This is a genomic window from Flavobacterium cupriresistens (assembly GCF_020911925.1).
GTDB lineage: Bacteria > Bacteroidota > Bacteroidia > Flavobacteriales > Flavobacteriaceae > Flavobacterium > Flavobacterium cupriresistens.
The window spans coordinates 4,843,246-4,958,588 of the sequence record NZ_CP087134.1 but is presented as its reverse complement, the minus strand read 5'-3'; the positions used below and the strand labels follow the sequence as shown (position 1 = coordinate 4,958,588).

Annotated in this window: 57 protein-coding genes and 3 pseudogenes (2 of these 60 only partly in view); 44 read left to right on the top strand and 16 right to left on the bottom strand. The window is 34.4% G+C overall.

Annotated features, from left to right (window positions below):
• From LNP23_RS19605 to LNP23_RS19585, 5 genes are all read left to right on the top strand, one after another.
• Positions 1–697, top strand: the 3' end of a protein-coding gene (locus LNP23_RS19605; protein ID WP_230002520.1) for a ThiF family adenylyltransferase. It extends 965 nt beyond the left edge of the window; the window shows 697 of its 1,662 coding nt (coding positions 966–1,662); its start codon lies off the left edge, out of view; it ends in the stop codon at positions 695–697.
• On the top strand, positions 694–1,158 hold the full coding sequence (locus LNP23_RS19600; RefSeq protein ID WP_230002519.1) for a Mov34/MPN/PAD-1 family protein: 465 nt from the start codon (positions 694–696) through the stop codon (positions 1,156–1,158). The genes LNP23_RS19605 and LNP23_RS19600 overlap by 4 nt, the downstream gene beginning before the upstream one ends.
• A complete protein-coding gene (locus tag LNP23_RS19595; RefSeq protein ID WP_230002518.1) occupies positions 1,151–1,906 on the top strand; it encodes an NARF domain-containing protein in 756 nt (251 codons plus the stop codon). The genes LNP23_RS19600 and LNP23_RS19595 overlap by 8 nt, the downstream gene beginning before the upstream one ends.
• A 1-nt stretch (position 1,907) precedes the next feature.
• Positions 1,908–2,972 carry a nucleotidyltransferase family protein gene (locus LNP23_RS19590; RefSeq protein ID WP_230002517.1) on the top strand — a complete coding sequence of 355 codons (1,065 nt, stop codon included), beginning with the start codon at positions 1,908–1,910 and terminating at the stop codon, positions 2,970–2,972.
• 653 nt (positions 2,973–3,625) lie between these two features.
• Positions 3,626–4,345 carry a hypothetical protein gene (locus LNP23_RS19585; RefSeq protein ID WP_230002516.1) on the top strand — a complete coding sequence of 240 codons (720 nt, stop codon included), beginning with the start codon at positions 3,626–3,628 and terminating at the stop codon, positions 4,343–4,345.
• Between the two features lie 137 nt (positions 4,346–4,482).
• Here LNP23_RS19585 and msrA read toward each other — a convergent pair whose 3' ends face one another.
• The 7 genes from msrA to LNP23_RS19550 form a co-directional block, all read right to left on the bottom strand.
• A complete protein-coding gene (msrA, locus tag LNP23_RS19580; protein WP_230002515.1) occupies positions 4,483–5,019 on the bottom strand; it encodes a peptide-methionine (S)-S-oxide reductase MsrA in 537 nt (178 codons plus the stop codon).
• Positions 5,020–5,067: 48 nt separating this feature from the next.
• Positions 5,068–5,517 carry a peptide-methionine (R)-S-oxide reductase MsrB gene (gene msrB / locus LNP23_RS19575; RefSeq protein ID WP_230002514.1) on the bottom strand — a complete coding sequence of 150 codons (450 nt, stop codon included), beginning with the start codon at positions 5,515–5,517 and terminating at the stop codon, positions 5,068–5,070.
• A gap of 605 nt (positions 5,518–6,122) precedes the next feature.
• Positions 6,123–6,332 (bottom strand): hypothetical protein, encoded by a 210-nt coding sequence (locus LNP23_RS19570; RefSeq protein ID WP_230002513.1) that lies wholly within the window; start codon positions 6,330–6,332, stop codon positions 6,123–6,125.
• Between the two features lie 85 nt (positions 6,333–6,417).
• Positions 6,418–6,906 carry a peptide-methionine (S)-S-oxide reductase gene (locus LNP23_RS19565; protein ID WP_230002512.1) on the bottom strand — a complete coding sequence of 163 codons (489 nt, stop codon included), beginning with the start codon at positions 6,904–6,906 and terminating at the stop codon, positions 6,418–6,420.
• 70 nt (positions 6,907–6,976) lie between these two features.
• Positions 6,977–7,468 carry a peroxiredoxin family protein gene (locus LNP23_RS19560; RefSeq protein ID WP_230002511.1) on the bottom strand — a complete coding sequence of 164 codons (492 nt, stop codon included), beginning with the start codon at positions 7,466–7,468 and terminating at the stop codon, positions 6,977–6,979.
• Positions 7,469–7,579: 111 nt separating this feature from the next.
• Positions 7,580–8,506 (bottom strand): aldo/keto reductase, encoded by a 927-nt coding sequence (locus LNP23_RS19555; protein ID WP_230002510.1) that lies wholly within the window; start codon positions 8,504–8,506, stop codon positions 7,580–7,582.
• Positions 8,507–8,529: 23 nt separating this feature from the next.
• Positions 8,530–9,363 (bottom strand): AraC family transcriptional regulator, encoded by an 834-nt coding sequence (locus LNP23_RS19550; RefSeq protein ID WP_230002509.1) that lies wholly within the window; start codon positions 9,361–9,363, stop codon positions 8,530–8,532.
• 427 nt (positions 9,364–9,790) lie between these two features.
• On the opposite strand from LNP23_RS19550, the gene LNP23_RS19545 reads away from it, so the two are divergent.
• The 32 genes and pseudogenes from LNP23_RS19545 to LNP23_RS19400 all read left to right on the top strand — a co-directional run bounded on the left by LNP23_RS19545 (position 9,791) and on the right by LNP23_RS19400 (position 99,260).
• On the top strand, positions 9,791–10,492 hold the full coding sequence (locus LNP23_RS19545) for an outer membrane beta-barrel protein (RefSeq protein ID WP_047773459.1): 702 nt from the start codon (positions 9,791–9,793) through the stop codon (positions 10,490–10,492).
• A 14-nt stretch (positions 10,493–10,506) separates the two neighbouring features.
• Positions 10,507–11,238 (top strand): outer membrane beta-barrel protein, encoded by a 732-nt coding sequence (locus LNP23_RS19540; RefSeq protein ID WP_230002508.1) that lies wholly within the window; start codon positions 10,507–10,509, stop codon positions 11,236–11,238.
• A 28-nt stretch (positions 11,239–11,266) separates the two neighbouring features.
• Positions 11,267–13,231, top strand: coding sequence for a T9SS type A sorting domain-containing protein (locus LNP23_RS19535; RefSeq protein WP_230002507.1), 1,965 nt, complete (start codon positions 11,267–11,269; stop codon positions 13,229–13,231).
• Between the two features lie 71 nt (positions 13,232–13,302).
• A complete protein-coding gene (locus LNP23_RS19530) occupies positions 13,303–23,130 on the top strand; it encodes a SpvB/TcaC N-terminal domain-containing protein (protein WP_230002506.1) in 9,828 nt (3,275 codons plus the stop codon).
• Positions 23,123–23,653, top strand: a complete 531-nt coding sequence (locus tag LNP23_RS19525) for a hypothetical protein (protein ID WP_230002505.1) — start codon at positions 23,123–23,125, stop codon at positions 23,651–23,653. The genes LNP23_RS19530 and LNP23_RS19525 overlap by 8 nt, the downstream gene beginning before the upstream one ends.
• 109 nt (positions 23,654–23,762) lie before the next feature.
• A pseudogene (locus tag LNP23_RS19520) lies at positions 23,763–23,891 on the top strand (RHS repeat-associated core domain-containing protein); the annotation flags it as partial.
• Positions 23,888–24,454, top strand: coding sequence for a hypothetical protein (locus tag LNP23_RS19515; protein ID WP_230002503.1), 567 nt, complete (start codon positions 23,888–23,890; stop codon positions 24,452–24,454). The pseudogene LNP23_RS19520 and the gene LNP23_RS19515, both read left to right, overlap by 4 nt.
• Positions 24,455–24,717: 263 nt before the next feature.
• Positions 24,718–25,023: a hypothetical protein gene (locus LNP23_RS19510; RefSeq protein ID WP_230002502.1), complete on the top strand. Its 306-nt coding sequence runs from the start codon at positions 24,718–24,720 to the stop codon at positions 25,021–25,023.
• A gap of 65 nt (positions 25,024–25,088) precedes the next feature.
• Positions 25,089–25,475, top strand: coding sequence for a hypothetical protein (locus tag LNP23_RS19505; RefSeq protein WP_230002501.1), 387 nt, complete (start codon positions 25,089–25,091; stop codon positions 25,473–25,475).
• 504 nt (positions 25,476–25,979) lie between these two features.
• Positions 25,980–34,679: a non-ribosomal peptide synthetase gene (locus LNP23_RS19500; protein WP_230002500.1), complete on the top strand. Its 8,700-nt coding sequence runs from the start codon at positions 25,980–25,982 to the stop codon at positions 34,677–34,679.
• Between the two features lie 795 nt (positions 34,680–35,474).
• Positions 35,475–41,858 (top strand): non-ribosomal peptide synthetase, encoded by a 6,384-nt coding sequence (locus tag LNP23_RS19495; RefSeq protein ID WP_230002499.1) that lies wholly within the window; start codon positions 35,475–35,477, stop codon positions 41,856–41,858.
• Between the two features lie 8 nt (positions 41,859–41,866).
• Positions 41,867–45,262 (top strand): non-ribosomal peptide synthetase, encoded by a 3,396-nt coding sequence (locus tag LNP23_RS19490; protein WP_230002498.1) that lies wholly within the window; start codon positions 41,867–41,869, stop codon positions 45,260–45,262.
• 1 nt (position 45,263) lies between these two features.
• On the top strand, positions 45,264–49,736 hold the full coding sequence (locus LNP23_RS19485) for a MupA/Atu3671 family FMN-dependent luciferase-like monooxygenase (protein ID WP_230002497.1): 4,473 nt from the start codon (positions 45,264–45,266) through the stop codon (positions 49,734–49,736).
• A 52-nt stretch (positions 49,737–49,788) separates the two neighbouring features.
• Positions 49,789–54,192, top strand: a complete 4,404-nt coding sequence (locus LNP23_RS19480) for a type I polyketide synthase (protein WP_230002496.1) — start codon at positions 49,789–49,791, stop codon at positions 54,190–54,192.
• Positions 54,193–54,201: 9 nt separating this feature from the next.
• The gene (locus tag LNP23_RS19475; protein WP_230002495.1) at positions 54,202–57,594 is read left to right on the top strand and encodes a non-ribosomal peptide synthetase; all 3,393 of its coding nucleotides are present in this window, start codon (positions 54,202–54,204) and stop codon (positions 57,592–57,594) included.
• Positions 57,595–57,692: 98 nt separating this feature from the next.
• Entirely contained in the window at positions 57,693–62,063 is a 4,371-nt protein-coding gene (locus tag LNP23_RS19470) for a type I polyketide synthase (RefSeq protein WP_230002494.1), read from the top strand.
• A 3-nt stretch (positions 62,064–62,066) separates the two neighbouring features.
• Entirely contained in the window at positions 62,067–73,154 is an 11,088-nt protein-coding gene (locus LNP23_RS19465; RefSeq protein ID WP_230002493.1) for a non-ribosomal peptide synthetase, read from the top strand.
• 57 nt (positions 73,155–73,211) lie between these two features.
• Positions 73,212–74,564 (top strand): annotated as a pseudogene (locus LNP23_RS23015) (condensation domain-containing protein); the annotation flags it as partial.
• A gap of 129 nt (positions 74,565–74,693) precedes the next feature.
• Positions 74,694–75,188 (top strand): annotated as a pseudogene (locus LNP23_RS23010) (AMP-binding protein); the annotation flags it as partial.
• A gap of 93 nt (positions 75,189–75,281) precedes the next feature.
• The gene (locus LNP23_RS23005) at positions 75,282–77,426 is read left to right on the top strand and encodes a MupA/Atu3671 family FMN-dependent luciferase-like monooxygenase (RefSeq protein ID WP_428979180.1); all 2,145 of its coding nucleotides are present in this window, start codon (positions 75,282–75,284) and stop codon (positions 77,424–77,426) included.
• Positions 77,427–77,489: 63 nt separating this feature from the next.
• A complete protein-coding gene (locus tag LNP23_RS19455) occupies positions 77,490–81,146 on the top strand; it encodes a beta-ketoacyl synthase N-terminal-like domain-containing protein (protein WP_230002491.1) in 3,657 nt (1,218 codons plus the stop codon).
• A gap of 28 nt (positions 81,147–81,174) precedes the next feature.
• On the top strand, positions 81,175–83,559 hold the full coding sequence (locus LNP23_RS19450) for an outer membrane beta-barrel family protein (protein WP_230002490.1): 2,385 nt from the start codon (positions 81,175–81,177) through the stop codon (positions 83,557–83,559).
• 54 nt (positions 83,560–83,613) lie between these two features.
• A complete protein-coding gene (locus tag LNP23_RS19445) occupies positions 83,614–84,339 on the top strand; it encodes a thioesterase II family protein (RefSeq protein ID WP_230002489.1) in 726 nt (241 codons plus the stop codon).
• Positions 84,340–84,365: 26 nt separating this feature from the next.
• Positions 84,366–86,003, top strand: a complete 1,638-nt coding sequence (locus LNP23_RS19440; RefSeq protein ID WP_047773439.1) for a cyclic peptide export ABC transporter — start codon at positions 84,366–84,368, stop codon at positions 86,001–86,003.
• 106 nt (positions 86,004–86,109) lie between these two features.
• Entirely contained in the window at positions 86,110–90,555 is a 4,446-nt protein-coding gene (locus tag LNP23_RS19435; protein WP_230002488.1) for a non-ribosomal peptide synthetase, read from the top strand.
• 35 nt (positions 90,556–90,590) lie between these two features.
• A complete protein-coding gene (locus tag LNP23_RS19430; protein WP_230002487.1) occupies positions 90,591–92,531 on the top strand; it encodes an alpha/beta fold hydrolase in 1,941 nt (646 codons plus the stop codon).
• 73 nt (positions 92,532–92,604) lie between these two features.
• Positions 92,605–93,975 carry an ATP-grasp domain-containing protein gene (locus LNP23_RS19425; protein ID WP_230002486.1) on the top strand — a complete coding sequence of 457 codons (1,371 nt, stop codon included), beginning with the start codon at positions 92,605–92,607 and terminating at the stop codon, positions 93,973–93,975.
• A 26-nt stretch (positions 93,976–94,001) separates the two neighbouring features.
• A complete protein-coding gene (locus tag LNP23_RS19420; RefSeq protein ID WP_230002485.1) occupies positions 94,002–94,652 on the top strand; it encodes a 4'-phosphopantetheinyl transferase family protein in 651 nt (216 codons plus the stop codon).
• A 615-nt stretch (positions 94,653–95,267) separates the two neighbouring features.
• The gene (locus LNP23_RS19415; protein ID WP_230002484.1) at positions 95,268–96,455 is read left to right on the top strand and encodes an FAD-dependent oxidoreductase; all 1,188 of its coding nucleotides are present in this window, start codon (positions 95,268–95,270) and stop codon (positions 96,453–96,455) included.
• Positions 96,456–96,467: 12 nt separating this feature from the next.
• The gene (locus LNP23_RS19410) at positions 96,468–98,231 is read left to right on the top strand and encodes a flavin monoamine oxidase family protein (RefSeq protein ID WP_230002483.1); all 1,764 of its coding nucleotides are present in this window, start codon (positions 96,468–96,470) and stop codon (positions 98,229–98,231) included.
• Positions 98,232–98,598: 367 nt separating this feature from the next.
• On the top strand, positions 98,599–98,787 hold the full coding sequence (locus LNP23_RS19405) for a type II toxin-antitoxin system HicA family toxin (RefSeq protein WP_047773426.1): 189 nt from the start codon (positions 98,599–98,601) through the stop codon (positions 98,785–98,787).
• 62 nt (positions 98,788–98,849) lie between these two features.
• A complete protein-coding gene (locus tag LNP23_RS19400) occupies positions 98,850–99,260 on the top strand; it encodes a type II toxin-antitoxin system HicB family antitoxin (RefSeq protein ID WP_230002482.1) in 411 nt (136 codons plus the stop codon).
• A gap of 774 nt (positions 99,261–100,034) precedes the next feature.
• Here the strand turns inward: LNP23_RS19400 and LNP23_RS19395 are convergent.
• Both LNP23_RS19395 and LNP23_RS19390 read right to left on the bottom strand, forming a co-directional pair.
• On the bottom strand, positions 100,035–101,066 hold the full coding sequence (locus LNP23_RS19395; RefSeq protein WP_230002481.1) for a hypothetical protein: 1,032 nt from the start codon (positions 101,064–101,066) through the stop codon (positions 100,035–100,037).
• A gap of 64 nt (positions 101,067–101,130) precedes the next feature.
• Positions 101,131–102,663, bottom strand: coding sequence for a sulfatase family protein (locus LNP23_RS19390; RefSeq protein ID WP_230002480.1), 1,533 nt, complete (start codon positions 102,661–102,663; stop codon positions 101,131–101,133).
• Positions 102,664–103,326: 663 nt separating this feature from the next.
• Between LNP23_RS19390 and LNP23_RS19385 the strand changes: the two genes are divergently transcribed.
• From LNP23_RS19385 to LNP23_RS19370, 4 genes are all read left to right on the top strand, one after another.
• Positions 103,327–104,082, top strand: coding sequence for a LuxR C-terminal-related transcriptional regulator (locus LNP23_RS19385; protein ID WP_230002479.1), 756 nt, complete (start codon positions 103,327–103,329; stop codon positions 104,080–104,082).
• A 144-nt stretch (positions 104,083–104,226) separates the two neighbouring features.
• Positions 104,227–104,367: a hypothetical protein gene (locus LNP23_RS19380; protein ID WP_230002478.1), complete on the top strand. Its 141-nt coding sequence runs from the start codon at positions 104,227–104,229 to the stop codon at positions 104,365–104,367.
• 2 nt (positions 104,368–104,369) lie between these two features.
• Positions 104,370–105,992, top strand: a complete 1,623-nt coding sequence (locus LNP23_RS19375; RefSeq protein WP_230002477.1) for an ELWxxDGT repeat protein — start codon at positions 104,370–104,372, stop codon at positions 105,990–105,992.
• 235 nt (positions 105,993–106,227) lie between these two features.
• Entirely contained in the window at positions 106,228–107,124 is an 897-nt protein-coding gene (locus LNP23_RS19370) for a cyclase family protein (protein ID WP_230002476.1), read from the top strand.
• A 190-nt stretch (positions 107,125–107,314) separates the two neighbouring features.
• Here the strand turns inward: LNP23_RS19370 and LNP23_RS19365 are convergent, their stop codons facing one another.
• Complete coding sequence (locus tag LNP23_RS19365) at positions 107,315–107,530, bottom strand: hypothetical protein (protein ID WP_230002475.1); 216 nt, start codon at positions 107,528–107,530, stop codon at positions 107,315–107,317.
• Between the two features lie 71 nt (positions 107,531–107,601).
• Positions 107,602–107,871, bottom strand: a complete 270-nt coding sequence (locus LNP23_RS19360) for a hypothetical protein (protein WP_047773416.1) — start codon at positions 107,869–107,871, stop codon at positions 107,602–107,604.
• Positions 107,872–107,997: 126 nt separating this feature from the next.
• On the opposite strand from LNP23_RS19360, the gene LNP23_RS19355 reads away from it, so the two are divergent.
• The gene (locus LNP23_RS19355; protein WP_230002474.1) at positions 107,998–108,324 is read left to right on the top strand and encodes a helix-turn-helix domain-containing protein; all 327 of its coding nucleotides are present in this window, start codon (positions 107,998–108,000) and stop codon (positions 108,322–108,324) included.
• A gap of 370 nt (positions 108,325–108,694) precedes the next feature.
• Here LNP23_RS19355 and LNP23_RS19350 read toward each other — a convergent pair whose 3' ends face one another.
• Entirely contained in the window at positions 108,695–109,381 is a 687-nt protein-coding gene (locus tag LNP23_RS19350; protein WP_047773413.1) for a DUF4386 domain-containing protein, read from the bottom strand.
• A gap of 391 nt (positions 109,382–109,772) precedes the next feature.
• On the opposite strand from LNP23_RS19350, the gene LNP23_RS19345 reads away from it, so the two are divergent.
• Complete coding sequence (locus LNP23_RS19345) at positions 109,773–111,122, top strand: hypothetical protein (RefSeq protein ID WP_230002473.1); 1,350 nt, start codon at positions 109,773–109,775, stop codon at positions 111,120–111,122.
• Between the two features lie 836 nt (positions 111,123–111,958).
• On the opposite strand, the gene LNP23_RS19340 is transcribed toward LNP23_RS19345, so the two are convergent.
• Positions 111,959–112,324, bottom strand: a complete 366-nt coding sequence (locus LNP23_RS19340; RefSeq protein WP_230002472.1) for a lipocalin-like domain-containing protein — start codon at positions 112,322–112,324, stop codon at positions 111,959–111,961.
• A 383-nt stretch (positions 112,325–112,707) separates the two neighbouring features.
• On the opposite strand from LNP23_RS19340, the gene LNP23_RS19335 reads away from it, so the two are divergent.
• Positions 112,708–113,298 (top strand): M15 family metallopeptidase, encoded by a 591-nt coding sequence (locus LNP23_RS19335; RefSeq protein ID WP_230002471.1) that lies wholly within the window; start codon positions 112,708–112,710, stop codon positions 113,296–113,298.
• On the opposite strand, the gene LNP23_RS19330 is transcribed toward LNP23_RS19335, so the two are convergent.
• The 3 genes in view from LNP23_RS19330 to LNP23_RS19320 are tightly spaced (at most 2 nt apart) and all read right to left on the bottom strand, a layout consistent with a single transcriptional unit that may run on beyond the window.
• The gene (locus LNP23_RS19330) at positions 113,299–113,865 is read right to left on the bottom strand and encodes a hypothetical protein (RefSeq protein WP_230002470.1); all 567 of its coding nucleotides are present in this window, start codon (positions 113,863–113,865) and stop codon (positions 113,299–113,301) included.
• Positions 113,866–113,867: 2 nt separating this feature from the next.
• Positions 113,868–115,049, bottom strand: a complete 1,182-nt coding sequence (locus LNP23_RS19325; RefSeq protein ID WP_230002469.1) for a THUMP-like domain-containing protein — start codon at positions 115,047–115,049, stop codon at positions 113,868–113,870.
• A 2-nt stretch (positions 115,050–115,051) separates the two neighbouring features.
• On the bottom strand, positions 115,052–115,343 hold the end of the coding sequence (locus LNP23_RS19320) for an AI-2E family transporter (RefSeq protein ID WP_230002468.1). Its footprint extends 800 nt past the window's final position; only the last 292 of its 1,092 coding nucleotides appear in the window; its start codon lies off the right edge, out of view — the gene reads right to left on this strand; its stop codon occupies positions 115,052–115,054.

Sequence of the window (115,343 nt, the reverse complement as noted above, 5' to 3'; positions counted from 1 at the left end):
GGATAAAATTACCAGAAGTAAAATTTTAATCATTGGTGTGGGTGCCATAGGAAGTATTGTTGCTACAACTTTGACAAGATGTGGTTGTACAAGGATTGATATTGTTGATTTTGACATAAAAGAGCCGGAAAATGTTTGCAGATCAGAATATTCGTTTCTAACTGGTGTATGTAATAAAGTAGATGATCTATCAAATGAATTATTTAGAATTTCTCCGTTTGTAGAAATTGGAATTTTAGATAGTGGTATGTTACACTTTTATTCCAAGATATTGCAAGGTATAAATAATTCTAAAAGTAAATTAGAAGAACCGTTAGCTTCTTATGATCTAATAATTGATTGTTCAACGGATAATGATTTAATGTACGTTTTAAATCAACTTGATTTAAAACGCTTGATAACAATGTCAATTACAAACAATGCAAAAGATTTAGTTTGTTCAGTTGAACCAAAAAGTTATGATTGGGTTATGAATCAATTTGAAAATGTTTTAGAAAATGATTTGGAAGATATTCATAACCCAACTGGTTGCTGGAATCCAACTTTTAAAGCCTCATATAATGATATAAATACACTTGTACAATTTGCAATCAAACATCTAAATTTAAAATTTTCAGATGACAGTAAATTATTAAGAAACTTTGTGTTGAAAACTGAAGATGAAAATGAATTTAACATTAAACTAAACGAATTTTGACATATAAAAATAAGGAAATAGGATTGATAATTAATGTTGAAAATGCTTTGCTTTCAAATATTATTGATATTGGAATACAACATTATCCAAATGAATTTGGAGGTTTTCTAATAGGTCATTATTCCAATAACCAAACTCAATTGAATATTACTGATACAATTCTTCCGAATAAATATAAGGCAACGCCATATTTGTTTGAGAGAGATACCATAGGAATAGAAGATAAATTGAGAAATTATTATAATGAAAATCCCCAAAAGTATTATGTAGGCGAATGGCATACACATCCTAATAATTTACCAATACCTAGCGGTACAGATATTAGTGCCATAACTTCAATAACAAATCATGAAGATGTTTCAATATCAAATCCTGTAATGTTAATTATAGGCTATAATGAAGCCAAGATTGAACTTGGTTTTTATGTTCAATTTAAAAATAAATTATATAGATATGAATAAGGTTAAAATAGTTGTAATGTTGTTTTTTGTAATGATTCATTGTGATATATTATTTGCTGTAAATGCGCCAGATAAGACAATTGAATTGGAAAAAAGAATTAGTTATTTAGAAGAATACAAAAGTAACATAGATAATTTATCTAAAATTGAAATTCAAAATGCAAAGGATGAATTAAAAAAAGAATTAGACAGTAAGTATGAAGATGTTGAAAATTTGCTTAAACTTATTTTAATTCTTGGAATTCCAACAACACTTTGGGGCTTTTATATGACAATTTGGGGAATTAAAAGAAAGGTCCAGAAATTGATTGATGATAAGATAGAAACAATCGTTGAGCAAAAGAGAGAAGAAATTATAAAGTTAGTAAGTAATCAAGAATTTGAAACTAGTTTAAAGAACACGAAAAAAATTATTGTAATTAGTCCGACTGAAGATGCTCAAGATGAAGTCAAGAAGACTATGTCAAATTTTAAATTTAAACATTTAATTTATAGAATAAATAATACTACTGGCACAATTCCGGAACACGATTTAATAATTTTCAACAATATTGATGGTGAGTTTTCTCAAACTGAAATTGACAGTATAATGTCTGAAGAGAGTGATGAAGATGTTTGTTTTGTTGCTTACACTTCTAAAAATCTTGATAGAAATCCTAGATTAAATTTTGCTAATTCAAAATTTACTTTATATCACAGCATATTGTCTACTTTGAGTTTTGTTGAATCAATAAGGAAAGAAGATTAATATGAATAAAGCTGTAAAATACGCAACAAATGGAGCAGTAATTTTTGGTCTCGGAAATGCTGCAATTAATATTTTTCAACAATTAAGTAATCAGAATGCTGGCCAAAAATTTGATTGGATAAATTTATTAAAATCATTTGGAACTGGTGCTTTAGTAGGTGGAACTGGTGGATTTGCAATTGGTTTAATTAGGGATAATAAAATGTCAAAAGTTATTGCCTCAGTTGGGAATGTTTCAAAATATTTGAATAGAACCTTGAATTACTATAAAGATGACAATACATTGCTACTTGAAAAAGCTGAAAAGGTTCGAAAGAAATTAGATTCTAAATTTAATAAAGAACTTGCTAATTATCCTAATTTAAACGGTTCTATTACAAAAGACACTTCAATTTACGGTTCAGATATAGATATTCAAATTCCTTTTAAAAGAGATTTTGGTTCTATTGAAAATGTGTATTATACAGTTTCAGATTTTATATTTGACGAATTTCAAGATACAAAATTAGTAGGAATTAGGGAGCAAAAACATTCAATAGGATTAGAATTTAATATTGGAAATGAAATAAAAAGGATTGATGTTATTCCTTTAAGACAAATCGATAATAATTCAGGAGATACTTATTTATATGTTAATAATACTGGTTTTTTTGAAAAACCAACGTATAAGAAAACTAATTATCTGAAACAATTAAAAAAAATGCAATTTTCCACTAAAGAAAAGAAAATTGTTCGATTATTAAAAGTATGGAAAGTTGAAAACAATTTAAAATTGAAGTCAATCCACATTGAGTTTTTAGTAAAAAAAGCCTTTGAAAAAAAACAAATTCCTTATGGAATAGAAAAATGTTTACTTGAAACAATTAACTTTTTAGCTGAAAATATAATGTTTATTAAAATCATTGATCCTGCAAACACTAATAATATTATTTCTAACTCTTTAACTTATAAAGAAAAAGAAAGTATAAGTGAATTTTGCTATAAAATGATTGAAAATATAACTCAAGACGAAAGAAATATTATCGATTATTTCCCATCTTTAGAATCTAAAATTTTAAATTTTTAAAATTTTATCCAAAAACTACATATACATTTAACAAAGATTATCTATTTTAGTTTTTAACTGGTTATCTTAATTATTTCCTCAAAACAGTCCGCTAAAAGTTTCAAATCTTCTATTAAAAGATTCGAATTTTGTACTTCCAAGTTCACCAAAAGCCACTCCATCGAGTGGCTTTTTTGTTTTATACGTTTCGGTAGAACTGGAATTTCCGTATTGTATTAAAGGATCAAAAGTTTTGGAAAAACAAAAATCTCACAAAGTCGCGAAGCCGTAAAGTTTAAAAAGGGTAGATGCTCCGTTTGTTCTTTTAACGAAGGAGATCTGATTGAAAGCGAATAAGATGAAGTAAATCACACAAAAAGTTTCGTATTGAATTAAAGCTGACAGGTTTTTGAAACCTGTCAGCTTTGGTTTTTTGGGTATTTAATTTTGTTTTAAAATTTTATCCTTTTTATGTTCTCAAAAAATCGAGAAACAGGTGTTTGTACTGGTGAGTAGGAGCGATTGAATAACTAACTTTATAAGGAATAATATTAGTTAAGATTTTTGTTTTTAAAGTGTTAAAGTGGCGGTTGTATAGTAAGTTAGTATGCGGTCTACTTGAAATTTAAGACTAATTATTCACTTGTTGAACGTGTAATTTTAATTTTTAAAATATGAAAAAGTATTCTCTTTTTGCTTTATGTTTCAGCACATTCGTAAGTTGGACTTCAGCGCAGACCACAGCAGTTGACACCACGCATATTTTTCGAACTAAGACTCTGGCTCTTAATTTAGATGGAGCCAGGCATGCTTATCATCCAAATAATGAAGGATTATTGTATAATCTAAATGGAGGGATCACACGAGAAGAAGCAACTCAAAATAAGTTTAAAAAAGACAGGGGTTATGGCATTGCTAAAAAACGTATCGGTCAAAGTGATGATTATGAGGGTTATCTCCAGGCTGATGGTTATTTTGTGTCACAAACTACTCCTTATAATAGAAATGAACCGGAGAGCAGTGCTGCCAGATATGCTGATGCTGAAACAATTCCGTATATCACCTTAAGTCCCAAGTGGAAAGCGCGGGGAATTAAAAATTGTGATATCGCATTTGTTGTTAATCTTGATAATGGGAAAAAAAGTGCTGCCATATTTACGGATTACAGAAAAAATGACGAAAGTTTAGAAATATCTCTAGCGCTTGCTCAAGCACTCGGAATCCCGGTAGCAACAAAGAAAGGTAGTTCGTACGATAATAAAAAAACAGTTACCAAATACAGGGGAATAGCGAGTCGAGACCTTAAAATTTACTATTTTAAAGGTAGTGGTGATGGTAATGGCAAAACCGTTGAAGAGATTAAAAAGGCAGCCCAGAAGCTAATGGGATTGTAGTAAGTATTATTCGGTTAAAACTAGGTTGTTTAAGTAAGCATTCTTTTAACTCTATCGATTAGAATCGAAATAGGAACTTTACTCATAGAAACGAATAAAAAAGCGAACTTCTTTTTAAGGAAATTCGCTTTTTTTGATTAACTAACTTTTTTAATCTGTTGGTATAACATTCTAAACTTGGCAAGTTTGGGTGCAATTACCGCTTGGCAATAACCTGCATTGGGATTGTTTTTGTAATATTCCTGATGTGAAACTTCTGCGATGTAAAACTCTTCGATTGGTTTTACTTCTGTAACAATCAGGTCATCAAAAGCTTCCTGTACTTCTTTTATGGCATTTTCGGCGATTTGTTTTTCGGCATCATTTTCGTAAAAAATAATACTGCGGTATTGTGTTCCGTGATCAGCACCTTGTTTGTTTAGCGTGGTTGGGTTATGTGTTGTCAGGTGAATAACCAATAGTAGGGCTAACGGAACTTTTTGGGCATCGTAAGTAATTTCAACAACTTCTGCATGTCCGGTTCTGCCATCGCATACTTCACGGTAGGTAGGATTTATTGTTGCTCCTCCGCTATAACCGCTTTTAACGGCAATGACCCCTTCAACCTCAGAGAAAATAGCTTCTGTACACCAAAAACATCCTCCACCAAATACTATTTTTTTTATATCACTCATAGCTGTTTTTTTTAAATTGATACGTACTCAAGATTTTCCTGAGTAGTGTTAAATGTTTTCTGTTTTTACTAGTGAAACTGCATTCGTGCAATATCTTAGTCCACTAGGTGCCGGACCATCGGGGAAAACATGACCTAAATGAGAGTCGCAAATGTTACAGGTAATTTCTACGCGTACCATTCCAAATGTTACGTCTTTGATATAAGCGACATTTTCTATAGCAACAGGTTGTGTAAAAGAGGGCCAACCCGTTCCGCTTTCGAATTTTTCACTTGAATCAAAAAGAGGCGTGTTGCAACATTTGCAAGCGTATTTTCCAGGTTCAAAAAAACTGCACATGTCAGAGCTGTGGGCTCTTTCTGTACCTTTTAGTCGTGTAATACGGAATTCTTCTTCGGTTAGTAATTTACTCCATTCCTCAGGTGTTTTTTCTACTCTTTTTGGAGGAGTTGGATTTCCGTGATTGGCGTATTTTATAATAGCGTTCCAGTTTAGCATGATGTTTTTTTTAAGTTATAACTTGTTGGTTGTAATTCTTTTTAACACATAGAAACATAGTTTTGAAAGTGATGCTTTATTTAAAGTGTTTTAATAAAATTGTAATTTTGCACATAGCTTATTCAATTTATTTTATCTGAAACGCCCTTTTTATGTTTTATTAATGCTGTTCTTTTGTATTAATAAATTGTACCCAACGATTGGTTGTTAAGTTTTTATTAAATAATTCAAGTTGCTAGTTAATAATTGGTTGATCCTGTTTGGCCAAAGTGCAAAAGGATTGATTTGCCTCCTGCTTCAGCTGGAGGTAAATGATCGAGATGTGTATCATTGGCTTTAGCCGAAAGAACCGGGGTATAATTCGGCTAAAGCCATTAGATCTTGAACTTCTTGTAATCCTCCAGCTGAAGCAGGAGGCTATTCAAAATGATACTTTTGCAACTATTTTAATTTTTACTAGAAATTTACATTATTATAATTCAGAAATGAGGTATAGGCGGTCTAATTTCAAACATAAAACAACTAGCAACTTAAATTAAATAATTGAAATTGTAATGAACTACTCCTTTCTAATGGTTCTTTTTCACTGTTTTTTGTAGTATAATTCAATACTCGTTTTTAACTTGATTTACTAAATTCAAGAATACTGATTTTGTAAATCGGACAAAAGTTTTGGTTTCGTGATCGTAACCAACCCATTTGTAGTGATTGCCGTACGGACATAAAGGTGCTCCCTCGATGGTGCCTTTTACTAAAGAATACCGTGATAGATCCTTGACGAATTGTTCTTTGTCTATTTTTACTAAATGGCTCATATCTCTGATTTAGAGTACAAAGTTAGGGCGAAAGAAAGCGTTACTTGTAAACCCGATTTCCTGCAAATTTGTTTATTTTTCCCTTTTAGTCTTTAAGGGTGTATTTGCTGTATTTTTGGAACAATAAATTTAGTTTCGGACGAATGTAAGTTTCACAAAATGGCGCTTCTTTTCGAGTTTTATAGTAGTTCAAAAATTCGTCTTTGTTTATTTTGAATTGTACAAAAGGCAAAATCTGGGTAATGTACTTTTCTGTATTTTCGGTTTGTAATTCAGAAATGAAGTTTAAACTTTCCTCTTTTTGTTGCTCATCGAAATAGTAAATAGCACTTCTGTATTTGCTTCGCATACTATGATTTGAAGTGCTGGCATGCGTAAGAAGATGGATCTCGATTAATGTTTTAAGTGAAATTAAATCAGTGTCAAAATGAACGATCACGGCTTCTGACCAATAATCCTGAGGCTCGACAGATTCAATCCAGCCTTGCTCGACCAATTCTACACCAATTAAAGTTTGAAAAACAGCTTCCGTACACCAATGACATCCGCCTCCAAATCCTATTTTTAGTCTCATTATGTGTTAATTTAATCGTGTTGGTATTCGTTTCTTTTAATACCGTTTTTATTTAGCTGTTCTGACTTTACTACATTTTTCTTGATTTTAGAAAAGCAATAGCGCCTTCTACATTGATGTGAAAATCTGAAAAAACAACCGTATCTTCTTCATCAATCAATAAAAACCAAGGTGTTCCTCCGGTTTGAAAATCCGTCATAACCGTCGCTCTTTTTTCTCCATAATCAGAACCGTCATCGTGTCCAAACGGGATTTTTAGATCGTATTTTATTTGGTTTTCACGAAGTTTGTCGGCTGTGTTTTCATCAAAACCTTCAAAAACAGTCTGGACAGCAAAAAAGACAACATTTTTATCTTCTTGCAAAGCATCAACCATTTTTTTTAGAGAAGGCAATCCAATAGAGTGACAACCCGGACACCAGTTTTGGAATTCGTAGATTATTTTAAATTTTCCTTTGTGATCCTTTAACCGAATTGGAGCTGTTTTATTTCCGTCTCCGTCAATCCAATAGTTTACTCGTAATTCAGCTGCTTTTGGGCTTGTTTTTTCTGTATTGCTCATACTATTTGTTTTTTAGAGTACAAAGTTCGTTCAGAACAAGACCTAATTAGTAGACTGGTTGTCCTTATCAATTGGCAATTTTTCCCTCTTTGTTTTTGTGAAAAGCAAACTTTATTGCCAACTCAGTTTTTTTCGATCTTCCCAATAGTCTTCAGGCGTTTGTTTTACGGTTTTTAGAAGTTCGATTTCATGATCTTCTAAAGAAAAAGAGTTTGCTTTAAGATTTTCGTTCAGTTGATCGAGATGTGTTACACCACTAAGTACAGAGTATGGATTGAGGGTAGCGATTACAAATTGAAGGGCGATCGCATCAATACCTACATTATACTTAGTTGCTAAGTTTTGGAAAATTTGGAGGCCGTCATTTTTGTCTAAAAAGATACGGCCATTAGCCATTGCTTCTTTTATAATTACCTTTTTGAACTTTAGTTCTTCTTTTAAATTTAAAAGATTTTGCTCTAAGAGGTTGTAAGTAACCTGAAAAACATCAAATAGTGCTTCGTTATTGCATTTTATTTGAAGGGCTTTTTTAATGATTTCATTTTGATTGACACCACTAGTAGAAAGGCCAATTTCGATGTTTCGCTCTTTTTTAATTTGGTATAATTTTTCTAGTACTTCTTGGTTTTCCAAAACACCACTTTCTAAGGTCGCCGAGTGAATTTGGTAAATTTGAATGTTTTTTAATCTTTCAAAAGTAGTTTTCGACTGTCTTTCCAGCGTTTCAAGTGTATGATTTTTTACTTCGTGTACTATTGCATTTTTGTCAAAATTGGCGACATAAGTGTATCCCCATTTACTTGAAATGATGATGTCTTTTGGCTGGAATTCAGCAATCCATTCTGATAGTATTTCTTCTGCAACTCCATAACTGGGTGCGGTATCAAAATGTCTGATTCCGGCTTGGTAAGCTTCGGTTAAAAAATGTTTTCCTTGCGTTTTAAAAACAGCCAAATCAAAATTCCTATCTGAAATGGAATTGTTTTTAATATTGATATAGTGAGGCCTGCCAATGGCTGCCATTCCTAGTCCGATCATAGTTTTATTATTTTTAAACAAATTCAAGGCGTATTTTTTTTGCGATATTGTATGGGGGCTATTTTTTCGTTCTTTTTGAAAAAACGACTAAAGGTCTGTATGTCATTAAACCCTAATTCATAAGCAATTTCAGAAATGTCTTTATCTGTGTAAGAGATTAAACGTCTTGCTTCGAGCATGATACGTTCCTGAATAAATTTGAGAGGTGATTTTGTTCCCAGTTTCTTAAACGTATTGGAGATTGTTTTCGGGGATTTGTAAATAAGGGAAGCATAATCCGCAACAGTATGTTTACTTCTGAAATTAGTCTCTACCAGGAAATTGAAATTCCGTATCAAATCATTTTGTTCTGTACCCGTAATGCTGCTCAGGGATTGCATTCTGTAAACCCTGGTGCAGGTAATCAATATTCGTTTAAGCATCATTTGCAACATCTCGAGCTGAAGACTGTCTTTCATTTCAAATTCCAAAGTAGCCATTTTCCATGCCGTTTGCATTATTTCTAACGGTACTTCATTAATTTTTATGATGGGTAATTTTGCTGCTGCGCCATAATATAAGATTCCTTTACAGCCAATTTCACTGTCATGATCTAAAACGCAGTAGAACGATTTGTTGAATTTCAGTAAATTAATAGTCTTGATGTTTTCGTATTCAAGTTTATGAAATTCCGTTAGAAAGACTATTTCATTTTTTTCAAAAGTATAAGGTATTCCATCTATTGTAAGTTTGTTTTGATCAGAGGTAAACCAAATAAGAAGCAGGGTTTGTGTTTTTGTGTTTTTTAAAAAATTGCTGTTGTGACTATCGATTTTTTGTAGTTCAAAGTACTCTCCGTTTTTTCCATCATATACCATCGCTGTGAGTTAAGTTTATTATTTGATTCTAAAAAGTTACTAAATAACTAAGTTACTTATTTAATTCTTATTATTTTGGATCATCAACGCTAATAATGTTTTGCAGGTCTAAGTGTTCTGATTGAATGCGTCTAATAATGTACAATCTTCTAAAATAAGTATATTTAAGGAAACTATTTTACAGGTCTGCTAAATTGAAAATTTGCACGCTCTTAATACTGTTAAATGTAAAAATTTTCTACGGTATTTTTTTTGAAAGTTTTTTATTACGTTATCTTTTCTAGCCTTTTATTTACGGATCTCTATTGTACCAGTTTTTGGTTGTTTGACGGGAAAAAGACTCCTTTTGACAGATTAATTTGTTGTTTGTCGATTATTTTGATCGAGTATTCTATTATTAATACATATATTCGCAAAAATTTTTTGCATGAAAGTAATACAATACGTATCAATTTTTTTTTGTTTTTTTACTACAGCCCTTTACAGTCAAAATGAGTCCAATATAACCTACGGTTTGAAATTTGGCGCACTACATTCTAAAATCAGTAATCTGCCGGAAAGCATAAAAGGCAGAGACAATACATTTGACAACAGCGTTATGCAAAGTAAAGGCACTTACGGTTTAGAAGGTGGCTTTTTCTTAAATTTCAAACTTCATGATACCCGTGTTGCCATACAACCGGAGATTCTGTTCAGACAATCCGGTGAGAAAGTTTCTTATCGCGATGCGGTAGGAAAAGAATTTGAATTAGGACTCAATTATTCTTATTTAGAAATTGGTGCTTTGTATAAAGTTTATCCTTACGAAGGATTAAATCTGGGTTTTGGTGCTTTTTATGGCATTAGTTTATCTCCTAATAATGTTACTTATACTTCGAATGAAGCCGGAGGAATGTACGATGTTGCGACAAGACAGTTTTACCAGGACGGTCTTAACGGAGCGGATGACTTTTCACTGTGTTTTGCGGTTGGGTATGAATTGCATAAAAGTATACATTTTGATATGCGCTATTATTTAGGTGTAAAAGATGTAGTAAACAGTAATGCTTCCTCTTTTCAGTTTATCGAAAATCAAAACAAGAGCAGTGTCTTTTGTTTCTCTTTAGGTTATAGTTTTCATCAATGGTAATTTCAATTAAAAAAATGAAAAAATTTATTTTGCTTCTTCTTTTAGTAAGCACAAAATCTTTGTTCGCACAAGGCGACAAAGAGATTACGTATGGCTTTTTTGCAGGTGGAATTTATTCTAAAATGTCTAATCTTCCTGATGTGATAGTACCCAAAGGAATTTATCAGGGATATTCGCTAGAGGAAGAAGGAAAGTTTGGTGCAACGACGGGATTTGTAATCAATTGGAAATACCCGTATGCCAATGTAGCTATTCAGACCGAAGTTTCTTATTCCATGCAGGGGACAGATTTAAATTATAAAGATAATAAGGGACTTCAATACAAAATGACTTTTGGATACAGTTATATAAACGTTGGAGCGTCTTTTAAATATTATCCGATTGAAGGTTTTTATGTTGGTGTGGGGCCTTATGTAGGTTTTAATCTGGACGGCAATAATATAAAATACAGCTCTAACGCTCAGCAAGTATTTGGTAATTCAGGTGTTTATTTTGAGCCTGACGCCAATGTACAGAAAGTACTGAAAGAGTCGCTTACCGGTAAGAATTATTTTTACGGAATGTTATCGGCTGGATACGAATTCAGTTCGAATTTGTCTGCTGGTGCCCGTTATACTTTAGGACTTACGGATGCTTTAACTACCGAAGAAAATGGCCATCGTTACAGTGAAAACAAAAATAAAATGAACAGTATTTCATTGATTATTGGATATTCATTTGATTTTGATGACCTGGGTAATTTTTAATAAACGATCATCTTGAAAATCAGGAGATATGAATAATAAGATTTTTTTACTGCTAATGCTGCTGTCCACAACGGCAGGTAGTTTGGTTTTTGCACAACAAAAAAGCGTACCCGGCAATGTTCAGGAACCTTTTTTTTGGATAAAATCAAGAGCCAATAACGACGCTTACTATTGGGAAAGCCTTACTAAAACAGAAGCAAAAGTACCAACGAATACGCAAAAAGGAACGGCTTTTAATTTTAACCCCAGTATTATTTTTGATACCGCTCAGGATTCTTTAGTCCTGCCTTTGGGCGTTAACAGCAAAAAAAAGCAGACCGTATTTATGGTTTATAAAGTAAAAGACAGTTTGAAAGAACAACTTTTATGGACGATAAATGATACTAAAAAAACGGTTTCTGTTGCAACAAATAAACGCCTTGTTGATTTGAAAAAATACAGTTACAGGTCGTACAACGAAAAAGTCAAACTTCAAAAGGCGAATATTCATTTTTTCCAGCAAAACATAACCGACACTGTTGCGAAACCTTCTACGCTTACTATTGGTTTAAAATCTAAGTTTGAAAAATTACCACCCGAAGAATTCAACGGAAACATAAGCGAAATTTTGGTTTATAACCGTGTTTTATCAGGTGTTGAAACTCAGAAAGTAGCCAGTTATCTGGCAGTTAAATACGGTATTTCACTGTCACAGTTTGAAATCAAAAACTATCTCAACAGTTCGGGGATGACCATTTGGGACAACGATAAACACAAAGGATTTCAGTCTTCGATTACGGCAGTAGGGCGAGACGATGTCAGTGGATTGCTGCAGCTAAAAAGCAGTAATATGGCCGAAGAAGGTTTATTGACGATGGAACTTAAAAGTAAAACGAACAAAATCCCAAATGATTATTTTGTTTTTTGGAGTGATAATGCAAAAAATCTTCTCGTAAAAAAGCAAGAACAAGGAGAGCCAGTAGGTATTGACAGACAATGGCAACTGGATTTTGCAGGTACTTCAGATCTAAACCTGGATTGGACTTTTGATCCAAAATTTATCAAAGGTACTTTACCTAAAGACACTTATTACTGGTTGTTGGTAGATCATTCGGGAAAAGGAACTTATGAGGAGAATAATTCCGAGTACATTAAATTAGGAAGTACATCGAGTAAAGAAAAATTGGTACTAAAAGATTTTAACTGGGATCAGCAAAAATCAGGCAGTGTTAAATTTACTTTGAAAGTAGCGCCTCAAATGTTCAGTCGTGTCTGGATTACGCAGGCAAATTGTGGTGTAAATGCTTCAGGAGAATTAAATTATACGATTGAAGGCGGAGAAGGACCCTTCACAGTAACCGTTAAAAAACAAGGAACTGAAACCATTTTAAAACAATGGAGCCAAACAGCAAAAAGCAGCAACGGAGTGAAACTTTCTTCGGGGAATTATGATTATATCGTAAGAGACGCCAAAGGAAATTTATATTCGGAAACTGTTTTTGTGGCAGACAAACAAGGTACAGTTCCCAACTTAAAATCAGAATATCAATTAACAAACGGAAACGCTTTAACGCTGGACGCAAGTCTTGGTTTGCCAACCGGGAATTATGAATATGAATGGTATTACGAGGGTAATTTTATCGATAATAATCCTAAAATTCTCGTAGATCAGCCAGGTAATTATGAGCTAAGATTGTCTAATGAGCAGGAATGTAAAACGTCAAGTAAAATTGCAATTGCGACAGATGGAAAAGAAAATACAGACTCAAGTGTATTGATTTTATATCCAAATCCTACTGTTGACGGTCATTTTACTATTGCCATGCAGTTTGCCACAAAAACAAATGCCACGGTTAGTATTTATAGTCCAACGGGTACTTTGGTACAACAAAAGCAGTTTTCTCAGATTGAAAATTACATTTACGATGATGTGATTAAAGCTTCATCAGGAATGTATCTCGTTACCGTTAATTCAGATTTCGGAACAAAGACTTTTAAAGTTATTGTGCGATAATCTGACTGCTTAAAATTTAAATATTTTATACGAATAAATAAAATAAACGATTGCTCCCAGTCGATTACTATATGAAAAATAAAATTATAATTCTTGTCCTTTTAGTAAGCTCCTTTTTGTTTGCAGTGAATTTTAAGAACTATCCTGTAGTTTCTTCGTTTGCACAAGATCTTTTTGAAAACGAAAACGAAAGTAAAGCTACAGTAACAGATTCAATTGATACAGCTCCAAAAGCAGCTAATAAAATAAAAGTATTTGATGCCGATATCAAAGAAGGTTTTATTGGGGTAAAAGACGAATCGGATACGGATGATGCCTACGACAATGTTTTTCATCTTGCGATAAACGAGATGCCTACTGTTTATGAAAATGCTTATTTGGAGTATGAATTATACGGTTACGATCAGTCGGCTTCGATCTCGAGAAGTTTAAATAATCAGGCGAGTATCGGGGGACAATTTTTGTCTAAGAATACGAGTTGGAGTTTACAATCAGAATTGCTTTCAGAAAAATCTTTGAGACAGGGAGATAACGTAATATTGTTCACCGCTCCCGAAGGAACTTCGAATAATTATAAAGTTAAAAACGTACAAATTGTATATCGTCCATTAAAACTTTCAAGTACGTATACTTTATTAAAATCGGATGATAAATTGTATATCAAAGGGACTAATTTTCCTTCGCATATTAGCAAATTGAGTATTGATTGTATTGCTGTTAATGTCAATCAGCCGGAGTTTGAATTGATTTTGGATCGAAAAGATTTAAATTCGGATCAATATGTTACGGTTTATAAAGAAACCACAACAGGAGTTGGTAGCACTGAAAAATTAAAAATCAATGATTTCTTAAAAGCAGATACTTTCAGACCGCTTGAAAATGCTAAAGAAAGTTTTTCTAAGACCATCGATTTTAAAACGGCTAATACCCTTTCGTATAAAGATTTTTTTGCAGTTTTTCCATTAGGAGCATTAAAATCAGATGTTCAGGTGTCGGTAAGAGGCTTGCGTAAAATTGATATTGCGCCTTTAAACTCCGCAATGGTTAACGTTACGGGAGCAAATGCCGGATTTAGATTATTACCACACGGAACTCTTTTCGAAAAAGCGGTACGTTTATCACTTCCATTTGATAAAAAAGCAATTCCGGAAGGTTATACAGAGAAAGATATCAATGTCTTTTATTTTGATGAAAACAAACGTCTTTGGCAAGAAGTAAGCAAAGATTCGTTAGACATTAAAAGAGGAATTATCACTGCGAAAACAACACATTTCACGGATTTTATTGCCGGAATTATAAAAATGCCCGAATCTCCTGAAACTTCAGGGTATACACCAACAATTATAAAAGATTTAAAAGCAGCAAGTCCGTTGGTTGGAATCCAATCGATCGCACCACCTTCAGCAAACGGAAGAGGAACGATGAGTACTGGTTTTAGTATTGTTTTACCAAGTGGAAGAGGGGGTATGCAGCCTTCGTTTAATTTGCAGTATGATAGTGATGGTGGGCACAGTTGGGCAGGAACGGGTTGGGATGTTTCGGCTCCTGCAGTAAGTATAGAAACTCGTTGGGGGGCACCACGTTATGATGCTCAAAACGAAACAGAAAGTTATGCGATTGCGGGTGAACAGTTAATCCCTAATTCACATAGAGCGACCTGGGTTGGCAGAACAGCAGACAAACAGTTTTATCCAAGAAGAGAAGGCGCTTTCCAGCAGATTATCAGAAAAGGATCTTCGACTAAAGATTATTATTGGGTGGTAAGAGACAAAAGCGGTGTCGCCAGTTATTATGGTGGAAATGCATCCGGTCTGGCAACAAATGCAGTATTGCAGGATGCTTCGGGAAATATTGGTCATTGGGCACTTTGTTTTCAAGTCGATTTAAAAGGAAACTCAGTTAGTTATGAATACGATAAAAAAGACGGAGAGCTGTATCTTAAAAATGTTTATTACACCGGTTTTGGATCAGAAAAAGGAAATTACAGTGTCTCTTTCATTAAAAATAGCGATTTAGGAGAAGTAAACAGACCCGATGTTCAGGTTTCGGCCAGACTTGGTTTTAAACAAACGAACAATCAGTTGTTGCGAAAGATAGAAGTTCGCTATAAAAATCAAATGATTCGCAGTTATGAACTGAATTATAAAGAAGGAGCTTTTAAGAAAACCTTACTGAAATCGGTTGCTGAATACGATTCAGAATCGAAATTATTCTACACGAATACGCTGGATTATTTTGATGATGTACGAGAGACTTCAGGCAAATACAATCCTTTTGGACCCGAGCAGGTATGGAGTGTTCCAAGTGATAATATCAAACAGGGATTCACAGGAATTAAAGACTTTGAAAGCAATCATACTTTAGCCGGAAGTACCAATGGAACTTCAACCGGAATCAATTACAGAATAGGTATAGGACTTCCTACTTTAGGGACTTTTAAATCGAATACGATAGGACCACACGGAGGAAATAGCTGGGGATCATCAGACGTTTCTGTCGTTTTACAAGATTTAGACGGAGATTCATTTCCGGATAAAATTTTTAAGATTGGTAATGATGTTTATTATCGCAAAAACTTATACGGTTCAGGGCAGAATGCTTTTGGAGAGGCGATTCGCATTGAGAATCTGGGGAATTTAGGTTTTACGAAATCAAAAACATTCAGTTGGGGAGTTGACGCGACCGTAGGTTTTGGATCGGCTTCTGTAAATGTCGGTTATGACGAACAGCGCTCGACCAATAAAACCCAAAGTTACTTTATGGACTTTAACGGGGATGGACTGGTAGATTTTGCAGATGGCGGGAAAGTATATTACAACCGTATTATCAATGGTGTACCTCATTTTCTACCCAACAGTTCAGGAACTCCTTCGCCAGTTTCGGGTGATGGAAATCTAATTATAACGACTCCGGATCGTACTCAGGAATTACAGGAATTATTAGATAAAAATCCTTTGCATGATGTGGTAAGAGTATGGCAGGCTCCGGCAACGGGAGAAATTACTGTGACCCAAAGTTTTGCCTTACTAGAAGATCTTTCCGTAGAACGTCAGCAGTATAAAACGCGTGACGGACAGGGGAAAGCAGATGGTGTGCATTTGTATTTTCAAAAAAACAACAATTTGATATGGGATCAGGTTATTGGAGCTGATGATTATGCATTAAAAATAAAACCGGCTACAACTTTGTCTGTTCAAAAAGGAGAACGTTTGTATTTCAGGGTAAGTTCTATAAAGGATGGTAACTATGATAAAGTGGTTTGGGATCCAAAAATTGAATACACCAAAGCAATCGATTATTATAATGAGAGCGGGATTGTAAGAAATAAATTGATTGATGTTACTACTGTTGCAGATGCAAACTTATTGTCTTTAAAAACCTATCAGGCTTCGAAAGACTTTTTTGTAAGTTCATCCAATCCGATAATAGTTCCAAAAGCCGGATTGATTCGTTTTTCAGGGCAATTTAAAAAACCGCTGACATCAGATCACGTTACTTTAAAAGTGGTTAAAACGGTAGTAGGTTCAGTAAACGAGACGGCGTTGTACGAAAAGAGATTTTTAGCTTCAGAAGTTGTTACTTTAGATTTAGCGACACTTAGTTTTGCTATTGCAGAAGACAATGCTTTTGTGCGAATGAGGATTGAGACGGTTACGAATATTGATTTGAAAGCATTGGTGGTTGATCCAACCGTTACGATTCCGGGAGTAGCAGGAACAAGACCCGAAGACAATATTAAAAAGGTAGAGATCTCGCATTCGTTTTATAATAAAATAGATGGAAACTATATTATAACAGGAAAGAAACCTACTATTAACGGTAGATTAAATCTATCTGTAAATCCGGCAGATTACCAGTTAATTGCAGGTCCTGCCGCTTCAAGATACAATGGTAGACTAGTAATTTCTGCCAAACAGGGTACTAATTTAGTGGCTAGAAAAACGTTTAATGTGGTCAATGGAACATTGGTAGAAACGACTTCCGTTTTTGATGGTACCTATGCCTATGTAGAGGCTAAAAAAGACCTTCCAATTGAATTGGAACTCTATGTAAGTGATCCAACTTTAACAGATATTGTCAGAGCTTATCCTAAAAATAATGCGCTACAAATTGCTTATAATATGGTTGATGCGATCACAGATCCATTGCTACCTGTGGTTTGGAATGAAACTACAACTGAATTTTCAATTTACAGTAACCTGCCATCGGAAGCCATTACTTTAGGGTTATTGTACCGAAATTGGGGAAGTTTTATTGTAAATGGAAATCTTGCCGGTACTACAATTGACCAAACGAGATTAAAACCGCAGACCAATAGTGTAGACCCAAACAATTTTCCGGATTTAAACAATCTGAATCCGGATGCGATGCCTCCGGGCTTTGAAAGTTTCAAAGATTATTTTACTCAGTCTACCCAGATTTATTCCGAAAATATAGTATTTGGTGCAGAAAAAGCATCTTTTATTCAAAATGAATTTATTGGAAGTTCCCGTTTAGGAGAAGACGATATAGCGGAGTATGTCGATTTTTCGTTGCCTCCAAACAATTTAGCAGGAGGAGCGACAGCAGCATTTGATATGATTACCGAAAGCAAAAGTAAAAGTTTTGCTGCCGGTGCCAGTGCGGGCCCTGTTGGTGGAGGTTTGAGTACTTCTAAAGGAGATTCTTATGTGGTGCAGACCATGAGTGATTTTAACGGTGATGGTTTCCCCGATTATATCAGGGACGGTCAGGTGCAGTTTACCTCGCCTACAGGAGGACTTACTGGCAATAAAGCTGCGATAGGTGATTTTAGCCACTCCGAAAATACAGCTCAGGGAGGCAGTTTGTCCGGTAGTTATAGCCATGGTTCACCTGCAAATTCACTACAGTTAAGTGTCAGTAAAGCAGCCGTTACAAAAAATTACATGCAAACAGGAGCCTCCGGAGATGCCGAAAAAGGAGGTAAATCCGTTTCCTTAGGTGGAAATATAGGAAAAGGAGAAGACCATTCCGAGCAGGTATTTTCAGATGTAAACGGTGATGGACTGGCTGATAAAATCATAGCTGACGGAAGAGTGTCTTTAAACACCGGATACGGCTTTTTACCTGAAGAAAATTGGACGAATCTTAATTTTATCAATAAAGGAAAGTCAAAGGATTTTAGTGCCAATTTAGGATATAGCATCTATAATGGTTCCTTCTCCGGTGGTTTGAATTATGGAAGTTCTGTTTCTGACGGGACAAATACCTTTATGGATGTGAACTCAGACGGATTAGCAGATAAAATTACCTATCGTGACAATGATGTTTTGGTTGAATTGAATATGGGTAATTATTTTGGTACCCCTATTACTTATCCAAAATATTCGGCGATGTCAAGAAATAAATCCGTTAGTTACGGAGCCAGTATTGGTGTTTCTTATGACATTCCGTTGGTTCCACCAATTATTGTTATGAAATTAACACCAAGTATCGGTGGTAGTTTTGGGGCCAGTACATCTCGTTCCGAAGCTTCATTTTCTGATGTCGATGGGGATGGAAACATAGATTACATCGTGTCAAAAGATCAGAATAATTTAATTGTACGTCTTTCAAACATAAAAAGAACCAACAAATTAAAAAGCGTTACCAACGCAGCCGGAAATAGCTATGTGGTCGAATATGAGTTATTAAAGCCAACATATGAAAATCCTGCGTCTAAATGGGTTTTACAATCCGTTGATGTTTTTGACGGACATATTGGTGATGGTATTGATCATTCTATTGCGAAATTCAGATACGAAGACGGTTACCATGATCGTCGTGAAAGAGAGTTTTATGGTTTTGCAAAGGTGTTTGAAGAACAAATTGACGCTGCTGATAATTCAGTATTTTTAACTACGGTACAAGAATTTTATAACCAGGATTATTTTAGGAAGAATCTATTAAAGCACAGTTATACGTTAGATAAAAACAACAAAATGCGTCAGGAATCAGAAAACGAATATAGTTTTATTGATGTGGCTACGCAGGCAAGTGTTTCGGTTTCTGATTTGAATTTACCGCTATGTGATGCCAAACGTATTTTTGTAGGACTGATACATACGAATCAAAAAATGTATGAAGGAGGTAGTGAGTATTTAGAAACTAATATTTTTAATACGTATGACGCAAATGGAAATATTACTCAGTATGAAGATTTAGGAAATGGTAGTGCAGATGATAAAGTAACCGCCAAAATTAGCTATTATGAAAGCACGACACCTTATTTTGGAGGAATTGCAAAACAGTTAGAAGTTTTTACGACTGAAGGGCTACGTCGTAAAAGAGCTACTAGTATCAACACTAAAACTGCGGAGGTTATTCAGATTAAAAGTTACAGTGCTGCTGATAAAATTGCAATTACTGATATTAGTTATGATACCTACGGAAATTTGCAAAAAATAACAGGGCCAGCCAATCATAAAGGACAACGTATGGCATTAGATTATGTGTTTGATGCCGAGAACCATCAATACATGACCGAGATCAAAGATGCATTCGGTTACCGAAACAAAGTGGAATTTGATTATCGTTTCGGTGCTCCATTGAAAACGACTGACCGTAATGATCAAAGTATGATTTATACGCTGGACAGTAAAGGTCGTCCGACCACTATAAAAGCACCTTATGAAATTGCTTCGGGTAAACCCTATACAATTGCTTACGAATATTTCCCTGAAGCAAAAGTACCTTATGCAAAAACTAAAAATTATGATCCCGAATTAGACAAGGACATCGAGACCTATACTTATACGGACGGATTAGGAAGAGCTTTACAAGTAAAAAAAACAGCCAGTTTATTTACGCAGGCCGGAAGTCCGGATCAGGAAGCACAGATTGTAACCGGAAAAAATATTTATGATGGTCTAGGTCGATCTATAATTAGTTATTATCCAACGACGACGACAACAATCGATGCAACTTTGAGTACAGCACTATCAAGCGTAATGCCAACTAAAATGGAGTATGATGAGGTAGGACGTGCTATAAAAGTCACATTACCAGACGGAAGTACCAACACGACCACTTTTGGAATAGAAAACTATAATGGACTACCAGTATTACGTACTACACAAACAGACGCTTTAAATAAAATAAATCAAACTTACACAGATGTTACCGGACAGAATATAGCCAGTATGCAAAATGATTTGGTAACGAAATTTGAAACCAATGCTTTGGGAGAAATGATTAAAGTGACTGATCCAATGGATCATATAACTAAAAGTAGTTATGACTGGTTAGGAAGACGTGTTGAATTCGTACATCCAGATACGGGGACTACAACTATGCAATATGATTTGGCTGGCAATGTGACGAGCCGAATTACACAGGATATAAAAAATACAGTCCCAAATGGAGGGGCAATAGAATATGTTTACAATTTTAACCGATTAGAAAGTATAAAATATCCTAAAAATCCACAAAACAACGTACAGTATAATTATGGAAAAGCCGACGGAACGGCTTCTCGTCGAGGAAGATTATGGTTCGTACAAGATGCAAGTGGAGGTCAGGAATTTTTCTATGGTAAACTAGGCGAAGTAGAAAAAGAAATTCGTACGCTGCGTATTACCCCAACCGATGTACAAACTTATATTTTGCAGTTTGAGTATGATACTTGGAACCGTATACAAAAGATGAGTTATCCTGATGGCGAAGTAGTTGAATATACTTATAATCGTGCCGGAAACCTACAAAGTATGAAAGGTAAGAAAGAAAGTCATACCTATGAGTACATCAAACAATTGGCGTATGACGAATTCGAACAACGTAAATATTTAAAATACGGTAACGATACCGAAACCAATTATACGTATGATCCGGTAATGAGAAGATTACAACAGTTGCAGGTGAAAAGTGCTTCAAGACAAGTAATGAATAATTCGTACGGTTATGATCTAGTTGGAAACGTATTGAATATAAAAAATACGGCACCAATCGTGAACAATACATTAGGGGGAACGTCTTCTCATGACTATCAGTATGATGATTACTACCGATTAAAATCAGCAAAAGCAACTTATCAGGGCGAGTTTACGAAGGCCAATTATGAGTTAAACATGAGCTATAACAAAATGCATAATATCACCAAAAAAGATTTGGTGCATACTGTAAACAATGAGCAAAAAGGATATGTTTTAGATTACAATTACGATAACGAGTTACATCCTAATGCACCAAATAAAATTGTCGAGTCAGGAAAATCAGAAGCACGCCAGTATGTTTACGATGGCAACGGAAACCCAACCAGTTATAGCGAAGAAAAGAGCTTCAGAAAAATGACATGGGATGAAGAAAATCGTTTAATGGGAATCAATGACAATGGACGAATTCATCAATATACCTACGATGCCGCTGGTGAGCGAATAATAAAAAGTTCGGGTGATTCGCAGAATGTAGCCGTAAATGGACAGACCGCTGCAACAATAGTACATACCGATAACTACACAGGATATGTAAGTCCCTATTTTGTAATAAGCAAAGGAAAATTTACGAAACATTATTTTGAAGGAGCAGGACGAATCGTGAGTAAGCTGGGGAATGGTACATTCGCGCAACCATTAGGTATAACAGCCGGAGGTGTAAATTATGCTAAACTAACCGCTGAGCAACAAAAAGCGATGGATAATTATGTAAAAAGCTTAGGTGTTCCTCCCGGACCTCCAACGCAACATGGAATTTATGCAACGCCTGAGTTTACAGGAGATCCATATCCAAGTCAAGTGTTGAAACCAGTAGAAGAAAATCAGGAACCACCGGAAGGCTGGCCAAGAAATCCTGTTTTTAATGCACCGGGAGATGTACCGGGACCACCCGTACAATTTGGCCCCCCGATAGAACCAACAACCGTTAAAGCGGGAGAAGGTTTTACCGGAATCGGTTTACCGGAGAATGATATTTTTTATTTTCATCCGGATCATTTGGGGAGTACTTCGTATATTACCACAAAAAATGGTTCTATATCACAGCATATAGAGTATATTGCTTTTGGTGAGATTTTGTTTGAAGAACATTCATCATCTTTTTCTTCTCCTTATTTGTTTAATGGGAAGGAATTGGATAGGGAGACAAATCTTAGCTATTATGGAGCTAGGTATTTGGATATGAAGACTTCACTTTGGCTAAATGTGGATCCGTTGGTGGAGAAATATCCAAATGTAGGGGCTTATGTTTATTGTTTGAATAATCCCGTTGTTTTAGTTGATCCTGATGGTAAAGACCCTATTACAGGCATAATTGATGCAGTGTCAAGTTTTGCATTAGATGTTGGTATGGATTACTTTGGAGGTATGTTAATTGAAGGTAAATCATCTCAAGAGGCATATGATGATATTGGTTGGGCTTCTGCGACATGGGGTGCTGTAGGTTCATATGCTATATCATCTGTTACTCCAACGGGAACAGCTACTGCTATTAAAATCAAAAAATTTGCTAACTCAAGAGCAGGTAAAATGATAATAGGCACAGTATCTAAAATGACTACAAAAATTATTGATAATTACAGTAAAGGAAAATATGACACAGATGGTCACTTTGATATGGATAAATTGTTAGAAGGTGATGATGGCCTAATGAGTATATTTTTAGAATCTTCAATCGAAACTTTGGTTGAGCAAGGTTTTGGAAATAAGGCAGAAGAAATATTATCTAATTTAAAAACTGAAAATAAATCCTTAATAAAAAAGTTTAGTAAATTAATTAATAAAATAAACAATGGAGAATCGTCAGGGAGAATTAGTAGATATGCTGAAAAAGTCAAAAGAGATGCGTCTAAGGCCTTAAAAAGTACAGGCAAACTTTTAAAACAAAAGACAAGCGATGCTGTCGCAAAAGGGACTATTTCAAAAAAAGCGAATCAAATAAGAAAAGAAAAACAGAAAAAAGATGATTAATAAAATTTTAAAAAGTAAATGGATTTATTTCCTTTTGGCATTGGGTATAGTTTTATATTTAAAAGATAATCAATTAATATTAAACCCTCCAAAATATATATTTTGGATATTGTTTTCTATGTCTTTTTTAATATTATTTGTATTGGAAATTAAGAGTGAAGCGAAGTCTAAGAAAACGATATTGGACTATTTTCTTGTTGTAATTACGGTCGGTTTTTTTTCAATTTTATTGGCAGTAATTCTTAAAATTCCGATAAATCAATATATCATCTATAAAACGGATAATGAAATTTTCACAGAAAAATGTGAAGTATCAAATTATATTTCTGGTAGGACAGATAGATTACTTTTTTATTTTAACAAAAATAAATACAGTATAGGATTTCAAAATTCTAACCACTTAAAGAGAGAAGATATTATTGACAATTATTTATTAAAAATAAATTATAAAAAATCTATTTTAGATACTTATGTAGTAGAGGATTATGTTTTGATTAAAAAAAGTGGCAGTTTATCAGATTAAGTATCTTTACAACCGTTAAAGAGGGCGAAGGTTTTACCGGAATTGATTTGCCGGAGAATGATATTTTTTATTTTCACACGGATTATTTGAGGAACATTCATCATCTTTTTCTTCTTCTTATTTGTTTAATGGGAAAGAGTTGGATAGGGAGACAAATCTGAGTTATTATGGTTCGAGATATTATGATTCCAAAGCGAGTCTTTGGCTTAATATTGATCCTAAAATGCAGAATAAATGAAACGTAAAGATGTAAAAAAAAGTAATAAATTAAGTGCTATAGATTGGATGAAACTAATAGGGTTTGTATTGGTTTATTTTTTATTTATAAAATCAAAAGATATTATTTTAAATTTTCCTTATTGGCTAATGTTTACTGTATTTACAATTGTGTTAGTTATTTGTACTATTCTGCAATTTCGAAAAATACAAGAAGATTATGTTAGGATTGAAAAAAAAGACAAATTTTTGTTTTTAGGAATAAACATACTTAAAATAGCGGTAATTGCTTACTTTGTTTCTGGAGTAATTCTAATTCCATTCAATTATTATACTATTTACAGTTCGAAAAAAAATACTATAAGCCTGGAAAAATGTGAAATAACGGGTATTTCTACTTATTCAAAGAATAGAACTATATTTTATAAATTTAGAGGTAGAACTAATGTTTTATACGGTTTTAAACCGATAATGGAAATCATTAAAGATCAAGGTAAATTTAAGAAATATTATCTTGTACTAGAGGGTAAGGAGGGCATTTGCGATACTTACATCCTTGAGGGTTGGAATATCATACAAAAGTAATCTCGAGAAGGAAGTCGTTTGACAGAATATAGTCTCTCGCTGACGCGAACGTCCCGATCGTGAACATAAAAATCTCTTGTTCTAAATAGGTTTATTTGGGAAGGCTGGCTTGGAAATGCTGTTTTTAATGCACTGGCAGATGTAGCCGGACATTCTGATCATTTGGGAAGCACTTCTTGTATTACATCCTGTTAATGATGCAAAAGACAAAACAAATGAATAATAAGAAAAAGAACAGTTTTTTAGTAAAACTAAAAAAGAGGATGTATTTACTAATTGCATTAAGTCCAATTCTTTACTTGTGCTTTAGTATATTTAAATGGCCCGTTTATAATTCTTTATTGGATAAGTATGCCGTTGTAAAAGAGGCAACAATTATTAATGAAAAAAACATTCAAGGTAAGGGAGTCATAACTCAGATGTTTACCTATTCATATGCGTTTTCTGCGAATGGGAAATTATATAACGGAGATTCCAAAAAGAGAGGCTATAAAATCGGTAATAAAATTGAGGTAGAGTATTTGGAATCTTTTCCAAGTATTAACAGACCCAAACAAATAAAAGAATAAGTTTTTTAATTAAGGTTTTTGGGTATCTCTTTATTGGGAATCCTTTGTTTTATTAAACTTTTAGGATGAAAATAAAAGATAAAATGAATACTTATACTAATGATAAAAAAACACCAACCAAGCCAACCACCAAAGAGTACTTTAAATTAGCAGGTGTATTACTTGGTATTATAGCTTTTTTTGTATGGCTTTGTATTTATCTTATTGATGAAAAAACGGATGAAATTCAATATGTTAAAGAGGATTATACCACTTCAAAAGGAATAATTACTAAAATGTCTTTGTATAAAGGAAAAGCAGTGAGGATTAAATACGTTGTCAATGGAAAAGTATATGAGGAATCTGATGGAATGGGGAAAAAATTAAATAAAGAAGAAGGAGATTCAATAGCCATCAAATATTCCAATAAAAAACCGGAATTAATGGTTAGTGAATACAATTGGGATTATTAAAAAATCTCCCGTGTTTTGTAAATATGATTTTCAGTAGGAACGAGCACTGAAAATAAAAAAAAATAAGAATAATCGTAAGGATAAGTAAAAGGTACAGCAAAATATTTGACTGTACCTTTTTTATTTTTGGAGTTTAAGAAAAATGAATATTCAGCTTAAAAACCGTTTGACCGCAAAGAATGTGAGCAGACTTGAAAGCTTCGCTTGGCAAAACAGATCAAAGTTTAGGTGTTTGTGAATCCCTTTATTAGTTGTTTTTCTGTTGCGAATAGCTGCCCGTAATTTTTATACCGAAAGTCCGTAATTTTTAGTGGAGTGTAGCTTTTATTTTCGCTTAGGGTCAATTATGCGATCTGCGTTGTGACCTGAATTGCAAGAACATAAAAGTAGATTACAGGCTTCAGATCATTTGTTATATAGCTTCTTGGTAACAAAAGACAACAGTGATTAGCCTAGTTAACTCCTTGTTAAATAAACTAATGGTATAAAAGAATTACACTAAAAATGGATCACATTAATCACAAAATTGGTAAAGACTATTGGAATAAAAAAATCAGTAAACTTACTTATTCTAAAGAAAATTTTCCGGAAAACTCTTCAACAGATTTTAGTACCGTTTCGGCTTCTGAACTTTCTTACTTCTATAAATTAACGGCTGAAAATACTATTGTAGAATTTACAGTGTTGATCGCCCTTTATAATATGTTGCTTCAAAGGTATTTTGAAGAGTCTAATTTTGTGTCCTCTAACATGTTTTTGAATGCTGAAAAAGCAGTGTCATTTTATGTATTTCAAGCCATAGCTCAAAAAACGGTAAAGGAATTTATACAGGAAGCAAAAGAAGAAGTTCAAGACGTTTATAAACATACAAACTATTACGAAGAGCATAGTATTGCCATGACATCGAATGTAAATGCTATTCCTTTTCAGTTTAATTATGGAGCAGAAAAAGAACAGCAAATATTGTACTGCGGCTGGTCCTTTCAAATCGAAAAACTGGAAAATAAAGATTTTAGAATGGCATTACATCATTCGGATAAATTTGTGGAAAGTGCTCTCGCCGGACATTTTTTAGCAAATTTTAAAAACCTATTAGCAGGATTAGAAGGCAATATTACTACTTCAATTTCTAAGCTGCCTTTAGTTTTGAATGAAGAAAAAGAATTGCTGTTGCATACTTTTAATGCGACAAAAAGGAACTATGATACGACTCTGTCATTAGCTGAAATAGTAGAAAAACAAGTACAGAAAACACCGCAGCATATTGCCGTTGTTTGTAAAGAAACCGTACTTACCTATGAGTCGCTTAATGAGCAGGCCAATCAGGTTTCGGATTGGCTGATTAAGGAGTATGCTATTGCAGCAGGTGATTTTGTCGGGGTTAAAATGGAGAGAAGCGAAAAACTACTGATAACTCTATTAGCGGTTCTAAAGGCGGGGGCTACCTACGTACCCGTAGATGTCAATTATCCGGAGGAAAGAATTGCCTTCATTGAAAAAGACAGTAATTGCAAGCTCGTTGTTGATGCTGTTCTTTATAATGATTTTGAGAAGAAACAGAACAACTACTCCAAAGAAAATCAGTCTGCGAACCGAAAATCAGCGGAGTTGGCGTACATTATATACACTTCGGGAACTACCGGAAACCCTAAAGGCGTGATGATCACACATCAAAATGCTGTAGCCTTGATTGATTGGGCACAAAGAGAGTTTGACACAGATAGTTTTGATGTAGTGTATGCCGCCACATCACATTGTTTTGATCTTTCCGTTTATGAGATGTTTTACACACTTTCTGTTGGAAAAAAAATCAAAATACTAAATAATGCTTTAGAGATTGGCGCAGAATTGGCCAAGGATCAGAAGATTTTATTAAATACAGTACCTTCAAGTATTCGAAAGGTTTTAGAGGAAGGTTTTAGCCTCAAAAACGTGAGTGTAATTAATCTTGCGGGAGAACCCTTTCCGGTAGATATTGCAAAAAAGTTGTTGCTAACGAATGCCGAAATAAGAAACTTATACGGCCCTTCGGAAGATACAACTTATAGCACTTGTTACAAGTTATCTTCAGAAAAAAACTACACGACCATTCCTATTGGTAAACCCATTAGCAATACACAAGCTTATATTTTAGATGAAGCTTTACAACTGGTACCGGCTGGTATTGTTGGAAAATTATATCTTTCGGGAGACGGTGTGACAAAAGGCTACCTCAATCAACCCGAACTAACTTCGGCCAAATTTATAGAAAATCCTTTTGAGGAAGGGGTCAAGATGTACGATACCGGTGATTTGGCAAAATGGGGGCCTGACGGGAATCTGATTTTCTTGGGAAGAAAAGACCATCAAATAAAACTCAGAGGGTATCGTATTGAACTTGGTGAAATTGAGAACGCCATTTCTTCGTTTTCAGAAAACATACTGCAAGCCGTTGTGGCGGTTAAAGAGCGTAAAGGGGAAGATGTTTTAGTAGGCTATTATGTAGAAAACGAGTTTATCGATAAAACAGTTTTAAGGGGACATTTAGAAAAACTCCTCCCGGGATATATGATTCCTGCTTATTTTATTAAACTAGAGACAATTCCGTTGACTCCAAATGGTAAAGTAGATAAAAAAGCGCTTTCAGAAATTACGGAAACGGCAATCGTAAAAAGAGAATATGTAGCTGCGGCTGATGTTCTTGAAAAAACACTAGTTGAGATTTGGGAACAAGCCTTAGGAGTAACGCCTATTGGTATGAACGATCATTTTTTTGAAATGGGAGGCCATAGTTTAATGATTTCGCAAATTATTAATGCCATCTACAAAAAACTGGAGAAGAGTGTTCCGTATAAACTGTTTTATACCAATCCAACCCTCTCCGAGTTAAAAAAAGTATTAAAAAATAAAGAATATTTGCCAATTCCTTTGGCTGCTTTTTCAGAATCCTATCCATTGACACATTCACAAAACCGATTGTGGTTGTTAAGTCAACTCGACGGTGGGAATGATGCCTATGAGATTTCAGGAGCGGTGGTGCTAAAAGGAGCTGTTAACCAAGATAAATTTATTGAAGCCTTTAATCAAGTTGTAGCGCATCACGAAATTCTGAGGACTTTTTTTATGAAAGATCAAAACGGAGCGGTAAATCAATACATTCTGCCCAAAGAAGAATTTCATTTTGCCATAGACACTAAAGATTTTTCTCATCAGCAATCGCCTTACGATGAGGTAAAGCATTATATTGAAGGAAAAAGTAAAAACTCCTATGATCTGACGAAAACTCCTTTATTCAGTGCTTCTTTATTGAAAACTACACCGGATAATTTTGTGTTTTATTTATCAATGCATCACCTGATAAGCGATGGATGGTCATTGGAAGTATTGACAGCACAGGTTTTAGCCTGTTATGATGCTTTGCATACCGGAGAGGCAATCAAATGGTCTCAGGAAGCTGTTCAATTTAAAGATTATGCCGTATGGTTGTTGGAGGAACAGAAAAAAGAAAGCTATCAGACCGCCCGATCGTATTGGCTTAAACAATTTGAAGACACCGTTCCGGTACTTCAATTACCGGTTTATGCGAACCGTCCGGCAGTAAAAACGTATGGAGGAAGTCAGTTGTATCATGTTTTAACGGCAGAAGTACTTACTGAGCTAAAAAACCTTTCCAAAAATTATCAGGTAACGCTATTTACAGTGTTAATGGCGGGTATAAAAGCAGTATTATCCCGATATAGCAATCAAGACGACATTATCATCGGAACGCCAATAGCAGGGCGGGAGCATCCTGATTTAGAAGATCAAATTGGGTTGTTTACCAATACGCTGGCCATACGAAATTCGATAAATCAAAACGAAGGATTTTCGACCTTACTTCAAAGAGAAGGAAAACTACTTTTGGAAGCTTATGAGCATCAGAATTTTCCATTTGATGCCTTGGTTGAAGAATTAAAAATAGCAAGAGACACTACAAGATCCCCTTTGTTTGATGTGATGGTCGTACTGCAAAACCAACAGCAATTAGCTAACTTTAAGCACTCCGATTCTTCTACGGTAACGATCGAAGAGTTCGAAATTAACAGAGCAATTGCCCCTTTTGATATTGTATTTACTTTTACAGAAAAAGAGGAACTTACTTTAGAAATACTATACAATACAGACCTTTATACAGAGAATTTCATCAAAGGATTGTCGCAACATTTGGAGAATTTGTTTGTTCAGGTGATAAAGAGCCCCGAAATGGTAGTGGGAGAAATAGATTTGGTTTCCGAAAATGAAAAAGAAACTTTACTACAGGTATTCAACGATACTGATGCCACTTTTGATACGGAGAAAACCATAATCCATTTGTTTTTAGAGCAAGTAGAAAAAACGCCGGATCATATCGCTGTCCGATCAGAAAATCAGTCTTTGAGTTATGCCGAACTGGATAAAAGATCGAATAAATTGGCGAATTACCTGATTGAGAACTATCAAATTGTTCCGCATGATCTGGTAGCAGTTTTATTAGAAAGAAACGAACACTTAGTGGTTTCCTTGTTGGCCATACTAAAAACTGGTGCTGCATATGTGCCTATAGACAAGAATTATCCCGAGAACAGAATTAAAGATATTATAGATGATGTTGCGGGCAAAGTAGTGATAGACACTGCTTTTTTTGATGTTTTTTATAATGAAAAACAATTGTCCGACGTTCAACCCGATGTAAAAACTGAAAGTACAGACTTGGCCTATGTAATTTATACTTCGGGATCTACCGGAAAACCAAAAGGCGTGATGATTGCACATCAGGGATTGGTTAATCTGTGTTTTTGGCACAAAGAAGTCTATACCGTTACAGCATCCAGTAAAGGGACTTTGTTTTCCGGAGTTGCCTTTGATGCATCGGTTTGGGAAATCTATCCGTATCTGCTATCAGGTGCCACACTTTACCCTATTGAAAACGAAGAAGTACGTCTGCAAACCAAATTGTTGACTTCTTTTTTGAAAGAAAACGAGATTACTCATGCGTATTTGCCTTCAAAAATATGTCAGGATATCATGGCAGATAACAGTTTGGCCGTATCGACTACGATACTTACAGGAGGAGAGAGTTTAAATTATGCAGTGGATACTTCTTTACAAGTATATAATAATTACGGACCAACAGAAAACACGGTCGTAACAACCTATTACGATTGTAAAGAAAGCACAAAAGAAAAAGTATCGATCGGAAAACCTATCGCAAATACAAAGGTTTACATACTGTCTGAAAATTTAAAATTGCAGCCAATTGGCGTTATCGGAGAATTGTGTATTTCAGGAATCGGACTTTCAAAAGGGTATTTGCATCAACCGGAGCTTACGGCTGAAAAATTTATTCAAAACCCATTTGCAGCAACAGAAAAATTATACAAAACGGGAGATTTAGCCCGATGGTTGCCCGATGGAAATCTTGAATTTATAGAGAGAAAAGACAATCAGGTAAAAATACGAGGCAACAGGGTTGAATTGGCAGAAATAGAACATGTGATCAGAAGCTATGAACCTGCAATTTCTACTGCCCTGGTTCTGGCCAAAGAAATCAACAATGAACAGACCATTATAGCGTATTATACCGCAACGGTGGCTATAGACAGAAAAGCACTTAGAGCCTATTTAAAAGAACAGTTAGCCGATTATATGGTGCCGGCGTATTATATTGCATTAGAAACAGTGCCCTTAAATGCAAACGGAAAAATTGACCTTGCCAAGCTGCCTGCAATCACCGAAGCCGATGTTCTGAAAAAAGAATACGTGGCACCGGTTAACGAAACCGAGGTAAAAATTGCCGTAATCTGGCAAGAACTTTTAGGACATGAAATCATAGGAAGCACCGACGATTTTTTTGAACTTGGAGGACATAGTTTACTCCTAACAAAATTAGTAAGCGAATATCAAAAGACATTCAAAATAGCGATTCCGCTAAAAACGCTTTATGCCAATACCAGTCTGAGAAGCCATGCCGCTCTTTTAAATGAGTTAGCTCCAGACGTATATGAGATTGATAAATTGCCTTCTCAGGAATATTATGAATTGTCTCCATCGCAAATGCGCTATTGGTTGCTTTATAAAATCAAAGGAAAATCAAGAGAGTTTAATATATACAGTACACTGCAATTACCGGATAACTTTGATCTAACCGCTTTTAAAACCGCTTTTGATCTTCTTTTAGAACGTCATGAGATTTTAAGAAGTGTATTTGTAGAAGAGGCCGGAATTCCAAAACAAAAAATCCGATCGCATTTATCAGTAGAAATCCAGTGCTTCGAATCGGAATTGGATGCTAAAAAAGAGGTATTCGAACAGGAATTTGATCTCGAAGCAGATGTTTTGTTTAAAGTCGCTATTTTAAAAGAAGGCCAGGCTCACCGTTTGTATTTTAACATCCATCATAGTATAAGCGACGGCTGGTCTATGGGAATTATATCCAGAGATTTAATGGATATTTATACGGCCACCATACTCGGCAAACCTGCTGAACTTCCCGAATTGGCTATACAATATAAAGAATATGCCCATTGGCAAAATAAGGTATTGCAGTCGTCGGATGTTAGTGTTTCAGAAAAGTACTGGAAAGAACAGTTTGCCGGACAATTATCGTATTTGCAATTGCCAACAGACTACACGGCAAAAGTAAAAACGAACTACGGAACCTCTTCTTCTTATACCGTTTACATTTCAGAAGAACAGAAGAAAAAAATAGAAAAACTATCGGGAGAAAAAAAGACCAGTGTTTTCGCAATTTTTGTGGCTACGCTAAAGATCCTATTGTTCAGACTCACTTCCGAAGAAGATATTACACTTGGGATTCCGGTGGCCAACCGAAATCATTACCAATTAAAAGAGGTAGTGGGTTGTTTTATAAATACGCTCATGCTGCGGGATAAAATAAATGATAGTGAGTCTTTTGAAACCTGGTTGCAACGCGTTAATGAAACTTTAATAAACGCTCTGGCACATCAGAACTATCCTTTTGAACAGTTATTGGAGCTCATAGAGGCACCCCAAAATGACAATGGTTTTCCGCTAAGTCCCGTGTTTTTGAATATGGTTGATTTTGATACAAAACCGTTGGAAAGGATAGCCGATTTTAGTCCAAATCACGAACTATTGGAAGCAACTCCAAAGTTTGATATGGAATGTTACATAAAAAGCTTTACAAACGGATATAGTATCAACTGCGTATACGATCAGGAACTCTTTAAAAAAGAAACCATAACGTATTGGATAGACGCCTATTTGTCAATCATAGATCAGGTGGTGGTCGATGACAAAAAAGCAGTACAGGACATACAAATATTTGAAGACTATATTTTTGAGGAAGACGATTTAAAACCGACCAATGATTTTGACTATTTTGAAGCGAGTGAAATTGAACAAAGTATCACACAGCGATTTGAAAAACAGGTAGCCAAATTTCCCGATCATTCCGCTGTATTTGCGAATCAAACAGTACTTACTTACAAAACGCTGAATAATTGCGCCAATTATTTGGCATTAGAAATCAATAAAAAAGCCAATCCGCAGACACGACGAGTAGCCTTGCTTTTAAACCATAATGAAACCTGCGTAATAGGAATGTTGGGAGTGCTCAAAGCAGGCTATGCCTATGTGCCCATAGATGCGAACAGTCCTTTGAGCAGAATTCAGTACCTTATTGAAGATTCAGGTTGTACGCTTTTGGTCTGTAATGCAACCACTATAGAGAAAGCCCGACAGTTGGAGCAGGAAGTACCAGAGTTAGCTATTATAACGATATCTGAAAATTATACTCTTCCCGAAATTTCAAATCCAAATAACAGTATAAGTGCTTCAGCAGAGGCTTATGTTTTGTACACTTCCGGTTCTACGGGCATGCCAAAAGGAGTTTTACAAAATCAAAGAAATGTACTTCATTTTATCAGAGTATATACCAATAATGTTCGCATTGCCATAAAAGACAACCTAAGTGTTTTCTCTACTTATACTTTCGATGCTTCTGTAAAAGATATTTATGGTGCGATTTTAAACGGCGCTACCGTGAGTATTTACGATATTGTTGAAAATGGTCTTGACCCGCTTTCAGACTGGTTATTTACGCAGAATATCACAATTATACATATGGTACCCACGATCTACAGGAATTTTTTAAAAGGACTGGAAGAGGACAAAGTCTTACCAACAGTGCGATTAATAGATTTGGGAGGAGAATCATGTCATAAGCCCGATTTGGATTTATTTAAAAAACATTTCCTTGAAGGTGCTTTTTTAGTAAACGATTATGGGCCGACGGAATCTACTATTGTGGCTCAAAAATTCTTAAAACATGCCTCAAAATTAACGAGAAGTAATGTGCCTCTGGGCAAATCGGTTGAGGAAACGGAGCTCTTTTTATTGGGAGAAAACAACCAGCGAAGAGGAGTTTATCAAACGGGAGAAATTGTTTTCAAAAGCGACTTCCTTTCATTGGGCTACCTAAACAGAGAGGAATTAACTGCGCAGGTTTTTACAACAGACCCCGCTACAGGAGAAGGTAGAATTTATAAATCAGGTGATATCGGAAAGATGCTCCCTACCGGTGAAATTGAGTTTTTGCAACGCAAAGATTCTCAGGTAAAAATCAACGGATTTCGCATAGAGCTGTCTGAAATAGAATATCAATTAGAACAAATTGAGTGGATAAAAGAGGCCGTGGTTTTACTTAAAGAATTAAATGGAAATAACCACATAACGGCCTATATAAAGGTAACCGAAGCTTTAGAAGTAACAAAAATTAAAATGCTTTTAGGACAAATATTACCTAAATATATGATTCCGACGATCTATATAACCATGGAAGAATTTCCATTAACGAGAACCGGAAAAATAGAACGAAAAGCATTGCCAAACCCTGAGGTATCGGATTTAAAAACCGTTCCTTATGTAGCGCCGAAAAATGACATAGAAAAAACCTTGGTCACGATTTGGGCTGAGGTGCTGAAAATTGATGCGGCAATTATAGGAACCGAAGATAATTTCTTCGAATTAGGAGGCAATAGTTTACAAGCCGTTGTTTTAATCAATAAAATAAATAAGACCTATAATACAGTATTTTCAATCGCTAATCTTTACGAAACTTTAAACATTCGGGATTTATCTGCTTTGTTGCACTTTTCGATACTTCAGAATAATGAAGATGATACGGTCTTGCAGGAATTGGATCAGGACGAAATTATTTTGTAAACTCGTCAATAAAAAATAGTCAAAATTTGAGTAGCCGTTGGTTTTAACCAGCGGCTATTTGCGTTTGAGTCAGGAAGCTTTAAAAAAAACTTGTGAGTAAAGTTTTGGCTAAAGCTTCGTATTAAAAAATACATACTAACCTGATTTTGATTATTAAGTTGTTGATTTTTTACTATCGAGGTTTTCCTGCAAGGTCTTTTTTTGACCTTGTAGGCATTCTAATTTATGCTTTACACCTAACAGGGTCAAAAAAAGGCCTTGCAGGAAATAGAATAATTTATAAAATACAATATGGATTGAACGTACTGCGTGTTTTGTAAGTTTTTTCTAAGGTAAAAATTCAGTGTTTTGGATGTTTTACAAAAGAATCAATTTTTTTTAGTTAAAATTAACACGCTTATTTGTTTGATTCTTAATGTTTTAGGGGCTTCACTGAAAAGACCGTAAATTAGATATCAAAAGTCCGTAATTTTTATTATTTGGTTACTGATATTTTTGATTAAAGTATTTTATGTGTAGATACTAGAAGGGATTTTTATATGGCACATAACTGTAAATGAGGATGGTAAATGTGTGTTTTTTTTTGAAAATTAGATTTTTTGCATCTCGTGCAGTTTACAAAGATTGGCGTTTTTATATCCGTTAAAGCTTGTGTTGAGAAAAAGCTTGCGAAGTATTAAGAAACTAATCCATTATTTTTTTAGCAGTAGTTAAAGAATGAGGTAAATGAAAAAAAAAGGAAAATGATCTGGAAAATAGAATAAAATACAAGACTAGATTAAAACTGTTTTTTTTATGAAAAATGAAATGATTAATAAGCTTCTTTCTTTGGGAGTTCAGTTGAAAATAATTGACGGAAATCTTAAGGTGAATGCTCCAAAAGGAGTATTGACAAAAGAGTTGCTGGAAGAGATTAAAGAGCACAAGGCCTACTTGATTAGCTTGATCTCTTCGAATATTTCAATTTCTAAAGCTAAGGTAATGGAAAGTTACCCGCTGACTCCCACGCAATATTTTATGTGGTTTACCCATGAATATCTGGGAGGAAACAAAGCTTACAACATCACTTCGACATTGAAGTTAAGTGGAAAACTCAATGCGACACTTCTGGAAAAAGCATTTCAAAAAGTAGTCGCACGACACGAATCACTTCGAACCATTTTTAGAAAAAATCAAAAAGAAGAAATACAACAATATATCCGGACTAAGGAAGAAGCAAATTTTAAGCTTCAAACCATAGTTTCGGAGGATTCCTCTGTAGTTCAACTTCACAATCAAATAAAAAAAGAGTACCAAAAAGCTTTCGATCTGGAAAAAGATCTTTTGCTGAGCGCTACTTTATTAAAAAGAAACGAAGAAGAGCACATTTTGTTATTTGTGTTGCACCATATCATAGGCGATGGCTGGTCCTTGCAAATTCTAACCAGAGAAGTAATGCTGGTTTACAATAGTTTAGTCCATAACCAGGAGATACAATTGGCAGAACTGTCGATACAATACAAAGACTACAGCGAATGGCTCCATGAGAAACTTGCAAGTTCTGAATATCATAACAAATTAGAATATTGGAAGCAACAGTTTGAAACCAATTCCCCTCTATTAAATTTAGTTCCGGGAAAACGTCCGGTCATGAAAACGTATAACGGAAATATTCTTCAACACGAATTTTCAAAATCGTTTTTAGCAGCATTAAACACATTTGGTAAAGAACAACAAATGACTTTGTTTATGCTCTTAGTTGGAGGCCTTAATGGATTGTTTTCCAGATATACAGGTCAGAGCGACATAACCCTTGGTACTACTGTGGCAGGAAGAGAACATTCTGATATTGAGAATCAAATAGGTTTATACTCTAATGCACTGCCAATTCGAACACAATTTGATACGGAAGACAGCTTTTTGGAACTCATGCAGAAACAAAAGCAGACGCTTATCAAAGCATACGAAAACAAAGAATATCCTTTTACAGCATTTGTCAATCAATTAGCACTTCCTAAAGACCAAAGCAGATCACCATTGTTTGATATTATGGTGTTGTTGCAAAATCATCAGGGCTTGGAACTAAACGATCAAAAAGAAATAGATGGGATTGTAGCTACTGAATACAGCGAAATAGAAAGAGGTGTAAGCCAACTGGATATTAGTTTTGTATTTGTAGAAAGTGAAAAAGGACTGACATTAAATGTAGAATACAATACAGATATCTATCAGGAGAATTTTATAGCTAATTTGTTACAGCACTTTGAAGCTTTTGTAAGTTCGGGTTTGAGAAAGCCCGAACAAGCAATAAATGCTATTGAAATTGTATCTCCGGTAGAAAAAAATAAACTTCTTAACGAGTTCAATACGGCACTAACGCCTTACGATTCTTCTTTGACGGTAGTAAATCTTATACAATCAAAGGCTAAGGAAGACCCAAATCAAACCGCATTAGTACACCAGGGAGAGGAAATCAGTTATGCTCAATTAGAAACCTACAGTACTAAACTGGCCAATTGTCTTGGACAACAATTCAACATAAAAAAAGGTGATTTTGTTGGAATTGAACTGGAAAGAAATCCATGGATGATTATTGCGATTCTGGGCGTATTAAAAGCAGGCGCGGTCTACGTACCCATAGATCCTGCCTATCCGGAAGCACGAAAAAAGTACATACAAGAAGACAGCGGATGTAAGCTGATTGTCAATACGCAAATCATAGACGAGTTTAAAAATAATGTAGAGCAATATGCTGAGACGCCTGTTGCTACGATTGCTCAAGAAGATTTAGCTTATGTGATCTACACTTCGGGATCGACCGGAAATCCGAAAGGGGTTCAGCTTACACATGAATCTTTTGTAGATTATGTGTTAACGTTTAAAAATCATTTTCGATTAACGGCTCAGGATAGTGTAGTGCAGCAAGCCAGCATTTCTTTTGACACGTCTATAGAAGAAATATTTCCGATTCTTAGTAGCGGAGGAATCTTGTTTTTTCATGACGAAAAAGGGGATTTTGATGCCTTATTCAAGCTTTGCGAACAACACAAAATAACGGTTTTAAGTACGAATCCTTATGCATTGCAATACCTGAATGATACATACGATCAGTACAATCTTGGGATCAGAACACTGATTAGTGGCGGAGATACTTTACAAGCCGATCATGTTAGTAATTTATGGGACAAACTTGCCGTATTTAATACTTATGGCCCCACAGAAAGTACTGTTTGTGCGACCTATTATCAGCTAACAAATAAAGAAACAGTCATTCCAATTGGTAAACCAATAGTGAACAGGCAAGTATATATTATGGAGTCGGGTGCTACTCAATTAACTCCTGTTGGAATTGTTGGTGAACTTTGTATTTCGGGAAAAGGAATAGCAGCCGGATACTTGAATCAGCCTGAATTGACGAGAGAGAAATTTGTCTCCAATCCGTTTAATTCTGATTCGTTACTGTACCGCACAGGAGATTTGGGCTATTGGATGGCCGACGGAAACATCGGTTTTATAGGCCGAAAAGACCAGCAGATAAAAATTAGAGGATACCGTGTAGAACTTGGCGAGATCGAACAGGCACTACAAGAAGATAAAACCGTAACCACGGCAGTAGTACTAGCCAAAGAACGTGCCGGAGAACAAGTTCTTGTTGCCTACGTAGTCGGTGCAAATATCAACATTGAAGCTTTAAAAAATGGCTTAAGAACAAGTTTACCGGATTATATGATTCCCGGGTTTTATGTAGAACTGGAAACAATTCCTTTAACTTCTAATGGAAAAATAAACAAACAAGCGTTATTGGCCATTGAAGATCTTGGCGTAAAAAATAACGAATATGTTGCCCCCGGAAACGACCTGGAATCGCAAATGGTTTTGTTATGGGAAGAGATTTTAGGAATATCCAAAATCGGCATTACCACCAGTTTTTTTGATTTGGGAGGACACAGTCTGAAAGTGATAAGGCTCATCAACAAATTAGAAAAACTAGGATACAAATTAAAAGTCAAAGATGTTTTTGAATCCCCGACTATACTGGGAATTATAGCAAAATTGCAACTGTCTGCGAGCGCACAATTTAGCAAAATACCGGAGCAGGAATACTATCCGGTGACTTCTTCACAAAGACGTTTATGGACGCTAAGTCAATTTGAGGGAGGCAGTGCGGCTTACAACATTGCGAATGTATTAGAATTGAAAGGCAAATTAGACCTGTCCTTATTTCAACAATCAGTAGATAAACTCATTGACCGACACGAGAGTCTTCGCACGGTTTTTAAAGCAGATGAATCGGGAGTGTTGAGCCAATATATACTGCCTGCAGCATCCGTTGTTTGTCCGATAGACGTGCATCATGGATTAAATGAAGAAGCGTTATCAGCAAAAATAACCGATCATGTCAACCATGCTTTTGATCTGGGCGAGGCACCACTGCTAAAAGTAGAAATTATAAGCCTTAACGATGCGCATCATTTACTCTTGTTTAATCTGCATCATATTGTTGGAGATGGCTGGTCGATGGAAATTTTATCCAGAGAAATAGTAGCCCAATACAACCATCTAAAACAACCTACAGGAATTGCGTTACCGGATTTACCGATTCAATATAAAGATTACGCGCATTGGTACAACAGTGCGCCAAATCAGGAAAAATTAGCCGAATCAGGAAGTTACTGGCGCGAGCAATTTGCAGGTAATCTTCCGGTATTGGAATTGTTGACCACAGCCACACGTCCAAAAGTAAAAACGTATAATGGCGATAGTATTTCACATGCTTTTTCAATAGATTTTATTACCAAATTAAAGGGTTTTTGCCAACAGCATCAAGCTACTTTGTTCATGGCAGTAATGGCAGGATTAAACGGCTTGTTTTATAGATACAGCGGACAAACTGATATCATTCTCGGAACTCCGGTAGCAGGACGAGATTATCCGGATTTAGAAGATCAAATAGGATTATACTTGAACACGCTGGCAATTCGAACTCGTTTTGAAGTAACCGATACGTATGGCAGTTTAGTAAAAAAACAAAAGAAGGTATTGCTGGAAGGGTATGAGAATCAATCCTATCCTTTTGATATACTGGTAGAAGAATTGGGGTTAAAACGAGACCTTTCAAGATCGGCACTTTTTGATGTTATGGTTGTTTTACACAATCAGCAAGATTTATTTTCTAAAGAAGAAACTTTCGAAGAAATAACAATAGCGCCCTATAAAAAAATACAAAAGAACACAAGCCAGTTTGATTTGAGTTTTTCTTTCGCGGAAGGAAAAGAGAGCCTGAATCTGACGTTGAATTACAATACTGATATATACACCAAGGGTTTTGTTCAAAAATTGATCGATTATTTAGAAAGATTTATTTCTGAAGGGATAGAAAAACCGAACGATAGCATTGCCAAAATTGACTTTGTTCCTAGTGAAGAAAAAAAACGTTTGCTGCACACTTATAACGCGACAAATAGAGCCTATCAAGAAAACAGAACTATCGTAGATTTGGTTAACGCTCAAATGCGTAAAACACCCGATGCCATTGCGCTTGTGTGTGAAGATAAAACGATTACGTACAAAGCGTTATCGGAAAAATCAAATCAGTTGGCACACTACCTGTTGGAGCAATACGCTGTACGTCCGGGAGATTTTGTAGGTATAAAAGTAAAAAGAGATGAATGGTTGGTTATAGCCCTGCTAGCGGTATTAAAAACCGGAGCGACTTACGTTCCTATCGATTTAAATTATCCGGAAGAACGAATTGCTTATATCGAACAGGACAGTTCTTGTAAAATTACGATAACCGAAAAAGTATTGCATGATTTTGAACAGGCAAACATACCGGTTGCAGAACTGCCGGAAATTAAAATAACATCCGATTCATTAGCGTATATCATCTATACTTCGGGGTCTACAGGAAAGCCAAAAGGCGTTATGTTAACCCATGATAATGCTGTAGCCTTTTTAGAGTGGAGTAAAGAAGAATTTGCTGCTGCTGATTTTGATATTCTCTATGCAGCAACTTCACATTGTTTTGATTTATCGGTGTTTGAAATGTTTTATCCACTGAGCACCGGAAAAAAAATCAGAATCATTACCAACGGATTGGCCATTGTCGATTATGTAGACAGCGACCAAAAAATATTCATAAACACAGTTCCTTCTGTAGTGGATAATTTACTGGAAAGAGAGATTTCTTTAAAAAATGTTTCGGTATTAAACATGGCGGGAGAACCTATTCCGATAGCGTTGAGCAATGCCCTGATCAAATATCCGATCGAGATAAGAAATCTGTACGGTCCGTCTGAAGATACGACTTATAGCAGTTGTTACAGGATTGAGAAAAAGCAGGAACATTCGCTTCCAATTGGAAAACCTATTTCTAACACCCGTTTTTATATCGTATCAGAAGAATTAGCACTACAAGGAGAAGGACTAATAGGCGAGATCTGTATCTCCGGAAAGGGATTATCGGTGGGTTATTTGAATCAACCTGAGCTGACTAAGGATAAATTTGTACCAAATCCGTTTGATCCCGGAACTGTCATGTATCGCACGGGAGATTTGGGCTATTGGATGCCCGATCAAAACATAGGTTTTGCGGGACGAAAAGACGATCAGATAAAAATTCGCGGATACCGTATAGAGCTGGGCGAAATAGAACATGCTTTACAAGAAGAAGAAACTATAAGCAATGCAGTAGTACTGACCAAGGAGCATGACGGAGAAAAACAAATTGTTGCTTATTTAAAAGGCGAGAATATTGACATGCAGCAAATTCGTAAAAGCCTGTCACAAAAACTGCCGGGTTATATGTTGCCAACCTATTCTCTGTTGTTAGACGAAATACCCTTAACAGCTAATGGTAAAGTTGATAAAACGGCACTTTTAAAACTGGAAATTTTCAAAATAAAAGCTTCAGACTATGTAGCACCAACCTCAGAAACAGAAGCAAAAATAGCCGCCATATGGCAGGACATACTTGGTTTGGAAAAGGTAGGTATAACAGATGATTTCTTCGAATTGGGCGGACATAGTTTAAAAGCTACAGAGCTATTATCAGTTCTTCAAAAACAATTTGATGTATCGATCAATATTCAGGAATTATTCCTGCGTCCTACCATTCAGAATTTAGCAATGAATATTGAAAATGTGAAATGGGTGGAAGAAATAGATAACGAACGGTCTGTAAAAAAGATACTAATATAAAATTACACATGGAAACAATCTTTTTAATTAAAGAACTAAGAGAAAAAGGAGTAGCGGTAAAGCTAGTCGGGAATCAGCTGGAAGTATCTCTGTTAAAAGAGACTGTGGAGGATGAGGTAGTGGAAATAGTAAGAAATAATAAAGAACAGATTATAAGTTATTTACAATCTATTTCGATCAATAAATTTAAAGAAATACCCAAAGCCAAAGAAGCACTTAGTTATCCTGTTTCCAATGCACAATTTAGAATTTGGTTTGAATCACAGTCCACTACAGCCTCTATAGCCTATCACATTCCTTTTGAAGTTAAATTAGAAGGTGATTATGATCAAAATAGCTTAGAAGAAGCCATAATTTATGTCCTGAATCGACATGAAATATTGCGTACCGTATTTCGACTCAATGCAGAAAAAGAACCACAACAACAGATACTATCCGTACAAGAATTAAACTTTAATCTCGATTACGAGGATTATTCAGAAGCTGCGGACTCTTTGTCCAAAGTAAACGAATACATCAAAGGAAAAGCAAATGTGCCGTTTGATTTAGAGAATGGCCCTTTGTTAAGAGCTGCTTTATTAAAGTATGACAACAACAGCTATTATTTCTCCTGTATTTTACATCATATTATCTGTGACGCCTGGTCAATTCCAATTTTAAAGAGCGAAATATTGACAGGTTATAAGGCTTTACAGGCGAATAAAGTACCCGCACTGGAAGAATTAAGAATTCAGTATAAAGATTATACGTTATGGAATTTGGATAATCTTGAAGGAGTATCTTTTCAAAAACAAAAGGATTATTGGTTGACTAAACTTTCAACCGAAACGCCGGTTTTAGAATTACCCATTACAGGTACACGTCCACCCGTAAAAACGTACAACGGACAAACGTTGAAAACCTATTTTAATACCGACATTTCTAATGCTGTAAGCTCGTACCAAAAAAGCCAGGAAGGTTCATTGTATATGGTAATGTTAAGCACTTTGCATGTGATGTTGGCGAAATACACGGGAAATAATGACACTATTATAGGAAGTCCTTTTGCTGCCAGAGAGCATATGGATTTACATAATCAAATAGGGTTTTATACCAATACTTTGGCCATTAGAAACAGAGTAGAACAATCCGATTCATTTGATACTTTTTTTACAGCCGTAAAACAATCCATATTAGAAGCACATAACAATCAGCAATATCCTTTTGAAGAAGTAGTAAAAGCTTTGAATTTAAAAAAGGATGCTTCCAGAAATCCTCTTTTTGATGTGATGCTGGTGGTTTTGCCAAAAGAAGGAGCAAAAAACGAAGAACAATTTGACAACGAAGCTTTTTCAGAAGCAATTACAGTCGAAAAATATACGACCAGTAAATTTGATTTATTAGTGTATGTAGAAGAGACCGAAAATGACTTGTTATCCCTTAAGGTAGAATACAATACCGATTTATTTGAAGAAAAATTCATAGCACAGTTTATAACGCATTATAAAAAAATAGTACACCTATTATTGACGCAACCTGCAAAAAGAATAGGAGCACTAAACTATCTTACAGAGAAGGAAGGAGTACTTAAACAAGAAGCTGCAACGGAAAAATATGTAAAAAAATGCGTGATAGAATTTTTTGAAAATCAAGTACAACGCACACCGGAAAATGTAGCGGTTAAATACGAAGATATTTCATTAACATATAAAGAAGTAAATGAATACACCAATCAATTAGCACATTGCTTAAGAGAAAAATACAACGTAACTCCACAAACTAATGTAGGAGTAATTTTGGGACGTTCGCATTTAAATGTCCTGGCAATGATAGGCATTATAAAAGCCGGTGGATGTTATGTTCCCATTGATCATAAATATCATATTGAACGTAAAGAGTATATCTTGGAAGATGCTGAAATACAAACAGTAATTTCAACAATAGATTTATTTGACGAAGAATTATCAGAAAAGGCAGCCATAATCAATTTAGATCAATTTGCATTTTCTGAATGGGATGACAGTAATCTGAATATCGTAAATCAATTAGATGATCCTTCCTTCGTTATTTACACCTCAGGCTCTACCGGACATCCTAAGGGGGTGGTACAAACCCATAGAATGCTCAGCAACTTAATTCAATGGAATATTTATGATTCGGGTATAGAATCAGGATTAAAGCATTTGCAATATACCTCCTTTAGTTTTGACGTCTCTTTACAGGATTGTTGGTTTGTGTTAAGTAGTGGAGGGATTCTGTATATAACTCCGGAAGCAATGAAAATTGATTTCAGGAGACTTTTAGATTTCATTGTTGGCAATGCTATTGAAGTGTTGTGTTTTCCATTTTCTGCCTTGACAAACTTTTTTGATTTTCCAAAAGAAACGTTTGTTAAAAACCATGAAATTAAACACATTATATCTTCCGGGGAGCAATTAATGGCGAATAATACCTTACAAGAATTTTTGGTACAAAACCCAAAAGTCAAATTACACAACCATTATGGCCCTTCAGAAACCCATGTAGTGACCAGTTATACAATGTGTAAGGAGGAAAACGAAATTGTATCTTATGTACCAATAGGAAAGCCTGTAGCCAATACCGCCATATATTTATTAGATAAGAATCAGCAACCGGTACCTAAAAAAGTAATAGGTGAGATCTATGTTGGAGGGGAACATTTAGCGCTGGGCTATTTAAAATTACCTGATCTGACTAACGAGCGATTCATCGCCAATCCGTTTGAAAAAGACGAGCGTTTATACAAAACAGGAGATTTAGCCTATGAAGATTATACAGGCAATATCATCTATTTAGGCAGGAATGATAATCAAATAAAAATTAGAGGATATAGAATTGAATTAGAAGAAATTAAAAATGTTATTCTGATTCAAGATCATGTAAATCAAGCTTTTGTTGATGTTGTGAATAAAGAAAAGGAGCAACTGATAGTGGCTTATATTGTACCAACTGCAGCCATTGACCGACTTTACTTAAAAAAACAATTAAGCAAGGTTCTTCCGGACTACATGTTACCTTCTCATATCGTTATCTTGGATGAAATCCCGCTTACACCTAACGGGAAAATCAATAAAAAAGCATTGCCTGAGATCGATGACAGTGCTTTAGTTACTACACAATATATAGCACCGGAAACGGACATAGAAAAGCAATTAGCAGAAATCTGGAAAGATCTATTAGGGATTGATAAGGTAGGAATCTTGGATAACTTTTTTGAATTAGGCGGGCATAGTCTGAGAATGCATAAAATGTTAAATCAAATAAAGACAGAGTTAACTACTGAAATAACATTTGAATTGTTTTTAAGTGATCCGACTATTGAATCGGTAGCGCTACATATCGAAAATTTAAAGTCGTTACAAAATCAAGTAACATTAACGGAGAAGAAAAAAATTCTTATATAAAATGAAAGCAGCCTCTATTTTAAAAGAAATAAGATTAAAGGGTTTAGATGTGAAACTATCCGGGGAAAATCTTGAATTGATTTTTCTGGAAGAAGATATTGATAACTCGCTCATTGAACTGGTAAAAGAAAATAAAGAAAGTATTCTCGATTACTTAAAGAAAATAACATTAGTTAGTTCTTCTAATAAAATTCTTAAAGCAGCTAAAAAAGAGTTATACCCGGTAACCTCTTCTCAATTGCGATTTTGGATTTTATGCCAAATGGAAGATATTAACAGTGCCTACAATTTGCCTATTGTTTTAAAATTGGAAGGCGATATAAATACCGGTAAATTACAACAAGCGGTTAATGCGCTTGTGATGCGACATGAGGTTTTAAGAACACATTTTGTACTACAGGAAAATGGCGAAATAGCTCAAAAAGTTTTACAAGAGGCCGACTTTCAAATGGAAGTCAGAAATAATTGTTCGGACGAAGAAATAAAAAGTATTGTAACCGATTTTATAAAGTCACCGTTTGAACTAAAAGAATCTTCTTTTTTGAAAACGCTGTTATTGCACAAAAACGACAAGGAATATTATTTAGGAATTAATATCCATCATATCATATCGGACGGGGCTTCTTTAGAAATTTTGATGTCTGATTTAGCACAAATCTATAATAGTTTAGTTTCCGAAAACCCGATTAATTTACAGGAGCTGCCGATACAATTTAAAGATTATGCCGAGTGGGTTAGTGATAAAGAAAATGTAAAAAGCGAAGAAAAATATTGGTTAGAAAAATTTTCAGGAGAATTGCCGGTAATTAACTTACCAACTTATCAATCCCGACCAGCTTTAAAGACCTATAAAGGATCCAGTTACACACATACAATAAGTCAGAAAAATTTAAAAAGCTTAAGAGTGTTTTCAAGCGAAAACAAAGGAACTCTTTTTATGTCATTGATGGCAGCTGTAAATGGATTATTGTATCGATATACTTCTCAAACGGATATTATTTTAGGTACCCCAGTTTCCGGAAGGAATCATGCCGAACTTCAAAATCAAATTGGCTTGTATATTAATACGTTGCCAATACGCATGCAATTTCAGGGAGATAGTTCTTTTTTAGATTTATTCAACCTGCAAAAGCAAACCTTAGAAGAAGCGTATTCAAATTCAGGTTATTCATTTGGAGACTTGGTAGATAAACTTAATTTAAGCAGAGATGTAAGCCGCTCCCCTTTGTTTGATATTCTGGTGGCACATCAGCAAAAAAACGACGAATCAATAAGTTCTGATTTGTTTTTTGAAGGATTAAAATGTTCTTTTTATACGAATTATGAGAGCACAGTCAGCAAGTATGACTTAACATTTACTTTTTTTGAAGACGAAAGCAATCTGAGCTTATCTATAGAGTACAATACGGATCTCTTTCAGAAAAAATTCATTGAAGATCTGGCGGTTAATTATGAAAACTTCATAGCACAAAGTGTCAAAGAACCACAATTGGATATTAAAAGCACAAAGTATTTGGATAGTAAACAAATAGAAGAGCTCTTAAATAAATTCAATGCTACGACGCATCAGTACGATACGAAGGCAACAACTGTTTCTTTGTTTCAAAAACAAGCCATGCTGTTTCCTGAAAAAATTGCTCTGGTATGCGATGGAAAAGAGATGACTTATAAAGAACTGGACGAAAAATCTACACGATTGGCGTCCTATCTTCACAAACAGGATGTACAATCAAATACCACAGTAGGTGTTTGCTTGGGACGTTCTATGGAAATGATGATTGCGATTCTTGGAATACTAAAGTCAGGAGCTTCCTATTTGCCATTAGATCCATTTTACCCATTGGATCGTATTGACTATATCATAGAACACAGTAAAACAAAAATTGTTTTAACAGACCAAGAGACCCAAGACATAATTTCTAAAAACGTTAAAACCATTTCCGTAGCTACCTTGGATGCGGAGTCATTAGAAGCGTCTTACCTGCCAGAAATTGAAAGTTCGTCATTGGCATATGTTATTTATACTTCAGGCTCTACCGGTAAACCAAAAGGGGTAAAAGTATCCCACAGGAATTTAGTGAACTTTATGGAGGGAATGAATCTGAAGTTTGATCAGACAACTCAGCATGAAGTGTGGTTAGCCATGACCAGTATAAGTTTTGATATTTCAATTCTGGAATTGTTATGGACATTAACTCGCGGAAGTAAGGTTGTAATTCACTTAGAAAGACCGGTTCCTATTCTGCCTAAACCTAAAATGGATTTCAGTTTGTTTTATTTTCCTACCGGAACAAGTTCGGAAACCAATAAATACAAACTACTTATTGAAGGGGCCGGATATGCCGATAAAAACGGATTTGAAGCGATCTGGGTTCCGGAAAGACATTTTCATGATTTTGGAGATCAATTTCCCAATCCATCAATTGCCGCCGCCGCAGTTTCAACCATTACAAAAAATATAAAACTTCGCTCAGGAAGTGTGGTATTGCCGCTACATGATCCTGTAAGAGTTGCCGAAGAATGGTCAATGATCGATAATTTATCTGAAGGGAGAGTAGAATTATCTATTGCTTCCGGATGGCATCCAAACGATTTTGTTTTAGCACCCAATGATTATCAGAATCGTCATCAATTGATGCATGAAAAAATAGACCTGCTAAAAAAGTTATGGAGAGGAGAAACCTTAACCCGTAAAAACGGAATAGGGAAAGACTTTGAATTTAAAATACATCCTACACCCGTGCAAAAAGAACTTCCAATTTGGGTGACTGCCGCAGGAAGTGTAGAGACGTTTAGATATGCAGGAAGCATTGGAGCCAATGTTCTGACCCATTTGTTAGGCCAGAGTATTGAAGATTTAGGCGAAAAAATAGAAGTATACAGACAAACGCTTAAAGAGAACGGATTTGATTCGCAGAAAGGAAAAGTAGCGTTGATGTTACATACTTATGTCGGAAATAATGCGGAAGAGGTAAAGAATATTGTCGAAGAGCCCTTTAAAAATTATTTAAGAAACTCGCTGGATCTTCTAAAACCTCTTGCAGAAGAGCAAGGGCTGGACTTAAAAAGTGACGAAGAAGCCTTATTAGATATGGGTTTTTTAAGATTTTATAAAAGCAGTAGTTTGTTTGGAACTCCGGAAACCTGTTTGGAAATAATAAACCGCGCCTACAATATTAATGTTAATGAAATAGCGTGTTTGATTGATTTTGGAGTAGAGGAAAAAAAGGTACTGGAAAATCTGGATCATTTATTTAGCTTAAAAGAGTTGGTAAGAAGATCTAAAGTTCAGTATGACTTTATTGTAAATCGCATGAATAAATTAACATCGGACGAAGAGGTGACAACACTTATTCAGCAGCATAAGGTTACACACATGCAATCTACGCCATCGTTTTACGAAGAATTTTTATTGAATACGAAAGGAAAAGAAGCACTACAGCAAATAAAGACGCTTTTAGTTGGTGGAGAAGCATTAAAAAAAGCACTTGCAGAAAAGCTTCTTAGCGAAGTCAAGAATGATATTTATAATATGTATGGGCCTACAGAAACAACGATTTGGTCTTCTGTAAAAACGGTAGCAACAAGCAACGATGTAACGTTAGGAAAGCCTATTGCAAATACAAAAATTTATATTCTGGATGCCTATAACCAGTTATGTCCGGTAGGGGTCTCAGGAGAATTATGCATAGGTGGAGATGGGGTATCTTTAGGGTATTTACACAATGATGAACTAACATCGTCACAATTTATAGACAACCCTTTTGAATACAACCAAAAAATATATAAAACAGGTGATTTGGCTCGTTGGATTTCTAATGGAGAGTTAGAATATCAGGGAAGAATAGACAGCCAAGTAAAAATTAAAGGGCACAGAATTGAATTAAAAGAAATAGAAAATGTAATTCTTGAGCATGAAACGGTAACGCAAAGTGCTATTTCAACTTTTGAAAACAAAGGACAAACTTTCCTTGTAGCTTATATCAAAACGGCAAGTTATACAGAAGAAAACAGCATCAAAGAATTCTTAAGATTGCGTTTGCCTCACTACATGATACCTCAATATGTAATAACACTTGATGACTTTCCGCAAACACCAAACGGCAAAATTGATTATAAAAAACTGCCTGCTCCGAACGAGGAAATTAGTGCAACTAAAAACTATGTGGCTCCAAGGAATGAAATGGAAGAAAAGCTGGCAACATTATGGGGTGACTATTTAAAACTGGAGCAAATTAGTATCGATGATAACTTTTTTGAAATTGGAGGTAATTCCATGAAAGCCTTTCAGTTACTAGCGATATTGAACACCGCTTTGCATACAGATTTAAAAATCATATCCTTTTTTCAATATCCGACGATACGAACTTTGGGAGAAAACCTGAATCAGGATAAGTTATCCAATACAGTAAAAATAGAAGAAAATGAAATGGAAGATGTGGAGGAATTAATGGATTTTATGAACGATTTGTAAGATTAATAAAAGAAGTGGTGAATTAATTGAAGAATCTAATGTTACGTACGAAATGAAAAAAGATATAGCTATAATTGGATTGTCGGGAAGGTTTCCAAAATCAGATAATATAGAGGAGTTTTGGAAAAATCTGGTGGAGGAAAAAGAATTGATCCATTTTTTTACAGACGATGAGCTGAAAGAAAAAGGTATTGAAAAAAAAGTGTTGAACCGTAAAAATTACATAAAAGCGGCCTCATTTGTAGCCAATACAAATTTCTTTGACTACCCCTTTTTTAAATATACACTGGACGAAGCAAGAATAATGAATCCTCAAACAAGGATGATGCATCATTTGGTTTGGGAAGCTATAGAAGATGCTGCATGTGATATAGAGCGATATACTAAAAAAATCGGAGTCTTTTTAGGTGCTAACAAGGATTTAAATTGGAGTTTATATACGTCTTTGACAAATGATGTTAATGTTGATGAATTGACGAAGAGTAAGATGTCTAACCCCAATTTTATGGCCTCTCTGATAGCACATAAATTAAATTTTAAAGGACCTTGTTATTTTATTGATACCGCTTGCTCAACATCCTTAAGTACGGTGCATCTGGCCTGCCGCAGTTTGCTTTTAAGTGAATGCGGAACTGCTGTAGTGGGGGGTATAAGATTACTTTCAGAAAATGATTACGGCTATAAATATCAGGAAGGATCGATCATGTCAATCGACGGGCATAATCGAAGTTTTGATAGTCAATCATCGGGGACAATTGGTTCTGATGGTGCCGGTGTAGTTGTTTTAAAAAGACTGGAAGAAGCAATTAAGGACAATGATAATATTTATGCCGTTATAAAAGGTTCTGCCATGAATAACGATGGAAATGCCAAAGCCGGATATACAATGCCCAGTGTTACGGGACAAATAGAATGTATAAAGTTGGCTCATAAAATAGCAGGAGTTGAGCCGGAAGATATTTCTTATATAGAAGCTCATGGTACAGGTACTAAAATCGGAGATCCTATCGAAATAGAATCCCTAAATATTGCATTTAATAATAGCACCAGCCATAAGTGTGCTATTGGTACGGTAAAATCAAATATGGGGCACGCCGACGAGGCAGCAGGAATTGCAGGATTAATAAAAACAGCTTTGTCACTAAACCATAAAACTATTCCGGCAAGTTTACATTATGAAAGCCCTAATCCAACGATCAATTTTAATGAAGGTCCATTCTATGTCAATCATTCTTCTAAAAAATGGGAAAATGTGGATGGAAAGGCTCGTACGGCCGGCGTTAGTTCGTTGGGAATTGGCGGAACAAATATTCATGTAATTCTTCAGGAAGCACCCCTAAATGAGAATACAAAAGTAAAATCTAAATATAAATTAGTTCGATATTCTGCTCAGACAGAAAATGCTCTGGAGCGTTATGAAGAGAAGCTTTTAAAATTTATTGAGCATAAAAAAGAGTTAAGTATAGAAGACTTATCCTATACCTTACAAATAGGAAGAAAACAATTTGATTTTAGAAAATACCTGATTGTAAAAGAAGGCGATGATTTGATACAAGCTCTCAAGGATAAGAATACGTTCGCAACCGCTCTTTCTCCTAAAAATAATATAATCTTTATGTTTTCCGGTCAAGGAAGCCAATATGTGAATATGGGTAAAGAGCTTTATCAAACCTACCCTTTATTCAAAGAAACGTTAGACCAGGGGTTACTGTATTTAAAGGAATTTAACGATTTTGATTATAAAAATATCTTATTTAATGCTGACGCAGTAGCAGATACGAGAATAAACGAAACGTTGTTTACCCAACCGATTCTCTTTTTGTTTGAATATACACTTGCTCAATTGCTGATTTCTATTGGTGTTAAACCCAATTATATGATTGGTCATAGTCTGGGAGAATATGTCGCAGCTACAATTGGTGGGGTTTTTACTTTTAAAGACGCTTTGAAAATTGTCGCTAAAAGAGCCGAATTAATGTCAAAAGTCCCAAAAGGAGAGATGTTAAGCATTGGAATATCAATTAACCAGATCAAAAAAGAAATAATTGAGGGTGTTTCTGTTGCCGCAATAAATGCTCATGATTCTTTTGTTGTTTCCGGTACAGAAACAAGTATCGCTTTAGTTAAAAAACAATTAGAGGAGGAAGAAATTCCATTTGTACTATTAAAAACATCACATGCTTTTCATTCAACAATGATGAATGAAATACAGGAAGATTTTGAAAAAGAATTAGAAAGCATAACACTCCAAAAGTCTGAAATACCATTTATTTCTAACATAACCGGAAAATTTATAACTGATGAAGAAAGCACTTCAATAAAATATTGGTCTAATCACATATTAGAAAAAGTAGAATTTGAAAAAGGAATAAAAGAGCTTATAGCTCTCAATAATTCTTTATTTATAGAAGTAGGGCCTGGCAGAACATTGGCAACATTTTATAAAAAGAGCCAGAATATAAATTTGGAAAACGATGTAATAACTACCGTAAAACATCATAAAGAAACAGTAGATGACGACAAGTATTTTGCAGATTTTTTAGGACAGTTATGGAGCAATGGAATAGACATTAATTGGGAGGTTTATTATGAGGGAGGAAAACCGAACAGACTCTCAATTCCTACCTATGATTTTGATCGTTATGATGTTCCGTCTAAAGTAACGATAGACGAAAATTTTCTAAAGAGAGATGCTTTGGAACCCGGAAAAAAAGAAATTTCAGAATCCGTGTATATACTTTCATGGAAATATATTCCAAGAAGTAAAAACAAAGGAACTCTATTTTCTAAAGCCGAGAAATATCTTTTTTTTAATGATGGATCATTATTTAACAATGAATTGATCAAAAAATTAAAGACAGATGGAAAACATATAATTGAAATTGTCAAAGGAGAACGATTTGAAGCGGAAAATCCTAATAAGATAATTGTAAATCCTGAGGTGTTAGGAGATTATGAGGAGCTTAACTCGCATTTAAGAACAGTAAATTTCAAGTTCGATTTTATTATTTATGCTTGGGAGCTGTCTCATAAGAATGCTACTGAAGTACATAGAAAGTATCAGGACTATAACCTTACGTTTAATACTATTCAAACAATAATTAAAGCTTTTAAGTTAGACGAAATAACGGAACCTAAGAAAATAGCTGTAATTAATGATAAAAATAATACAGTTACCGGAGCAGAAAACAGCACTAACATCAATCAGCACACGGAGACTATGTTAAACGTTTTAACTCAGGAGTTTGTCAATATATATGCCACTTCTATTGATATTGATGTAAATGATGAACTCGAAAAATCAGTCTTCGAAGTATCCGGCGAGTTGGAAATGGAAACCAAATATTATAAGGTAGCCTTTAGAAATGGGCGCAGATGGATACCGAATTACGAATCTTTAGAGATAGGGCAAAAGGATAAATACAGAGCCCCAATCATAAAAGAAAAGGGGAATTATTTGATCATCGGAATGTTAGACGATATTGAATATGCTTTGGCCTCTCACCTCTTAAAAGAGTACCAAGCTAATGTAATAATCTTGTCTAATGCATTTCCCCAGCAATGGAATAAAAAGCAGAAACAATTATATGAAAAACTAAAAGAGTATTCAGGGACCATCACTTCCCTGCATGTTGATATAGCGGATTATGAAAGTTTTTTACTGGCATTTGAAAGTATCGAAAGTGAACATGGAACTATTGATGGGATTGTTCATATGGCAAGGAATATTGATATCACAGAAATTGCATTAGTAAATACGATTACAGATAATATTATAGAAAAGCATTTTTCACCAAGAGTAAACGGATTTTTAAATATTGAAAGAATTACCAGAGACAGAAAAGTAGATTTTGTAAAAGTGATATCAAGCTTGTCTTCTTTTTTAGGTGGAATTTCTTATGGCGCATATGCTTCTGCCTCTGCATTAATGGATAGTATAGTACTGCAAAAAGCAAAAGCCAATTGGTCTATTATAAATCTGGATAGAGTACAAGAAGAAGAACCCTGGATCAATCAAAAAGAAGTAGTGACAACTTTTCATAACTCATTTATTTATGAGGATATAAAACAAATTATAGTCTCCAAAAGAGATATTCACAATCCAGTAAGTGCCATTAAAAAGGAAGTTAAGTCGATACTGAATGCTGAAATAAACAGGAAAACACTTAAAACCAGTTATGCCGAACCCAAAACGGAAAAGGAATCTCAAATGGTTAAAATCTTTGAGGATTTATTTGGTTTAAAAGGAGTTGGAACACAAGATGACTTTTTTTCATTAGGAGGGGATTCATTGAAGGCGATGGTGCTGATTAATATTTTGAAGAAAGAAACAGGTATCGCAATTACAATTGCGGAGATCTTTTCAAATAAAACGGTATACGACCTTTCCTTGTTAATAGAAGAAAAGAAATGGTTACAAGAAGATAAAATACAGGTTAATCAATTGATAATTTGAGGCTAAGCAATGAAAAATTTATTAAAAGAATTAAGAGAAAATGAAATTTATATTTCATTAGACGGGGAGGATTTAAAACTAAAATTTAACCATCAGGAAATACCGCAAGAGCTTATTTCCAGAATCAAAAAAGATAAAGAAGCTTTAGTTCAATACTTAAAAGAGCAAAAAACAACGAGTGATGTAGCATTGGCAATTGCTCCGGTATCGGTATCAATTGATGGGTATCCGTTATCTTCATCACAACAGCGTCTTTGGGTATTAGATCAATTCGAAGAAGGCTTGTCCTCTTATAATATAACGCAGCAGGTAGAATTAAAAGGAGACTATGACATAAAGCTTTTTCAAGAGGCCGTATTTGCAGTTATAGAACGCCATGAAATTTTAAGAACCGTTTTTAAAAAGAACAGTAAAGAGCAAATATCGCAATGGGTTTTGAATAAGGACGAGGTAGATTTTTTTATTGGATATGAAGACTTTTCAGGTGAAGAACAGCCAATGAATGCTGTATCCTCTTATATTCAAGAAGATAAATTGAAACTATTTAATCTGGAAAAAGGGCCTTTATTAAGAGCCGCAATACTTAAGACTGCAGTAGATCAATACGTTTTTCATTACAATATGCATCATATTATTGGTGATGGTTGGTCTATGGGCGTATTAGCAAACGATGTAATGTCATTTTATAAAGCATTTACGACCAAAGAAAAAGTACAATTATCGCCACTGTCAATTCAGTACAAAGACTATGCAGCCAGTCAACTGGAAGGATTGAATAAACCGGAAAAGGAAGGGCATAAAAAATATTGGTCAGAGGTGTTGTCGGGAGAGTTGCCAATAATAGACTTACCAAGTAGCAAAACAAGACCGCCATTAAAAACTCAAAAAGGAAATACTTTAGAGGTCTATTTATCAAGTGAGTTAACTAATTCTCTAAAGCTTTTTACGAAAGACCAGGAAGGCAGTTTATTTATAAGCCTGTTAGCACTTTGGAATGCTTTGGTTTACAGATATACGGGACATGAGGACCTTCTTATTGGTACTCCGGTGGCTGGTAGAAACCACATAGATCTGGAAAATCAAATAGGATTTTATGTTAACACGTTGGTGTTGAGAAACAAAATTAATCCGGAAGATAATTTCTTAACCCATTACAAGAAAACCAAAGAGCAAGTATTAAGTGCTTTCTCACATCAGGAATACCCGTTTGATCAGATTTTAAATGATTTGAATACCAAAAGAGATATCAGTAGAAGTGCCATTTTTGATATGATGATGGCGCTTCAGAATACCGGCGATAAAATTAAAGGGGGACATACTATTGAGGCAAATGTTATTGTAGATAAAGGAGAAGAGTTATCTAAAATGGATTTGGAAATAAATTTTGCCGAAATTGGCGATAAGTTGCTTTTTAAACTAAACTATAATACCGATGTTTATAGTAAAGCCACTATGTCCGGAATAATGATGCATTTTATTCAATTGGCTGAAAACAGTATCCTGACACCAAATGTTTCAATAAAGGCATTGAATTATTTGAGCAAATCTGAAAAGAATCTGTTAGTTACTCTTTTTGACAAAACAGATACCCCTTTCCCTAATGAAAAAACAATAATTGATTTATTCAATGAGCAAGCTTTAAAACATCCGCAGAGAATTGCTTTAACGTATGAGAATTTCTCTTACACCTATAAAGAATTAGATGAAATATCAAATCAGTTTGCGCAGTATTTAGTTGACAATAATACTATTCAGCAAGAAGATTTAGTAGGTCTGTTACTGGAGCGAAGCCAATGGGTGGTAATAGCAATACTGGCGATATTAAAAACCGGTGCTGCCTATCTGCCTTTAGGAATCGATTATCCAACGGAGCGATTGGATTATATTAAAAAAGACAGCGGTATAAAATTATGTATCGATGGTGCTGTAGTTACCGAATTCGAAAACAAGAAAGACCACTATACCAAGACTGGTTTTAGTAGAAAAATCAATCCAAATAACTTAGCCTATGTTATTTACACCTCAGGAACAACAGGTAATCCTAAAGGTACTTTAATAGAACACCGCAATGTCGTTCGATTATTTTACAACAAAGACTTTCAGTTCGATTTCAACGAAAATGACGTTTGGTGTCTTTTTCATTCCTATTATTTTGATTTTTCAGTTTGGGAAATTTTTGGAGCCTTATTTTTCGGTGGTAAACTGGCAGTTGTGACAAAAGAGGATACAAAAGATTTTAATGCTTTTTCTAACTTTTTGGCTGAGCAAGGTGTAACTGTATTGAATCAAACGCCAACAGCTTTTAAACATCTTCAAAAAATAGTTTTAGGCTCAGATAAATCTTTTAGTACCCGATATCTTATTTTCGGAGGGGAAGCTTTGATAACATCCTCTTTAAAAACATGGAAAAACCATTTCCCTGATTGTAAAATAATCAATATGTACGGTATTACAGAAACAACCGTGCATGTCACTTATAAGGAAATAACTAAAAAAGAAATTGCTTCAATCGAAAGTAATATCGGGCAACCGATACCTACGTTAGGCTGTTTGGTATTAGATAAATTTCAACAAATAGTCCCTTTTGGAGTAGTTGGAGAATTACATGTTTATGGCGAAGGATTGGCAAGAGCCTATCTTAATAATATAGCGCTTACCGATACAAAGTTTGTGACACAGGAAATAGAATCAATTGGTAACATTAGACTATATAAAACGGGAGATTTAGTTAAATGGGTAGAAACTGGAGATTTAATTTATTTAGGTAGAAAAGATAACCAGGTTAAAATTAGAGGGCATCGAATAGAATTAGAAGAAATAGAGCATTATTTAATTGATAAAGAGGATATCGAAGAGGTTTCTGTCGTTGTGAATAAAAATAATGAATCTGAAAATGAATTGATTGCCTATTTCGTTTCGAGTAAAGTACAAAATGCTTCGGACCTTAGAAAATACCTTGCCAGCAGAATACCGGATTATGCGATCCCTTCCTATTTTGTTCAATTAGATGGTTTTCCTCTAACCACAAATGGAAAAATAAGCCATAAAGATCTTCCGGATCCTAAGGAATATAAGGTTGTTACAAATGAAAATTATGTAGCGGCCAGAAATGAAACAGAACAAAAATTAGTTCAGATTTTAGCGAAGGAACTAGAAAGAAGCCATCAGGAAATAGGAATTCACGATAACTTCTTCGACCTCGGAGCAAATTCTATCAAACTTATAAAGATTTTGAATGAGATTAATACACAGTTTAATACCACTATTAAACCGGTTTTATTATTTCAATATTCTAATATAAGTGACTTAATGGAGAATGTATTCCATCAATCAGAAGATGAAACGGAGAATGAGAAAGCTTCTTTTTCTGATGAAATAGATGAAATTATAGATTTTCTATAGGAGCAATTTTGCGAGTCAGAGCAAACCAATAATAGTAAACGTGCATCGTAGATTTTATCTGTTGATAAATTAATTTTTATAAAGACCTTCTTCTAATAATGGAAAGTAAATTAAATAGTGTAAGAAAAAAAGATATTGCAATTATTGGAATGTCCGGTAAGTTTCATAAATCAGAAAACATTGAAGCTTTTTGGAATAATCTTGTAAAGGGGCAGGAACTGATTCATTTTTATGACGATGAAGAATTAGAAAAATTGGGCATAGGCAAAGAGTTGTTAAAAAACCCTAATTATATCAAATCAAGCGCCTTTATTGACAATTCTGAAAGCTTTGATTATTCTTTTTTTGGATACACAAAAGAAGAAGCAGAACTTATGGATCCCCAAATAAGAATCATGCACGAACATGTTTGGTTGGCATTAGAAGATGCAAGCTATAATCTGGATCAATATAAAGAAAAAATAGGGTTGTATTTATCTGCATCAGATAACTTAAACTGGAGAGCTGAAACGCTATTAAATCCAAATAATGCTGTAGGTTCTTTTATGACAGCGAGACTCGCAGATAAGAATTTCATCAGTACTTTAATTTCATATAGCCTAAATTTTAAAGGGCCTAGTTTTTATATAAATACAGCATGTTCAAGTGCCTTAACAGCATTGCATATTGCCTGTAGAAGTTTATTATTAAAAGAATGTTCAACTGCTTTGGCTGGTGCGGTGAGCATTAATACGACAACGGAGTATGGATACTTGTATGAAGATGATTTAATATTTTCAAATGACGGTCACTGTAGAACATTCGACAAAGATTCCTCCGGTACTACTTTTGGAGAGGGCGTGGGTGTTGTCGTTTTAAAAAGACTGGAAGATGCTCTAAATGATAAGGACCATATTTATGCCGTTATCAGAGCAACTGCGGTAAATAATGATGGTAAAAGAAAGGTAGGATATACAGCGCCAAGTGTTAATGGTCAAGCCGATTGTATCAAATTAGCCCATAGTTTTGCCGGAATAACCCCTGAAGATGTTAGTTACATAGAAGCACATGGAACAGCAACTAAATTAGGAGATCCTGTTGAAATAGAGGCTTTAAACAAAGCATTTAATTATAATAAAAACCATTCTTGCGCCATTGGTTCTGTTAAATCAAATCTGGGTCATCTTGATGCGGTTGCAGGAATTGTCGGGGTTATAAAAACGGCTTTGTCACTTAAAAATAAGATGCTGCCTCCTTCTATAAATTATAATGAAGCAAACCCTGAAATCAATTTTGAATCCGGGCCTTTTTATGTAAATGATAAACTGCAAAAGTGGGTGTCTAATCAGGATCAATTATTAAATGCCGGCGTAAGTAGTTTCGGTATTGGAGGCACAAATGCCCATGTTGTTCTGGAAGAAGCTCCGGAATTAAAAGAGAATTTCGATTCAAACTCGTACCAGCTGATTACTTTTTCTGCTAAAACAAAAACAGCTCTTAAAAATTATGAAAAAACGCTCAGAAATTTTTTAGAAAAGAATGAAGAGATTAAGATTCCTGCTCTGGCCTATACGCTAAACACGGGGCGTAAAGATTTCAGATACAGAAATTATATTGTTTGTAAAAATAAAGAAGAAGCGATAAATCAATTGATTCAGTTTGATACAGTTCCGGAGAAGGAGCTTAGCAATAACAGGAAAAAAAAGATTGTTTTCATGTTTTCCGGTCAAGGCAGCCAGTATTTTCTGATGGCTAAAGAAGTGTATTTAAATAATCCTTTCTTTCAATCAATAATTGACAAAGGATTTAAAATAATAACCAAATTAACCGGAATAGACTACAGTATAATCTTAGGATATACCGACAGTGAAACCGCTAACAAAGAACTAATTAATAATACTTTTTATACACAGCCATTATTATTTTTAGTAGAATACGCTTTTGCAAAACTCTATATAAGATTAGGTGTTACACCTGACAGTATGATAGGGCATAGTTTAGGAGAATACGTAGCGGCTTGCATCAGCGAGGTTTTTTCATTTGAAGACGCTCTGTATGTAGTGACAAAAAGAGCTGAGTTAATGGCAAAAATTGAAGAAGGTGATATGATTGGTATTGGGGTAAATCTAGCTGAGATTAAGCCTTTACTTCCAAAAAACGTGTCTATTGCTGCCATAAATACGGCAAATTCATTTGTGGCATCCGGAACAAAAAAGGCTATTTCAGAGTTTACGGAAATACTGGGTGAAAATAACATAAGTTATGTGCCATTAAAAACTTCTCATGCTTTTCATTCCGATATGATGGATAGTATTTTGGAAGAGTACGAAGAAATTATTAAAAAAGTCACGCTTTCGTTCCCTAAATTTCCATTTGTATCTAATCTGACAGGTGAAGAAATAACCAAAGAGGACGCGACTTCAGCAAAATATTGGGTGGCTCATTTAAGAGGGACAGTGAACTTCTTTGACGGTATAAATTATTTATTACAAAAAGGAGATGGCCTCTATATAGAAATTGGCCCTGGTCATACTTTGACTTCTTTTCTGAAACAAAATCAATATTATAATTCGGATCAAACAGCTATTCATTCAATTAGGCATATAAAAAATGATGTCAATGATTATCAGTTTTTTAACGAGTCTCTAGGCCGTATTTGGGAACACGGAATTGAGGTTGACTGGGAAGCCTATTATGATTATCAAAAACATTATAAAATACCGGCTCCTACTTATGTATTTGACAAAACAACATTACCGGTTAAAGTAAGTCCGATTACCCAATTGATGAATAATGGAGGCGCTTTTAAAAATGCGGAAAGAAGCATTTTCAATTCCTATTATATAAACAATTGGAAAAAATCGTTAATCGAGAGCTCAGAAAAAAAATCTGAAGAAAAAGGAGTTTATCTGATCTTTTCAAATAGTGGAAAAACCATAACAGCTATAGAAAATCAAATGCTATCGCTGGGTAATGAGATCGTTATGGTTACTAAAGGATCTTCGTTTGTAAAGTCGGATTCAGGTATTTATAGCATTGACCCTAATAACAGTACTAATTTTCAGGAGCTGTTTGCTGATTTAAAAGCAAAGAAAATTAAAGTTATAAATGTCATATATAACTGGTTGATTGATACTCCAAAGGAAGGGGATGTAAACTACAATCCTATAAAGTTCTTGTATGAATCAGTAAATCAATTTTCAATAAAAGTAACTTTCTTATCTAAGTTCAATACTAGAGTTTTAGGAAATGAAGTAAGCAGTATTTCAATGGACTTCGCAATAAAAATGGCGGATTTATTTGATAGAAAAGAAAGGCTGTTTACGAATTATATACTAGACGCAGATCAGGATCAGGATGATCCGGTACTGATTGAAAATATTGTTAATGATCTAATATTTAACGAAAAAGATAGCACTGTAGCCTATAGAAACAACAATCGTTGGGTACCCTTTTTTGAAAATATAAAATTAAACAGTACTAAAAAAAGTACGGAATTTGAAGGAGAGAAAAATTATTTGGTAATTCACTCTACAGCCGGTATTGTGAAACCGATTGTGGATCATCTCTCCTCTTTATCAAATAATAGCAACGTTTTATTGCTTTGCGGTAATACGACCGCTAATGAGGACTCAATAGCTGAAAATGTAATAAAATATCAGACCAATTTAGAATGTCCAAAACAATTTAAAGAAACTATTGAATTCATTCTTAAAGAACATGACAGTATTTCCGGAATAATATGCAATCCTGAACTATGGAACGATCAAGTAGATTTAGAGCCATTAGATGTAGCTGATTTGGCGACTGAAGTTAAGATTAAAACTAGGTTTATTGACAATCTTTACGAAGCTATTAAAAACATAAATATAGATTTTGTTTGGTTTCCTCTAAGACTTTCTTCCATAATAGAAGGCTCAAAATACAGATCGGGTGTTTTATCTGAAATTTATACCACCTTATTCAAAGAACATAAGAGCGATGAACTGAACCACTGGATCACGGTTTATTTGGATGATTTAACCGGTAGAAAATTAACCGATGAAGAAATTATTACGGTGTTCAAAAACTCATTTTTGACCAAAAATATTTCGAGTTTAATACTGTCTCACCGTGATCTGAATCATATTATAGCTGAATCTAAGAAAACGGAAGATCCAGTATTAACTACTAAAAATACTATAGAACGTCCAGTCGTAGTGACCGCCTATACCGCCCCTGAAACCAAATTGGAAGCGGAATTGTGCGAGATGATACAAGATTTTTTTAATTATGAAAAAGTCGGAATCACAGATGATTTCTTTGAGTTAGGAGGAGATTCCCTAAAAGCCATGATTTTTATAAAACGAATTGAAAAACAATACAGTATTCTATTAGACTTACAGGATTTTTATCAGAAAGCAACGGTAAAAATGATTGCAATGGAGATCGATTTGGCGACCAAGATTTTGAATGTTCAAACAGCAAAAACTAATATGATTAAGATATAAATTATGGAAATAATTGAATTAATAAAAGAAATTACCGATCATCAAATAAGCTTAACCTTAGATGGTGATGATTTGCAAATCAGTTTTGACGGGGATCAATTGGACCCCAACATCATTTCAAAATTAAAAGAACACAAAGCAGAGTTAGTAGCCTACTTTAAAAAATATGCTTCAGCTAAAAAGTTTGAAGAAATCAAAAAAATTGAAACTCAGGAAAGTTATGCCTTATCGCATTCTCAAAAGAGGCTTTGGGTTTCATCTCAATTTGAAGGCGTTTCTGAAGCTTATAATATGCCTGCATCGATTGAATTAAAAGGGGATTATGATATTGAAAAATTCAAAAAAGCAATAGTCTCCGTAATTGAAAAGCATGAAATATTACGTACCGTATTTAGAAAAAACGATAATGATGAAATTCGTCAATGGGTTTTGCCTGTTACAGAACTCAATTTTGTTATCAATTACAAGGATTTTAGTGATAAGCCGGATCAATTAAAAATCATAACAGATTATATACAAGAAGATTCATATAAGAAGTTTGATTTAGAAAATGGACCACTATTGAGAGTTTCAATTTTCAAAACTTCCGGTAATGAATATACCTTTTATTATAATATGCATCACATTATAAGTGATGGATGGTCTATGGGCGTATTAGCTAAAGATGTTTTAAATCATTATAAGTTATACGCATCTGGGAGAGAGAATGAAATTGAAAAGATGGAAATTCAATACAAAGATTATGCAGAATGGCAGCTACAACAATTAGCAAAACCTGATGCTACCCATAAAGACTATTGGGGAAGTGTTTTCTTTGAAGAGTTACCAAGAATTAATTTGCCTTCAAGTAAAAAAAGACCATTATTAAAAACACATAATGGTGCGTCAATAGAAACATATTTATCAAAACCTTTAACAGAAAAATTAAAGCAATTTTCTAACGATAACAAAGGCAGTCTTTTTATAACCTTACTGGGAATATTAGATGTATTAATTTATAGCTACACGAATATAAATGATATCGTAATTGGGGCTCCTGTTGCTGGTAGAAACCATGCGGCTTTAGAAAACCAAATAGGTTTTTACGTAAATACTTTGGCACTCCGAAATAAAATTGACGCTCAGCATTCGTTTAAAGAATTTTATGAAGAAGTTAAAAAGAACACGTTGCAAGCATTTCTGCATCAAGAATATCCTTTTGATTTATTAATTGAGGATTTAAATTTAACAAAAGATGTTAGTCGTAGTCCTCTTTTTGATATCATGTTAATTCTTCAAAACACCGATGATGATACAGGAGAGATCTTTGAAGAAAAAAACAGTATCGATATAGAAAGTAAAAACCTGTGCAAAGCATTATTTGATATAGAATTTCACTTTTCAGAAACAGATGGGCACCTGTTTTTAAAAGCAGTTTATAATACAGATTTGTATGAAGAGGACATGATTAAGACACTGATAGGTCATTTCAAACGAATTTCAGAAATAGTAGTATGCTCCAATGATCCAATAGAAAAGCTTGATTTTTTAAGTGCCGAAGAAAAAAATGAGCAATTAGTCCTATTTAACAACGTAAAAAACAAATCTACTTTAAGTAAGTCAATAGTGGATGTAATAGAGGAAATAGCCAAAGAATTTCCTGATGAAATGGCTATATCTGATAAAGATACTAAACTTAATTATAGTGAATTCAATAAAATTTCGAATCAATTTTCAAGCTATTTGATTGAGCAATTTAATGTTCAGCCAAATGATTTTATCGGAATAAAATTAGCTCAGGGGCATTGGGCTATAATTGCTATTTTTTCAGCACTAAAGGCAAATGGAGCTTATGTTCCAATAGATGTTAATTATCCCGTAGAAAGGATTGATTTTATTGAAAATGATGCTCAATGTAAAGTAATAATAGATGATAAGGTAATAGAAGAATTTATTACAAGAAAAACATCTTATTCTGATGAAAATAGGATATTAAATATCAAACCTTCAGATTTGGCTTATGTTATATATACTTCCGGTTCTACAGGAAAACCAAAGGGGGTTTTAATTTCACATAAAAATTTAATGCATTCTAATAATGCAAGAATACAAGCTTATGAAAAAGTAAATGCTTTTTTACTCTTATCTTCTATTGCTTTTGATAGTTCTATAGCTGGGATCTTTGGAACACTCAGTGTTGGAGGTAAATTATGTATACCTCCCGCAGATATGTTAGAGGATATTGAATACCTAACAGATTTCATTCGGAAAGAAAAGGTAAGTCACTTTTTAACTGTGCCTTCCTATCTTAAAATATTATTGCAACCTCTTTCGCAAATGAACAATGATTTAAAAGAAATCATTGTAGCAGGAGAATTATGTCATACCTCATTGGTTGACGAATTTCATGCGGTTAAAACATTAAGCGATTGTACTTTATTTAATGAATATGGACCTACTGAATGCACCGTCTGGAGCTCTGTATACAAATATAGTAGGAATGAGCCTGTCATTTCTACCATAGGGAAACCTATTGGTAACACCAAAGTTTACCTGTTAAATAAGGAGCAAAGACTTATCCCTAAAGGAGCTATAGGTGAATTATATATTTCGGGAGAAGGTGTAGCACAAGGATATTTAAACAGGCCAGAACTGACCTCAGAAAAATTTATAGAGAGTCCATTTGAAAAAGGAGTAAAATTATATAGAACAGGAGATGTAGCGATATGGTTGTATGACGGCAATATTGAATTTCTTGGAAGAGCAGATAATCAGGTAAAAATTAGAGGATATAGAATTGAGCTTGGAGAAATAGAATCTTATATAAGACAGATTGAAGGTATCCGGGAAGTAGTTGTGTTAGTAAAAAAAGGAGTTGCAAATCAAGAGGAGCTATTCGCTTATATTGTTGCAGATAGAGCATTCAATGTAGCAGAAATAAGGAATTTCCTGATCGATAGAGTACCTAATTACATGATTCCCGCACACTATCAGCAATTTGAGAAATTTCCACTTACACCTAATGGTAAAATTGATACTAAAAAGTTGCAACAACTTCATGAAAATCAATTATCAGTAAAAGTTGATTATATAGCTCCCAGAAACACAAAAGAGGAAGTTTTAGTGACGATATGTCAAGAAGTGTTAAAACATAAACAAATTAGTGTCAAGAATAGTTTTTATGAATTAGGAGGTGATTCTATAAAATCTATTCAAATAGTTTCCAGATTAAAACAAGCTGGGTACACTCTAAAAGTCGAGCAAATATTAAGGAATCCTGTTATTGAGAATTTAGCATTGCTTTTAACTTCAAGTGTAACCATAATTAATCAAAAAGAGGTTGTAGGAGAATCTCCTTTAACTCCTATACAACATTATCTTTTCGAAAACCCTAACGTTAATGCGCCACAGCATTACAATCAGTCAGTACTGTTAAAAAGTGAGTCAAGAATAAAAAGCATCGTATTACAAGATTGTATCCATAAGTTATTGGAGCATCATGATGCCTTGCGAATCGTCTTTAAAGAAGAGAATGGAAAAAGGATACAATACAATAATCCCTTTGATGTAAGAGATTATACAGTAATTGATCATGATCTGACGACTTATGAAAACCCATTAGACGAAATGACTGCTGTGTCTGAAAAGCTGCAAAAATCATTTAATCTTACTAATGGTCCGTTACTTAAAGTGGCACATTTCAAAATGAATGACGGGGACAGACTGGCAATAATAGTGCACCATTTAGTAATAGACGCTGTTTCGTGGAGAATTCTAATTGAAGATTTATTAACACTGTACAATCAGGCAGAAAAAAATGAAAAGTTAGTATTGCCATTAAAAACAAATTCATTTCAACAATGGGCATTATCACAACAAAAACATGCCTATAGTAAAAAAATGATTAATGAAGCATCATATTGGTCTACATTAAGTCAAGAAAAAGCAGCTCGAATAAAAACAGATTATAAAATCAATGAGAGCGCTGCAGCCCTGGAGAATCAGTTCACTTTTAGCTTAGACAGACAAACAACGGAGTTGCTACAAACCAAATTTCATAAGGTTTATACAACAGAAATCAATGATGTATTGTTAACGGGTTTAGCATTGGCCATAAAAGAAGTGTTTGAACAGGATCGTACCATAATTAAGATGGAAGGCCATGGAAGAGAAGATATAATTGAAGATATAGATGTTAGCAGAACCATTGGTTGGTTTACAACAGAATATCCTTTAATATTAGACATTACAAATACAGAGGAAGATATAGATAGCCTAATAAAAGTAAAAGAAAATATTAGAAAAATACCTGCCAAAGGAATAGGTTTTGGGATTTTAAAATACTTGAATGAGGACTATGGAGCGCTGGAAATAAATTCATCCATATCGTTTAATTATTTGGGAGATTTTGACAACTCTTTCTCAGAAAATTTTCAATCTGATTTTAGTTATTCCTCCGAATCTATTGGGGATAACATTGCAAAAGAAAATTCAGATATTTCTCTTTTAAGTATTACAGGATCTACAGAGTCGGGAAAACTTTCTATGACTATAATGTACTCTGATTTGATGTATTCTCACGATACAATTAAAAAATTATCAGAGGCTTATCAAGAAAAATTATTATTGTTAATTGAGAAGGTATCAAAGAAAAACGAAACCTATAAAACACCTTCGGACTTGCTGTTCAAAGAATTAACAGTGAATGAATTAAGTCAGATTAAGTCAACGCAAACTATAGAAAATGTATATGAGCTTTCGCCATTGCAACAAGGTATCTATTATCACTGGCTAACCAGCAAGTCGAATTCGTTATATTTTGAGCAAATATCTTACAGATTGCAAATAAAAAATATAGAGATTAGTGAAGTTCATGAAGCCTATAAAAAATTAGTTGAACGACATTCGGTACTGAGAACGGGTTTTATAAATAATATAACTGACATACCACTACAAGTAGTTCGAAAAGAAGTAGCGGCAAATTTTTATTTTGAAAAGCTGCCTGCTTCTATAAAAGAAAGGAATATTGATGACTATGTTAAGCAATTTAAGTTGAAAGACAGAGAGGAAGGCTTTATACTTTCCGATAGTTCATTAATGCGATTAAAAGTACTTGATTTAGGAAATAATTATTATGAGTTTGTATGGAGTCATCATCACATATTAATGGATGGATGGTGTATGAGTATATTGATTAATGATTTTAATCAGTTATTAATGGGTATTAGTGGAAATAGTGCTGTTAATCTGGCAGAACCAAAGCCATATTCAGAATATATACATTGGTTGAGGTCTGTAGACACGGATGAATCGATGGGATACTGGAAAAACTATCTGGAAGATTATAACACTGTGGCAATTCTACCTTTTGTTAAAGATTTAGCACAAAGTACTTATACAGAAGGGACACAATCCTTAAAGATCGAAGGAGAGTTATTTACAAAAATGCAAACTTTATGTAATTCAGCCGCTATTACACAGAGTACTTTTTTACAATCTGTTTGGGGATATTTATTATCAAAATACAATAATACAAATGATGTGGTTTTCGGAGCTGTAGTATCTGGCAGACCTGCAGACTTAAGTGAAATTGAGGATATGATAGGATTGTTTATTAATACGATCCCAATCCGAATAAAACACCAAGAAAAGGATACTCCGCTTACGCTTCTAAAAAGAATGCAACAAATGGCAATTGATAGTAATGCACATCATTATCAAAATTTAGCAAAAGTGCAATCTCAAAGCGAACTAGGTACCGAATTGATTAATCACATTATGATTTTCGAGAACTTCCCAATTCAAGAGGCTGTAAAAGAAAGTGCCAGCTTGATTAATAGGAGTGACGAATCAGATCAGAACTTATTTGTTGAAGCTATCGAGGTCTTTGAACAAACAAATTATGATTTTAATCTTATGGTGTTGCCATCGACGACCTCCATGCGGATTGATTTTAAGTTCAATAGTGAGAAATATGACGCAGCATCAATAGAAAAATTATCACGTCATTTATTTAACGTTATTGAACAATTTGCAACACTGGAGAATAAATATTTAACCGAAATTGATTGCCTATTAGATGATGATCGCGATTTAATATTGAATGTATTCAATGCTACTGCAGTTAATTACGAAGAGGATAAAACAGTATTAGATTTATTTAAAGAATGTGTTTCAGAATTTCCGGATCGCACAGCAGTGAGCTATCAAGATACAATCATTAGTTATCAGCAACTGGATGTTCTTACAGATCAGTTGTCCTATTACTTATGCGAAAATTTTGAAGTTCAGTCAAATGATTTAGTGGGTATAAAACTAGAGCGCAGTCAAAAAATGTTGATAGCTATCTTGGGGGTTCTAAAATCCGGAGCAGGATATGTTCCAATAGATACGCATTATCCTGAGACTCGATTAGAATATATAAAAAGCGATAGCAGTTATAAGATCTGCATAGATGATGCCGTATTAGAAATATTTGAAAAAGAAAAAAGCAACTCTAAAATTCCAGCAGTACAGAGAACTGTTTCGGGCTCAAACATAGCCTATGCGATATACACATCCGGTTCAACAGGTAATCCTAAAGGAGTTTTAAATGATCACTCAGGATTATATAACAGGTTGTTATGGATGCGGGATGATCTTAAAATTAGCTCAAAGGATGTTATTTTACAAAAAACGCCCTATACTTTCGATGTTTCCGTTTGGGAGCTTTTAATGCCTTCTATAACCGGATGTGAATTAGTTTTTGCTCAACCTGAGGGACATAAAGACCCTGCATATCTTCAGGAAATAATAGCAGAAAAACAAGTTACAGTTATGCACTTTGTGCCTTCGATGTTAGGCATTTTTCTGGAAGAATTAGATCCTTCAAAATGCAAAAGCTTGCGTCATGTGGTTTGTAGCGGAGAGGCTTTACCGGGAGTCATGGTTGAAGAGTTTAAGCAAAAATTACCTTGGGTTCGAATTCATAATTTATATGGACCAACAGAAGCTGCTATCGATGTTACTTCAATTGATTTAACAGAAGTAGATACAAAAAGAGAAGGAGTTACTATAGGAAAACCGGTAGCTAACACAAAAATCTATATCGTAAATAAGCAAATGTCATTGCAACCTGTAGGAATCCCCGGAGAACTTCTTATTGAAGGGATTCAGGTAGCCAGAGGCTATCTGAATAATCCGGAATTAAATTCCGATAGATTTATACCTAGTCCATTTAATAACCAGAAGCGCGCCTATCGCACAGGAGATTTAGCAAAATGGCTTCCAAATGGAGAGATTTCTTATCTGGGAAGGATTGACAATCAAGTTAAAATTCGAGGAAACAGGATAGAATTAGGCGAAATAGAAACCAGGATTCAAGAATTCGATTATGTAGAGCATGTTGCCGTATTGGTAAAAGGTGATTCGACTCTTCGTAAATATCTGGTAGCTTATGTTATTTCAAAATCAGGATATACCCAAGAACTGTTATTTGACCACCTAAAAGATAGTTTACCGGATTATATGATCCCAAGCCGGATTATAGAGTTGGATAGTTTTCCATTAACCAACAGTGGAAAATTAAATAGAAAAGCCTTATCAGATCTAAAAGAAGAGACAGCTGTTTCAAGTTATGAAGCCCCTAGAAATGAGATGGAATCTGAACTGGTATCGATATGGGAAGAAGTTTTAAAGCAGAATAAAATTGGTATTCGGGATAATTTTTTCTGGATAGGAGGAGATTCGATTCTGTCCATCCGATTGATTAGTAAAATTAATAAGAAGTTCGATGTGAGTTTAACGATTGCTCAATTGTATGAATTTAATACAGTTGAGGCATTACGTACTCAGATTGAAAAAGATGTTTATTCCTCTAAACATAAGCAATTCACTAAAAAAGAGATTGAGGATAAAATTGACCTTATAAAGGAAAAGGTGCTGACTGAAATTTCTTGCGCGGAAACAATTGAAGATGTTTACCCGATGAGCGATATACAGAAAGGAATGGTAATTCTTTCTAGTTTAAATTCCGGAACAGGAATATACCACGACCAATTTGTTTTCCAAATTCCGACTGTCAACACAGAACGATTTAAAGAAGCATTTTCAATATTAATTTGGAAACATGCTTCATTGAGATCAAGGTTTGATCTGACAACTTATGAATATGAAGTACAAATAGTAGAAAAGGAAATAGAATTCGCTATAGATTATCAAGATATTAAGGAGCTTGGGACTAAAGAAAAAGAGGATTATATCAAAAGATATATGGTATCGGAGAGACAAAATACGTTTAGCATGGAATCAGGCTTACTTTGGCGTATTAGTTTATTTCAAATTAATGAAACAGCAACTATATTTTTATTCCAGTTTCATCATGCCATTTTAGATGGATGGAGTATGGCTACTCTAAACACTGAATTATTCCAAATTTATAGAGATCTGACCAATAGTACTACTCCTAAATTCGAAAAGTTAAAATCTACAAACAGAGATGCTATAATTGAAGAATTATATGAAAAAAACAATCAGGAGAATATCAGCTTCTGGCAAGAAGAGTTAGCAGATTATAAGCGCCTGGATATATTTAAAAGTGAAAATGCCAATGAACATTTTGAAAAAGTCTATGATTTTGATTTCAAATACAAATTAGAGGAAAAATGTAAAAAAGACGGTGTTTCTATAAAAACAGCAATTTATGCAGCTTTTATTCATGTTCTTAAAATTATGAATTATGAAGAAGACTTTGTAATAGGAATGGTCACCAATAATCGACCTGTAATTGAGGATGGAGAGAAAATCTTAGGTTGTTTTTTGAATACTATACCAGTTAGAAACAGATTGGAGAATTCTCATAATTTAACATGGTCTGATTATTTTAGAAATACAGAAAATCAATTAACGGCTATTAAGAAAAATGAGCGGTTAACATTATATGAGATTTCAAAGATAACAAATGAGGAAACTCTGGGAGGTTCACCATTTTTTGATGTGTTGGTTAATTATGTCGATTTTCATGTTTACAATGAATTAGAGTTGGAAACAGATGAATCATTTGTTAAATCTCGGGAGTTTGATTTCAATGTAAAGTCTTTTGAAGCAACTAATACTGTTTTTGATTTGAATATCAACCTTTCCGGACACGAATTAAAATTAGGCTATGCACTAAAAAGAGGTTTGAAATTAGATATTACACTAGAGAAAATTCATAGTTTAATTGATGAAATTTTATCAATTTATCTCAATTTACCAAATCAAAAATTGAGTGAAACAAATTTATCGATTGATGATCGCGATTTAATATTGAATGTATTCAATGCTACTGCAGTTAAGTATGAAGAGGATAAAACAGTATTAGATTTATTTAAAGAATGTGTTTCAGAATTTCCGGATCGAACAGCAGTGAGCTATCAAGATGCAATTATTAGTTATCAGCAAATGGATGTTCTTACAGATCAGTTGTCCTATTACTTATGCGAAAATTTTGAAGTTCAGTCAAATGATTTAGTGGGTATAAAACTAGAGCGCAGTCAAAAAATGTTGATAGCTATCTTGGGGGTTTTAAAATCCGGAGCAGGATATGTTCCAATAGATACGCATTATCCTGAGACTCGATTAGAATATATAAAAAGCGATAGCAGTTATAAGATCTGCATAGATGATGCCGTATTAGAAATATTTGAAAAAGAAAAAAGCAACTCTAAAATTCCAGCAATACAGAGAACTGTTTCGGGCGCAAACATAGCCTATGCGATATATACATCCGGTTCAACAGGTAATCCTAAAGGAGTTTTAAATGATCACTCAGGATTATATAACAGGTTGTTATGGATGCGGGATGATCTTAAAATTTGCTCAAAGGATGTTATTTTACAAAAAACGCCCTATACTTTCGATGTTTCCGTTTGGGAACTTTTAATGCCTTCTATAACCGGATGTGAATTAGTTTTTGCTCAACCTGAGGGACATAAAGACCCTGCATATCTTCAGGAAATAATAGCAGAAAAACAAGTTACAGTTATGCACTTTGTGCCTTCGATGTTAGGCATTTTTCTGGAAGAACTAGATCCTTCAAAATGCAAAAGCTTGCGTCATGTAGTTTGTAGCGGAGAGGCTTTACCGGGAGTAATGGTTGAAGAGTTTAAGCAAAAATTACCTTGGGTTCGAATTCATAATTTATATGGACCAACAGAAGCTGCCATCGATGTCACTTCAATTGATTTAACAGAAGTAGATACAAAAAGAGCAGGAGTTACTATAGGAAAACCGGTAGCTAACACAAAAATCTATATCGTAAATAAGCAAATGTCATTGCAACCTGTAGGAATCCCCGGAGAACTTCTTATTGAAGGGATTCAGGTAGCCAGAGGCTATCTGAATAATCCGGAATTAAATTCCGATAGATTTATACCTAGTCCATTTAATAGCCAGAAGCGGGCCTATCGCACAGGAGATTTAGCAAAATGGCTTCCAAATGGAGAGATTTCTTATCTGGGAAGGATTGACAATCAAGTTAAAATTCGAGGAAACAGGATAGAATTAGGCGAAATAGAAACCAGGATTCAAGAATTCGATTACGTAGAGCATGTTGCCGTATTGGTAAAAGGTGATTCGACTCTTCGTAAATATCTGGTAGCTTATGTTATTTCAAAATCAGGATATACCCAAGAACTGTTATTTGACCACCTAAAAGATAGTTTACCGGATTATATGATCCCAAGCCGGATTATAGAGTTGGATAGTTTTCCATTAACCAACAGTGGAAAATTAAATAGAAAAGCCTTATCAGATCTAAAAGAAGAGACAGCTGTTTCAAGTTATGAAGCCCCTAGAAATGAGATGGAATCTGAACTGGTATCGATATGGGAAGAAGTTTTAAAGCAGAATAAAATTGGTATTCGGGATAATTTTTTCTGGATAGGAGGAGATTCGATTCTGTCCATCCGATTGATTAGTAAAATTAATAAGAAGTTCGATGTGAGTTTAACGATTGCTCAATTGTATGAATTTAATACGATTTCAGATTTAACGGATCAAATAAAAAACAATGTTAACTCCTCTGAAGAGCATGAAATTGTTAGAGAAGATATTCTAATGTCATTTGATAAATTGAGAGAAGAGATTATGTGATCGTATAAAAAATGAATTGTAGCAGCAAAATTAACAACTTAAATTATATAATAAAAAATGGAAAAAAGTAAAATGGAAGATGTATATCCGATGACAGATATACAAAAGGGAATGGTATTACTATCAATAATGAATGATAAGCAAACGATATATCATGATCAGTTTGTATTTCACATACCAAAAATCAACCCTGATGTTTTTTCGAAAGCAATTTCGTTAATGGTACAAAAGCACTCTATCTTAAGAACAGCTTTCGATTTAGATAATTACAGTGACGAAGTACAAATAGTTTATAGTGAAATTGTAGAGGATGTTACTTTTGAAGATATAACATCAAAAGACGCTAAAGACCAGGAGATTTTCATTAAGGACTTTATGAAGAATGAGCTTAAAAGACCTTTTGAATTCAAAAAGGCTCCTTTGTGGCGCATTAATGTTTTTAATATTAACGAGAACAATAGTATCTATATATTCCAATTTCACCACGCTATTTTAGATGGATGGAGTTTGGCTTCTTTTAATGCTGAATTATTCACATTATATTTTCAACTGGAAGTAGACATCAACCACAAACCTCAAATGCTAAAAACTACTTTTAAAGATGCAGTAGTTGAAGAAATAGCTGAAAAAACGAATATAAACACAATTAATTACTGGAAAGAGAAATTAAAAGAATATAAAAGGTTAGATATTTTTTCAAAATCTGAGGAAGTTATTTTTGATGTTATTCGAAGAGAATTTGATCAAAAAATGGTTGAAAGAATTAAAGTAAGATCATTAAAAGATGGACTTACTTATATAAATGTTTTATTTGGAGCCTATGTTTATGCATTGAGTATGCTGACAATAGAAGAAGATTTTGTTGTAGGGTTAATATCGAATAACAGACCGGTTAAGGAAGATGGAGAAAAGATTTTGGGATGTTTTTTAAATTCGATACCAGTAAAAATGGATTTTAAAGACTTTAAAGGAGCTACTTGGTTAGAGTACCTTAAAGGGATTGAGGCTCAGATAACCGAATTAAAAACAAAAGGAAGATCTACATTATATGAAATCTCTAAAATAACAGGAGAACGAGTAGGAACCGAAAACCCATTTTTTGATGTTATTTTCAACTATATAGATTTCCATGTATATGGAGAAATGTCCGTTCCGGAATCTAGAATTAATGAGTTTGATCAAAATGGAAGTCTTAAATTAAAATCATATGAAGCTACCAATACATTTTTAGATTTAAATGTAATTGAATCAACAGACAAGTTGTTGATTTTTGAATACAGGTTGATGAAAAAGATTAAGTCCGGAATTACATTAGATAAAATTCATCAGTTTGTTGAACAACTTGTAGATTGCTATTTGAACTCCCCTTCAGACAAGATAGATAGCAACAGTATTTTACCTTTGGAAGAAAAGGAAAAACTAATAAATGACTTTAATAAAACAGATAAGAAAATTGATTTCTCTTTATCGGTTATTGATTTATTTGTAGAACAGCTTAATAAGAATGCTGAAAAAGAAGCCTTAATTATCAATGATAAAGTGTATTCATACAAAGAGTTAGATGTTATTTCTAATCAATTTGCTAATTATTTAAATGAAGGCAATAAAATAAATAAGGATGATTTAGTTGGAATTAAGTTACATAGAAGCGAATGGTTAGTTATAACCATTTTGGCGGTTTGGAAATCAGGAGGAGCATATGTACCAATTGATCCTACTTATCCGGAAAACCGTATCGCCTATATGGAGGAAAATAGTAACTGCAAAATCATTATCGATTCTAAAATGCTTGAGCAATTTATTATTGAAAAAGAGAAATATGCTACTAAATACGAGATACAGTCTATAGATGAAAATAGTCTGGCCTATATGATTTACACTTCTGGTTCAACAGGTGAACCTAAAGGGGTAATGATTGAACATACAGCCCTTACAAATTTTATATTAGGCATGAATGACGCGCTGAAAATAAATGAATCAGATCATTTACTTGCGGTAACATCAATATCATTTGATATCTCAATATTAGAATTGTTCTGGACTTTGTGTAATGGTATAAAAACTACAATTAAGCAGGATAATTTAGATTTTTACGATTTTGATAATCTTCTTCAGAATGATAAAAAAATGGACTTTAGTTTGTTCTATTTTGCAAGTCAAGATGCTGATGGAGATGATAAATATAAACTCCTTATGGATTCTGCTCGATTTGGAGATGAAAATGATTTTAGTGCGATTTGGATTCCGGAAAGACATTTTCATGAGTTTGGAGGGATATTCCCAAATCCGTCCCTATTAGGTGCTTCTATAGCAACGATCACAAAAAATATTAAAATACATTCCGGAAGTGTGGTTTTACCTCTTCATGATACCATCAGGGTTGCTGAAGAATGGTCGGTTGTTGATAATTTATCGAAAGGTAGAGTCGCATTATCAATAGCTTCAGGTTGGCATGCAGATGATTTTGTGTTTAAACCTGAAAATTATACAAACCGTCATTCAATTATGTTTGACCAAATAGAAGAGCTTAAAGACTTATGGAAAGGGAGTTCTGTTAAAAGAATTAATGGAGTAGGAAATGAAGTTGAATTAAATATTTATCCTAAACCAATTCAAAAAGAAATTCCAATCTGGATTACTTCTTCAGGAAGTGTAGAAACTTTTAAAAATGCAGGTAAAATTGGAGCTAATCTGTTAACACATCTCTTGGGGCAAGACATCAAAGTTTTGGAAAAAAACATAAAAGCCTATAAAGAAGAATTGGTGAATAATGGACATGATGTAGAAAAAGCCAAAATTACAGTAATGCTTCATGCCTATGTGGGCAATGACATGGATAGTATAAAGGAAATAGTGAAAGAACCATTTAAAAACTATTTGAGATCAAGCGTAGGATTGCTAAAAAATCTTTTAAACGGATTAGTAGTTGAAGAAACTACTATTGAAGAAAAAGAATTAGAAGACTTATTAGAAATGGTTTTTGAAAGATATTGGAATACTTCTGCTCTTTTTGGTACAAAAGAAAATTGTAGAAAAATACTTAATAGTCTTCATAATATAGGCGTTACAGAAATAGGTTGTTTAATCGATTTTGGAATAGAGAATGAAAAAGTAATGGAAGGATTGACTCATTTAACGGAGTTGAAAAATGAATTTAATTCAAAAGGAAATACTTCTAAAGATCAAGGTATAACATCCATGCAAATAACGCCTTCTTATTTAAGCGCTTTAATAGAGGATAAAGAATCTCACAAATTTTTGAAATCGATTAAGAATTTGATTGTTGGAGGAGAGTTTTTCTCAGAGAAATTAAAGAAGAAAGCACTTGAACTGACTGATGCAACTATTTATAATATGTATGGTCCTACAGAGACAACTATTTGGTCAACTTTCTGTAAAGTAGAATCTGAAAAAGAGAACAGCATAGGTAGACCAATAGCTAACACCCGTATTTATATATTGAATAAGGAAAGAAAGTTATGTCCTATCAATGTTAAAGGAGAATTATATATTGGAGGTAAAGGGCTTTCAAGAGGATATTATAATCAAGAAACAACTACTAAGGAAAGATTTATAGATTCCCCTTTTGATAAAGGTGAAAAAATATATAATACCGGCGACTTAGCAAGATGGTTACCAGACGGAACGATTGAGTTTTTTGGCAGAGAAGATGGACAAGTCAAGATAAGAGGTCATCGTATAGAATTAGGAGAAATCGAATATCAACTTGCGAAGAAATCAGATATTGATGAAGTTGCCGTAATTGACAGAGAATTAAATGACGGTAATAAAGAACTGATTGCTTATGTTACTTCAAAAAGCGAACAGAATAGTTCAGAATTGCGAAATTTTTTAATGAAAAGTTTACCTGCAATTATGGTCCCAGCTTATTTCGTGCAAATAGATAAGATGCCACTAACATCTAATGGTAAAATAAATAAGAAATCTCTTTTGAATATTGACCAGTCTGAATTGACATCGAAGATAGATTACTTAGCACCAAGAGACAATACTGAAAAAGAATTAGTTGAAATCTGGGAAGAAATTCTGAACAGAACTCCAATAGGGGTGAAAGATAATTTCTTTGAAATTGGTGGTAGTTCTTTAAATGTTGTGAGGCTTAGACGTCTTTTGAAGAAAAAAATGAATGTTTCGATAAGTATTATTGATTTGTTTAAATATAATACAATTGAAGACCTTTCTTATGCTATAAATCAAGAGTTGAATGAATCAGAAGAGGTTGAAGAAAATGTAGATGTCTTAAAGTTTTAATCTAAAAATAGAGACATAAGTTTTATATAGAATCATACAAAACACCTAAAAAGTTTACATATAATGAACAAATCAATAGCTGTTATAGGAATTTCATTTGAATTGCCGGGAATTAAAAACTGGTCTGAATTATCCCAATCATTAAAAAATAAAGAAACAAGTATTGGAGCTTTGTCTTCCGAAAGACTACAAGATATTCACAATCAATTTGGTCCTGTAGAGATGGGGATTGGAAGTTTCTTGAAACGAATAGACCTGTTCGACAACGAGTATTTCAATGTAACAGAAAGAGAGGCAACAAAAATGTTTCCAGAGCATAGATTTTTCATGTCGTATGCCCTCAGAGCATTTTATGATGCCGGATATACAGAAAATGATATTAAACAATCAAATACTGGAATCTTTTTCTCTACGGCAAGTTCACAGTATACAAACTTTTTAGGTGGGCAGTATGATTTTTTTGATGCGCTTCCGGGGATTGAAGCAACGCGCCTGGCAAATTTCTTGGATCTAAGGGGACCAGTTGTATCTGTAAATACAACCTGCTCTTCTTCTTTGGTTTCAATACACAATGCATGCTCAGCTTTAAAACAGGAAGAATGCAACATGGCCATAGTTGGAGGTGTAAAATTAGGTGCTATATCAAAAGAAAGGGCTGAAAATTTTGTCGTAATATCAAATAAAGGCGAATGTAGGCCATTTGATAAGGATGCTGACGGGATGCTAAATGGCGAAGGAATTATTTTTATGGTTTTAAAGCGATTGGAAGATGCTGAAAAAGATAAAGATACAATTTATGCCACGATAGAAGGTAGCGCCATTAACCATGGCGGAGCAAGAATATCGAGTCTTACGGCTCCTAGTGTAGAGGCGCAAAAAGATGTTATTATAAAAGCATGGGAAAATGCAAACATAAATCCTGAGGATATAAAATTTATTGAAGCTCATGGTACGGGAACCATATTGGGTGACCCGATAGAATTTAGCGGAATTAATGAAGCATTTACTGAAAAAGAAATAGTAGAATCTAATTGTAAAATAAGCTCAATTAAAGCTCAAATAGGACATTTAGATACGATGTCAGGTATGGCAGGTTTGTTAAGATTAATTGTTGCATTGAATAGCAAGATTATCCCTGCACAAGCAAATTTTACAACACCAAATGAACATATAGATGAAGAGGATAGTGTAATTAAAGTACAAAGAGAATCTGAATATTGGGAATCTAACAACGGAAAAAGAATAGGAGGAGTTAGCAGCTATGGACTAACAGGTACCAATATACATATGGTATTGTCTCATCAAGAAAAGAATCCACTCCCAGTTTCTAATTCCCAAATTAATTTCATACAACTAAGCGAGAATACAAAACCGAGATTAGAGGATCTAAAAAGGTATATAGTAGAGCATCTTGAAAATAATAAAGAGGTTAATCTATCAAGTTTTAGTACTAAAATAAACGGAATATATAAGAATGCTAAATATAAAACGGCATTAACCTTTTCTAATACTGCAGAGCTTATTGCTAAACTTAATAGTCCGGAAGAAAGTGCTGTAACATCAAAAAGTACTTATATGTTACTGGATTTAGAACTCATTTCTTATGATATTGAAACAGTAAACGAAATTCTTGAGGAAAATATACTTATAAAATCATCTTGGGATAAGTATGTAGGGAAGCAGCATTTACCTGAAACTTTGCAGGAGAGTAAAACGATAAGCGTTTTATTTCAATACGTATTATACAAGTATTTACTAGCAGTTTTAGAAAATAATGTTCGCGTGATAAGTAAAAAGGGCGATGGAATTATTCAAAAAATGTTAAACAATGAATTATCTCCTCAAGCTATAATTGAAAATCCAAATCTAATAAAGGAGAATGAGAATGATTTCAATTATGCAGGATTCAATGAATATATTTCTAAGAATCATGGAGAAGAAAAAGTGATAATTATTAATTTCTGTAAAGAGGATCATTTTTTAAAATTTGAAAATAAGAAAGAGGTAGCATATATAAAGGGAAGATTAAATAAAAAAGATCGATTTGTCTTGTATGAGAGTTTGTTAAGAGCAGATAAAAACCCATTAAAAACTAAAAACCCATCTGTGTTTTTGCACGATTTTCATTTACCAATTTATAAAACGAAAAGATTTTGGCCTAAAAATACAATGCCTGTAATTAGTGTTGAAAAAGATGCAGTTGAGAAAAAAGAATTAGTAGAGAAACAGATAAAAACGAATCAATACAGTCTTTTAGAACTACAAAGTAAGATAAAGGCAATATGGAAAACCATTTTGGAAATAGAAGATGAAATAAATGAAAATGATGATTTCTTCAATTTAGGAGGTGACTCTTTGACCGGATTGGATATGTTAGCAGAACTCGAAAAAGAATTCAAGAAAGCTTATATTAATTACGAGGAAATATTTAGTTTTTCAACTGTAAAAAAGATTGCAGAAGTACTATTTGAAAGAATGAATGAACTAGTGGTTCTTGAAAAAAGTGATGAAAAGAAGTTTATAAAACCTCAAAAAATAAGACAGGAAGAATATGACTCTTTGATCAATGAGATACAAAAGAGCGAAGTGCCTAAAAAAATTGACTGTAAAAATGTTTTAATTACCGGAGCTACAGGACAGGTGGGGTCATATTTAGCCAAAGAGCTATTAGAAACTACTGATTTTAACATAATATGTTTAGTCAGAGGGGCAGATATTAAACAAGCGAATGACAGATTTTGGAAGGTATTCGAAAAGAATTTCAATATAAATAACCATGGAAGAATCAAGGTCGTAGTTGGTGACCTAAGTCAAAAAGATTTGATGCTTAATGCAGAAGGAATCTCTTTATTGAAAGAATTAGATGCAGTATACCACGTAGCAGGAACCCCTTCTTTTGTTGGAAAGCCAAATCTCGAAGAACATATAAATTACTTAGGTACAAAAAACATCTTTGATTGGTCGGTTTCAAATAATATAAAATACTTTAATTATGTTTCTACAATTGGAATAGTTGGAAAATCAATGCCTGAAGAAATAAAAGCATTTTATGAAACGGATGTAAACTTAGGGCAAGATACGACTCATTTTATTCATATGGGCTCTAAACTGATGGCTGAAGGATATATCAGAAATAATGAGAGTTCAATTAAGACAAACGTCTTTCGTCTTTCGAATGTAGGAGGAGACTATGTCAATGGTGTTTTACAGGGAGATATGAATAAAAACCTCATGTATTTAAAATTACTGACACTTTCTAAAATTGCAAGTTATTCTGATGAATTTTTGAAATCAGAGGCCAACATAAAATTGATTCCTGTAGACGTTTTGGCTCGTGTTATTTGCCAACTTTCCCTTGTTGAAAATCAAATTCTGGATACTTTTCATTTAAATTATGAGAATGAATTCACTATAGAGAATGTAATTAACGCTTTCGAAACAAACAAAGTATATTTTACAAAATTAGATGACGAAACGTTTAGAGATTATATCGAAGAAACTAAAAAAGATTCCAAAGATTTTACTATCGGACATAATAAATACGGAGCGTACGACAAAAACGAAAATGACTTTGTTGTTTTTTCGGCAGCAACGAGGGAATACCTTAACAAACTGCAGTTAACAATACAATACGACAGAGAAAAGTATCTCGGGAATATCATAAAAGAGGGTATGAAAAATCAATTCTTCACTTTCGAAGAGAATTTAATTATAGAATAATACAACTGCATAAACATTGTAAATAAAAATGAAACAAAAAGATTTATTAAAAATATTGATAATTAAACTATTATTAATTTCAACGCTAGTAAGTGCTCAGACAATTAATACCATAACGGGAAAGGTCGTAAATTCTAAAAATGAATTGTTAATGGGAAATGCCGTCGCATTAGCTGTTAAAGACTCAAGTTTTATCAAAGGAGTTAGTTTTTTTGACGAGCCTTTTGCATTGTCAGATTTAAACCATGATGAAGTTTTAATAAAGCTTACTTCACTAAAATTTAAGGATACCATCTTTCATGTAAAATACGGTGCGAATTCAAAAATTGATTTGGGTAAAATCATGATTCGCAGTGCGACTGTTGATCTGGATGAAGTAAGAGTGGTTTCAAAAGCTCCTTTATTTAGGAATAAATCAAATGGGACAGTAGAAGTAAATGTCGCCAATACTATTTTGGCAACAAGTACCTCAGTAAACGAAATTCTTTCGAGATCGCCTAATGTTATTGTCGCTGAAAATGGAGTATCTGTTTTTGGAAAAGGGGAAGCCATTATTTATCTGAACGGGGTACAAATAACCGGTGAACGATTGGCTGCTATTTCTGCCGCTCAAATAAAGAAAATAGAAATTATATCTAATCCTTCTTCAAAATACGATGCCGAAGGTAAAGCAGTTATCAATGTCATTACGGTAGCCAATTTTGAGGAGGGATACAAAGGTTCAGTCAATCAGTATTATACCGTATCGGATTTTTCTTCTCCAAGTTCAAACACGAATCTGAATCTGAATTACAAAAAAAATAAATTATCCTTAGTGGGAGCTTATGGTTTGTTACTTGGAGAAACCAGAGAAGTTTTACATACAAGCAGAGAAAGACCGAAAGAAATAGACAATTTTAAATCAAAATTAGAAACAGATTGGGAAAGAGAATATAAGAATTTCTCGAACTATACGCTTGGAGGACAATATGATTTTAATGAAAAACAATATGTCTCGGTTGAGTACAGCGGATATTCAAACAGTTTGGGCGGAACTACCAAAAGCCAAAACGGTATCACTTCTAATACAACAGACGGTAATTTTAAAAGTAAAATTGATAATGACGTTATGACCGTTAACAATTCTATTTCTGCCAATTACAATGCAAAAATAGACAGTTTGGGAACTTCGTTTTTTGCCGGGATGCAATACTCTCTTTTTGATTCTGAAACGGACGATTTTATTAATGAAAATAACATCCTGAACGGTCAGCAATCCTATAGAAGCTTAAACAATAAAATAAACCATAAAATTAATGTCTTTAGTACTCAAGTTGACTATACAAAAGCATTTAACACTAAAAGTAAATTGGACTTCGGAGCAAAATTCAGTAACGTAGGAAACAAATCTGTTTCGGATTTTTATGTTTCTGAAAACGGTGATCCCTTTGCTCCTGACGATGAACTATCAAATGATTTTAAATACGAAGAGATAATTACAGCTGCTTACGTAAATTTTAGCGGAGAAATTAATGAAAAAACAAATTACGGTGCCGGATTAAGAAGTGAGTACACTAAATATGATTTGAATACCATTATTCAAAAAGAGGAAGATTATGTGTACCTGTTTCCAAGTGCCTATTTAAACATGAAAGTGTCCGATAAAGTACAATTAAGAGCCTCTTACTCTTCCAGAATAACAAGACCAAGATATCAGGCATTAAATCCCTCGATTATTTATCAGGACGCTTTTACAACCATTGAAGGGAATCCATATTTAAAACCCGAGAGAACGCATTCGTTTGAAATGTCGGCTTCAGTAAGTAAATATAATTTTAAAGCAGGGTACAACTATACCGTAAATCCAATTTCAGCAGTAGCATTAGAAGGACGTAACCCTAATTCATATGTGTTACAAACGGTAAACCTATCTACGCTTAATTCCTATTTTGCATCCGTTTCTATTCCCTACAGTAATGATTGGTGGACCTCTATGAATACGGTCAATGTGAGCTATGACAAGCTAGCATCCGATAATGTCGTTTTTAGTTTAAAAGAGAGTAAACCGCTCTACTATTTTTATTCCAGTAATCAATTTGATATTAAAAAAGTACTTAAAATACAGTTATTAGGCTGGTATTTAGGAGATAAAAACGATGGTCTCTATTACCGAAAAAATCGTTCCGTAATTACTTTGGGCGTAGAAAAAAATTTCCTCAATCAAGCTTTAAAAGTAAAACTGATGGCCAACGATATTTTTCATAAAGATAAATCGGCTGGAAATTACGAGGTGGGTAAAACTGTTGTAGAATTTGACAGAACGTTTAATACAGACTATTACAGACTAATACTAACCTACAATTTTGGGAAGTTGAAAAAGGTTAATTACGATAACACTTCGTCAGGAGAAGCTGAGAGTGACAGAGCCAGATAATTTTAATTTTTAGAAACAAGGAAGCTGTTTCCTTAAACTATATAAAATAACGATATGCAATTATTTTTACTCCATTTTGCCGGAGGAAATTGTTACTCCTATGATTTTTTGAAAAAAAAATTAAAGGACAAAGAGATCAGCGTTTACGCTTTAGAACTCCCTGGCAGGGGTAAAAGATATAATGAGGATCTGTTATTAAATAAAAAAGAAGCGATACAGGATTACGTAAAGCAAATAAAAAAATTAAGAAATAACGAACCGTACATCATTTTCGGACACAGTATGGGAGCCACATTGGGATTCTCAGTCGTAAAAGAAATGGAACAGGAAAATGATGCTCCATTACAATTTGTGGCCACCGGTAATGCCGGACCGGGATTAAAAGTATTTGATGAAGAGGGAGCCGAAATAAAAAGAGACCGCTACAGCTTGCCGGATGACGAATTTAAATCGGTGCTTAGAGAATTGGGCGGCATTCCTGAGGAAGTGCTGGAAAACAAAGAGTTGTTTGATTTCTTTGGTCCTATTATCAGAGCAGACTTTCAAGTGTTGGAAAAAGGTGGATTTATAAAGCAAAACATTAAAATAGATTGCCCGATACATGCCATAATGGGGGATAGCGAAAAAAAGGCTCATCTCATCGACAATTGGAAAAATTACACCAATGCCGACTTTAAAAGTCAAGTATTACCGGGAAACCATTTTTTTATACACGAGTATCCCGATGAAATAGCAGGCATACTATTAAAATGCGTCAATAGTGAGCAGTTAAAAATGTAATAATTAAGATTAAAACAACTTTAAAAATGTTAAAATTAAAACCTAAAGAAATAGTTTATCTTCTACTGTATGCCATTCCAAATACCGTTTTAAGTTTTGGTATAGTCTATATTATTAATAACATATTGGCTGGAAATGAGCGTTTCCTTAAAAATTATATGGGAATCGTTTTTGTCTCTATAATAGTCTACAGTTATTTATTGAATGTTATTTTTCAAAAAAAACTCAATAAATTTTCCTTTAAACTGCTTTATGACAACGAAAAACATATTTTTTCGCAGATACTAAAAGCGCCATTGCAAAGACTTGAGAAACTGGGTTCTCAGCGTTTTTTTACCGCAGTTGAAGATTTGCGTACTTTTTCGTTTCTGCCTTATACGGTAACCCACACGGTAAATTCGTTATTAATGCTGGTGTTGTGTTTGGTGTATATGTTTACGCTCTCCACACTTTCTGCCTTAATTGTGATCGCTCTTATTGTGCTGGTTGCCGGATGTTATTTTATGGTCATGAAATCCATGTCAAAACAAGTAGCGCAATTAAGAGGGTATAATGAGAATTATTACAAATTTGTAGATGATGTAATGAAAGGATTTAAAGAATTAAAACTAAGTTTTTTCAGAAGAGAAAGCCTTATGAATAATTTTCTGATTCCAAACAGAAACCAATCTATGGACTTGGATTTTAAAATTAATTATATCTTTTTGTCCATCAATCTAATAAGCCAATACGGATTGTATTTTGTTGTAGCCGTAATTCTGTTTATCCTTCCGGAAATGGGACTGCTGTCAAGAGCAGACGTGATTTCTTATGTGGTTATTATATTATTTATATCCGGGCCAATCAATAACATCATCAACTTGCAACAAATGTATACCCGATTTATGGTAGCCAATGCAAGAATTAAAAAGTTTATTAATGATTTTGAAATTGTGGATGATACGTACAATTCCAATTCCAAGGAAAAACAAGATTTTCAATCGTTAAGTTTTAAAGACATTACATTTTCTTATCATAATGAAAATGAAGAATCGGCATCCTTTACTTCAGGCCCAATCAATTTTGACATACAGCAAGGTGAAACCATATTTATAGTAGGAGGTAACGGATCCGGTAAAAGTACTTTTATCAATTTGCTTACCGGTTTATACAAGCCAACCGGAGGATCTATGTTAATGAATGGAGAAGAGAAAGCAGACGTTACCGAAATAACACAAAGTTTAATTTCGGCCGTATTTACAGACAATCACCTGTTCTCTCATAACTATGATGATTACCAGCTTGAAAACAATGAGGAATATGCCGCATTGCTAAAAACGATGCAATTAAACGGAGTTGTTGAAAACGACAAAGAAGAGTCCGCCAGAAGAAGATTCTCTAAAGGTCAAAGCAAACGAATGTCGCTAATTTTTGCTTTGCTGGAGAAAAAACCGGTATTGGTACTTGACGAATGGGCCGCAGATCAGGATCCTCATTTTAGAAAATATTTCTACGAACAATTAATCCCCAAACTTAAAGAAGAAGGAAAAACAATAATAGCGGTGACGCACGATGATGCTTATTTTCATCTTGCAGACCGAATTGTAAAATTTGATTACGGAAAAATTGTGAGAGATTTAAAAACAACTACAAAAGAAGAACTAACCGAAAATCTTTGGGTGTAACCCTTTTTTGTTTAAATGCCCGGGTCGATAAGGCATTTTTAGAGTCTTCAAAGCAACGAAGATGACAGGGGATTTGATTCTTATAATTGTTTTAAAACTAAAAAAAATGAAACTCACACTTCCACAACAAGATGTTTATTTTGAACAACTGATGTATCCTGAAGATCCTATTTACAACATAGGAGCAAAAATAATAATTAAAGGAGAAATAGTTTTCGAAGTATTAAATAAGGCTTATATAGCGCTCATCAATCAGCATGATACCTATAGAAGTATTCTGAATCTATTGGATACGGAGGTAAGAATAGAGACTATTGAGGAGTATGTTATGGCACTGGAGTTTGTTGATTTCTCCTCTAAAGTAAATGCTGATGCTGAGGCCAACGAATTCATGCAGAATACGTTTGAAATTCCATTTCAATTAAATGAAAAAAAAGTACTGCATAAATTTATTCTGGTAAAAGTAAATGATACGCTTCACTATTTATTCTCAGTGTACCACCATATTATAACAGATGGATGGGGAACCTCCTTAATGTTCCAAAGATTGGTGAAAAACTATAATGAACTTTCAAGATTCGGAAAAGTAGTGACAGAATATCCTTTTACGTACAAGGATTTCATAAAAGACGATAGTGCGTATGCTATATCCGAAGATTACGAAGGAGATAAGTTGTATTGGAAAGAAAAATTTGAAAAGCTTCCCGAAAGACTATTTGAAAAAATCGACCAAAACAACAAACCAAATCGAAGCAAAAGACAGGAAATAATAATCAAACGGGCTGTTTATAACCAACTGGAACAAGTTGGTAAAGATTTGGGAGCTACGACATTTCATGTAATTTTAGGCGTATTGTACCTTTATTTTGGCAGAAAACACCAGAATACAGATTTCGCAATAGGGCTTCCGGTTTTAAACAGAGGAAAATCGATATTCAAAAAAACAGTGGGATTATTCATGGGCGTATCGCCATTGCGAATTCAATTTGATTTTGAAGATAATTTCGGAGATCTGGTAAAAAACATCAAGCAACAACTGCGACAAGACTATCGTCATCAGCGATTCCCATTAGGAAAACTGATAAAAGAGTTGGAGTTATTTCAGGAAAAAGACCGACTTTTTAATATCACTTTATCTTACGAAAAACAAAATTATGCAGATCATTTTGCCAATTCGGAGACCACAGTAGTACCCTTGTCACACCAGTCAGAACGTGTCGCTTTGGCCATTTATATTCGGGAATTTGATGAATCGGAAGATGTTAAAATTGACTTTGATTATAATGTCAATTATTTTAGTGCATCCGATAGTTTGAAAATGGTAACGCATTTTGAAACCTTGCTTTCCGCTGTAATTGCCAATCCGGTTGAATCACTTTCAAAATTTCAATACCTGACCGCATCAGAAAGAAAAGAAGTCGTAGAAGATTTCAATAAAACAGAATTTAGTTATCCGTGCGAGGCTACTTTTTTGACTCTTTTTAGTGAGCAGGTAAGCAAAAATGCGAACAAAATTGCACTGGTAGACGAGCAAAGAATATATACGTATAGGGAGCTGGATGCGCTATCCAATCAAATAGCAGTTTATTTACGGCGAATAAATAAGGAACAAAATATTGCCCCAATTGCAGTTTTAATGGATCGTTCGGCCAATCTTGTGGCGACCCTATTAGGGATATTAAAGTCGGGTAGTGCTTATATTCCATTAGACCCCTCTTTTCCAAAAGAACGTTTAGAATATATTATTGAACACAGTGGCGTACAACAAATTATAGCAACCCAAAATCTAAAGCACAATCTGGACCTAAAGGACAGTATTATAGATATTGAAGTTATTATAAAAGAAGAAATTAAGTTAGAAGAAACGGAACAAAAAGAAATAGCAGCTGTGTCTACAGCCTATATCATCTATACTTCGGGTTCTACAGGCAAGCCTAAGGGAGTAGCCATAAGCCACAAAGCATTACTGAATTTTCTAATTAGTATACAACACAAACCTAAAGTAGAGGAACAGGATTATTTATTTTCGGTTACCACACAATCGTTTGATATCTCTATACTTGAATTTTTTGCACCGTTAATTTCAGGAGCTAAACTATACATTGCTAGTCCGGAACTTTTAGCAGATCCATTGGCTATTGTTGTAAAGTTGACGGAACTAAAACCGACGATAATTCAGGCGACTCCAAGCTTTTATCAAATGCTTTATAATGCAGGTTGGAAAGGAGATAAAACGCTCAGAATTTTATGCGGAGGCGATCTGTTAAGCGAAACACTGGCCGAAAAATTAATAGCAACTACTGCTGAAGTATGGAACATGTACGGCCCGACAGAAACCACAATTTGGTCCAGCTGTAAAAAAGTAACTCAGACAAATGAAGCCTCAAATATTGGGAAACCCATTCACAACACCGAATTGTACATACTCGACGATTGTATGCAATTGCTGCCTGTTGGTAGTGTGGGAACGATTTATATTGGTGGTGACGGATTAGCACAGGGGTATTTTAAAAATGAAGAGTTGACCAATGAAAAATTCATTAAAAATGCTTTCAAGGAAAACGAAAGAATGTACAATACGGGAGACTTAGGAAAATGGAATGAAAAAGGGGAAATAGAATTCGTGGGACGCAACGATAATCAGGTCAAAATAAGAGGATATCGCATAGAACTTGGAGACATAGAAACGAAGTTAAATCAAATAGAAAATATTAAAGAAGCCATAGTAATTGCCAGGCAAAACGCAGGACAGGAAGCGGTATTAATTGCCTATGTAATTGCGCAAACGGGAACCTTTAATACGACTGAGATCATTAACACATTGAGAGAAGAATTACCGGAATATATGATTCCACATGCGCTATTTTCTTTAGACGAATTTCCGTTAACACCCAATAAAAAAGTCGATAGAAAAGCGCTGTCACAGGTAAAAATTACCACAGAAAAAACAGCACTTTCTTATGAGAAACCAACAACAGAAATAGAAAATAAGCTCTGTTCGTATTACCATGAGGTATTAGGAACAGCTACAGAAATTGGCATTACCGATAATTTTTTCCAGCTTGGTGGTCACTCCCTGAATGCAGTGAAATTAATAAACAGTATAAACGAAAAACTGCAGTACAGAATAACTTTAAAAGACATTTTTGACTATCCTACCGTACAAAAATTAGCAAAGTATCTCGAGCAAAAAGAAACCGTACAAGCGATCGCGATTCTACCGGTAGCAGAACGTTTGCATTATGCAATTACGTCTTCTCAATACAACATATGGCTGGCATCGCAACTAAAAGAAAAATCGATATCCTACAATATGTCGGCCGTATTCAAAGTACATGGTCAGATAAAAAAAACGGTTTTAGAGCAAGTGTTTTTAGAGTTGCAAAAGAAACATGAAATCATAAGAACAAATTTTATTGAGATAGAAGGAATTCCCAATCAAAAAATTGCTGCATCGGAACAAACACAGGTAGTAATTGATGAATTTTTCTATGAAGAAAAAGAGCGAACAAAGTCCATACAGGAGTACGTAAACAAAGCCTTTGATTTAGAAAAGGAAACATTATTGAGAGTGGCATTATTTCATCAGAAAAACGGGGATTCTTATTTGGTATTTTGTACCCATCATATCATTATGGACGGTTGGTCTTTAGAAATTTTAGTAAAGGAGTTTGTTAGTCAATACAAACAAATAGAACAGCAGAATAACATAGAGGTTCACAAATTAAAGTTTCAATTTAAGGATTATGTTGTATGGCATCAAGAGCAACAAAGAAGTGCTAATGAGACCAATTTAAAATTCTGGAAAACATATCTCGAAAGATATACCTGGAAAAACAGTATTCCTTTTGATGCCGATGACTATGAAGAGAAGCATACAGGAACAGATCATTATTTTGTATTTGACTCTCTTACATTTTCGGAATTAAACGAATTCACACAAAAGCAAAATATATCGCTTCACACCCTTTTGGTCGGTACATTTAGCATGCTCCTGCATAAAATGTACGGAGAAGAAGATTTTTGCATCGGAACGGTTAATTCCGGAAGAACCAATTCCGAACTGCACAATCAACTTGGAATGTTTGCGAAAACGTTGCCTTTGAGGAATCGTATAAATTCAGAAAACAGTCTTAGTGAACTACTAAAAGAAACGCACCAAAATCTGTTACAGATTGATGAACACCAGGATCTACCCGAAGTCCTACAGAATAAATTGCGATTAGACGTACTGTTGGTATTGCAAAACCCTTCGTTCAGCTACACAAACATTGTGATCAATGAAAAGTTGCAGCTGGAAATAGCGCCTATGAGTACTTCCTACAGCAGACTTCCTTTGTTAATCAACTTTGTCGTAAACGAGGGAAATGTAGCAGGAACACTAAGTTACAATACCACAAAGTACGAAGCAGCTACAATTGAGCTAATACTACTAAAATACGAAAAACTACTTCGCGAAATTGTAGAAAACGCCAATCAATCTTTAAAAGAAATAGACATAGAATTGGCTATTGAAAAAGAAAGAACAATAGATATAGGATTCAATTTTTAACTGAAATAAATAGAAAAAAATATAACATAAACATTATGAGATTAAGAAAAACAATTAGTACTATTTCTTTTTTATTTGCAATTCTGATCGGGAATTTGCAGGCGCAAAACGTGACTTTTGAGAATAGGACCGCTTTTATGCCTCAATTCAAAAAATCAGATCCCAAAAAAATCAGCTGGGGCTACCTTACTGTTCCGGAAACCTGGGGAGCAAATGATGGTAAAACCATAAAAATTGCGGTAACTGTACTAAAAAAGAATGCAACAGCAAAAGATTCGAACGCCGTAGTTTTTATACAAGGAGGCCCGGGCGCGAGTGGTATTGATAATATATGGTTATGGTTGAATCATCCTCTAAGGGAAAATAATGATATTGTATTATTTGATGTTCGTGGGACTGGCTATTCACAGCCAAGGTTGGATCAGGGACTAGGAAAGAAATTTTTAGAAATTCTGGCAAAAAACCAGTCAGAAGAAGAAGATGAAAAGCAAAAAACGAATGCTGCAATGTCCTGCAAACAAGAGCTTATCAACAGAGGAATCAACCTCGACGCTTACAACAGCCAAGCTGTAGCAAAAGACCTTCATGCCTTAAAAACAGCATTAAAGTACAAAAACTGGAATGTATACGGCGTATCATACGGAACCTACATGGCACAAGTATATGCAAACAATTTTGCCGGGGATGTAAAATCATTACTGTTAGACTCTCCGGTTTATGACATTTCGACCTATTATGTAGAGAATACTTCAAATTATATGACGAGTTTACAGAAAGTATTTAAAATCTGTAAAAGTGACAAGACCTACGATAAACAATATCCCAATTTAGAAAAAATATACTATGAAGTAATTGCCGATCTGGAGAAAAATCCGCTGACTGTGACAGTAGATAAAACATTAATCCCTTCCGGCACATTTACGTATAATGCAGAAGATTTTAAAGTAGCAGTTCAGCAAGCCCTATACAATAAAAAGTTAGTAGAAGTAATTCCGCTCTTAATTTATCAGTTTCATGAAAGAAGAGGAGAATCTTTAGGGAACCTGGTAAGTGCTTTCTCAAGTTTATTGTCGATGGATTATGGCGTGTATTATTGTGTGAGTTGTAACGAGACCCTTCCCAACAATGATTTTTTAAAATATCAGCAAAACGCATCGCAGTTTAAGGGATTAAATGGAGGAATTTCATTCTACAAATCTGATTTTAAAGTGTGTGACGCATGGAATAGTAATCGCACAGTAGCTGCAAAAAAAGACAATACGCTTTCTAACCTTGCTACTGCGACATATCCTGTGTTGGTTTTTTCAGGTGAATTTGATCCAATCACGCCACTGGATAACGGAAAAAAAGTAGCACAAAGATTCGGTAAAGCCAATTATATCGAGGCCAGAACCTATGGCCATGTTCCTAGTTTTACAAAAATTGGATACAAGGTTGTAGAAAGTTTCATCGATAATCCGAAACAAAAACTGGATCTCAATAGGTTTAAGGAAGCCGATAATGTAAAACTAGTTACAGGAATTACGATTAACAAAGGAGTTGCGAAAACCGGTAAAAGTATCGGAGAACAAGACCCTATTTTTCTATTCCCTTTAGCAACAGCTTTAGTAGTAATGTTAGCGTTTATTTTTGCCTACCTTATCAAGTTAATCAAAAAGAGATATACCACAGTTCAGGATAAGATAGTAAGGATTGGGATAACGATTACTTCTATTACCGGATTAGTACTTTTCGGATGTTTGCTTATGGCCATCACGAAAGTTTCAGAACAAAACTATTTCATTCTGGCATTTGGTCTGCCGCAAACCTTCAACTATATATTTCTGTTGGTACTGGTCTTTTTAGGGTGTCTGATTTTGACCTTGCTGTATTACATTTTAACCATTAAAAAAACTGATGCCAGAAGTGTCATTTTCTCCGTGATTTTTTCAAACATACTATTAGCAACCTATTTGCTTTATTGGGGAATACTATAAAATACAAGAGTAGGTTTTTGGACCTGTCTTAGTTCAATTAGAAGCATATACATTAAAATAAAAACACTTTTTTATGATAAAAAATACGACTGAAGAATATACAATCCTTTCCGAAAAATTTTTAGAATTTGAAGGCACTAAAGATATTCCCGCAAGAATAAATACCAACCATGAGTCCGTTCCTGATGTATTTAAAAGTTACAAATATCCGGTAAGCGGATGGCCGGTACTCATCAATAAACAAATGACACAAGAGTTAACAGCACTATCTGTAAAAATCCCAAGCCTGTTAAAACAAATTCCATCGTTGTATTTTAATGATGATATAAAAAAACTGGCAGAATTTTATTTTGCAGGAGACGAAATGATGGCAGAATTTGCCATGTTATGTCATAAAAAAGATCTTGAAATAGGCTGTAGATTAGATTTGACTTTTACAGAAGACGGGTTTAAAGTTTTAGAAGCCAATATTGGATCTTCAATAGGAGGATGGCAAATACAAAGTTTTGAATCGCTGATAAGAAATAACCATCCCGAATTAGTAAATAAAGACAAAGTTCTGGATTACAAGGGAAGGAACACCTTACAGATCTACATGAAATTCCTTATCGAACAAATCATTAAACAGCTGGGTAAACAGAGTACCATTAACCTGTTTATGGAAATGGGGGATATCGAAGATGAAGCCGAAAAAGAAGAAAGCCTGGGCTTTTTTGACAAGCTGTTTAAGGAAGAATTAGCCAATTTTGGACTAAATGGCGGTGCATATGGCGGAGATATGAATGAATTGACACTTACCAATGGGAATCTATGTTTAGGCGATAAAGTGATACACAGTTTGATCATTTTAACAATGGATATGAATGTTACGCCAGCCATATTCAGAGCTTTTATGATGGACAGGATTTATCTTCCCGACCATCTTGGACTTAGGATGCTTGGTGATAAAAGAAACTTGTTTATTTTGTTGGAATTGGCTCAGGCAGGAAAGTTTTCACCCGAAGAAAATGAACTAATACTAAAAAATATTCCGTGGACTTCGTTTATCGAAAATAAAAAAGTCATTTTCAAAGACAGAGAGCATAATCTTCCTGATTTATTGAAAACCGACAAAGATAAATTTGTGATAAAAGTAGCAAGAGGATTTCAGGGGAAGGACGTTTTTATTGGCAAATTTTCAACTGAAAAAGAATGGGAAGAAGCATTAGAATTAGCACTGCAAAATAATGCGTTTATTGCCCAGGAGTTTAGCGATTCATTAGACTTTCTAGCTCCCAACGCAGAGAACGAATGGACGTTGCATAAACTAATTTGGGGTTCATTTGGTTTTGGAGATTGTTATGGAGGTGTGTGGGTAAGAATGTCAGAAGTAAAAACAGATGTAGGGGTTATAAACTCTGCGACAGGTGCCGTTGAAGCAATTGTATTTGAGATTGCCAATTAATTATATAGATTAAATACGGATACAAAATGACGCACATTTTATACGCTTACATTTCTGAAGAGAATCACAATTATCTTATAACGAATTATCTAAATGAATTTTCGGCCGATTTTCAAAAAAAGATATTGGCTTACAGACGTTGGCAAGACAGTCAGTTGTCCCTGTTAGGAAGATTGCTTTTGCGCCATGGTCTTCAGAAAATGAGTAAAAGTTATGCCGAAGCAGAGCTGAGTTATACGCTTTACAGTAAACCATTTCTAAATGACGATACTACTAAATTTAATATATCACACTCAGGAGAAATTGTTGTTTGTGTGCTGTCGGACAGAAGCGATGTGGGAATAGACATTGAAATAATCCACGACATAGAGCTCGAAGGATTTAAATCGCAAATGACAAAAAGAGAATGGGACAATCTCTCGCTTAACGAGGATACCGAAAGTGCCTTTTTTGAGTATTGGACACAAAAAGAAGCCGTTATTAAAGCAAATGGTAAAGGGCTTTCTATTCCTTTAAAATCGTTTGAGGTAACAAACCATTATGCCAAAATAGAGGAGGAGTATTTTTTTGTGAAAGAAATTTTTCTGGACAAAAAATACAAATGCCATTTAGCCTTTAAAGATAAAATAGACGCTATCATTGTCGGCCCCAGTAGGATGCGGATTCATGATTTATAGTTACTAAAAACCACTCCAACGAGTGGTTTTTTTGTTTTTAGGATTTTGATGCGGTCTAAAAGTTAGTTAGAATAGTAAGTGTCGGATCGATTTTTTTCGCCACGAATTACACTAATTTTTACGAATTGATTATTGAGATTCTTAGCGTGAAGTTCTTGCCACTGATTAAAGGATTAAAATGATTCTACAATTCACAAAAAAATAGTGAAAATTAGTGCAATTCGTGTCCAACTTTTTCTTGTATAGCTGGAACAACACCAACAACTGCAAAAGGCCTAATTTAATAATCAGGTTGAGGTTCAAAAAACTCCATTTATAATAATAGAAAATCAGGTATTTACACGCTAAATTCAGCTTCATAAAAGTTCTATTTTTGATTTAGCATGTCTCGTTTAAACAATGCTATTCTTACAAAACAATACCCTTTAAAAAGCAGCTAATCTCAATTTTTCTAACGACAGTGACCAATTAGGCCAACTGGAACTAGTTTGACGTTTTTTTTAAACAAAGGATTTTCGAAGACTAAAGAAAGTTACCGAAAAAAAGCAGGCAACGAAAAGCAGCAATACCTGATCAATACCACAAACAACCATAAACAAATAAAATAAGCAACAAATGATTAGAGAAAACTACGACGTAATCGTCATTGGAGGAGGAGCAATAGGCTTAGCCACTGCGAATCATCTTGGTAAACGAAATGCAAAGACTTTAGTATTAGAACAATTCACCTTTGTGAATCAACTGGGGAGCTCTGCAGGAGTGTCACGCCAATTCCGAATCCCATATCCGGATGAATATATGGTACAAATGGCTTTAGATTCGCAGCCGTACTGGGATGAACTCGAAAAAGAAACTGGTAAACAGCTGCTTGACAAAGTAGGAACACTCTGGTTTGGAGACCCCACCGTACAATCTACAGAAGGGAATATTGCTGAAGCAGAAGAAGCACTAAAAGCATTAGGCGTTCCTTACACCTCGCTGACTTCAAAAGAGATAGAAGATAAATACCATTTTAAAAACTTACCGGTAAAATATAGTGGACTGTTTCAGGAAGATGGTGCCAGTATCAATTTTAAAGCAACGATAGAAGCGTATTTAGAACTGTGTGAGAAACAAGAAACGGTACACTTAGAAGAAAATTCACCCGTACTTAAAATCAATCAATTGGGAGATCTTTTTGAGATTATTACACCAAAAGGCGCTTATATCACTAAAAAACTGGCGCTAATTCCGGGGCCTTATATTAACAGTGTGATCAACTTACTGAATTTTCACATAGACGCTACGTATTGGAATATGTCTTCGGCTTATTTTAAAAAAACCGATCCGGACATTCAATACCCAACCTGGTTTGTATTTCAAAACCCGGAAGGCGAAAGCGGAAATCAGTTCTACGGTTTCCCTGAAGTCGATTGGGATCACCCCGGCTATATTCGCGTGGCACCGGATTTTGTAATGAAACCTATAGAAGAACCGAACGACAGATCGTTAATCCCAAATTCACAAGAGCTTGGATATACCTCTGATTGGGTAAAACAATACATGACCGGATTAAACGCAGAACCGGAATACACTTCAACCTGTCTTATTGCCTTGAGTAATATCCCAAACAAAGAGCTGTTGATTGATTTTGCACCAAGTTATGTACCCAATCACGAAAACATCGTATTGTACGCGACCGGATGGGCTGCGAAATTCACCCCTTTCTTAGGCAAAATTATGTCAGATCTTGCATTAGACGGATATACTGATTTTGATATCACACCTTTCCAACTAGGACACAAATTCTTTAGAGCACTTTAAAAAGATACGATCATGAATAAAAACACACCATTAAATAAAGGAATGCATCCTGATTTAAAAACTGAAGTAGCTATTATTGGTGCCGGAACTTCCGGATTATACACCGCATATCGTTTGGTAACCGACAAAAAGTATACCGCCAGTGAAGTTCAAATTTTTGATATGAACAACAAACTGGGCGGCAGATTGGAATCGGTTATTATGCCAGGAATGAATTTCTGGGGCGAGTTAGGCGGTATGCGTTACCTGACTTCTCAGGAAATTGTGACCACATTAATCGAAGGCTATCCACTTACCGAACCGGATCCTGCCAAACGTACTCCCGTTCTGAACGATAGAATGACGCCCGTTCCCTTTCCGATGGGAGATCCCGCAAAACTGTATATGTACCTTCGTAAAGAGCGTTTTAAACAAGATGCCTGGGACGTTGCTCAGGAAGCAGGTGATAAATTGATAACCCGATTTTACCTGAACGATAATGATTTGGGTTTCAGTTCAGATCAGTTGTTCAATAAAATTATTTACGATGTTTTAATAGCAGATCCTTGGGTTGCTGAAAATTACGGTGATAAAATCATTAAAGGAGATACAATTTATGATTATTCTTTCGAATTGACCAGCAGAGATTGGGATGACATAAAACCTAAATTGGTCTACAATTTCCCTAATTCTCCTTATTACAGACGTAAAGTAAATGATTTGGGTTTTTGGAACTTGATTAAAGATCAGGTTTCAGAGGAAGGATATACCTTTTTGGCGAATGCCGGAGGATATTATTCCAATACCATCAATTGGAATGGAGCAGAAGCTTTCCCGTACATGGTAGGCGATTTCTCTGCGGGAACCATTTACAAAACCATTGAAGAAGGGTACGACAGTATCGCCTATGCCTTGGCCAATTCTTATACCGATCATGAAGGGGCCACGATTTGGGCTGAAAATAAGTTGCTTACTTTTACCAAAGAACATTCTTCAAGTCAAACACACAAATACGAATTGACTTTTCTAAACCTGGAGAGCAACACCGAATGGAAAGTATATGCCAACACATTAGTGCTTGCTATGCCGAGAAAATCTTTGGAACTTCTGGATCAGAACAATTTCTTTTTTGATGTAAATGAAAATTCAGTGCTCAATGAGAATATCCGTTCTGTAATTATGGCACCCGCTTTTAAAATATTAATGGGCTTTGACTATCCGTGGTGGAAAGAATTAGGAATTGATTCCGGACATTCGATCACCGATTTGCCGATGAGACAATGTTATTATTTTGGAACAGATGCTCAAAATGATAACTCGATGTTGTTAGGAAGTTATGGAGATATGGTCACTCAGACCTTCTGGAAAGCGCTTTCCGATGACAGAATACTTTTTGAAGTTAGAGCCAACAAATCAGCATCATTAAAAGAACTGCATGAACTGGATGATGTTCAAGCTACGAAAATGATGGTAGACGAATTGATAAACCAACTTCGCGAACTCCACGGACCTGACGTAACCATACCGGATCCCTATGTAACGTATTTTAAAGACTGGACAGACGAGCCGTTTGGTGCAGGATACCATGCCTGGAAAGCCGGTTTCTCAGTAAAAAATGTAATGGAATACATGAGAAAACCGGATGTAAACGAGCAAATCCATATTTGCGGAGAGGCCTATTCAGATCAACAGGGCTGGGTAGAAGGTGCTTTCTGTGAAGCCGAAAAAATGCTACAAGAATATTTTGGACTAGATCGTCCGATTTGGTTGAGCCCTACTTATTATTTAGGCTGGTAGTTGCCGGATAAAAAAGAACAGTAATAAAGGAATAAATTTCCTAAGAATGAAAGGCCACTCAATCGAGTCGTTTTTTGCTTTTTATTGGGCTCATGATTACAAAAGTTATTTTTAATGATTCATTTATAAAATGATCAGTTGGAAAATGTCCTTAGGTTATATATTGTGGAGCGCTATTATTTCGAATGATAGAAGTGAATAATTTTTGAAAGTTATAGTTGGTTTAGATAATTAATTAAGGTTACATTGATAGTGATTGTTAAAATAAAAAATAATATAACATTTTTGTTATATAACAAAAATGTTATATATTTATCATGTAATTGCAATAACGTTTTTTTGATATGTTTTGTAATTTAATTTTAAAATGGCAACAGTAAATGAAATATTGAAATTGCTAAAAAAAGAGGGTTGGTATCTTTATAGAAGTGGTGGAAATCATGATTTATATAGACACAAAAACAAACCAAACCAAATTCCAATTCCGCGACACGGCAGCAAAGAATTGGCAAATGGTACTTTAAATAGTATTATGAAAGCTGCAGGGCTTAAGTAATCTTGTTGCTTTTGTATTTTACTGTTAGAAAGATTACATAAGAACAATTTTGAAAATTTATTATGGAAAAGAAAAACGTAACTACGGTGATAGTTGAAAAAACAAATACTGGCTTTTCGGCATACGTGAAAGAAATACCAGGATTAACTACGGTTGGCAGCAATCTATCGGAACTAAAGGAAAATTTCAATGAAGTTTTGCAATATCATGTAGATTATTTAAATGAGAAAGGGGAATCGCTAACGATTAAGGATTTCAATATCAACTATGTTGTTGATTTAGAACAAATATTTGAGTATTTTAATGTTATAAATAAATCAGCCTTTGCAGAACATTATGTTGGAATAAATCAAAGTTTATTCCGTCAATATACAAAAGGACTAGCTCCTTTATCAGGGGAAAAAATGGAGCAAATTTCAAGAGGTCTCCATAAACTAGCAGATGAAATAAGTGATTTAACGTTTGCATACTAATTAATTGTAGAACATTATTTTTCTAATTTTTTTATACTACAAACGCGCCCTCAATTGAAGTCTTTTGCTTTTAATTTTTAGAATATTACATCATTAATACAATCTGTTGGGTTTATTCGAATCAAGTTCAAAAGTTGTGGAATAATTTTTAGATTTCTTTTGTTAGAAGTAGCAGATCTTATATTTTTTCGCCACAGCTTTTTAAGTACCTAATTTTCCAACTTCTCGCTTTGACGATCTCGCAAAGACGCCAAGCCGCTAAGTTTTTCTCCTATTTTTAAGATCCAATTTTCTGTTTTCTACTTTCTAGCTTTGGATTTCTAAAAATGTTATGGAGTCTCAAAGTTTTTTTTCCGTTTTTTCATTAATACTTTGCGATTTTGCGACTCTGCGAGATTTTTACTTCCCTACAACTTTCGGACTTGATCCTCCTTTACCAGCCTATAGTTAAAAAGTAAAAAGCGATTAAGAAAAAATTACTTTTCCCTTAACCGCTTTATAACAAAAATTTAGATAAAAAGTTGTTTTCTATAACAATTCAATCACTAAAACCCATTGGGTACAATTAATTTTAGAACAAAGAAGTATAGTTAACAAAGCTTAAAAAAGACGTTTTACTAAAAAAACAAACCTAAGAACTATGTGAAAAAATTATAATTTTCTTCAAAAGTTTTAAATTGTTAGCCCAAAATCTATGTTTCTATGTGTTAAAAAAAATTAGCTAACAGTTTGATTAAAGTAAAACCTTAGTACGAGCCACTACTTAGTTTATTTCTAAACGCTAACTTTCGCAACAAAAGAAGAAACCACTTTAGTACCAGAATCATTCACGGAGGTGTAAATACCCAGAAGATTATTTCTGTACACAGTGTTAGCACTGTTAGCACTTGAATTCGGAAACTCGATATCTACCCAGTTTGCCTCTCCAAATGACCCGTTAGAATTTCTGCGAACAGAAACAAACGATGCTCCGCCACCTTCTCCATTTGCAGAGATCCAGTCAGCCGGCATATTATAGCCATTGTCTTCAGAAACGGTGATGCCTTCAAAATGAGTAATGATAGACAAAGCAGTTTCATTCTTGTAGCTGAATGTTTTCAGATTACTGATTTTTCTGGTTTTAGCATTGTAATCAACAAGAAAAGCCTGGCTCAGTTTTCCCAAGTGAAGACTGGAATACCCTCCGGCTAGTGTATAACTATCGTCACCATTATGCCAGATACCATATAAAGTATTGGTTAACGAATCAGGGAGTTTAAAATTAATACACTCTTTAGTTGTAGTATTGTACAAGAAAGCATGGCCATTTTTATCGTTTTCGACATCATAATTGCCAACCGCAATTCCGCCCATGACACTATGAACAAAAACATTATTTGTATTCCCTCCGTTCGGACTAACCTTTACCCAGGTTCCCGAGCCATCAACAGGACCTTCATAATAAAAGCCGAGATTTCCGCTTGGTGCTTTATCCGTTGAGGTTGCTGTTTTATAAGAACCAACAATTTGCACCGTTCCATTTGGACCATTATTTGGCCCGTAGCAAGAAGTATTGTTGACTACGGCTGACGGTGTACTTGGGAAATTAACAACATTCCATTTTCCATCGTTGCCACCACCCTTAAGAGGTCCTTCGTAAATCAATCCTTGAAGCGCATTATTCTGCCCCAATAAACTTCCTGAAATATAAACATTTTCAGATCCTGAAACGCCTCTTATTCCTTGTATGGTGGTTTGTCCGGTAGCCGGATTATTAAAATCGGTATAGTGTACCGTACTAACTTCCAAATTTATATTTTCTGACATAATGTATAGGTTTTTAATATTAGTATTTGATTTGTGTTTTTTATGGGGTATTCTAAAGCAGTTTTTAGTTGAACGTTGTCGTACTAAAAACATCTTTAGGCGCATTTACCCAAAGTTTTTCTACTTCAAGTTGATGCAATTGTTCTTCTAAATCTCTTCTGATTTCGCTGTAAGCAGGATCATAAGCCAAATTGGTAATTTCTAACGGATCATTGATCAGATCATACAATTCGTATTGTTTGAAAAAAGCAGTTGCAGCATCAAAGTAGTAATCGAATTTCCACTTTTCGGTTCTGATACAACGAATGCGATTCGCCGCTCTGACGATGTTCCAATTATTATTCGATCCCGCTTTGATATCGTCATAAGTAAACAAAATACTATGCTGTACCGCAGTGTTATCCTCTATAACAGGCAACAAACTGGTACCCGCAAGGCCTGTTGGTGGATTTGATACATTGGCAATGTCAATAAAAGTCGGTAAAATATCTGCCAAAGTTGCCAAGGCCATGGAGTGTTTCAGATCGCGATCTTTAAATAATATTGGATTCGAAATAACAAGCGGTATTCTCAAAGCCTCTTCGTAAGCCACAAAAGTTTTCTGACGCAAACCACCATGTGCCAGCCCCATTTCACCATGATCGGAAGTCATTGTAACAATGGCGGTATCAGCCAATTTGTGTCCATTTTCGTCCTCTTTGTATAATTCTTTAATAAAATTACCAACTTCTTTGTCAACATGACTTAACAAATTGCCGTAGAAATTAATATAATTTAGCTTTTCCTCAGGAGTTGCAATAGCGCCCAGACCAACAGCCATATTAATTAAAATCTGCTCCTGTGCCATTGGTTTTTTGTTTTCTAATAAATTTTCACCTACAGTTGCAGGAAGCCCGATTTCTCTGCTTGACCAGCTATCCGGATGATATCCTGAGGTAGCCGCCGTGTTTGGATAAGCCAAAACATCATGAGGATTTACAAGCGAAAGGATCAGGCAATACGGTTTATGATCTCCTGTTGCTCTTCTCGCTTTTACTTCTTTTAAATATTTTATTGCCTCGGCAGTATATCGGGCATCGTGGTTGGCATATCCACCTCCAAAATTAAGAGGGTTAACATCTTCACCCGCATCTGGAGCAACCCAGCCCATTGCACCATACAAGGAAAGATCTGCAGCGGTTAAATCTTCATAGTTTGTTTTAGTACCATTTGGCGCTACTCCTTTACTCATATGCCATTTGCCTCTGTATTGTACGTCATATCCATCTGCCCAAAGCACATTCATGATATTCGGCAAAGAATTATCCAGTGTTGGTTCTTGTGGCGATAGAAGACCTCCTTCTGTTAACGTTTGGCTTACACCGTGTTTAGCAGGATAGATTCCTGTAAATAAGGTTGTGCGACTGGGAGAACACATACAGGTATTGCAAAAAGCCCTGTCGAAACTAAATCCGTTTCTTTTTAGAAACGTCAGGGTAGGAAGATTTTTTTCCTCCCATCCCGGCGGGAAATGCTGTGTAGCCCGTTGTTCATCTGTAATAATAAGGATCATGTCAGGCTTTTCGCCAATTTGGGAAAGTTTTTCTTTTAAGTTCATTGTTTGTTGTTTTAATGGTTAATAAAAAAAATGTAATTCTATAAGCACAGATAGGTGACACCTATTGTTAATCAATTTGAGATCAGCAAAAAAATAAGTTGTTTTGGAATTTTCCTGAAGAATATAGGCGTGGGAGATTGGTATTGAAGGTATTCTAATTGAGCCTAATAACCATAAACAATAATTTTGTTCTTAATCTTATAACACGCATTTTAGAAAGCATCGGTTTTTTATACTTTGATAAAATAGAAGCGTTCTGTTTTTATTATTTTTAAAATAATGCAGGTAAAAAATGTCAACTTAGTAAAAATCTATTTGGTAAAATCTACTAAGTATGAAATCTGCTAGTTGTCGATATACAACGTACTACAAGCTCGTAATGTAGTGTTGGTGTGTTATTTATAAGAATAAAATTACAATAAGAAACTAGACCCACGTAACGTATAAATACCTGTTTTACAGCAGTATAATAAAAAAGAAAAACAGCTTTGGAGGCAAAACAAAAGAGAATTTGGATTGAAAAAGTAGCGTAACTGTAAAAAGTTGATTTTGAAGTTCAGCAATAGGGCATTCTGATTTTCTAATTTGAGTCTAAAAGTTTTGTTTTAACATTTTTTTATGTTAATTTGTTGAACAAATAAATGATTTAGCAAACAAATCGATATGCTTCCGGAAATAGAAAATCTACATAATGTTTGGCAGGCCAATCGAACTGCTAAAATTTCACCGGCCCACCAAATTTCTTTTAATGATCTTACCAACTCTATTATCAGTAGTGGCCCTTTTTCGTTCTATATAATTGATTTTTTCGACATGTCGCTTTCTTACATCAGTCCTTCTCTCTATGAGATGCATGGCTTTGATCCGGATACTTTAACTTTTAATGATGTATTGGGAGCAATTCATCCCGATGATATCAATTTTGTAATAAAGGCCGAAGGTTTTTTGACCCGTTTTTTTTCAGATAAAATAGATCGTAGTAAATTATTGAGTTACAAAATAAGTTATTGTCACAGAGCCAGACTTCAAAATGGGGAGTATGCTTTGTTCAATCACCAAGCCGTAATGCTGACAATGGATGACAATGGAGGTTACGGAAAATCGTTGAATATACATACGGCAATTGATCATTTAAGTACACACAATACCTACAGAATATCTTTGATCGGTCTCAACGGAGAACCCTCTTTTATGAATTTGTCTATAGACGAAGACGATCAGGAATTAAAGGAATTTTCAAAAAGAGAGATTGATATAATTAAACTAATCGCCAACGGTTTAAACAATACGGAAATTGCCGAGAAACTGTTTATTAGTCCATTAACAGTAAAAAAACACCGCACAAATATTTTGGCCAAATCAAATTGTAAAAACTCCGCGCAGCTTATTAAGAACTGCATTCTTCAAGGTATAATTTAATTTCAGATTATGAAAAATACTCCAAAAGGAGTATTTTTTTTGCTTTTGTTAAGCTTTAATTTTGATGATGTAATGATGCTGTTTTTTCTGTCTGGAATAGGAAAATCTAAAATGAAATCAAACAATTAAGCTAAAAACCAAGAGATGAAAAAAAACTACTTTTTACTTCCTTATTTTAAACGTACAGTATTTATAAGCTGTATTCCGATGGTATGTGAACCTGCTATTCAAAATGTAATAGAGGATGACAAAAGAGATAAATACAGATCAATCTTAAAATTTTAAAAATGAAAAAGATATTGATTCTTATTCTTTTGTTGGGTTTCGCAAAAGTAAATGCTCAGGAACTTATACTGGATATAAGAGAAGGTTATGAAAGTTCAGGGCCGGGTAATTTTTGCAGTAACAATGGATTGCTTTTTTTTACGGCTATGGACGGAAATGTATATGGCGAATGTGAACTTTGGAAAACCGATGGAACCGTTGAAGGTACAGTAATGGTAAAAGATATCAATCCGACCGCCGGAGCGATCAGAGCCAATAATAGCTTGGTGGCCATGAATGGTTTTGTGTATTTTCCAGCCAATGACGGTGTTCATGGTTTAGAATTATGGAAAAGTGACGGCTCCGCAGCAGGAACAGTATTGGTAAAAGACATTCAAGCCGGACCAGCCGGATACGGTATTTGGAATTTATGTGTAATGAATAATGTGCTGTATTTTAGTGCAGATGATGCTGTTCACGGCAGAGAATTATGGAAAAGCGATGGTACAGCCGCAGGAACTGTAATGGTAAAAGATGTTCTTCCGGGAGAGTATAACGGTTTTTTTGATACACAAAGTGAATTCGGAATACTGGATGATTTTCTATATTTTAATGCCAGAGATGCAACCAATGTTACCTCACAATTATGGAAAACAAATGGTACAGAACAAGGAACAACAAAGGTCAGTAACATTTTAGTTGAAAAGAATAAAAAGTTGAAAGTATTCAATGGCAAAATTTATTTTAGTGGTTGTGAAAATTGCGAACTTACAGGGGAAGAATTATGTGTAAGCGACGGAACAGAATCAGGAACAAAACTACTAAAAGATGTAAATACAAGTTTTAGTGGCAAAGGCAGATCGGCTCCGACAATGTTAATAGAATACGATGGAAATTTGTTTTTTACCGCCACAGACAATGTTTATGGGAATGAATTATGGAAAACGGATGGTACAGAAGCAGGAACAAAATTGCTAAAAGATATCTATTCCGGTTCAGGAAGCTCTTTTCCAAACAATTTGAAAGTATATAATAATTCGGTTTATTTTTTTGCATATAGCAATGAAGGAAGGACGCTGTTCTGGAAAACGGATGGTACTGAAGAAGGAACAAAAGCATTAACTACCAGTGCAACAAGTTTCAGTAGCTCACTCGCAGTCTTTAAGAACAAGCTATATTTAGGAGCAAGCGACGGTATTGTAGGAACAGAACTATGGGAAAGCGACGGTACTTCGGCAGGAACCAGGCTATTGAAAGACATTCAGCCGGCAGGGATAACTGTAGGAGCCTCTTCTTATCCGGAGGGATTTTACAACCATGACAATAAAATGCTGTATTTTTTAGCAGATAATGGTAGAACAGGAAAAGAATTATGGAGATTAGACGGGACAAATCTTAAGGTAGCTTCCTTTGAAACGGCTAAAATTTCAATTTTCCCAAATCCTTCCTCCTCAATACTAAATGTACAATTGATAAATAATGAGGAAGTTAACAAGATAACAATAACCGATTTATCAGGTAGAAAAGTAAAAGAAGAAAAAGGAAACCACACTAAAATTAATATCGAGAATTTACCAAGTGGAATATATATATTAGATGTTTATACAGGGAATTCAAAAGTTTCTAATAAATTCATTAAAAAGTAAAGGCAAACTTGTCTAGCCTAAACCAGTCAAGTACCATTTAAAAGGACAAAAAAAGAAGGAGTTTTTTATCTAAATTCGACAAAGTAGCCGTCTCTTTTTTGGGGCGGTTTTCTTCGTTTTATTCTTTTATGTTTTTAGAATTTTTCGATATATTTGTAAGTAACGCCAGTAAAAAAAAGCACTACTGAGAGCTGATAGTGAGACGTTAGAAGTACTAAATAATTGATAATTACTTATGGATAAAAGAGTAAAATTTGATTTCGAAATTTATTTCACAAACGGTGGAAGCATTAAAGGAGAAGACTTTCGACTTGACATTTCAGGAGACACAATTTCAGATAAAGAACTTGCCGATTATATTGTCGAAGATTTACGACTGCTTATGGTTGGGCAAACTAAAATACTGAATAAAGAGGTTTTTAACGAAGCACATAAAAGAAAGCCTGTTAATGAAAAATCAGGAACAGAACTATTAATTGATTTAAGTCACACTATTGAGGATGGGCTTGTAACTTATAAAGGATTGCCGGCACCCATTGTTTGCGATTATTTGAGCCGAGAAAACTCAAAGCAGTTTTATGAAGAAGGCACTCAGTTTCAAATTGGAAAAATTGAAATGGTGACCAATACAGGAACCTATCTCGATTGTCCATTTCACAGATTTGAAAACGGAAAAGATCTTTCTGAAATTGGACTGGAACATTTGGCAGATCTTGATGCAATTGTAATCAGAGTCCCCTTCACTGAAACGCTGGAAATAACAGAAAATGAATTGAAAAATTATGAAATAAGAAATCGGGCAGTTTTAATTCACACTGGTTGGGACAGTCATTGGAATACCGAAAAGTATTATGAGAACCATCCCTATCTTACGGAGGGAGCAGCCCGCTACTTAAAAGAGTGCGATGTTAAGCTCGTTGGTATCGACTCTCATAATATAGATTGCACCTCAGGAAAGACCAGACCCGTACACACGACACTTTTGGGAGCCGAAATCTTAATTGTTGAGCACCTTTGTAACCTGTCTTTAGTACCAACCAATGGTTTTACATTTAGTGCAATTCCCCCAAAATTTAAAGGAGTCGGAACATTCCCAGTGAGAGCTATGGCAAAGCTGACAAATAAAAGTTAAGCACTATATAGCCACAAATGGTAACTGTTCTAACGGTATTGTAACTTATTTATAAAAAGGCCTTTGATTGTTTCCGCTATTTAATGGTGGCTTATTCTTTTATAGATATCAAAAGAATAAGGCAGCTTTTTAAGATGCAATTAAGGGTCTTTTCTATTTCATAAAGTTTTTGCCGTTATACCAAAGCAGATTAAACGTAATTTAGCTTATAAAAACACTCGTTATGATATTTAGTTCCTTCAATATATTGTTGAGGTGACATACCATACAACGGCATACTAAGGTCAAAATAGATTCCTTTAATCCTGTCGGAGGCTTCCGGGCTATTTTCGCAGGAAGCAAATTGTTTTTTATGTAATTGTGTAAGAACTGAAGAATCTGTTTTTTCTAAATTTCTGTTTGGCATAATTGGAGACTTTAAGTAGTTAAATGCTGATATTCATTTTTTGAGAACCAAACCGTTTTTGTACTTACTTTCTAAGTGGTTAAAACTTTAATTTTTTCAATAGCTATTTTATTATCGTTTGCAACTTCGACCAATGCAAGAAGAATATCATTTCTTAGAATTATTTTGTTTCTTACATTTCTGATAATTGTTTTACTAGGTGATTTATGACCTTTTTTAACTAAACATTCAATAGTTAATTCTACATAAGTATACGGTAAGTGCTCATCTATAAATTTGTAAGCTTTTTCGTTGTGTGAATACTCATCTTTGATCTTATTATTTTTTATTAAATTTGACATATCTTTATTATTTATTACTTAATATGGTTATCGGAATTGTAAAAGTAAGAAAAATAATATATAAAATATGTCTTTTATAATATAAAATGTACAAATAGTTCTAATTTATAACAATTTTGAAAGATTATGTATACTGAAAAATTAAGTAGATTTTTTAAAGGCAAAGGACTTAAGCAAAAAGAAGTTGGTCAAATTTTAGGCTTTAGTCCAGCAATGATTGGAAGATATCTACATGGAACTGCCAACATTAACTCAGAGTTTTTGATTAGTTTAAGTAAGAATTTTCCCGAGTTGGATTTGAATTCGCTTTTTATCGAGGATAAAAGGGAACTTGATGCTGTTGGTGAAACAGGCGCGAAGTATGAAAGTGCAATTCTTGCAGATATTATAGAAATTGAAGACAAACTACAATTGCTAAAGGAGAAATTAATACGTAGAAACCTCAAAGAGTAAAAAATAAGATATATGTTCGGATTCTTTCTCGCGTTTATGCGGTGTAGAAATCTGTGCCTATTGGAACAATCAGCCATTGTAAATGCTCCAATTAGTTGATTGGCCAGTAGTTTTTTTTCATTGAATGAGTTACGAAAAAAGTAGTTTTTGTAACCATATATTTTTTCGTGGACAAAACTATTTTTGTTCGAGCATTTGCCTGCAGCAGTTTCTGTATGCATAAAGCAATAGACTATTTTTTTTGCTGTGAAAGAATATAGCTTCCTCAGTATATTTTGCATTCCTTAAACCACGAACATGTTTATCTTTCAAAACATTGAAAAATAAAGTGCTAGGGCAATGAGGAAAGGAAAATAGTATTGCAGCTTACTTACGCAATACTATTGTTTTTGACTCCCTTTATCAAAAGCCATAAAACCATTGCAAGTTCTGCAGTCGCAGATGTTATACCCACCAGAATCCCCGTTTTAGAGTGATACTCCGGGAAAAGGATAAAAGCGGTAGTATCTATTAAATAAGATAAACCACCAAGAATTAAAAGTATCCCCAATATTTTCGGGATAAATTTTGATTTATAAACTAATTGTCCAAAAGGAATGAGCCAAAGCCCCCAGAAAATTCCAATAATAACATTTCCATTCCCATACATTTTTAAGCTCAACATCGCCAACGTATTTTGTTGAATGGAAGAAAAGTTGGTCATAAAGTTTTCTTTCAGAATCAGTAGTAAATAGTATTCATTAAAAATAATGAAAAAGGCAATCGGAACACCTACCAGTACTAAAGCGACCAGAGTACGTGCCAAGTGTGCGCTGACATTCTTAAATAGATTGTACAAAGTCAAAGCTAAAAAGACAAATACCGTTTGACAGACTAAGTTACTAAAGACTCCAAATCGAAAGAGTAATTCATGATCTAGAATATTCTTTGCCGTCAAATTGATGTCGTTACTCACAAACAATTGTGTTGGAACATACATAATTCCAAAGGCACCCGTGATGGCAATTATTAAATATAATATACCGGCTATTCTTGCTGTTTTTTTGGCTGAGTTCATATTTTGAGTAGTTGGTTAAGGAGTAGACGACCACAATCGAAAAATGTTACAATCAGTTTTTTAAGAACGTTTTATAAATGATCCGGATATGGAATACCCTATTCGCAATCGCCTTAGATGGTTTTAGTGACACAACGAACTTTGTTTGTGTTTAAATTACTTATAAATTAATTAAGTAGTAACGTAAATTAATAAAATCCTTTCAATTATACATAGATATAGTTTAGTGTAATAAAATTTAGCGAATTTTACTACAAATTAATATGAATTTGTTCTGGATAGAAGAAAATAATGATTAGTAGTAGTTTAGAAAGTTTTATTTATCGATAGAATAGAATTCATAGAGGGTCAGAAAGATGGTGAGGTATAACTTAAAATAAAAAAGAGAGCAATGAGAACAATAATTACCAGAGTGTTTGTTTTTTTTACCGGTTGTATGATTCAGGCGCAAATCGTTCAGAAAATAGGAAATAATCCGACGCAACTTAATATCTCTGCCGCTTTAGAAGTGGAGTCTACCAATAAAGGCTTCTTGCCACCAAGAATGACGACAGCAGAGAGGAATGTTATTGTTTCTGCGGCAATTGGTTTGATTATTTATAATACTACAACAAACGTACTGGAAATATGGGATGGGAAGGTCTGGTACAATACTTCGGCTAGTGGACAGTACGTTCCGCTTGCAGGAGGTACTATGACTGGTTCACTATTATTGCCGGCAGACCCAACTTTAAATTTAGAGGCAGCTACTAAACACTATGTTGACACAAAAGTGGCAGCGGTTCCGGCAACGTCCGATGCAACCGTCACCGCGACAGGGAAAATACAATTAGCCGGAGATCTAACAGGTACAGCTTCACTTCCCACAGTTAAAGCCGCTTCACTAACACAAGCAGGCAAAGTTCAATTGGCAACTGCAACAGAAACAACTTTGGGAACCTCCACAACAGTAGCGGTTCAACCAGCAGGATTGAAAGTGGAATTAGATAAAAAAGCACCCATTGTAGCCCCAACATTCAGTGGTGATGCCAAAGCGGTCACAGCATTCGAAGGAGATGATGACACTTCTATTGCGACAACCGGTTTTGTAACGACAGCAGTAACCAATGGAAAAGACAATTTAGGAAATCATACCGCCACACAAGATTTGAATATAGCAGGTAAAAACCTTATTATGAAAGATCGGGCAACAGCAAATACTAAAGAGTTTCAATTATATAAAAATCTTGGAAGATTTACGATTTATAATAAAGACCGAAACTTCGATGAACTCTTTATTGACGAAACAACAGGAAGAACTACCTTAAGTTCATTAGCAATCACAAAAGGTTCAGACAGAGCAATTCCAATAATAGGTCAGGTTGCAACTGCAGCAGATGCAAGCGGTAATGTAGTTTGGAAACCAACAACAGAAACGTATTTTATTTATACATCCAATTCAAGTTTTACTTTGTCGACTACGATTAGTCAAGTGGTAATGACGGATCGACTTGCGGTCAATTTATCTCTTTACTTGCCTAATAATGCTAAACCCGGTATGTTGCACCGTATAATTAATTTATCCGATAAAACAGTTACCATTTATGCCGCTGATGATTCCGTTAGTGCACATGGCACTATTAATTATAACGTTTCTAATCTGAATCAATGGGAGTATGCTTTGCCAGGTTATCAAAAAGTAGAATTTGTTTTTTATGATAGTAAAGGAGGGTTGACTGTACCTTCTTGGTATACTTTTTAAATAAAATGGAGTATTACTTTATTTGATTTACCTCTTGCCTTAGTTTAGTGTCATTAAGTCAAAGATTATCAAAAAAACCACACGCAGATTTTAGCAGAAAGAATAAAAAAAATCCGCAGAATCCCCAAAATCTGCGTGAAAAAAAATCATTAAGTTAAAGACCATCAAAAAAAAGCCTCACGCAGATTTTAGCAAAATGAAAAAAAATCCGCAGAATGCCCAGAATCTGCAAGAAAAAATATAATTAAGTTAAAGACCATCAAAAAAAGCCTCACGCAGATTTTAACGGAATGAAATAAAGAAAATCCCCAGAATCCCCAGAATCTGCGCGAAAAAAATCATTAAGTTAAAGATTATCAAAAAAAAGCCTCACGCAGATTTTAGCAGAATGAAAAAAAACTCCCCAGAATCCCCAGAATGTGCGCGAAAAAAAGTCATTAAGTTAAAGACCATCAAAAAAAGCCACACGCAGATTTTAGCAGAATGAAAAAAAATCCGCAGAATCTCCAGAATCTGCGTGAAAAAAAATCATTAAGTTAAAGACCATCAAAAAAAGCCTCACGCAGATTTTAGCGGAATCAAATAAAAAAAATCCGCGGAATCCGTAAAATCCGCAAAATCCGCGTGAAAAAACAGCTTAACTTAATGGCACTAAACTAAAGCAAGAGACGGTCCAAAAGAATGTTTCCATTCTTAAAAATAGTGCAAAAGTTTAGTAGCTACCCAATTGATTGAATCAATTTAAACTACCAATAAATCATTTGAAATTACTTGTGATATAATTCAGAAAATGAGTCATAAAGGGGCTAATTCCAAATATAAAAGGATTGATAACTTTAATCGACTACTTTTTTATACTCAAAAGTACCCAATGATTCGTAAGTCATAACACGTTTCTGAGCGTCAAAAGAATCGATTTGAAATTTTACAGGCATAAGAGTTGAAATGATGGTTAGTTCGGAGTTATCATCAGAAAGTTTCCACTTGCCTTTTTTAATTTTGTCGCCATTAATACTTTGAAATTCTCCACCATCAGAAAAGACCTGATAAACCTGATCTGTTTTAAAGTATGACTGAATGTCTTTTTCTTTTCCGTTTTGCGTCCATTTTACCAGTTGCCATTTTCCAACAAGTTCTTTCGAAGTTTGTGAATAGGCCGAAAATCCAATTGTACAAAGTAATAGTAATAGCAGTTTTTTCATCGTTTTGAGGTTTAAATTGAAAAATTAAATTTACTGATTTTTACGAATTAATTGAGGCGATTTTAAGTAGAAAATTTTTGCCACTGATTATAGGATTAAAATGGTTTGGCCTATTTTACAGCTCTCAAAGAAATTAGAGAAAATTAGTGTAATTCGTGGCAAAAAAGCCACTGATTTCAGGTCAAAAAAGCTATACTCTTTTTATAATTATAAATTTAAAGAGACCCTTAGAGTGCAGTCAGTAGCTTATTTTACGTGATGTCTGATGAAATTTTATTAAATTCGTTGCCGTCGGTCTATTTTTAATTTTGCAACAATCCATTATGAAGTGTTTATCCCTTAAAAAATTTCTCTTATGTGGCGCTTTTTTCTTTGTTCTTTCAATGCAGGCGCAGCTAGAATGTTATACTTCGGATACTGTTTTAGCCGACACAACGTTTGTCAATTTAAAAGACTACAGTAAAGAGTTTGTGTATGACATGAAATATGCTACTGAAGATAATTTCCTCAAAGCCAAAGTGTACGATTGTGCAGAATGCCTTTTGCGATTAAAGACAGTTCAGGCCCTAGTCTCGGCCAATGAAGATTTTATGAAAGACGGTTATAAAATCAAACTTTTCGATTGTTACAGACCTTTATCGATTCAAAAAAAGATGTGGGAGATTGTGTCAAATGCGGAGTATGTTGCTGATCCAAAAAAAGGCTCCATCCACAATAGAGGAGGAGCCGTTGATATTTCACTTGTTGATGCAACCGGAAAAGAACTGGATATGGGAACTCCTTTTGATTTTTTCGGAATTCAGGCAAGCCATAACTATACGAAACTTTCAAAAAAAGTACTTTCCAATAGAAAATACCTTAAAAAAGTAATGGTGCGAAATGGCTTTAATTCTTTTGACTCAGAATGGTGGCATTATAATTTAAAAACAGGTTTAAAAGATGCGGTTTCGAATCAGAAATGGAATTGCGAGTAGTTATTCCACACATCTGATATTGTCCATGAAATAGGTATTTGGATGATAGGTTTTAGCATTCATTTCAGATACCAGATCCGCTTTTAGAATATAATCTTCAGTGTTCGTTAAGTATTTAATACGCATAATCGAAACCGGAGATTTTTTGAGGTCTTCATAATTGTCTTTTAAGAACATAAAAATACCTGTGTTAACGCGATTGTCAAAACCTTTTTCGTCATGGATAAGGGTACCGCAACTTTCTTGATTGATATGTTTTAAAGTAACGATTTTTCCGTTTTCCAATTGCAGATATACTTTTGAATTTGGATCAAAACAATTCGCTTTTATAAAGTCTTTGCTTTTTTGGATAAGTTGAAAGTTTAAGGTTGGTAAACCATCTGTTTGCGCTAGTGTGAAGAAAACATAACTGAAGCTTCCTCCAAAGTACTTCTCGCTCATCAGGTATTCATTTGTTACTTTATAGGTACCAATGGAATCGTTTACGTTTGCGCTGTATTCGCATGGTTTTTGTGCAAATGCTGTAAAGGTTAATAGAAAAAAAGTTAGTGTAATTAGTTGTTTCATTGTTAAGTTATTTTTCTGCAAATTAAAACTATTTTGTTATCATTTTTATCAGTTGTGAAAAAACAATAAAGATTTCCTCCGTTTTTTATTTTCCATTTTTTTCTAATGTTTTCGACCGTGTCAGGAAAATTTCTTGTGGTAACATTTGCCTGCTGGTTTAACAATTCCGTTTTCATGTCATTTTTGTTGTACGAAATGGTTTTTTCGATCTCAAAAACTCTTCCGGGAAAATCGATTAATTCCGCTGCGGTATATAAATGGGAGTGTTTATGGAGTTTGTTTATTTTAAAAGCGGCACTAACTTCATCAAAACCACCCGATTTCATAATCGCCGAATTGGGTTCGTACAAATATTTTTGAGGTAAATGATAGGTCGGGAAATCACCATCATGATCTAAAACAAATTCAAATGTTTCCGTTTTATCCTTTAAAATATTAGCAGTTTTAATTGTTATTGGACCTATATAGTGATTGTGAATTTCAAAAAGTAACTCTTTGACTTCATTTTCAAGCGCAATAATATGAATGTTTTTTACAAATTTCAATTCAGATAAACCTGCTGAAATGTCTAATAGCGGAGCCGTTTTTATTAAAATTGAATTTGTTTTTTCGAAGTAAAAAGGAAGCGATTCGGGAACATTAGGCAAACAGTCTTTGAGCATAAAAACCTTGCCCTTTGCATCATTTCTTCGTGAGGGATCAATATACATCCAATCCCATTTTTGATCAGATTCGCTTAAAACAATAGTAGAATCTGCCGCATAAAAGCTGCAGTTTTTAACGCCCAGTTGTTTGAAATTATGTTGTACTATAGCCGATAAATCTGCATTGATTTCACAATGTGCGATTGTATTGAAGTTTTTTGCAAAATAATAATCATCTACCCCAAAACCTCCTGTAAGATCTATTAAAGTAGCTCCGGAAATTAAAGACGTTTTATAGACAGCCGTTTTTTCAGATGAAGTTTGTTCTACTGAAATTTTACTCGGATAAATAATATTTTCCGTAGAAAACCAGGTTGGCAGTTTGTCTTTTGCCTTAGATTTGGCTTCAATTTGATTTAAAATTAAAATCCAGTCCACCTCAGGAAACGGATTTTTCTGGAGTGCTAATTTTGAAATCGAGACACCACTATTTTGAGTTATAAAGTCTTGAATAGGTTTGCTTAAAATAGAAGTGTTCAATGCTAAATTCTTTCGGTTAATACGGAGACAATTTTGTTGTTAGGAAAAAATTCTTTTAAAATTACTTTTAGCATTGTAAATACCGGAATAGCGATGATCATGCCGACAATTCCAAAAGTAATTCCACTGATTAAAATAACCAGAAATATTTCTAACGGGTGCGAATTTACACTTTTTGATGAAATTATAGGTTGACTGATGTTATTATCAATGGCCTGAACAACCAAAAATCCTATGATTACATAAATGGTAGTAGGTAAAATTTCGGATTGAAAGTCTTTGCCAATTAAACTG

Excerpts from the sequence above, each read along its gene's own strand:
- LNP23_RS19595 (WP_230002518.1), top strand. The coding sequence starts at position 1,151 with ATGAATAAGGTTAAAATAGTTGTAATGTTGTTTTTTGTAATGATTCAT.
- LNP23_RS19590 (WP_230002517.1), top strand. The coding sequence starts at position 1,908 with ATGAATAAAGCTGTAAAATACGCAACAAATGGAGCAGTAATTTTTGGT.
- LNP23_RS19585 (WP_230002516.1), top strand. The coding sequence starts at position 3,626 with ATGAAAAAGTATTCTCTTTTTGCTTTATGTTTCAGCACATTCGTAAGT.
- msrA (WP_230002515.1), bottom strand. The coding sequence starts at position 5,019 with ATGAGTGATATAAAAAAAATAGTATTTGGTGGAGGATGTTTTTGGTGT.
- msrB (WP_230002514.1), bottom strand. The coding sequence starts at position 5,517 with ATGCTAAACTGGAACGCTATTATAAAATACGCCAATCACGGAAATCCA.
- LNP23_RS19570 (WP_230002513.1), bottom strand. The coding sequence starts at position 6,332 with ATGAGCCATTTAGTAAAAATAGACAAAGAACAATTCGTCAAGGATCTA.
- LNP23_RS19565 (WP_230002512.1), bottom strand. The coding sequence starts at position 6,906 with ATGAGACTAAAAATAGGATTTGGAGGCGGATGTCATTGGTGTACGGAA.
- LNP23_RS19560 (WP_230002511.1), bottom strand. The coding sequence starts at position 7,468 with ATGAGCAATACAGAAAAAACAAGCCCAAAAGCAGCTGAATTACGAGTA.
- LNP23_RS19555 (WP_230002510.1), bottom strand. The coding sequence starts at position 8,506 with ATGATCGGACTAGGAATGGCAGCCATTGGCAGGCCTCACTATATCAAT.
- LNP23_RS19550 (WP_230002509.1), bottom strand. The coding sequence starts at position 9,363 with ATGGTATATGATGGAAAAAACGGAGAGTACTTTGAACTACAAAAAATC.
- LNP23_RS19545 (WP_047773459.1), top strand. The coding sequence starts at position 9,791 with ATGAAAGTAATACAATACGTATCAATTTTTTTTTGTTTTTTTACTACA.
- LNP23_RS19540 (WP_230002508.1), top strand. The coding sequence starts at position 10,507 with ATGAAAAAATTTATTTTGCTTCTTCTTTTAGTAAGCACAAAATCTTTG.
- LNP23_RS19535 (WP_230002507.1), top strand. The coding sequence starts at position 11,267 with ATGAATAATAAGATTTTTTTACTGCTAATGCTGCTGTCCACAACGGCA.
- LNP23_RS19530 (WP_230002506.1), top strand. The coding sequence starts at position 13,303 with ATGAAAAATAAAATTATAATTCTTGTCCTTTTAGTAAGCTCCTTTTTG.
- LNP23_RS19525 (WP_230002505.1), top strand. The coding sequence starts at position 23,123 with ATGATTAATAAAATTTTAAAAAGTAAATGGATTTATTTCCTTTTGGCA.
- LNP23_RS19515 (WP_230002503.1), top strand. The coding sequence starts at position 23,888 with ATGAAACGTAAAGATGTAAAAAAAAGTAATAAATTAAGTGCTATAGAT.
- LNP23_RS19510 (WP_230002502.1), top strand. The coding sequence starts at position 24,718 with ATGTATTTACTAATTGCATTAAGTCCAATTCTTTACTTGTGCTTTAGT.
- LNP23_RS19505 (WP_230002501.1), top strand. The coding sequence starts at position 25,089 with ATGAAAATAAAAGATAAAATGAATACTTATACTAATGATAAAAAAACA.
- LNP23_RS19500 (WP_230002500.1), top strand. The coding sequence starts at position 25,980 with ATGGATCACATTAATCACAAAATTGGTAAAGACTATTGGAATAAAAAA.
- LNP23_RS19495 (WP_230002499.1), top strand. The coding sequence starts at position 35,475 with ATGAAAAATGAAATGATTAATAAGCTTCTTTCTTTGGGAGTTCAGTTG.
- LNP23_RS19490 (WP_230002498.1), top strand. The coding sequence starts at position 41,867 with ATGGAAACAATCTTTTTAATTAAAGAACTAAGAGAAAAAGGAGTAGCG.
- LNP23_RS19485 (WP_230002497.1), top strand. The coding sequence starts at position 45,264 with ATGAAAGCAGCCTCTATTTTAAAAGAAATAAGATTAAAGGGTTTAGAT.
- LNP23_RS19480 (WP_230002496.1), top strand. The coding sequence starts at position 49,789 with ATGAAAAAAGATATAGCTATAATTGGATTGTCGGGAAGGTTTCCAAAA.
- LNP23_RS19475 (WP_230002495.1), top strand. The coding sequence starts at position 54,202 with ATGAAAAATTTATTAAAAGAATTAAGAGAAAATGAAATTTATATTTCA.
- LNP23_RS19470 (WP_230002494.1), top strand. The coding sequence starts at position 57,693 with ATGGAAAGTAAATTAAATAGTGTAAGAAAAAAAGATATTGCAATTATT.
- LNP23_RS19465 (WP_230002493.1), top strand. The coding sequence starts at position 62,067 with ATGGAAATAATTGAATTAATAAAAGAAATTACCGATCATCAAATAAGC.
- LNP23_RS23005 (WP_428979180.1), top strand. The coding sequence starts at position 75,282 with ATGGACTTTAGTTTGTTCTATTTTGCAAGTCAAGATGCTGATGGAGAT.
- LNP23_RS19455 (WP_230002491.1), top strand. The coding sequence starts at position 77,490 with ATGAACAAATCAATAGCTGTTATAGGAATTTCATTTGAATTGCCGGGA.
- LNP23_RS19450 (WP_230002490.1), top strand. The coding sequence starts at position 81,175 with ATGAAACAAAAAGATTTATTAAAAATATTGATAATTAAACTATTATTA.
- LNP23_RS19445 (WP_230002489.1), top strand. The coding sequence starts at position 83,614 with ATGCAATTATTTTTACTCCATTTTGCCGGAGGAAATTGTTACTCCTAT.
- LNP23_RS19440 (WP_047773439.1), top strand. The coding sequence starts at position 84,366 with ATGTTAAAATTAAAACCTAAAGAAATAGTTTATCTTCTACTGTATGCC.
- LNP23_RS19435 (WP_230002488.1), top strand. The coding sequence starts at position 86,110 with ATGAAACTCACACTTCCACAACAAGATGTTTATTTTGAACAACTGATG.
- LNP23_RS19430 (WP_230002487.1), top strand. The coding sequence starts at position 90,591 with ATGAGATTAAGAAAAACAATTAGTACTATTTCTTTTTTATTTGCAATT.
- LNP23_RS19425 (WP_230002486.1), top strand. The coding sequence starts at position 92,605 with ATGATAAAAAATACGACTGAAGAATATACAATCCTTTCCGAAAAATTT.
- LNP23_RS19420 (WP_230002485.1), top strand. The coding sequence starts at position 94,002 with ATGACGCACATTTTATACGCTTACATTTCTGAAGAGAATCACAATTAT.
- LNP23_RS19415 (WP_230002484.1), top strand. The coding sequence starts at position 95,268 with ATGATTAGAGAAAACTACGACGTAATCGTCATTGGAGGAGGAGCAATA.
- LNP23_RS19410 (WP_230002483.1), top strand. The coding sequence starts at position 96,468 with ATGAATAAAAACACACCATTAAATAAAGGAATGCATCCTGATTTAAAA.
- LNP23_RS19405 (WP_047773426.1), top strand. The coding sequence starts at position 98,599 with ATGGCAACAGTAAATGAAATATTGAAATTGCTAAAAAAAGAGGGTTGG.
- LNP23_RS19400 (WP_230002482.1), top strand. The coding sequence starts at position 98,850 with ATGGAAAAGAAAAACGTAACTACGGTGATAGTTGAAAAAACAAATACT.
- LNP23_RS19395 (WP_230002481.1), bottom strand. The coding sequence starts at position 101,066 with ATGTCAGAAAATATAAATTTGGAAGTTAGTACGGTACACTATACCGAT.
- LNP23_RS19390 (WP_230002480.1), bottom strand. The coding sequence starts at position 102,663 with ATGAACTTAAAAGAAAAACTTTCCCAAATTGGCGAAAAGCCTGACATG.
- LNP23_RS19385 (WP_230002479.1), top strand. The coding sequence starts at position 103,327 with ATGCTTCCGGAAATAGAAAATCTACATAATGTTTGGCAGGCCAATCGA.
- LNP23_RS19380 (WP_230002478.1), top strand. The coding sequence starts at position 104,227 with ATGAAAAAAAACTACTTTTTACTTCCTTATTTTAAACGTACAGTATTT.
- LNP23_RS19375 (WP_230002477.1), top strand. The coding sequence starts at position 104,370 with ATGAAAAAGATATTGATTCTTATTCTTTTGTTGGGTTTCGCAAAAGTA.
- LNP23_RS19370 (WP_230002476.1), top strand. The coding sequence starts at position 106,228 with ATGGATAAAAGAGTAAAATTTGATTTCGAAATTTATTTCACAAACGGT.
- LNP23_RS19365 (WP_230002475.1), bottom strand. The coding sequence starts at position 107,530 with ATGCCAAACAGAAATTTAGAAAAAACAGATTCTTCAGTTCTTACACAA.
- LNP23_RS19360 (WP_047773416.1), bottom strand. The coding sequence starts at position 107,871 with ATGTCAAATTTAATAAAAAATAATAAGATCAAAGATGAGTATTCACAC.
- LNP23_RS19355 (WP_230002474.1), top strand. The coding sequence starts at position 107,998 with ATGTATACTGAAAAATTAAGTAGATTTTTTAAAGGCAAAGGACTTAAG.
- LNP23_RS19350 (WP_047773413.1), bottom strand. The coding sequence starts at position 109,381 with ATGAACTCAGCCAAAAAAACAGCAAGAATAGCCGGTATATTATATTTA.
- LNP23_RS19345 (WP_230002473.1), top strand. The coding sequence starts at position 109,773 with ATGAGAACAATAATTACCAGAGTGTTTGTTTTTTTTACCGGTTGTATG.
- LNP23_RS19340 (WP_230002472.1), bottom strand. The coding sequence starts at position 112,324 with ATGAAAAAACTGCTATTACTATTACTTTGTACAATTGGATTTTCGGCC.
- LNP23_RS19335 (WP_230002471.1), top strand. The coding sequence starts at position 112,708 with ATGCAGGCGCAGCTAGAATGTTATACTTCGGATACTGTTTTAGCCGAC.
- LNP23_RS19330 (WP_230002470.1), bottom strand. The coding sequence starts at position 113,865 with ATGAAACAACTAATTACACTAACTTTTTTTCTATTAACCTTTACAGCA.